The organism is Micromonospora sp. WMMD714, from assembly GCF_029581315.1.
Taxonomy (GTDB): Bacteria; Actinomycetota; Actinomycetes; order Mycobacteriales; family Micromonosporaceae; genus Micromonospora; species Micromonospora rifamycinica.
The window spans coordinates 5248014-5361851 of record NZ_CP120744.1 but is presented as its reverse complement, the minus strand read 5'-3'; the positions used below and the strand labels follow the sequence as shown (position 1 = coordinate 5361851).

Annotated in this window: 110 protein-coding genes, 1 tRNA gene and 1 riboswitch (2 of these 112 running past the window's edge); of the genes, 61 read left to right on the top strand and 50 right to left on the bottom strand. The window is 73.6% G+C overall.

Translation table 11 applies throughout. From position 1 onward, the window contains the following. Positions 1-36: the beginning of a hypothetical protein gene (locus O7625_RS22895; protein WP_282341398.1), read on the bottom strand. The gene continues 555 nt to the left of window position 1, outside the view; the window shows 36 of its 591 coding nt (coding positions 1-36); it begins with the start codon at positions 34-36; its stop codon lies off the left edge, out of view. Positions 37-315: 279 nt separating this feature from the next. Next, on the bottom strand, positions 316-537 hold the full coding sequence (locus tag O7625_RS22890) for a GntR family transcriptional regulator (RefSeq protein ID WP_282341396.1): 222 nt from the start codon (positions 535-537) through the stop codon (positions 316-318). A 459-nt stretch (positions 538-996) separates the two neighbouring features. Here O7625_RS22890 and O7625_RS22885 point away from each other — a divergent pair, with 459 nt between their 5' ends. Both O7625_RS22885 and O7625_RS22880 read left to right on the top strand, forming a co-directional pair. After that, positions 997-1833 carry a helix-turn-helix transcriptional regulator gene (locus O7625_RS22885; protein WP_282341394.1) on the top strand — a complete coding sequence of 279 codons (837 nt, stop codon included), beginning with the start codon at positions 997-999 and terminating at the stop codon, positions 1831-1833. An 877-nt stretch (positions 1834-2710) separates the two neighbouring features. Next, complete coding sequence (locus O7625_RS22880) at positions 2711-4678, top strand: hypothetical protein (protein ID WP_282341392.1); 1968 nt, start codon at positions 2711-2713, stop codon at positions 4676-4678. Between the two features lie 65 nt (positions 4679-4743). Here the strand turns inward: O7625_RS22880 and O7625_RS22875 are convergent, their stop codons facing one another. Next, complete coding sequence (locus O7625_RS22875) at positions 4744-6177, bottom strand: hypothetical protein (protein WP_282341390.1); 1434 nt, start codon at positions 6175-6177, stop codon at positions 4744-4746. Positions 6178-6414: 237 nt separating this feature from the next. Then, the gene (locus O7625_RS22870) at positions 6415-7146 is read right to left on the bottom strand and encodes a hypothetical protein (protein WP_282341388.1); all 732 of its coding nucleotides are present in this window, start codon (positions 7144-7146) and stop codon (positions 6415-6417) included. A 217-nt stretch (positions 7147-7363) separates the two neighbouring features. Between O7625_RS22870 and O7625_RS22865 the strand changes: the two genes are divergently transcribed. Both O7625_RS22865 and O7625_RS22860 read left to right on the top strand, forming a co-directional pair. Beyond that, positions 7364-7498: a hypothetical protein gene (locus O7625_RS22865; RefSeq protein WP_282341387.1), complete on the top strand. Its 135-nt coding sequence runs from the start codon at positions 7364-7366 to the stop codon at positions 7496-7498. After that, entirely contained in the window at positions 7495-8523 is a 1029-nt protein-coding gene (locus O7625_RS22860; protein WP_282341385.1) for a hypothetical protein, read from the top strand. Before O7625_RS22865 ends, O7625_RS22860 begins: the two co-directional genes overlap by 4 nt. A 48-nt stretch (positions 8524-8571) precedes the next feature. Here O7625_RS22860 and O7625_RS22855 read toward each other — a convergent pair whose 3' ends face one another. From O7625_RS22855 to O7625_RS22840, 4 genes are read right to left on the bottom strand one after another with little or no spacing between them, the layout of a single operon-like run. Next, positions 8572-8856: a hypothetical protein gene (locus O7625_RS22855; protein ID WP_282341383.1), complete on the bottom strand. Its 285-nt coding sequence runs from the start codon at positions 8854-8856 to the stop codon at positions 8572-8574. Continuing rightward, a complete protein-coding gene (locus O7625_RS22850; protein ID WP_282341381.1) occupies positions 8856-10001 on the bottom strand; it encodes a WXG100 family type VII secretion target in 1146 nt (381 codons plus the stop codon). Before O7625_RS22850 ends, O7625_RS22855 begins: the two co-directional genes overlap by 1 nt. Then, positions 9998-10318 (bottom strand): type VII secretion target, encoded by a 321-nt coding sequence (locus O7625_RS22845; RefSeq protein ID WP_282341379.1) that lies wholly within the window; start codon positions 10316-10318, stop codon positions 9998-10000. Before O7625_RS22845 ends, O7625_RS22850 begins: the two co-directional genes overlap by 4 nt. Then, positions 10305-10706, bottom strand: a complete 402-nt coding sequence (locus O7625_RS22840; protein WP_282341377.1) for a YbaB/EbfC family DNA-binding protein — start codon at positions 10704-10706, stop codon at positions 10305-10307. The genes O7625_RS22845 and O7625_RS22840 overlap by 14 nt, the downstream gene beginning before the upstream one ends. Before the next feature lie 298 nt (positions 10707-11004). Here O7625_RS22840 and O7625_RS22835 point away from each other — a divergent pair, with 298 nt between their 5' ends. Then, a complete protein-coding gene (locus O7625_RS22835; protein ID WP_282341375.1) occupies positions 11005-12489 on the top strand; it encodes an SDR family NAD(P)-dependent oxidoreductase in 1485 nt (494 codons plus the stop codon). Positions 12490-12550: 61 nt separating this feature from the next. On the opposite strand, the gene O7625_RS22830 is transcribed toward O7625_RS22835, so the two are convergent. The 3 genes from O7625_RS22830 to pip all read right to left on the bottom strand — a co-directional run bounded on the left by O7625_RS22830 (position 12551) and on the right by pip (position 16574). Further along, positions 12551-14155, bottom strand: coding sequence for an FMN-binding glutamate synthase family protein (locus O7625_RS22830; protein ID WP_282341373.1), 1605 nt, complete (start codon positions 14153-14155; stop codon positions 12551-12553). A 58-nt stretch (positions 14156-14213) separates the two neighbouring features. Next, positions 14214-15413, bottom strand: a complete 1200-nt coding sequence (locus O7625_RS22825; RefSeq protein ID WP_282341371.1) for an N-acetylmuramoyl-L-alanine amidase — start codon at positions 15411-15413, stop codon at positions 14214-14216. 207 nt (positions 15414-15620) lie between these two features. Next, entirely contained in the window at positions 15621-16574 is a 954-nt protein-coding gene (gene pip / locus O7625_RS22820) for a prolyl aminopeptidase (protein ID WP_282341369.1), read from the bottom strand. A 274-nt stretch (positions 16575-16848) separates the two neighbouring features. Between pip and O7625_RS22815 the strand changes: the two genes are divergently transcribed. Further along, complete coding sequence (locus tag O7625_RS22815) at positions 16849-18471, top strand: serine/threonine-protein kinase (protein WP_282341367.1); 1623 nt, start codon at positions 16849-16851, stop codon at positions 18469-18471. Between the two features lie 72 nt (positions 18472-18543). Then, on the top strand, positions 18544-19611 hold the full coding sequence (locus tag O7625_RS22810) for a hypothetical protein (RefSeq protein ID WP_282341365.1): 1068 nt from the start codon (positions 18544-18546) through the stop codon (positions 19609-19611). A gap of 141 nt (positions 19612-19752) precedes the next feature. On the opposite strand, the gene O7625_RS22805 is transcribed toward O7625_RS22810, so the two are convergent. From O7625_RS22805 to O7625_RS22785, 5 genes are all read right to left on the bottom strand, one after another. Then, positions 19753-20175: a YchJ family metal-binding protein gene (locus tag O7625_RS22805; RefSeq protein WP_282341364.1), complete on the bottom strand. Its 423-nt coding sequence runs from the start codon at positions 20173-20175 to the stop codon at positions 19753-19755. 138 nt (positions 20176-20313) lie between these two features. Then, complete coding sequence (locus O7625_RS22800) at positions 20314-20946, bottom strand: class F sortase (RefSeq protein WP_282341362.1); 633 nt, start codon at positions 20944-20946, stop codon at positions 20314-20316. Positions 20947-21084: 138 nt separating this feature from the next. After that, on the bottom strand, positions 21085-21573 hold the full coding sequence (locus tag O7625_RS22795; RefSeq protein ID WP_089003891.1) for a hypothetical protein: 489 nt from the start codon (positions 21571-21573) through the stop codon (positions 21085-21087). 402 nt (positions 21574-21975) lie between these two features. Then, entirely contained in the window at positions 21976-22833 is an 858-nt protein-coding gene (locus O7625_RS22790; RefSeq protein ID WP_282341358.1) for a class I SAM-dependent methyltransferase, read from the bottom strand. Positions 22834-22932: 99 nt separating this feature from the next. Beyond that, positions 22933-24030 (bottom strand): serpin family protein, encoded by a 1098-nt coding sequence (locus O7625_RS22785; protein ID WP_282341357.1) that lies wholly within the window; start codon positions 24028-24030, stop codon positions 22933-22935. Positions 24031-24204: 174 nt separating this feature from the next. On the opposite strand from O7625_RS22785, the gene O7625_RS22780 reads away from it, so the two are divergent. Then, entirely contained in the window at positions 24205-25392 is a 1188-nt protein-coding gene (locus O7625_RS22780; protein WP_282341355.1) for a lycopene cyclase family protein, read from the top strand. A gap of 43 nt (positions 25393-25435) precedes the next feature. Here the strand turns inward: O7625_RS22780 and O7625_RS22775 are convergent, their stop codons facing one another. Then, on the bottom strand, positions 25436-26542 hold the full coding sequence (locus O7625_RS22775) for a serine hydrolase domain-containing protein (protein WP_282341353.1): 1107 nt from the start codon (positions 26540-26542) through the stop codon (positions 25436-25438). A gap of 146 nt (positions 26543-26688) precedes the next feature. On the opposite strand from O7625_RS22775, the gene rnhA reads away from it, so the two are divergent. Next, positions 26689-27165 carry a ribonuclease HI gene (rnhA, locus tag O7625_RS22770; RefSeq protein ID WP_282341352.1) on the top strand — a complete coding sequence of 159 codons (477 nt, stop codon included), beginning with the start codon at positions 26689-26691 and terminating at the stop codon, positions 27163-27165. Between the two features lie 46 nt (positions 27166-27211). Here the strand turns inward: rnhA and O7625_RS22765 are convergent, their stop codons facing one another. Together O7625_RS22765 and O7625_RS22760 are read right to left on the bottom strand one after the other, a co-directional pair. Beyond that, complete coding sequence (locus O7625_RS22765) at positions 27212-27463, bottom strand: hypothetical protein (protein WP_067314719.1); 252 nt, start codon at positions 27461-27463, stop codon at positions 27212-27214. A 155-nt stretch (positions 27464-27618) separates the two neighbouring features. Continuing rightward, positions 27619-28494, bottom strand: a complete 876-nt coding sequence (locus tag O7625_RS22760) for a pentapeptide repeat-containing protein (protein WP_282341350.1) — start codon at positions 28492-28494, stop codon at positions 27619-27621. A 214-nt stretch (positions 28495-28708) separates the two neighbouring features. On the opposite strand from O7625_RS22760, the gene O7625_RS22755 reads away from it, so the two are divergent. Both O7625_RS22755 and O7625_RS22750 read left to right on the top strand, forming a co-directional pair. Further along, the gene (locus O7625_RS22755) at positions 28709-30235 is read left to right on the top strand and encodes an NAD(P)/FAD-dependent oxidoreductase (protein ID WP_282341348.1); all 1527 of its coding nucleotides are present in this window, start codon (positions 28709-28711) and stop codon (positions 30233-30235) included. Then, positions 30228-31127 carry an SDR family NAD(P)-dependent oxidoreductase gene (locus O7625_RS22750; protein ID WP_282341346.1) on the top strand — a complete coding sequence of 300 codons (900 nt, stop codon included), beginning with the start codon at positions 30228-30230 and terminating at the stop codon, positions 31125-31127. The genes O7625_RS22755 and O7625_RS22750 overlap by 8 nt, the downstream gene beginning before the upstream one ends. Positions 31128-31145: 18 nt before the next feature. Here the strand turns inward: O7625_RS22750 and O7625_RS22745 are convergent, their stop codons facing one another. Continuing rightward, a complete protein-coding gene (locus tag O7625_RS22745) occupies positions 31146-32594 on the bottom strand; it encodes a cryptochrome/photolyase family protein (RefSeq protein WP_282341342.1) in 1449 nt (482 codons plus the stop codon). 340 nt (positions 32595-32934) lie between these two features. Here O7625_RS22745 and O7625_RS22740 point away from each other — a divergent pair, with 340 nt between their 5' ends. The 5 genes from O7625_RS22740 to O7625_RS22720 all read left to right on the top strand — a co-directional run bounded on the left by O7625_RS22740 (position 32935) and on the right by O7625_RS22720 (position 37663). Next, the gene (locus O7625_RS22740) at positions 32935-34299 is read left to right on the top strand and encodes an MFS transporter (protein ID WP_282341340.1); all 1365 of its coding nucleotides are present in this window, start codon (positions 32935-32937) and stop codon (positions 34297-34299) included. Positions 34300-34367: 68 nt separating this feature from the next. Continuing rightward, complete coding sequence (locus O7625_RS22735) at positions 34368-35456, top strand: S-(hydroxymethyl)mycothiol dehydrogenase (protein ID WP_282341338.1); 1089 nt, start codon at positions 34368-34370, stop codon at positions 35454-35456. Beyond that, positions 35453-36082: an MBL fold metallo-hydrolase gene (locus O7625_RS22730; protein WP_282341337.1), complete on the top strand. Its 630-nt coding sequence runs from the start codon at positions 35453-35455 to the stop codon at positions 36080-36082. The genes O7625_RS22735 and O7625_RS22730 overlap by 4 nt, the downstream gene beginning before the upstream one ends. 95 nt (positions 36083-36177) lie before the next feature. Continuing rightward, entirely contained in the window at positions 36178-36636 is a 459-nt protein-coding gene (locus O7625_RS22725; protein WP_282341336.1) for a VOC family protein, read from the top strand. A gap of 325 nt (positions 36637-36961) precedes the next feature. Next, positions 36962-37663: a hypothetical protein gene (locus tag O7625_RS22720; protein ID WP_282341335.1), complete on the top strand. Its 702-nt coding sequence runs from the start codon at positions 36962-36964 to the stop codon at positions 37661-37663. Positions 37664-37731: 68 nt separating this feature from the next. Here the strand turns inward: O7625_RS22720 and O7625_RS22715 are convergent, their stop codons facing one another. The 3 genes from O7625_RS22715 to O7625_RS22705 form a co-directional block, all read right to left on the bottom strand. Continuing rightward, positions 37732-39357 (bottom strand): alkaline phosphatase D family protein, encoded by a 1626-nt coding sequence (locus O7625_RS22715; protein ID WP_282341334.1) that lies wholly within the window; start codon positions 39355-39357, stop codon positions 37732-37734. A 144-nt stretch (positions 39358-39501) separates the two neighbouring features. Further along, positions 39502-40941 (bottom strand): MFS transporter, encoded by a 1440-nt coding sequence (locus O7625_RS22710; RefSeq protein WP_282341332.1) that lies wholly within the window; start codon positions 40939-40941, stop codon positions 39502-39504. A gap of 109 nt (positions 40942-41050) precedes the next feature. Beyond that, positions 41051-41287, bottom strand: a complete 237-nt coding sequence (locus O7625_RS22705; protein WP_067315654.1) for a hypothetical protein — start codon at positions 41285-41287, stop codon at positions 41051-41053. A 131-nt stretch (positions 41288-41418) separates the two neighbouring features. On the opposite strand from O7625_RS22705, the gene O7625_RS22700 reads away from it, so the two are divergent. Further along, positions 41419-42579 (top strand): geranylgeranyl reductase family protein, encoded by a 1161-nt coding sequence (locus O7625_RS22700; protein ID WP_282341329.1) that lies wholly within the window; start codon positions 41419-41421, stop codon positions 42577-42579. A 30-nt stretch (positions 42580-42609) separates the two neighbouring features. Here the strand turns inward: O7625_RS22700 and O7625_RS22695 are convergent, their stop codons facing one another. Next, positions 42610-43644, bottom strand: coding sequence for an alcohol dehydrogenase catalytic domain-containing protein (locus tag O7625_RS22695; RefSeq protein WP_282341327.1), 1035 nt, complete (start codon positions 43642-43644; stop codon positions 42610-42612). A 78-nt stretch (positions 43645-43722) separates the two neighbouring features. Here O7625_RS22695 and O7625_RS22690 point away from each other — a divergent pair, with 78 nt between their 5' ends. Further along, positions 43723-43908, top strand: a complete 186-nt coding sequence (locus O7625_RS22690) for a hypothetical protein (RefSeq protein ID WP_282341326.1) — start codon at positions 43723-43725, stop codon at positions 43906-43908. A 65-nt stretch (positions 43909-43973) separates the two neighbouring features. On the opposite strand, the gene O7625_RS22685 is transcribed toward O7625_RS22690, so the two are convergent. Then, positions 43974-45776: a 5'-nucleotidase C-terminal domain-containing protein gene (locus O7625_RS22685; protein ID WP_282341325.1), complete on the bottom strand. Its 1803-nt coding sequence runs from the start codon at positions 45774-45776 to the stop codon at positions 43974-43976. A gap of 223 nt (positions 45777-45999) precedes the next feature. On the opposite strand from O7625_RS22685, the gene O7625_RS22680 reads away from it, so the two are divergent. After that, the gene (locus tag O7625_RS22680; protein WP_282341323.1) at positions 46000-46902 is read left to right on the top strand and encodes an SDR family oxidoreductase; all 903 of its coding nucleotides are present in this window, start codon (positions 46000-46002) and stop codon (positions 46900-46902) included. Between the two features lie 64 nt (positions 46903-46966). On the opposite strand, the gene O7625_RS22675 is transcribed toward O7625_RS22680, so the two are convergent. Next, a complete protein-coding gene (locus O7625_RS22675) occupies positions 46967-47620 on the bottom strand; it encodes a nucleotidyl transferase AbiEii/AbiGii toxin family protein (RefSeq protein WP_067313132.1) in 654 nt (217 codons plus the stop codon). Continuing rightward, the gene (locus tag O7625_RS22670) at positions 47617-47946 is read right to left on the bottom strand and encodes a hypothetical protein (RefSeq protein WP_282341320.1); all 330 of its coding nucleotides are present in this window, start codon (positions 47944-47946) and stop codon (positions 47617-47619) included. The genes O7625_RS22675 and O7625_RS22670 overlap by 4 nt, the downstream gene beginning before the upstream one ends. A gap of 378 nt (positions 47947-48324) precedes the next feature. Between O7625_RS22670 and fdh the strand changes: the two genes are divergently transcribed. The 8 genes from fdh (at position 48325) to O7625_RS22630 (ending at position 57790) form a co-directional block, all read left to right on the top strand. Further along, positions 48325-51630, top strand: coding sequence for a formate dehydrogenase (fdh, locus tag O7625_RS22665; RefSeq protein WP_282341318.1), 3306 nt, complete (start codon positions 48325-48327; stop codon positions 51628-51630). Further along, positions 51623-52756 (top strand): 4Fe-4S dicluster domain-containing protein, encoded by a 1134-nt coding sequence (locus tag O7625_RS22660; RefSeq protein ID WP_282341316.1) that lies wholly within the window; start codon positions 51623-51625, stop codon positions 52754-52756. Before fdh ends, O7625_RS22660 begins: the two co-directional genes overlap by 8 nt. Next, on the top strand, positions 52753-53970 hold the full coding sequence (gene nrfD, locus O7625_RS22655; protein WP_282341315.1) for an NrfD/PsrC family molybdoenzyme membrane anchor subunit: 1218 nt from the start codon (positions 52753-52755) through the stop codon (positions 53968-53970). Before O7625_RS22660 ends, nrfD begins: the two co-directional genes overlap by 4 nt. 73 nt (positions 53971-54043) lie before the next feature. Then, positions 54044-54139, top strand: a tRNA-Sec gene (locus O7625_RS22650). A gap of 22 nt (positions 54140-54161) precedes the next feature. Beyond that, positions 54162-55460, top strand: a complete 1299-nt coding sequence (gene selA / locus O7625_RS22645) for an L-seryl-tRNA(Sec) selenium transferase (protein WP_282341313.1) — start codon at positions 54162-54164, stop codon at positions 55458-55460. Between the two features lies 1 nt (position 55461). Then, positions 55462-57219: a selenocysteine-specific translation elongation factor gene (gene selB, locus O7625_RS22640; RefSeq protein ID WP_282341311.1), complete on the top strand. Its 1758-nt coding sequence runs from the start codon at positions 55462-55464 to the stop codon at positions 57217-57219. A 73-nt stretch (positions 57220-57292) separates the two neighbouring features. Then, positions 57293-57490 (top strand): hypothetical protein, encoded by a 198-nt coding sequence (locus tag O7625_RS22635; RefSeq protein WP_067313116.1) that lies wholly within the window; start codon positions 57293-57295, stop codon positions 57488-57490. A 141-nt stretch (positions 57491-57631) separates the two neighbouring features. Continuing rightward, positions 57632-57790, top strand: coding sequence for an amidophosphoribosyltransferase (locus O7625_RS22630; protein WP_067313147.1), 159 nt, complete (start codon positions 57632-57634; stop codon positions 57788-57790). A 25-nt stretch (positions 57791-57815) separates the two neighbouring features. Here the strand turns inward: O7625_RS22630 and O7625_RS22625 are convergent, their stop codons facing one another. Together O7625_RS22625 and O7625_RS22620 are read right to left on the bottom strand one after the other, a co-directional pair. Further along, the gene (locus tag O7625_RS22625) at positions 57816-58472 is read right to left on the bottom strand and encodes a hypothetical protein (protein WP_067313142.1); all 657 of its coding nucleotides are present in this window, start codon (positions 58470-58472) and stop codon (positions 57816-57818) included. A gap of 552 nt (positions 58473-59024) precedes the next feature. After that, on the bottom strand, positions 59025-59942 hold the full coding sequence (locus O7625_RS22620) for a universal stress protein (protein WP_282341309.1): 918 nt from the start codon (positions 59940-59942) through the stop codon (positions 59025-59027). A 193-nt stretch (positions 59943-60135) separates the two neighbouring features. Between O7625_RS22620 and O7625_RS22615 the strand changes: the two genes are divergently transcribed. The 16 genes from O7625_RS22615 to gcvP all read left to right on the top strand — a co-directional run bounded on the left by O7625_RS22615 (position 60136) and on the right by gcvP (position 75780). Beyond that, positions 60136-61302, top strand: a complete 1167-nt coding sequence (locus O7625_RS22615; RefSeq protein ID WP_067311478.1) for a PP2C family protein-serine/threonine phosphatase — start codon at positions 60136-60138, stop codon at positions 61300-61302. 47 nt (positions 61303-61349) lie between these two features. Next, on the top strand, positions 61350-61820 hold the full coding sequence (locus O7625_RS22610) for a MarR family transcriptional regulator (RefSeq protein WP_282341308.1): 471 nt from the start codon (positions 61350-61352) through the stop codon (positions 61818-61820). 277 nt (positions 61821-62097) lie between these two features. Further along, positions 62098-62733, top strand: coding sequence for a CDP-alcohol phosphatidyltransferase family protein (locus O7625_RS22605; protein ID WP_282341306.1), 636 nt, complete (start codon positions 62098-62100; stop codon positions 62731-62733). Then, entirely contained in the window at positions 62730-63650 is a 921-nt protein-coding gene (locus O7625_RS22600) for a DUF881 domain-containing protein (RefSeq protein WP_067311493.1), read from the top strand. Before O7625_RS22605 ends, O7625_RS22600 begins: the two co-directional genes overlap by 4 nt. Continuing rightward, entirely contained in the window at positions 63647-63979 is a 333-nt protein-coding gene (locus O7625_RS22595) for a small basic family protein (protein ID WP_067311500.1), read from the top strand. The genes O7625_RS22600 and O7625_RS22595 overlap by 4 nt, the downstream gene beginning before the upstream one ends. Positions 63980-63988: 9 nt before the next feature. Further along, the gene (locus O7625_RS22590; protein ID WP_282341302.1) at positions 63989-64960 is read left to right on the top strand and encodes a DUF881 domain-containing protein; all 972 of its coding nucleotides are present in this window, start codon (positions 63989-63991) and stop codon (positions 64958-64960) included. 54 nt (positions 64961-65014) lie between these two features. Continuing rightward, on the top strand, positions 65015-65395 hold the full coding sequence (gene gcvH, locus O7625_RS22585; RefSeq protein WP_067311550.1) for a glycine cleavage system protein GcvH: 381 nt from the start codon (positions 65015-65017) through the stop codon (positions 65393-65395). A gap of 221 nt (positions 65396-65616) precedes the next feature. Continuing rightward, entirely contained in the window at positions 65617-66069 is a 453-nt protein-coding gene (locus O7625_RS22580) for an FHA domain-containing protein (protein WP_067311506.1), read from the top strand. A 50-nt stretch (positions 66070-66119) separates the two neighbouring features. Then, complete coding sequence (locus tag O7625_RS22575; RefSeq protein WP_282347065.1) at positions 66120-66815, top strand: MerR family transcriptional regulator; 696 nt, start codon at positions 66120-66122, stop codon at positions 66813-66815. Between the two features lie 196 nt (positions 66816-67011). Next, complete coding sequence (locus O7625_RS22570; RefSeq protein WP_067311512.1) at positions 67012-67476, top strand: bifunctional nuclease family protein; 465 nt, start codon at positions 67012-67014, stop codon at positions 67474-67476. Positions 67477-67673: 197 nt separating this feature from the next. Continuing rightward, a complete protein-coding gene (locus O7625_RS22565; protein ID WP_282341299.1) occupies positions 67674-68294 on the top strand; it encodes a MerR family transcriptional regulator in 621 nt (206 codons plus the stop codon). Between the two features lie 404 nt (positions 68295-68698). After that, positions 68699-69892 carry a nitric oxide synthase oxygenase gene (locus O7625_RS22560; protein ID WP_282341297.1) on the top strand — a complete coding sequence of 398 codons (1194 nt, stop codon included), beginning with the start codon at positions 68699-68701 and terminating at the stop codon, positions 69890-69892. Between the two features lie 2 nt (positions 69893-69894). After that, the gene (locus tag O7625_RS22555; RefSeq protein ID WP_282341296.1) at positions 69895-71121 is read left to right on the top strand and encodes a globin domain-containing protein; all 1227 of its coding nucleotides are present in this window, start codon (positions 69895-69897) and stop codon (positions 71119-71121) included. Continuing rightward, positions 71118-71747, top strand: a complete 630-nt coding sequence (locus O7625_RS22550) for a hypothetical protein (RefSeq protein ID WP_282341295.1) — start codon at positions 71118-71120, stop codon at positions 71745-71747. Before O7625_RS22555 ends, O7625_RS22550 begins: the two co-directional genes overlap by 4 nt. 87 nt (positions 71748-71834) lie before the next feature. After that, on the top strand, positions 71835-72704 hold the full coding sequence (locus O7625_RS22545) for an NAD-dependent protein deacetylase (protein ID WP_282341294.1): 870 nt from the start codon (positions 71835-71837) through the stop codon (positions 72702-72704). A 76-nt stretch (positions 72705-72780) separates the two neighbouring features. Next, positions 72781-72878: riboswitch (glycine riboswitch) on the top strand. A gap of 79 nt (positions 72879-72957) precedes the next feature. After that, entirely contained in the window at positions 72958-75780 is a 2823-nt protein-coding gene (gene gcvP, locus O7625_RS22540; protein WP_282341293.1) for an aminomethyl-transferring glycine dehydrogenase, read from the top strand. 128 nt (positions 75781-75908) lie between these two features. Here the strand turns inward: gcvP and O7625_RS22535 are convergent, their stop codons facing one another. Then, the gene (locus O7625_RS22535; RefSeq protein ID WP_067311530.1) at positions 75909-76109 is read right to left on the bottom strand and encodes a DUF5999 family protein; all 201 of its coding nucleotides are present in this window, start codon (positions 76107-76109) and stop codon (positions 75909-75911) included. A 123-nt stretch (positions 76110-76232) separates the two neighbouring features. Here O7625_RS22535 and O7625_RS22530 point away from each other — a divergent pair, with 123 nt between their 5' ends. Genes O7625_RS22530 through def form a run of 3 tightly spaced genes read left to right on the top strand, consistent with a single transcriptional unit; the run spans position 76233 to position 78769 of the window. Further along, a complete protein-coding gene (locus O7625_RS22530) occupies positions 76233-77429 on the top strand; it encodes a chorismate-binding protein (protein ID WP_282341292.1) in 1197 nt (398 codons plus the stop codon). A 37-nt stretch (positions 77430-77466) separates the two neighbouring features. Further along, entirely contained in the window at positions 77467-78252 is a 786-nt protein-coding gene (locus tag O7625_RS22525; protein ID WP_282341291.1) for a TetR/AcrR family transcriptional regulator, read from the top strand. A gap of 10 nt (positions 78253-78262) precedes the next feature. Then, positions 78263-78769, top strand: coding sequence for a peptide deformylase (gene def, locus O7625_RS22520; RefSeq protein WP_282341289.1), 507 nt, complete (start codon positions 78263-78265; stop codon positions 78767-78769). A gap of 36 nt (positions 78770-78805) precedes the next feature. Here the strand turns inward: def and O7625_RS22515 are convergent, their stop codons facing one another. Next, positions 78806-79153 (bottom strand): helix-turn-helix domain-containing protein, encoded by a 348-nt coding sequence (locus O7625_RS22515; RefSeq protein WP_067311540.1) that lies wholly within the window; start codon positions 79151-79153, stop codon positions 78806-78808. Between the two features lie 97 nt (positions 79154-79250). On the opposite strand from O7625_RS22515, the gene O7625_RS22510 reads away from it, so the two are divergent. Then, entirely contained in the window at positions 79251-79865 is a 615-nt protein-coding gene (locus tag O7625_RS22510; RefSeq protein ID WP_282341288.1) for a malonic semialdehyde reductase, read from the top strand. 34 nt (positions 79866-79899) lie between these two features. On the opposite strand, the gene O7625_RS22505 is transcribed toward O7625_RS22510, so the two are convergent. Further along, a complete protein-coding gene (locus O7625_RS22505; protein ID WP_282341286.1) occupies positions 79900-80673 on the bottom strand; it encodes a TSUP family transporter in 774 nt (257 codons plus the stop codon). Positions 80674-80847: 174 nt separating this feature from the next. On the opposite strand from O7625_RS22505, the gene O7625_RS22500 reads away from it, so the two are divergent. Then, positions 80848-81627 (top strand): endonuclease/exonuclease/phosphatase family protein, encoded by a 780-nt coding sequence (locus tag O7625_RS22500; protein ID WP_282341284.1) that lies wholly within the window; start codon positions 80848-80850, stop codon positions 81625-81627. A 19-nt stretch (positions 81628-81646) separates the two neighbouring features. Here O7625_RS22500 and O7625_RS22495 read toward each other — a convergent pair whose 3' ends face one another. From O7625_RS22495 to O7625_RS22485, 3 genes are all read right to left on the bottom strand, one after another. Beyond that, on the bottom strand, positions 81647-82546 hold the full coding sequence (locus O7625_RS22495) for a tetrahydrofolate dehydrogenase/cyclohydrolase catalytic domain-containing protein (RefSeq protein WP_282341282.1): 900 nt from the start codon (positions 82544-82546) through the stop codon (positions 81647-81649). A gap of 158 nt (positions 82547-82704) precedes the next feature. Then, a complete protein-coding gene (locus tag O7625_RS22490; protein ID WP_282341281.1) occupies positions 82705-83709 on the bottom strand; it encodes a tyrosine-type recombinase/integrase in 1005 nt (334 codons plus the stop codon). Positions 83710-84236: 527 nt separating this feature from the next. After that, a complete protein-coding gene (locus O7625_RS22485; protein WP_282341280.1) occupies positions 84237-84965 on the bottom strand; it encodes an SDR family oxidoreductase in 729 nt (242 codons plus the stop codon). A 160-nt stretch (positions 84966-85125) separates the two neighbouring features. Between O7625_RS22485 and O7625_RS22480 the strand changes: the two genes are divergently transcribed. Both O7625_RS22480 and O7625_RS22475 read left to right on the top strand, forming a co-directional pair. Next, positions 85126-85584 carry a peroxiredoxin gene (locus tag O7625_RS22480; protein WP_282341278.1) on the top strand — a complete coding sequence of 153 codons (459 nt, stop codon included), beginning with the start codon at positions 85126-85128 and terminating at the stop codon, positions 85582-85584. Positions 85585-85650: 66 nt separating this feature from the next. Continuing rightward, complete coding sequence (locus O7625_RS22475) at positions 85651-86346, top strand: hypothetical protein (RefSeq protein ID WP_282341276.1); 696 nt, start codon at positions 85651-85653, stop codon at positions 86344-86346. Between the two features lie 79 nt (positions 86347-86425). On the opposite strand, the gene O7625_RS22470 is transcribed toward O7625_RS22475, so the two are convergent. From O7625_RS22470 to O7625_RS22460, 3 genes are all read right to left on the bottom strand, one after another. Continuing rightward, positions 86426-87631 (bottom strand): GNAT family N-acetyltransferase, encoded by a 1206-nt coding sequence (locus O7625_RS22470; protein WP_282341274.1) that lies wholly within the window; start codon positions 87629-87631, stop codon positions 86426-86428. Between the two features lie 116 nt (positions 87632-87747). Beyond that, positions 87748-88746: a cytochrome d ubiquinol oxidase subunit II gene (gene cydB / locus O7625_RS22465; protein ID WP_282341273.1), complete on the bottom strand. Its 999-nt coding sequence runs from the start codon at positions 88744-88746 to the stop codon at positions 87748-87750. 15 nt (positions 88747-88761) lie between these two features. Continuing rightward, entirely contained in the window at positions 88762-90171 is a 1410-nt protein-coding gene (locus O7625_RS22460; protein ID WP_282341271.1) for a cytochrome ubiquinol oxidase subunit I, read from the bottom strand. 172 nt (positions 90172-90343) lie between these two features. Between O7625_RS22460 and O7625_RS22455 the strand changes: the two genes are divergently transcribed. The 4 genes from O7625_RS22455 to O7625_RS22440 all read left to right on the top strand — a co-directional run bounded on the left by O7625_RS22455 (position 90344) and on the right by O7625_RS22440 (position 94166). Further along, the gene (locus O7625_RS22455) at positions 90344-91120 is read left to right on the top strand and encodes a lysophospholipid acyltransferase family protein (RefSeq protein ID WP_282341269.1); all 777 of its coding nucleotides are present in this window, start codon (positions 90344-90346) and stop codon (positions 91118-91120) included. 97 nt (positions 91121-91217) lie between these two features. Beyond that, a complete protein-coding gene (locus O7625_RS22450) occupies positions 91218-91985 on the top strand; it encodes a glycerophosphodiester phosphodiesterase (protein ID WP_282341267.1) in 768 nt (255 codons plus the stop codon). 15 nt (positions 91986-92000) lie between these two features. After that, on the top strand, positions 92001-93392 hold the full coding sequence (locus O7625_RS22445) for an MFS transporter (protein WP_067308699.1): 1392 nt from the start codon (positions 92001-92003) through the stop codon (positions 93390-93392). 165 nt (positions 93393-93557) lie between these two features. Further along, positions 93558-94166 (top strand): thymidine kinase, encoded by a 609-nt coding sequence (locus O7625_RS22440; protein WP_231932794.1) that lies wholly within the window; start codon positions 93558-93560, stop codon positions 94164-94166. 3 nt (positions 94167-94169) lie between these two features. Here O7625_RS22440 and O7625_RS22435 read toward each other — a convergent pair whose 3' ends face one another. Beyond that, positions 94170-94628, bottom strand: coding sequence for a hypothetical protein (locus O7625_RS22435; RefSeq protein ID WP_067308759.1), 459 nt, complete (start codon positions 94626-94628; stop codon positions 94170-94172). Between the two features lie 110 nt (positions 94629-94738). Between O7625_RS22435 and O7625_RS22430 the strand changes: the two genes are divergently transcribed. Then, positions 94739-96445, top strand: coding sequence for an acyl-CoA dehydrogenase family protein (locus tag O7625_RS22430; RefSeq protein WP_282341265.1), 1707 nt, complete (start codon positions 94739-94741; stop codon positions 96443-96445). 48 nt (positions 96446-96493) lie between these two features. Here the strand turns inward: O7625_RS22430 and O7625_RS22425 are convergent, their stop codons facing one another. From O7625_RS22425 to O7625_RS22410, 4 genes are all read right to left on the bottom strand, one after another. Next, a complete protein-coding gene (locus tag O7625_RS22425; protein WP_282341263.1) occupies positions 96494-97492 on the bottom strand; it encodes a tyrosine-type recombinase/integrase in 999 nt (332 codons plus the stop codon). A gap of 120 nt (positions 97493-97612) precedes the next feature. Beyond that, positions 97613-98035, bottom strand: a complete 423-nt coding sequence (locus O7625_RS22420; RefSeq protein ID WP_067308712.1) for an Hsp20/alpha crystallin family protein — start codon at positions 98033-98035, stop codon at positions 97613-97615. A gap of 68 nt (positions 98036-98103) precedes the next feature. After that, a complete protein-coding gene (locus O7625_RS22415) occupies positions 98104-98541 on the bottom strand; it encodes a cupin domain-containing protein (RefSeq protein WP_282341258.1) in 438 nt (145 codons plus the stop codon). Positions 98542-98551: 10 nt separating this feature from the next. Then, positions 98552-99244: a TetR/AcrR family transcriptional regulator C-terminal domain-containing protein gene (locus O7625_RS22410; RefSeq protein WP_282341256.1), complete on the bottom strand. Its 693-nt coding sequence runs from the start codon at positions 99242-99244 to the stop codon at positions 98552-98554. Between the two features lie 53 nt (positions 99245-99297). Between O7625_RS22410 and O7625_RS22405 the strand changes: the two genes are divergently transcribed. Then, positions 99298-100416 carry an NAD(P)/FAD-dependent oxidoreductase gene (locus O7625_RS22405; RefSeq protein WP_282341254.1) on the top strand — a complete coding sequence of 373 codons (1119 nt, stop codon included), beginning with the start codon at positions 99298-99300 and terminating at the stop codon, positions 100414-100416. A gap of 54 nt (positions 100417-100470) precedes the next feature. Here O7625_RS22405 and O7625_RS22400 read toward each other — a convergent pair whose 3' ends face one another. The 3 genes from O7625_RS22400 to O7625_RS22390 all read right to left on the bottom strand — a co-directional run bounded on the left by O7625_RS22400 (position 100471) and on the right by O7625_RS22390 (position 103145). Beyond that, positions 100471-100872, bottom strand: a complete 402-nt coding sequence (locus tag O7625_RS22400; protein WP_282341252.1) for a nuclear transport factor 2 family protein — start codon at positions 100870-100872, stop codon at positions 100471-100473. Positions 100873-101384: 512 nt separating this feature from the next. Next, on the bottom strand, positions 101385-102257 hold the full coding sequence (locus O7625_RS22395) for an SDR family NAD(P)-dependent oxidoreductase (protein WP_282341250.1): 873 nt from the start codon (positions 102255-102257) through the stop codon (positions 101385-101387). Positions 102258-102425: 168 nt separating this feature from the next. Further along, positions 102426-103145: a TetR/AcrR family transcriptional regulator gene (locus O7625_RS22390; protein ID WP_282341249.1), complete on the bottom strand. Its 720-nt coding sequence runs from the start codon at positions 103143-103145 to the stop codon at positions 102426-102428. A gap of 89 nt (positions 103146-103234) precedes the next feature. On the opposite strand from O7625_RS22390, the gene O7625_RS22385 reads away from it, so the two are divergent. Further along, on the top strand, positions 103235-104095 hold the full coding sequence (locus O7625_RS22385; protein WP_282341248.1) for an NAD(P)H-binding protein: 861 nt from the start codon (positions 103235-103237) through the stop codon (positions 104093-104095). Between the two features lie 75 nt (positions 104096-104170). On the opposite strand, the gene O7625_RS22380 is transcribed toward O7625_RS22385, so the two are convergent. Both O7625_RS22380 and O7625_RS22375 read right to left on the bottom strand, forming a co-directional pair. Then, on the bottom strand, positions 104171-104641 hold the full coding sequence (locus O7625_RS22380) for a DUF1992 domain-containing protein (protein ID WP_282341246.1): 471 nt from the start codon (positions 104639-104641) through the stop codon (positions 104171-104173). A gap of 95 nt (positions 104642-104736) precedes the next feature. Continuing rightward, positions 104737-105285 carry a GNAT family N-acetyltransferase gene (locus O7625_RS22375; RefSeq protein ID WP_282341244.1) on the bottom strand — a complete coding sequence of 183 codons (549 nt, stop codon included), beginning with the start codon at positions 105283-105285 and terminating at the stop codon, positions 104737-104739. Between the two features lie 152 nt (positions 105286-105437). On the opposite strand from O7625_RS22375, the gene O7625_RS22370 reads away from it, so the two are divergent. Continuing rightward, entirely contained in the window at positions 105438-106088 is a 651-nt protein-coding gene (locus O7625_RS22370) for a LysE family translocator (RefSeq protein ID WP_067308768.1), read from the top strand. Positions 106089-106093: 5 nt separating this feature from the next. Here the strand turns inward: O7625_RS22370 and O7625_RS22365 are convergent, their stop codons facing one another. Next, positions 106094-107380, bottom strand: a complete 1287-nt coding sequence (locus O7625_RS22365; RefSeq protein WP_282341242.1) for an O-antigen ligase family protein — start codon at positions 107378-107380, stop codon at positions 106094-106096. A 93-nt stretch (positions 107381-107473) separates the two neighbouring features. Next, entirely contained in the window at positions 107474-109501 is a 2028-nt protein-coding gene (locus O7625_RS22360; RefSeq protein ID WP_282347058.1) for a beta-galactosidase, read from the bottom strand. Positions 109502-109663: 162 nt separating this feature from the next. Here O7625_RS22360 and O7625_RS22355 point away from each other — a divergent pair, with 162 nt between their 5' ends. The 3 genes from O7625_RS22355 to O7625_RS22345 all read left to right on the top strand — a co-directional run. Further along, on the top strand, positions 109664-109816 hold the full coding sequence (locus tag O7625_RS22355) for a hypothetical protein (RefSeq protein ID WP_282341240.1): 153 nt from the start codon (positions 109664-109666) through the stop codon (positions 109814-109816). Between the two features lie 189 nt (positions 109817-110005). Further along, the gene (locus tag O7625_RS22350; RefSeq protein ID WP_067308749.1) at positions 110006-111226 is read left to right on the top strand and encodes an ROK family transcriptional regulator; all 1221 of its coding nucleotides are present in this window, start codon (positions 110006-110008) and stop codon (positions 111224-111226) included. A 237-nt stretch (positions 111227-111463) separates the two neighbouring features. Then, positions 111464-113838, top strand: partial view of a glycoside hydrolase family 3 C-terminal domain-containing protein gene (locus O7625_RS22345; RefSeq protein WP_282341236.1) — the 5' portion only. It continues 91 nt past the right edge of the window; the window shows 2375 of its 2466 coding nt (coding positions 1-2375); its start codon is at positions 111464-111466; the stop codon falls past the right edge of the window.

The following is a 113838-nucleotide window of genomic DNA, read 5'->3' as shown; positions in this document are numbered from 1 at the left end:
GTTGCCGGCGCGCGGATCCCAACCGACGGTGTCCACGACCAGCGCCCAACGTTCGGTGTCACTGAAGGCGTGCAGCCGTGCCGCGATCAGATAGCTGTGGGGATGTTCCGGCTGAGGGAACAGCCCCCGGCTTGACGCCCAGCCGTGGTGGGCCTCCTTGCTCTGCGGCGCGGTCGAAGACGTCGAGGACGTCCTCCACCCGCATCATCCACCGCCGGTGGGGAGCCGCAGTGTCATCCCGAACCACTCTCCTCGTCTCAGGTCGTCCCGGAGGGACTTCCGAAGCGGTTGAGCGTAGGGCATGTCGACGCTGCCCTAGCGGTCGGCGACGAAGACTCCGACGCCCTGTCGACCCTCCAGGACACCGGCCTCGATCAGGACTTCGACGGCCTTCCTGACTGTCACGCCCGACGTGTCGTACTCGTCGGCAAGCTCCTTGGTCGTCGGCAGCTTGTCGCCCGGCTTGAGGATGCCAGCAGCGATCTTGGCCTGGATCTCCCGCCGGATCCGTCGCCACAGCGGCTCATAGGGCGCCATGGGCGGAGTCCATCACAGCCAGGGTTCGATCTTGCAACCAATGCCACTGTTACAACCAATAGCACGTTTGACGTGTTTAGTTGTAAAGTGATGACCAACAGCACGGTAGGGCGAGGGGAGTGGCCATGGGACGGCGGTGGGAGTGGTTCGTGTGGGTGGGGCGGATAGGTGTTGACCTGGTGAGGAGGGTCGTGCCGGTGGAGTGTGGGGCGGGGTGTTCGCGGTCCTCGGGCGGACTGGTGGGCGTACCTGATGAGCTTGAGGCCTTGCGGGGCGGCGGTGTGGTGCGGTCCGGGCGGGCCGTGCGGCGGGTGGGGGTGGTGCGGAATCAGCGGGCGGGTCGTTACGTGTTGCTGTCGTCGGGTGGGTGCCGTGGGTGGCGGGGGAGTGGGTCGGGTGTGGGGTGGCGGGTCGATGGTTGACGGCGGGTCGTCGGTGCCGCGTCGGCATCTTGGGCGGGTGTTGCGGCAGTTGCGCGTGGAGGCGGGGATGTCGGTGGACGGTGCGGCGGAGGCGTTGCGGTTCAGTCGGCGGAAGTTGTGGCAGGTGGAGGCGGGTCGGTCCGCCGTCAGTCGCACCGACGTGCGGGACATGTGCGTGCGTTACGCCGCGCGGCCCGAGCTGGTCGATGTGCTGGTTTCTCTCGCGGGGGAGACGCGGGCGCGGGGCTGGTGGCATGCCTACGGTGATCCGTTGCCGCGTTGGTGTGAGCCGTATGTGAGTCTGGCCGCTGATGCGCGGCGGCTCCGCGAGTACGCCGACGGGATGATTCCCGTGCTGCTGCAGACCCGTGACTATGCGGCGGCGGTGTGTCGGCGACGGCCGGATCTCACGGTGGGGGAGCGGGGCCGGTTGGTGGAGGTGCGGCTGCGGCGGCAGGAGGTGTTGCGGCGGTTGCCGGTGGCACCCCCGGTGGAGGTGGTGCTCGCCGAGTCGGTGCTGGTGCGTGCCGTCGGCGACCCGGCGGTGATGGTGGCGCAGTTGCGGCATCTGGTGGAGGTGGGTCGGTTGCCGCAGGTGTCGTTGCGGGTGGTGCCGTTGGGTGTCGGGGTGCATCGGGCACTGTTGGCGGGTCCGTTTTTGTTGTTGGATTTTCCGCCGGTCGATCGGGTGGAGCCGGATCCGCCGGTGGTCTACCGCGAGTTGTTGACCGGGGCGCTCTATCTCGACCGGGCCTCGGAGGTGGCCGAGTATGAGCAGGCGTGGGCCGGTCTGGACGCGGTGGCCCTGGACCACGACGAGTCCCGCCGGCTGATCGAGAAGATCAGCACCGACGTCCACCAACCGAAGATCTGACCACCCACAGGTTTCCTGTTTTCGCTGATCAGAGCAGATGCCACTCTCAATGGCACCCGTCGGGCGACGCCTACGACGAGGACGGTGCCATGCCTGTCGACGGCCTTCCGCCATCGAATCAGGTGGACAGCCGCCAACGAAACGTCCTCGGTGCCGCGAAGGTGTGGTCCGTTCCGTCGGTGGACCAGAATGCGGAGTTGAGGCGTTTTATCTTCTTCAGGGCGAGCGGCTGTCGCTGACCTAGACAGCCGCACTCAACGGTCGTGAAGTTGACATCCGACGGTCGAGTACTCGGCTGCGGTGACAGGCCTATCCCTAGTAGAATCTCGGCCGTCACGCTCGATGTCGTGAGCTAAGCGATCAGAAGGTTGGCGAATGCATGAGCCGAATTTCAAGATCGATGAGGCTTTCGAGGCGATGCGATTAGGGGAGCGCGGTGTCAAAGGGTTTGCCGGGTGGCTATCATATCAAGAAGGTACATCCAATGCTTGGGCGGCTACAGCGGTATACCCTCAACAAAAAGATGAGCTTCCGATGTGTGAAGTGCCTCCGTACGGAAGTGTCCGCCTCGATGGTTGTCGCTGCCGGGGACTGGTCTGCTTTGTGGTGTGTCGCTTGTTCGAATGTTCAATTGGCAGTGAGTCCAGCTGATCGACCCATTCGCGACGGTACCGTCCTAGCTCACCGCGAACAACAGGGCGCAAAAAATGGTACGGCCGGTACGACCCGCCAAATGCCGCGGGACATCTCCTGGATCGCCACGCTCTGCCGGGAGGAAGCTCAAGGCAAAGAACTGTCGGATGCTGATAGGGAACTCCTGCGAGGGCGAGCCGGTGAGCCGGCAGTGGTTGCGGCCGCACTTTACGCGGAGCTTCTCGTGGATGTCGAACTGCGTGTTGCTGCTGCATCTGGTGATGTACGCGCCCACCAGGAATTGACCGAGCTTCGGGACGCCTTGGTAGGTGCTCAACGGTCGGCTCGTAAGAGATTTGAGCGTGACCACCGTCGTTTACTTGCTGAGGCAAGTCGACCGAACCGGGCACCTGACTATCTCGATGCCATGGTTATGCGTCACGTCGCCGGTGTTTCCTTCGGCGAAGGGCTTATCCGATTGCTTGATTCTCTAGGTCTTCGGCCGGATGCAGTCGATCTGCCAAAGGCAGATTTTTGGGGATGGCTCGCTGTTCACGATGGTGTGAAGGACCGTGAGCTTCCGCTGGAGGTCCGGCGTCTTCGGCAACTGTCCGGTGCGGATTTCGTCAGCGCGGCTCTGAATGATATCAAACAGACATGTTATGACGAATCGTTGGCGCACGTGGCTGTGGCTGAGCGGTGGGAGCTGTATGCCGAGGAAATCAGGAATAAACTGCAGCGGGATCAGGAGCTCGTGGAGACTGAGCTGCGCAACCATGCTTCCCCATCAGAAAAGAAGCGCTTGTTTGCTCAGCTCAGAAAGTTAGGGCAACAATATGCCCGAGCTTCAGCTAGATGCCTAGAAGCTGAGCTGGTTGTCGACAACTTGCAGCTAAAGGCGGCGCAGGTACGTAGGGAGGAGTCCTTCCAGAGACTGCGTGCCCGCTGCCTAGGGGAAGCCGCGAGGGCGGTGGGATCTGAGGATCCCACGCTCTATGGATTGGTTGCCGAGGCATGTGAAGAACATCGGATAACATGCGCAAAGAGTCGCCGTCCCCACCCTTGTGCCGACTGTGCAGGGGAGATTGCCCGGACAGTGCGAGGGCGGATGGATGTGAGGGTGCTGTCGCTTCGAGTTGAAGGCATCGGAGATCGATCCCTTAACGCCGTTTCTGCGCAGGGTGAAGGGCTTTCCGCCGTAATGGGCGCGGTGGACCTGGGCGATGCACCGCGCACCATCTGGGAGAGTCGGGCCGTGGATGTGCCTAAAGGGCGTGGGGGGATCGGGTGGCGCGTCCCGTTACGCGGTTTGCATATCGAAGAAGGCTGGTGTCCGGTGCCGGACTCCGATCTAAACGATGGTTTGCGTGGAGAGATTCTGCAACTTCGAATCTATCACGACGACGGCCAGCATTCATTTAATCCGGAGCCTCATGGCGTTGAACTGCGTTACAGCGATCGGTGGGAACTCCACGGTGTCCGTTGGCCCGATCATCTAATTTCCGGAACGGTCCTTTCTGTCCGTTGGCAAGTTGACAGATCTGTGGTTACTATTCGAACAAAATTGTTGAAGGTGTCGGAGTGCGTCGAAGGTGTCAAATTCGACCACGAATACGACGCGCGCGTGCTCACCAGAGAGCATCTACCGGAAGTCGATGAAGGTGAGGCGAGGCATAGCCCTGCTGTGCAGGGTTGGGTGATGCGGACAGTGCGTAAGCTGGGTTATCTGAGTCCCGATGGGACGGCAACTATGCCCGGGGTGGCGTTGCGGTCGAACTGTGTGGCGCAAGGCATGCCGAAGTCGCTTCTGGGCGAAATTGGTCCGTCGGTGAGCGAGCTCGTCGGCCGCAAGAAGCTCCGGCAGGTGCTCGGCAGCCTAGATCAGACGGGTGTTCCGTCAGCACCTCCGCGCGCGGGAGAGCATCGTGTTCAGATGCTCCAGTATATTCCCCTCGTCGAGAAGGTGTTGACCCCTCGCCCGAAGGAAAAGCACATGGCGCGGCCCGAAAGCAAGGAGCATCGAGTTGCTGGGCATACGAGAAAACTGCCGGCAGGTAGAAAGCCGTCGGCGGAGCAGCTCGCGTTGCGCGAAGAGGCATGTCGAGCGGCCGGGGTTGTCGAACAACCGTTGCCTGATGGAACGACGTTCGTGAGACCCCACTTGCGGGGTAAGGGGAAGCGAAGTGGCGAGTATTCGAATCGCCGTCGATGATCTGCTTCCTTGCTGCTATGCTCCCGTCATAACCAGCAACAATAACCGTTGCCGCCGGGGAATGCTCAAGCATTGCCGTCGAGGGCACGGACGACGAGGATGGTCCCGTCGGAGCCGTACGAGTAGATCCCTCCGTCGACCGACGCTGCCGGCCGCTTGCGGGAGAAGGCCGGGGCGTCCCTCAGGTAGGCGCTGATCCGTCCCCCGGCCAGCTCACGGTAGAGCTGGCTCTCCACGCCACGGAACACCTCCAGCACCCGGCCCCCACCCAGGGGCGCACGGTGCCGGGTGCCCTCCGCCGAGATCCCGTGCGGCAGGTGGAGGGTCGTCGCGCTGCTCGTCGCCCACGCCGGATCCAGATCGAACAGGCCCGGCGGGGCTGCCGGATCCTCCGTACCGCGCTGCCGTGGGGTGGCGTACTCGCTGGCGGCGGAGCTGTTGCCGGCGAAGAGCAGCGCGGTGGCCGCCACGGCGCGGGTGAGGATCTGGGTGAACCAGCCACGCTCCGGCTCGGGTATGTCGAAGACCTGGGGTGCACCGGGTGGCAACTCCTCGGCCGGGTCGGTTCCAGAGCCGGTCGCGCCCACCGGCGACGGGGAAGTGGGGACGGCCTGTGCCGTTCGGATGTCATCCCGGGTGGCCGTGCGCGGTCGCCAGAACTGGTCCTCGGGGCGGGTGCTCAGCAGGCCGTCCAGCTCCTCGTCATCACCGGACCACAGCTCGTCGTCGCCGGGCGGATCGAGCACGTACGCGGTGATCCCGGTCTGGGTGAGGTGCGAGGCGACCATCAGGGCCGGCGGATGCCTACCACCCACCGACAGCGCCTCCACCTGGACGGCGGCCCGGGCGAGCTGGCCGTGGAGGAAACTCGGCGGCTGGTGGGTGCCCTTGCACTCCAGGATCACGATCTTCATCCGCCGGCGGGTCTTCGTGGCGTGGTGCCCGAGCAGGATGTAGTCAGGTCGTTTCTTGGTCGGCGAGACGGACTCCACCGCACCGCCGCCCTCCACGAAACCGGCCTTTAACGCCACCTCGGCGTCGACCGCGTGGAACGTCCACCCCGGGTACTGCCGGCGGAGCACGTGCCTGGCGACGACGAGGGCCAGGCCGATGCCCAACTGCTCGGACTGGGTCACCTTGTGGTGGTAGACGACCTCGTTGGCGTCGCGTGTCAGCGCGAGACGCCCACTGTTGGCCCTGGTCAAGGTCGCGCAGTAGCGTACGGCGGCCCAGTGCCGGGCGACCTGCGACAGCGGAGACGCCGTCAGCAGGGTGGTGGCCACCCCCAGCTCGTGCAGCACCCGGGCCGGGCTGGTCCGCAGCCCGCCGTTGCCGACGTCCACAGTGGTCAACTGCTTGTGATACCAGTACGCCTCGCGGCTCTTGGCGTGCGTCTCGGCATACCGCAGCACGTCGGCGACGAGGTCAGGAGATGATTGGAGCGCCAGCAGCGACTGGTAGCTCAGCGACGTTATGAGCTGGTCGATTTCCAAGTCCACCCCCGGTGCTGGCGCACTGCACAAGCCGGACACTCAGAGTGATCGAATGACCTCATCGTGTCAATGGATGCTGTCTTCCGCCCTGGCCAGCAACTTGAAGCAGCCCAGATTGACCCACCTGGTGGCGGACCAACTGGGTGCGGTCTCTTTGCCGTGGACGCAGCCTTCCGGTCCCTCTGCTCTCTCGGGACGACGGCCGACGATGGAGGGAATCGAGTCAGCTACGGGTCCGGGGCGCTACTGAGGGCCCCATTCGACTACGCCGGTAAGGTCGCTGGTTCTGCGGTTCACGGAAATCCATGCACCGCCGGGTGGTGCCTGCATGCGCCAGTCTCCATCGCGCCACAGCAGGGTGAGCGACAGGACGTGGAACTGAGGTGCTCCGGCCGATGGTGCACGGAGCACCAGCCCGATCACGGCGGTGTCCGGGGTGTAGGACTGGTAGCTGAATCCGGCGATATCGCTTTGGGCGGCAGAATCGATTGACTCGTCGCGCACGGCTGCCATCGCCGCCAAGAGCCGTTCACGGTCGGCGCTGGGCACCAGCTGCCGCTCGATGGCGGGCTCCCAGTACCTGCGAGGTCCGGCGCACCTCATGGCGATCTGTGCTGCGGCGATGAGGGCACCAACGGGGGTATGTGTGAAGCCTGAGGCCGTAGTGGCGGTGATCTGCGTCGGGCCTGCGCTGTCGCTGATCGGCACAGGGTGCGCGCCGAGCAATTCCCACCGCACATCGTCGGGTGCCACGGTCGGGACCGCGGTGGGTGCTGCCAGTGATGGCGTACTGATTCCTGAACCAGATCTTGCCGACGGGGGCGCGCTCACCGTGCCCCGGCTGTCGCTGTCGAGCGTCGACACCGTGACGACGATCCCTGCGATGCCGATGACCAACGCTACTGCGACGCTGACGACGAGGCCCGGTCGTGTCCAGAGCGGACGCTCGGCTGGTGCCTCTGTCGGTTGCGGCATGGGTGTATCTCCCTGAGTCAGGGACGCGGGCGGCAATAGCAGGGTAGGCGATCCGTGTGGCGGATGGTGACCTGACGATTGACGGCGGATAGTCGGCCGATCCAAGCTGTCGAAGATCGCGGTGTTGAGTCATCAATCTGACATGAACGTCAGGGAGTGGCGACACATCGAGTAGCCATAGTGGACGCTGACGTAGCATGCCTCGGGTGATTCGCTCATGAGGCCGACCATCGCCGCCGATACCCTGCGTCGGACCCTCACCCAGTACCTCCGTGACGAGTTGGCGGTGTTCTGGCACGGCACGCCCAGCCCGTTCCTCACCAGCCGCCTCGTGCAGCGTCGACAACTGTGACGGTGCTACCTGCGCTCGGCCGGCGACTGACGACGCGAAGGGCGAAGGTCAGCCGACCCACGGAGTGTGTCTGCGTCAACTGCGGCGGCATCGTCGACGGTCGGTCGAACACCCGCCAGCGTGGCCCGGACATCGCCTGGTTCGTCCACTGCCGACCGTGCGCGGACCTGGTCGCCGACCAGATGCAACCGCTCGGCCTGCTGCCGGGCGGCAGCGTCGACCTCTACCGGTGCCGCACCTGCGCCAGCCTCCGGGTCTGTCGCACCAACTGGCGGACCCGGTGCCACCTCTGCCTGGACGAGCGGTCCGCCGGCCTGAGCCTCGCCGCCGGGGCACGCCTGCTGTCCCGACTGTCCGACGAGCCGGAGCTCGTGGACCAGGTACGCCGCTTCGCCGGCCTGGCCGACGCCGACACCATCCCCACCCGGGCCGCCGCCGAGTTCCAGTCCGCGCTCGCGCTCGGCGCGGAACTCGACAGGCGTCGCCGCGACGGCTGGGCTGAGCTGGTCGGCGACGTCCACGGCCTACCGTGGTACGGCGAACGGCAGGCATCCTTCTCCCACGGCACCTGGGGGCTGCACCTGCGCTGCGACTCGTGGCAACGCCTCCGCGACCGCAGTTGCCCCCGGTGCCCACCCGAGCCCGAGGACCGGACCTTCGCCGCACTGCGCGACACGCCGTACCTGCTGTATCTGGTGCGGCACGGCGGGTTGCAGAAGTTCGGCGTCGGCGGCGTTGATCGGGTACGGCAACACCTGCGGGCGGGTGCCCAGGTGGTGGAGGTCGTCGAGGGGCGGCACGCCGACGTCATCGAGGCGGAGGCGGACCTCAAGCGGGAGAAACGGGCGGCGGGGGAGTCGCTGAGCTGGTGGCGTACCCGGCGGATGCCGCAGACGTTCGGAGCGGGCACCGAGGTGGTCCGGGCCGGCGTACGGATCAGGCTCGCCGACTACCTCCGCGACGGAAACGACGTGACCAGCCGCTTCACGGGCACCTCTGGTACGACGCGGGAGGATGCCCAATGATCCCCTGTCTATCGGGCGACCGGATGGTGAGTGGACCGTCTCCCGGCGCTAGGTGACGAGGCGGTAGTTGGGGATGCCCTGGTTGCGTTCCTCGGCGGGCAGGGCAAGGGAGAGCGCCCTGACCCCGTCCGGAACGGATGTTCTGGACAGGTGAATTCCCTCCAGACAGGTGTCGCACCAAAAGGAGGCGTAGCCGTGTCGAGCCTCTGGAGAAGCGGTGAAGACCAGGCGCAGCGTCTGATGGCTGCAGTTCGGGCATGGAAGATTGGAGGAGGCCGGCAGGGCGCCGTACACGACATCATACGCGTCCAGCCACTCGTCGAAGCTTGCCATCAACGTCCTTCCTCGGGCCTGACCGGATGGTCGTTCCACCATCGATCTTCGTGGGCGTACGCCCGGTCCTCGAAGGTGTCGGCCTCGTCACGGGTGGTGGGGTAGGGACGCCCCTCCCGGAGTTCCGACACGTGAAACCTCTCGTGCTCAAGGGTCCGGGCCAGATCCTCCTCGGTGCGGAACGCCTCGCGGCAGAGCATGACCGATTGATCGGGTCTAGTCACTCCGCACACGCCCGAGATCCGGTTGTTGATGCTGAACCGAATGCCGGAAACTTCGATACCGTATTTGGTTGCTATCGCCTGTACCGACTCCAGGCTCATCGGCATCCGGGGCCCACGGCCTCTGCCTCGTACTCGATTGAGGTCATCAGCAGTGGGGCCGGCGCGCTGGAGCCGGTTGAGGGCCTGCTTGAGCGCGTCGATCAGGTCACCAAGGCGGCGGAGTTCCGGCAGCAGCCGTCGCAGGCTGGCCAGCAACCCGCGCAGCAATCGCGCGATCCGGGCCGCCCACGACCCCACCAGCGTGGTCACCTGCTCCACCACCAGCGGGGTCGCCAACCCGCCGGTGACGAGCAGTTCGCCCGCGTACACGATGAGGCGGGAGACGCAGGCGGCGATGGCGTCGCGGACGAGGAGCCGGACGGCGGCGACCAGGCCGGCGGCGCCCTCGGTGGCGGCGGCGAGGGTGTCCGCGCCCTGGGCGAGTGCGGTGACGGCCCGGTGCTGCTCGGCGGCCCAGGCCCGGTAGGCGGGGCCGGCGTCGCCGCCCCAGCCGGCGACCTCGGTGCGGACCGCGTGGGTCAGGTCGGCGGCATCGGCGCGCAGGGAGGCGGCGACGTTGCGCCAGGTCTGGGCGTGCGCGGTGATCTGCGCGGGGTCACCGGCGAGCCAGTCCAGGGCCTCGCTGAGCGGTCTGACGTGCTCGATGAGCCAGGCGATGCCGTACTGGAGCAGCGCGCCGACCGGGTCGGAGACGAAAGCTAGGGCGTCCAGGCCGGCGCTGACCACGCCGAGGCTGCCGTCGATCCAGCTGCCGGTGCGGATGCCCTGGGCGATGAGTTCGATGTCCTCGCCGATCCAGATCCCGGCCCAGGCGGTGGGGCCGGCGGGCGACGCGGTGGCGACCAGGGGGTTGCCGGTCACCGGCGGTCCCGTACCCGGTCGAGCTGCCGGGCGGCGTGGGCGTCGGCGGCCCGGTAGCCGTCGGCGCCGGACCGGAGTCTCACGGCGGTGTCGCGGACCGATCCGGCGGCGGCGTCGACACCGTCGACCAGGGTCCGCTGGAGGCCGGCGAGCAGCATCGGCATGATCGCGCAGAGCTGCCCGTACGCGTCGGCGTCGAGCTGGACGTGTTGGCCGGCGCGGCGGGCGGTGTCGAGGCTGTCGGCGCAGCGGTCCAGGTGGGCGGCGTGGGTGGTCAGGTCGTCCGGGTCGACCCGGATGCCGTCACCGGTGGGCATCCGGGGTGCCCTGGCCGGGGTCGAGCCGCTGCCGGTGCGACTCGATGATCGCCTGGGCGGTCGGGTCGTCGGGGCCGAGGATGCGGGTGGTGGCCTCGGTGATCCGCCGCAGCAGGTCGGTGCGGGCGGCGCGGCTGGTCGTCATGATCTGCCGGGCGGTGTGGGCCGCGCTGTGCTGCCGGGTCTGTTCGTCCAGCCGCAGGTCGACCAGCAGGCCGGTGGGGTCGACGGTGACCTCGACGGTCCGGTCGGGACTGCGGGCGGTGCCGGTCAGGGCCTGCACCTGCGCCGCGAGCCGCCTCGCCCGTTCCGCCCGGTCGGTGAACGACGACTCCCACTCGTCCAGCCGACGGGCCGTCGCGTCCAGCGCCGCCTCGTCCGCCCACATCCCACCCTCCCCGGGGAGCATCGGCCACGGCTGCGCCGACACCGGCCCCGGCAGCGCCGAGCGTCAGCGGGCGGCAGACCCGTGATCACCGACACGCTATCAACCGGTCACTCGCCGCAGTGTCCCGCCGTGTTCATGAAAGTCGATGTTGCGTGGCGCTGTCGCCCCGGGGCCGGCGGTGGCCCAGCTCACCGCCGTCGCCCGGGGCGGGACGTCGCGGCGGTCCGGCCCGGGTGCGTAGAGTTCCCGGGTCGGGCCGGCGGTCGGCCCCGGACGTCAGGGCGGGACGATAGCGGACATGACGGTGGACAACGGCGGACAACCGGGCGACGCCGGCAGCCGGCGACACGACGCCGGCGGCCCGGGGGTCGACCAGGACGAGTTGGCGGTCGCGCTGCGCGTCTTCGCGGCGTTGGAGTCGCTGCCCAGCGACCACCCGGACGTGGTGCGGGTGCAGCGGGCCACCGCCCGCCTGTTCAAGATGGTGAAGCAGCGCCGACGCGAGGAGCGGCGGGAGGCCGTGCTCGCCCACGACCGTGCGGTCACCGCCGCCACCGCCACCGGCGCACCGGGCCGGATCGACGACGAGACCAGGGGCATCCCGCTCGCCTCGCCGACCGCCGGTGACTCCGCCGGCACCCTGATCAACCCGCGCGGCTGCTACATCTGCAAGACCCGCTACCGCCAGGTCGACGCGTTCTACCACCAGCTCTGCCCCGACTGCGCCACCCTCAACCGGGAGCGCCGCGACGCGCGCTGCGACCTGACCGGGCGGCGGGCACTGCTCACCGGCGGCCGCGCCAAGATCGGCATGTACATCGCGCTGCGGCTGCTGCGCGACGGCGCGCACACCACGATCACCACCCGGTTCCCGCACGACGCGGTCCGCCGGTTCACCGCCATGCCGGACAGCGCCGACTGGCTGCACCGGCTGCGGGTCGTCGGCATCGACCTGCGTGACCCCGCCCAGGTGGTGGCGCTGGCCGACGCGGTGGCCGCGCAGGGTCCGCTCGACATCCTGATCAACAACGCCGCGCAGACGGTACGCCGCACCCCCGGCGCGTACGCCCACCTGGTCGCCGCCGAGGCCGTGGCGCTGCCCGAGGGGCCGCTGCCGGAGCTGCTCACCTTCACCGGCGGCCGGGGCGTCACCCTGGCGCTGCCGGACGGCACCCTGCCGGCCCCCACCATCGCCCCGCACGCCCTCACCGCGCTGGCGCTGACCGGCCGGTCCGCCACGCCGGAGCGGATCGCCGCCGCCACCGCCGTGGACGCCGGTGGGCTCGCCCCCGACCTCGGGGACACCAACAGCTGGGTGCAGCGGGTGCACGAGGTCGACCCGGTCGAGCTGCTCGAGGTGCAGCTCTGCAACGTGACCGCCCCGTTCGTGCTGGTCAGCCAGCTCCGGCCGGCGCTCGCCGCGGCCCCGACCGGGCGGGCGTACGTGGTGAACGTCTCGGCGATGGAGGGGCAGTTCGCCCGGGGCTACAAGGGGGCGGGACACCCGCACACCAACATGGCCAAGGCGGCGCTGAACATGCTGACCCGCACCAGCGCCGAGGACATGCGGGCCGACGGCATCCTGATGACCAGCGTCGACACCGGCTGGATCACCGACGAGCGCCCGCACCCGACGAAGATGCGCCTCGCCGACGAGGGTTTCCACGCCCCGCTGGACCTGGTCGACGGCGCGGCCCGGGTGTACGACCCGATCGTCCGGGGCGAGCGGGGCGAGGAGCTGTACGGCTGCTTCCTCAAGGACTACGCCCCCTGCGCCTGGTGACCGGGGCCGGCGGGGTGGCGGGCCACCCCGCCGCCGGTCGTCGGTCGAGGGGGCCGGCCGGTCAGTGTCGGGCGGGTCCGCCGGGCTCGGCTCGACCCTGCGCGGTGGCCGAGGGCAGGGCGCTGCCGCCCTCCGGTGCCTCGCCGGCCATCAGCCGGGCGATCTCCGCCCGGTCGGCCGCCGACGGCAGCCCCCACTGCGGCCGGTAGCCGTAGACCTTCCGCAGCGGCCGGGCGGAGGTCCGGCCGTCGAGGATCTCGACCGCGTCGGTGTCGATCAGCCCCGGATGCTCCACCCCGCACGCCTCGGCGACCTTCACCAGGTCCCGGCGCAGGGTGCCGATGTAGTTCGCCGCCCGCACCGACTTGCGGGCCGGGTCCAGGCCCCGGGCCAGCCAGGCGTTCTGGGTGGCCACGCCGGTCGGGCAGGTGTCGGTGTGGCACTTCTGAGCCTGGATGCAGCCGATCGCCAGCATCGCCTCCCGACCCACGTTGACCAGGTCGCAGCCGAGCGCGAACGCCACCACCGCGTTGTCGGGCAGGCCCAGCTTGCCCGCGCCGACGAAGACGGTCTGTTCGTGCAGTCCCCGCTCGGCGAAGGTCCGGTAGACCCGGGCGAAGCCCTGCTGGAAGGGCAGCGACACCGAGTCGGTGAAGATCAGCGGCGCGGCGCCGGTGCCGCCCTCGCCGCCGTCCACGGTGACGAAGTCGACGCCCCGCCCGGTGTCCCGCATCAGCGTGGTCAGCTCCTCCCAGAAGCCCAGGTCGCCGACCGCGGACTTGATCCCGACCGGCAGCCCGGTCTCGGCGGCCAGCAGCTCCACCCAGTCGAGCAGGCTGTCGCAGTCGGAGAACTCGGCGTGCCGGGACGGGCTCACACAGTCCCGGCCCGGCTCGATGCCCCGGGTCGCGGCGATCTCGGCGGACACCTTCGCCCCCGGCAGCAGCCCGCCCAGGCTGGGCTTCGCGCCCTGGCTGAGCTTGATCTCCAGGGCGCGCACCGGCGCGCCGGCGACCAGGTCGCGCAGCCGGGCGAGGTCGAACCTTCCCCGGGCGTCCCGGCAGCCGAAGTACGCCGTACCGAGCTGGAAGACCAGCTCCCCGCCGTGCCGGTGGTACGGCGACAGCCCGCCCTCGCCGGTGTTCTGCAGGCAGCCGGCCAGCGCGGCCCCCTGGTTCAGGGCGCTCACCGCGTTGCCGGACAGCGAACCGAAGCTCATCCCGGAGATGTTGACCACCGACGCCGGGCGGAACGCCCTGGCCCGGCCGCGTGCCCCGCCGAGCACCTTCGCCGCCGGCAGCCGCACGTCGTGCCCGGCGGTCGGCACCGACGACGGGACGGTCCGGGCGAAGGTGCGGTGTTTGATGATCGGGTAGCCGGGGCTGCGTTCGATGTCGTTGTCGGTGCCGAAGCCGAAGTAGTTGTTCTCCTGCTTGGCCGAGGCGTAGATCCACCGCCGCTGGTCCCGGGTGAACGGCCGCTCCTCGTCGTTGCCGGCCACGATGTACTGCCGCAGCTCCGGCCCGATCGCCTCCAGCAGGTAGCGGGCGCGTCCCACCAGCGGGAAGTTGCGGAGCAGCGCGTGGTCGCGCTGGAGGACGTCACGGGCGGCGAGGCCGGCGACGGCGGCGGCGATCACGGGTACGGTGCGGCTGGCCCACTTCATGCCGGCCACACTCCCCGTTACCGCCGCCGCCCAAACGGCCCGCCCGCGCGGCGGTGGTTCAGCGGTGCTGGAACGACTGTCGGACCACGCCGCCGACCAGGGCGCACCAGGTGCTGGTGGGGATCCGGCCGGTGCGGGGCAGCCCGTGCAACGTCTGGAGGTCCTGCACCGCCCGACGGGTGGCGTGATCGTAACTGCCGGTGACGGTGACCTCGGCGTAGCCCTTCCAGTTCAGGATGAACTGCACCGCCTGCACCGGCAGCCCGGTGGCGTTCCCGTCCAGCTCCGGGACGAGGGCCTCCCAGGTGGGGCCGGTCAGGGTGGCGTCGACGTCGACCGGGATGCCGTTGCGGGCCTGCCAGTCGGCGATCGCGGCGATGGTGGCGGCGTCGAAGGTGCCGTTCGGGGTGACCGGGTAGCCCCGGTAGGCCAGCAGGTACTGGGCGACCTGGACGGCGGGGGAGCTGACGAAGCGCCACAGGTCGGGCCAGCGGCGGGCCGGCACGTCGGTCAACCGGGTGCCGAGCCGGCGGAAGACCTGTCGACGCACCCCGGGGAAGAGCCGGTAGAACTGCGCGCCGGGGCAGAGGGTGGTGCGGAAGTCCCAGTGGCCGAAGATGTCGTGGGCGTGCAGCCCGTACTGCCGGCAGACGGTGGTGCAGAGCCTGACCAGCGCGTCGAGCAGCTCCTGCGGCGGGGTGTCGGTGACGTAGGTGCCCTCGTTCTCGATGCCGATGGCCCGGCCGTTCTCGCCGGGGCAGTGCGCCGAGACCATCTGCCGGTCACCGGCCCGCAGCCGGTCCAGGCTGCCGTGCCGTCCCTCCAGGACGTACCCGCCCCGGCTGACGGTGAAGTGCTGCCCGGTGTCGGACCAGCCGTTGCCGTCCATGTGCAGGTCCTGGCAGTCGTGGGCCAGCTTGACCGCCTGCTCCCGGGACTGGTCGGTGACGTTCGGGAAGGCCATGTGGTGCACGATGATCTTGTTGGTCGGGATCGTGCTGACCGACAGCGGGTCGGCCGGTGGCCGCGCGCCCCATCCGGCGCAGTCGATGATCCAGTCCAGGTCGGCGTCGGGAGCGGCCGCGGCGGCGGACGGAAGGGCCAGCTCCGACCCGACGACCGCGACGGTGGCCGCGCCGAGGCCGGCCCGCAGCAGGGTACGGCGGTCGAGTGCGGGGCGTACGGCGGACATGGCGGCTCCTCGGCGACCGGCGGCGGCGCTGCCGACGAACGTGAAGACGATCTCCGACAGCTGCACGTGCAGTGGAGGATATTGTCACCGCGGCGGTCGGCGCTAGGGGGCGGCATTGATCGATGTCGTGTCCCGCCCTCGATCCCGTCCCCGTTCGGCCTGTGCCGCCGGCCCCGCCCGCCGGCTGCCTGGCCGCCCGCCGCTTGCCCTCCGGCTGTCCCGCCGCCGGCTGCCCGGCTGCCCGGCTGCCCGGTGGCCCGGCTGCCCGGTGGCTCAGTCGGTGGTGGCGAAGTGGTCGAGGGCGGCCAGCAGGTGCCGGCGGGTCGCCGCGGTGCCGAAGTGGCCCGCCTCCTCGACCAGGTGCAGCCGCGAGCCCGGCCACGCCCGGTGCAGCTGCCACGCGGTGACCGGGGGACTGCCCAGGTCCAGCCGGCCGTGGATCAACACGCCCGGGATTCCGGCCAGCCGGCCGGCGTCGCGGATCAGGGCGCCCTCGGTCAGCCAGGCCCCGTGCGAGAAGTAGCGGACGCAGATCCGGACCATGGCGATCCGGTCCGCCGACGGCCGGTCGCCGTACGGGTTGCCCACCCCCTCGGTGGAGACCAGCGCGTCCTCCCAGGCGCACCAGTCCAGCACGGCGCGGTCGCGTACCGTCGGGTCCGGGTCCTCCACCAGCCGGGCGTACGCGCCCACCACGTCGTCGTCCGGCCCGACGCCGCCCCCGGCGAGGAACCGTTCCCACTCGCGGGGGAAGTACCGGCCCGCGCCCCGGTAGAGCCAGTCGATCTCCGACCGGCGGGTGGTGGTGACGGCGGCGATGACGATCGCGGAGACCCGCTCCGGATGCCGTTGCGCGTACGCCAGCAGCAGCGTGGAGCCCCACGAACCGCCGTGCAGCAGCCACCGGTCGACACCCAGGTGCTCCCGCAGCCGCTCCATGTCGGCGATCAGGTGCTCGGTGGTGTTGTGCCGCAGGTCGGTGGCCGGGTCGGCGGCGTGCGGGGTGCTGCGCCCGCAGTTGCGCTGGTCGAACAGGACCACCCGGTAGCGGGCCGGATCGAAGTGCCGTCGCGGCCACGGGCCGCAGCCCGAGCCCGGTCCACCGTGGACGACCAGCGCGGGCCGACCGTCGGGGTTGCCGCACACCTCCCAGTAGACCCGGTTGCCGTCGCCGACGTCGAGCAGGCCGTGGTCGTACGGCTCGATCGGCGGGTACCGCTCGTCCATCGGTGGCCTCCCCGGGGCGTGAGATACGACGGCACCGACACCTTACGGCCGGGCGGGTCACCGCGTCGCCGCCCACCGGGCCGGCGGCGGCCCGACCGCCGGGGCGTCGGGCGGCCGTCGACGGCACCCGGGTGACCGGAACTAATCTCCGGGGACGGACGTCCGGACGCGAGGAAACAACCGTTGCGCCGATGGACCGCAGCTCGCCCCGGGTAAGAATGATCAGTGTGGCCCTGACCTGTGACCAGTCCCGGCGGACCGGAAAGGCCGGCGGGTGACCGGCGACTGGCGGTTGTCCGGCTACACCCCGGTACGGCAGCTCGGCGCGGGCGCGTCCGGCCGGGTGCTGCTCGCCACCCACGACGCCACCGGCACCCCGGTCGTCATCCGGTACCTGCCCGACGCCCTCGGCGACGACCCGGCCTTCCGGATGGCCTTCCGGGAGCAGGCGCGGCTGCTGGTCGACGTGGACGACCCGCACGTCTGCCGCCTCTTCGAGTACGCCGAGGCGCACGCCGCCGCGGCGATCGTGACCGAGCTCGTCAACGGGGTGTCGCTACGCCACCTGCTGCGTGCACACGGCCCCCTCGGGCCGGAGGCCGCGCTCCGCGTCCTCAGGGGTTCCCTCGCCGGGCTCGCCGCCGCGCACGCCCGGGGCGTGGTGCACCGCGACCACCGCCCGGAGAACGTCCTGGTCGGGGTGGACGGGTGGACCAAGCTCACCGACTTCGGCGTCACCCCGCCCACCGGCGACGGCCCCGGTGTCCCGCGCCGGCTGACCCCCGAGCAGTGGACCGGCGCGCCCGCCGAGCCGGCCGGTGACATCTACGCCGCCACCGCGACCTTCTTCGAGTGCCTCACCGGGCGGGCACCCTACGACGCCCCGGACGCGGCCACCCTGCGCGCCCAGCACGCCGCCGCGCCGGTGCCGGCCGGGCCGACCCCCGCGCCACTGCACGACCTGCTCCGCCACGGGCTGGCCTGGTGCCCGGCCGACCGGCCCCAGCCCGCCGAGATCTTCCTCGCCGAGCTGGACCACACCGCCGCCCGGTCGTACGGCGGGGACTGGGCGGAGCGTGGGCGGCGTCAGCTGGCCGAGCGGGTCGCGCTGTTCGCCGCGTCCCTCCCCTTCCCCGACGGCGTCCCGGTGCCCGCCGCCGTCAGCGTCGCGACCCGACCCCACGCCACCCGTCGGGGCGGCACCCGCAGTGCCCTGGTCGGGGTGGGGCTGACCGCGGTCCTGCTGACCGGCGTCGTCGGGGTGACCTACGCGGCCCGCCGACCCGGGCCGCTCACCGTCGCCGACGGCGCCGCGGTGCCGGGGGCGACCGCCGCCGCCACCCGGAGCGCGGCCCCGCTCGCCGCCGCGCCGGCGATCACCGTCGTGCCCGCGGAGCCGAGCCGCCACCCGACCCCGGCGGCGACCACCACCGGCCCGGCGCCCACCGCCGCCCCGACCCGGCCCGCCGCCGCGACCACCACCCGGGTACGCACCCCGGGCCCCACCCCACCGGCGACGCCCGTCAGCCCGCTGCTGCCCCCCGACGTGTTCGCGCCCACGGTGTCCGCCGTGGACGCCAGCTCGGCCGTCGTGGAGCCGAAGGGCTGCCCCGAGACCGTCACGTCGACCACGGTCACCGCCACGGTGGTCGACGACCGGGCCGGCGGTGACCTGCTCCGGGTGGTGTTCCGCTACACCCTCGACGGGGTGGTCCGCACGGTCGCCATGGACCAGACCGGCCCGGAGACCTTCCGGGGCACCCTCGGTGACCTGCCGGTGCCCCCGTCGGTGACCAGGATTCCGGTCGAGGTCATCGCCGTCGACGACGCCGGCAACGCCTCCGCGCCGGCCGGCCCGATCGTGGTGTCGCTGCTGTCCACCTGTACGTCGGGCTGACGGCCGGGGTTTCCGGCGTCCCGGCCGCGGGTAGCTTCGGGGGTCGGCCGAGCTGACGGTGGAGGACGACGGATGACTGACGACTTCGGCGACGCGGTGGGTGACGCGGTGCGGGCGGTACTGCTCTTCCTGCCCAAGGCGGTCGCCTTCGTGGCGATCCTGGTGGCGGGCTGGCTGGTCGCCAAGGCGGTCCGCAAGATCGTCGACAAGGTGCTGGAACGGGTGCACTTCGACCGGGCGGTCGAGCGGGGCGGCATCAAGACCGCCCTGGCCCGCTCCCGCTACGACGCCAGCGACATCGTCGCCAAGCTCGCCTACTACGGGGTCCTGCTGGTGACCCTGCAACTCGCCTTCGGTATCTGGGGCCCCAACCCGATCTCCGACCTCATCGCCGGGGTGATCGCCTGGCTGCCGCGCGCCTTCGTGGCGATCGTGATCGTGGTGGTCGCCGCCGCGATCGCCAACGCGGTCAAGGACATCATCAGCAGCGCGCTGGGCGGCCTGTCCTACGGTCGGGTGCTGGCCAACATCGCCTCGGTGTTCATCCTCGGGCTGGGGGTCATCGCCGCGCTCAACCAGATCGGCGTCGCCACTGCGGTCACCACGCCGGTGCTGGTCGCCGTCCTCGCCACCGTGGGCGGCATCCTCGTCGTCGGGGTCGGCGGCGGGTTGATCCGCCCGATGCAGGCCCGCTGGGAGTCCTGGCTGACCCGGGCCGAGCAGGAGTCCCGCACCATCGCCGCCCACGCCCGGGCCTACCAGGCGGGTCGGCGCGACGTCGAGGCCCGGCTGAGCCCGCAGCCGCCGGCCGGACCCGCCGCGTCGCCCACTGCCGGGGTGCCCGCCCCGACGGCGCTGGACGACGACGCCGAGCGGACCCAGGTGGTGCCCCGGCCCGACGAGGCGGAACTCACCCAGGTCCTGCCCCGTGCCGACGAGGCGGAGCAGACCCAGGTGGTGTCCCGTCCGGCCGCCGCGACCCCGCCCGTGGACCGGGACATCACCGACCCGCCGGTCGGCCCGGTCACCGCGCCGGGGGTCGTGGTCCCGCGGCAGACCGGGCCGGTGGACGGATCCACTGCCGACAGCGAGGCCACCATGGTCATCCCGCCGCTGGACCCCGAACCGCCCCGACGCTGACGGCCGCCGGGTCGGTGGGGGAGCCTGCGCGTCGGCTTCGCCGAGGCGGCACGCACCGACCGGCGGGTACGCGCTGGTGGCCGCCACCGGCTGGCACATGGTGGCGTTCCCGGCGGTTGGTACGTGCCGTACCGCCGGAGGCTAACCGGGTCCGTCGGGTAGCGCGTCGAGGTAGACCCAGGTGCCGTCCTCCCGGACGAACCGGCTGTGCTCGTCCACCGTCCCGGGCCGCCCGGCATCCCGGTAGTGGGCGCGGAACGCCACCGTGCCGGCGCTGTCGAGTAGACCACCGCCGGTGCGGTCGACGATCTCCAGCCGGATCCACCGTTGGCCGGGGTCGAGTCGCAGCCGCGCCGGCCGGGTGCTGGAGTGCCAGCTGCGCAGCAGGTAGTCGGGATCGCCGACGGCGAAGGCGCTGAACCGGGACCGCATCAGCGCCTCGGCCGTACCGGCCGTGCCCTCGCCCCGGTGCAGCGGCCCGCAGCAGTCGGGGTACGGCAGGCCGGTGCCGCACGGGCAGGCCGGTCGGGAGCCGCCACGTCGGCGGGGTGCAGACTTCGCCACGGTGTCCATCCTGCCGGATGCCCCGGGACCGCCGACCGGCCCGGCCCCGGCCCCGGGGCCGGGCCGGCCCGCCGGTCGTGCGCAGGCACGGTCGGGAAGGCCACCGGCGCGGTCGCGACGGCGGTGCGGCGGCGTCGGTCAGCCGACGGCGGTGGCCCGTACGACGATGTTGTCGGAGTAGTCGCGGGACCGCTCGTCGAACCGCCCGCCGCAGGTGACCAGCCGCAACGCCGGTCCCGGTCCGCCCGGACCGTAGACCAGCCCGGTGGGGAAACTCGGCTTCGGGTACGCCCCGACCCCGTCGACGGCGAAGGTGACCGTCCGCCCGTCGGCGCGGGTGACCCGGACGGCGTCGCCGGGGCGCAGCCGGCCGAGCGCGAAGAAGACCGCCGGCCCCTCCCGGGTGTCGACGTGTCCGACGAGGACGGCGTTGCCCGCCTCGCCGGGGCTGACGCCGGGGCGGTACCAGCCGGCGACGGCGGGGCGGTCCAGGGGCGGCACCTCGAGGACGCCGTTCGGGTCACCGGCCACCGGCACCAGGTCGGCGTGTACCCCGATGGCCGGGATGTCGAGGCGTACCGGGGTGGAGCGGGGGAGTGCCGGGATCGGCGAGCGGCTGCCGTTGCCGCCGCTGACGTCGATGCTCGGCTGCGGTGGCCCGACCGGACCGACGGTCAGTCCGGCGGCGAGCAGGGCGATCCCGGTGGTGCCGCTGACCGCGACCGCCGCGATGGCGGTGCGGGTCCGGGCCGCCCGTTCGCGTACGCCCATCGCCCGTCCTCCCCGACGTCCGATGTGGTCGGGGTGCCCGTACCGGTCCGTGCCGGTGCGGGCACCCGTCCCCGGGATGGTGTGTCTCGTCGTCGGGCGACGCCGGCCCCGGCCGGGTCGTCGGCGCCGACGGCGCGGTCAGGCGACGGTGGACGCCGCCCGGCGTCGGCGGCGCAACAGGACGGTCGCGCCGAGCGCGGCCGCGCCGGCGAGCGCGCCACCGGCGGCCAGGAGGCCGGTGTTGTCGCTGCCCCCGCCCGCACCGGCGGGCGCCGCGCCGATCGGCGTGACGGCGAAGGTGGCGCTGCCCGCGGAGCTGCCGTCGCCGCAGGTGGCCGCGACGGTGTAGGTGCCCAGGGTGAAGCCGGCGGTGAAGAGTTCGGCGCTCAGCCCGCCGCCCGCGGCGGCGGTGGTGGAGCGGACGTTCTGGTCCCGGTCCGGGCCGGTGACCCGGAAGATCACGTCACCCGACGTCGGATTGCAGGTGGTCGCGGTGAGCACGACCGTCCCGCCGACCGGGGTGGAGGCCGGCGACACCGTGGTGTCCGCGAGCGCGGCCGTCGGGAGCAGGAGCGTGCCGAGTCCCACGCCGAGCGCCGTCGATACGAGAACCTTCTGTGCCTTCATACGCGTCTTCCCTCACTTTTCGTCCGCTGTCTGCGTGGGACGTCGTTCGGGTGGCCAACTCCGTAACTAGCACCGGTGTGCCCAACACTAGGAGGGTTGGCCCCTCCTGCCGGGCAGAATGAGAAATCTTCGTTGCCGTCACGTGTTTTCCCTCGCGCCGCCGACTGGTGGAAACGCCCGGACAGGACGGACACCGGACCATTCGACGCCGTGGCCGGATCGTCCGGAAAGCTGCGCCGGGGTCCGGCCCGCCGCTCACCCCGACAACCCAGCCTCCTAGGATGCCTTACGCGAGGTGCGCCCCATCGCAGCACGCGACGCCGATCACCGGTCGGGCCGGTCCCGTCACCACCGGCCCGACCGGACGACCACCGCCGGGCGGAAGCGCCCGGCCCGCAGGGGTCAGCGGCGGCGGGCCTGGAGGGTGTACGTCTGGGGGAGCCGCCACGGACGGTCCACCAGTCGCCATTCGCCGTGCTCGTCGCGGACCTGCCGCCCCGGAACGGCGTCCCAGGGGGCGCTGTCGTGCTCGCGCAGCATGGTCAGCTCCAACCCCGCGTCGAGCAGGGCGGTGACCACCTCACCGAGACCGTGGTTCCACTCGTGGGTGGTGGTGTGGGTGAAGGTCGCCTCGGTGCTCACGTAGGTGCCGTCGCCCTCCCACACCAGCGGCTCGGCCCGCTCGAAGTACGGGTGTTCCACCGCCAGCAGGCCGTCGGGGCGGGTCTCGTCCAGCGCCCACAGCATCGGGTGCCCCTCGCGCAGGAACAACCGCCCACCGGGGCGCAGCAGGGCGGCCACCACGCCGGCCCAGCGGCGGACGTCCGGTAGCCAGCACAGCGCGCCGATGCCGGTGTAGACCAGGTCGAAACCGCCCGCGCCGAGGACGTCGGACGCGTCGTAGACGTCGGCCTGGACGAAGTCGACGGCCGCGTCGGTGCGGGCGGCCAGCGACCGGGCCTGGGCGAGGGATTCGCCGGAGAAGTCCAGTCCGGTCATCCGCGCGCCGAGGCGGTGCAGCGACACGGTGTCGGTGCCGATGTGGCACTGCAGGTGCACACCGCGCAGCCCGGCCACCTCGCCCAGGCGGGGCAGGTCGAACCGGACCACCTCGCTGAGGTACGCCGGGTCGGCGGCGAACCGGTCCACGGCGTAGTCGGGCGAGGCGGCGTGCGCGGCGGCCCGGTCGTCCCAGTTGGCCCGGTTGAGCGCGCGGTAGTCGGGGTCGGGCCGGTGCTCGCCCTGGTCGTCGTCGGTCACCGGGTGACCGTGCCAGATGTCGGGTGCCCGTTCAACGGCAATTCGCGGTCACCGCGACCCGGTGGCCGGCCCGCCGGGTGACCGGCCGCCGGGGGTGGCTCAGCCCGGCGTGGGGTCGGTCACCCAGCCGGCGACCAGCACCAGACCGGTGGGGCGGTGCACGGCGAGGAAGCCGAACGGCCGGTCCACGTCGAAGCACCAGCGTCGGCGGCGGACCGTGGCACGGGGCGCCGCGCCACCGGCCCGCAGACTGATCGCGGTGACCGCTGCGGCGCGCAGGCCGGTGGCGGTGAACTCGGCCATGGCGCTCTGCCGGGCGGCCGAGACGGACAGCCGGGGACTGACGTCGGGGAAGTGGTCGCCGTCGCGGGCGGCGGTGGCCAGGCCGAACAGGTCGGCGTGGTGCAGCAGGTCGTGGTTGCCGGTCACGGTGAACCCGACGGTACGTACCAGCAGTTCGGGCCGGTCGTCGGACGCCTCGACGGTCTCCTCGCTGACGCCGGGTCCGACCGCCGGGGGCAGCGTCGCGGGGTGGTCGAGGGCGCCGAGCGCGGCCGGTAGCACCCGGGTCGGCGGCTGCCCGGTCGGGCCGAGGACGAGCAGCACGTCGACGTCGGCCGTCCCGGTGACGGTGAGCAGGCTGACCGGGCCGATGCCGGTGTCGGCCACCTGGAGCGCGGCCGGATCCCCGCCGGGTCGGTGCAGGCCGGCGAGCCGGCGGCCCCGCCACGGCCCGGTCGTCGGCTCGGACCGGGCCGGCCGGAACGGGATGGCCCAGTCGACCAGCACGGTCAACGCGTTGGCCAGCACCAACGCGGTGCCCGGCCCGGTCTGCAGCGGCATCCGGTCGATCAGGCCGTCGGTGTGCCGGTGCGCCCACCGGTCGAGCAGCGGCTGGTCGACCGCCGGGTCGCCGGTCAGCTCGCCCCGGATCGAGGCGTCCAGCTCGGTGCGCCACCGCTGCCCGAGCGGCAGGCCGGCGCGGGACCAGAAGCCGGTGGCCAGCCGGGTGGTGGGGGAGTCGACCGGAGGCTGCGGGGTGGGGGCGACGGCGCGCAGCTCGTCGCGGGCCGGTCCGGTCGCGTACCCGGCGAGCAGGGCGAGCAGCGGGTACACCCCGGCACCGGACAGGACGGTCTGCCGGTCGTCCAGGCGGGACGCCCAGCGGGCGGTGAGGACGTTGGCGGGCGGGCTCATGGGGCGGCAGGGTACCCGGATCGACGTGCCGCCGTCCGGTGCCGTCCACGGAGGGGCGGGCCGCCGTCCGGTGGCTTCCCGGTGGGGGTGCCGCCCGGCCGTGGCAGACGGGTGGTCCGGCCGGTGGGGTGGGGTCCGCGCCGGTGGTGTCCGGTGGTGTGACAGCGTGACCGGGTGAGCGTGCGCGTACCGGTCGACGTGGACCTGGCCGTCGTCGGTGGTGGTGGGGCCGGTTCGCTGGTGCTCGCCGCGCTGGCCCGGCACGCGCCACCGGGCCTGCGGGTCGCCGTGGTGGACCCGGTGCGCAAGCGGGGACAGGACCGCACCTGGGCGTTCTGGGGCACCCCCGGTGGCGACCTGGAGCCGATGCTCAGCGCGAGCTGGTCGCGGGTGGAGGTGACCACGCCGGCCGCCGCCCGGGTGCTGGACCTGACCCCGCTGCGGTACGCGATGCTGCGTTCCGCGCCGCTGTACGAGCGGGCCGCCGAGGCGGAGCTGCGGCTCGGCGCGACCCGGTACGACGCGGCGGTGGGGGCGCTCGACGACGACGGCACGGCGGTGACCGTGCGGGACACCGACGGCCGGGTGGTGCTGCGGGCCGGCTGGGTGCTGGACTCGCGTCCCCGCCCGCCCCGCCGACCCGGCCGGACCTCCTGGTTGCAGCACTTCCGGGGCTGGTGGCTGGAGTCGCCGACGCCGGTGTTCGATCCGGGGCGGGCGGTGCTGATGGACTTCCGCACCCCGCAACCGGCCCGGGGGGTGTCGTTCGGCTACGTGCTGCCGGTCAGTGACCGGTTCGCCCTGGTCGAGTACACCGAGTTCTCCCCGGCGGTGCTCTCCGACGCGGAGTACGACGCCGGGCTGCGCGGTTACGCGGGGCTGCTCGGGGTGGACCTGGCCGCGTTGCGGGTGCGGGAGGTCGAGGACGGGGTGATCCCGATGACCGACGCGCCGTTCCAGCGGCGGCCGTCGCCCCGGGTGGTACGACTGGGCACCGCTGGTGGGGCGACCCGACCATCGACCGGGTTCACCTTCTCGGCCATGCACCGGCAGGCCGGGCAGGTCGCCGCCGCCCTGGCGGCCGGTCGGCCGCCGGTGCCCCGGCCGGCGTACCCGGGGCGGCACCGGTGGATGGACGCGGTGGCGTTACGGGCGTGGGACTCCGGCGCGGTCGGCGGTCCGGAGTTCTTCGACCGGCTCTTCGACCGGAACCCGGCGTCGCGGGTGCTGCGTTTCCTCGACGGGGCGACCGGCCCGGTGGAGGACCTGGCGGTGATGCGGTCCAGTCCGCTGCTGCCGATGACCGCGGCGGTGTGGGGCGACGCCACCGGCCGGCTGCGCGCCCGGTGGCCCCGGCGCTGAGCGGGTCGCCCCGCGCCGGTCAGACCGCAGCGCGCCCCGTGTCTCAGACCGCGGCGCGCACCGTGTCGCGGATCAGCACCCGCAGGCCCTCCATCGGGTCGCCGTCGTTCGCGCCGAGCCGGTTGCGGGTCGCCGCCACGGTCAGACCCAGTCCGGGGTACGCGTAGGCGAGGCTGCCGCCGCTGCCGGAGGTGCCGAATGAGCCGTCGTCGTCGATCGCGTAGCCCAGACCGTAGGCGGTCTCCTGGCCGAACACCCATTCGACGCCCCGGACGGCCACCGTGCCGAGCTGGCGCAGCCGCTGGTCGGAGACCAGGCGTACCCCGTCGACCTCGCCGATGAGCGCGGCGAACATCCGGGCGGCGGCCCGTGCGGTGAGGGTGCCCACGGCGGGCACGTCGGCGCGGAGCACCTCCGGTCGGCTGCCGATGGCGCCGTCGGGCCGGACGGCGGGTGGGGCGACGGCGTCGAAGTGCGGCAGGTTGGCGGAGGCGAACCGCATCAGGTCGGCCAGGCCGTGGTCCTCCAGGGTGGCCAGCCGGGGCAGGTCCGCCTCGGGCACCCCGAGGAACAGCTCTCCGGGTACGCCCAGCGGGGCGGCCACCTCCTCGGCCAGCACAGTGGAGATCCGTCGGCCGGTGACCCGGCGGACCACCTCGCCGACCAGCCAGCCGTACGTCCAGGCGTGGTAGGCGATCTGTTCGCCGGGCGCCCAGCGGGGCACCGCGTCGGCGATCATGGCGCACATCCGGTCCCAGTCGGTGAAGTCGGCCGGGGTGACGTCGGCGGGCAGGGCCGGCACCCCGGCGGTGTGGGTGAGCACGTGCCGCAGGGTGACGGTGTGCTTGCCGTGCCGGGCGAACTCCGGCCAGACGTCGGCGAGGCGCAGGTCGTAGTCGAGCCGGCCCTGTTCGGCGAGCACGTGCACCACGGTGCTGGTCAGGCTCTTGCCGGTGGAGGCGCTGAAGATCGGGGTGTCGGCGGTCAGCGGTCGTCCGGTGGCGGTGTCGGCGGTCCCGGCGGTCTCGTTGACGATCAGCCGGCCGTGCCGGTAGGCCGCCACCTGCACGCCGGCCTCCCGGCCCGAGTCGACCAGCGCGTCGATGGTGCTGCGTACCTCGGCCCGTAGCCCTGCCCCGGTGTCGGTCATGGTGGTGCACTCTGCCAGAGCGCCGCCGGATGCCGCCGCCGGTTTCTCCGCCCGGCCGGGACCGGCGCGACGACCGCCGGGGCCGCCGCGACCCGCCGCAGCCGGCGGTGGAGCCGGTGTGCCCCGGCCCCGGTAGGTTCGGCGGCATGGTGGACGCGGCGGCCGGCAGGGCCGTGGAGATCTGGACCGACGGGGCGTGCAGCGGCAATCCCGGGCCGGGCGGGTGGGGTGTGCTGCTGCGCTACGGCGGGCACGAGCGGGAGTTGTGCGGTGGTGAGGCCGGCGCGACGACCAACAACCGGATGGAGCTGACCGCCGCGATCGAGGCGCTGGAGGCGTTGACCCGGCCGGCCACCGTGCGGCTGCACACCGACAGCACGTACGTCCGCAACGGCATCACCGGCTGGCTGGCGGGGTGGCAGCGCAACGGTTGGCGTACCGCGGCCCGGCAGCCGGTGAAGAACGCCGACCTGTGGCAGCGGTTGGCGGCGGCGTGCGCCCGGCACGAGGTGAGCTGGCACTGGGTGAAGGGCCACAGCGGTCACCCGGAGAACGAGCGTGCCGACGCGCTGGCCAACCGGGGGATGACCCAGGCGCGGTCGGCGGCCGGCGCGGCCCGCTGAGGGCGGTCCGTACCGTCGCCGACCGGCACCGGGGCGGTGGCACGGGCTACTCGGTGGGCGGGTGGGCCGCCTCCTCCTCGGCGGGGTCGCCCGCGCCGGAGACCGCTGTCACGTCGTAGCCGGCGCGGCTGGTGTCCCGGGCCGACAGATGCTCCTCGGCGGGCAGGTCGGCGAAGTCGTCGCCGGTGTCCCCGCCGTCGCCCAGCGATTCACCCGGTGGGCGCAGCGACGCCTCGTACGCCGGCACGCCGTCCGGCTCGTCGGTGTCGGCCCGGTCGGTGCGCGGTTGCTCGGTCATAGCCGTCTTCCTGCCCGCCAGGCCGCGCCGCAAACCCGCGCACCGCGCCGGGCGGCCACCGGGTCGGCGGGTGGTGTCGTGGGCCAGCCCGCTGGGTCGTTCCACCGGCGTCGGGTCGGCGGGTCGTGTCGCCGGCCCGGCGGCGTGCGCCGAGGTCAGCGGCGCGGCCGGCGGCGACGGGTGGTGCCGGTGGGGCGGGCGGCGGGCGGCCGGACCGGGGTGAGGGTCAGCCCGGTCCAGTGCCCGGGGTGTCGCAGCGTGCCGGGGAGGGCGGTGCGCCGGTCGCCACGGGCCGCGTCGAGCTGGGACTGGTGCAGGAACAGGGTGCTGGACAGGTCGGCCCCGCGTAGGTCGGCCCCGCGCAGGTCGACCCCCGTGACGTCGGCGCGGCGCAGGTCCGCTCCGCGCAGGTCGGCCCCGACCAGGCAGGCGCCGCGCAGGTTCGCGCCGGTGAGGTCCGCGCCGCGCAGGTCGGCGCCGAGCAGCATCGCGCCCCGCCGGTCGGCCCCGCCGGTGCCGGCGCGGGCGGTGTCGCTGGCCGCGGAGAGCAGCGGGTTGACCCGGCCCCGGTGGGCGTCCACGTCGACTGCGGCCAGCTCCTCGGGGGTGCCGGCGGCCAGGGTGTCGGTGGCGTCCCGGGCGGCGTGCAGCGCGTCGCGTAGCGGGCCGGGTGGGGTGAGGGCCAGCGCCTCGGTGAGGTACCAGAGCAGTTCGTGCAGGGGCCGGGCGACGGTGAAGGCGGCGAACATGCCGGCGGCGGTGTCCGGGTCGTCGCGCCAGTCCCGCCCGGGGTAGGTGACCTGGCTGACCCGTTGGCCGGCGCCGAAGCAGTCGAACACGACGCAGCCGGGGTAGCCGCGTTCCCGTAGCTCGTCGTGGATGCCGCAGCGGGAGTCGGTGCGTAGGTGGGGGCAGGGGCGACCGGCGGGTTTGTGCTGGGCGAAGTCGGCGGAGGCGGCGAAGGCGGGGGCGACGCAGCACAGCCCGACGCAGCGGGCGCAGTCGCCGCGTAACCCGGTGGTTTCCGCCATGGTGTCCGTCGTCTCCCCGTTCTGTCGTCGGGTCCGGTGCCGGGCGGTGGCCCCGGACGGGTGCCCGCGGCCATTGTCCGCCGCCCGGTGCCGGTGCCGTCGCCCGGGTTCCCGGTGCTGGCCCGGGTGGGGAGGGAGGCACCGGTCGGGACGGGTGCGGGGCACGCGCGGCGCGGGGTATGGTCCGGTCACCGCCGCGGACCCGGAGGATGCGATGGCCACCGAGCATGTCGACGTGCTCATCGTCGGTGCGGGGCTCTCCGGTGTCGGGGCCGCCTGCCACCTGCGGCGCGACTGTCCGGGCAGGACGTACGCGGTGTTCGAGGCGCGCGGGGCGATCGGCGGCACCTGGGACCTGTTCCGCTATCCGGGCATCCGCTCCGACTCGGACATGTTCACCCTCGGCTACTCGTTCGCGCCGTGGACCGACCCGAAGGCCATCGCCGACGGCGACGCCATCCGCCGCTACGTCCGGGACACCGCCCGCCGGTACGGCGTCGAGGAGCACATCCGGTTCCGCCACCGGGTGCTGCGCGCCGGGTGGGACAGCGCCACCGCCCGGTGGACGGTTCACGCACGCCGCGAGGACACCGCCGAGGAGGTGGTGCTGACCTGCGACTTCCTCTACGCCTGCACCGGCTACTACCGGTACGACGCGGGGTACACGCCGGACTTCCCCGGCGTCGAGCGGTATGCGGGGCGGGTGGTGCACCCACAGCACTGGCCCGCCGACCTCGACGTCACCGGCCGGCGGGTGGTGGTGATCGGCAGTGGCGCCACGGCGGTGACCCTGGTGCCGACGCTGGCGCAGCGGGCCGGACACGTGACGATGCTCCAGCGTTCCCCCACGTACGTCCTCGCGTTGCCGTCCCGGGACCGGCTGGCCGACGCGCTGCGCCGATGGTTGCCGGCCCGGCTGGCGTACCCGGTGGTGCGGGGCAAGAACGTGCTGTCCGGGGCGGTCAGCTACCGGCTCAGCCGGCGGGCGCCGGGGCTGGCGCGGTCGTTCCTGCTCCGGGCGGCGCGGCGGCGGCTGCCGGCCGGTTACGACGTGGACCGGCACTTCTCGCCCCGCTACGACCCCTGGGACCAGCGGCTCTGTGTGGCCCCCGACGGTGACCTGTTCGCGGCCCTGGCCGCCGGCTGGGCCTCGGTGGTCACCGACACCGTCGAGACGTTCACCCCCGACGGTGTCCGGCTCGGCTCCGGCGAGGAGCTGGCCGCCGACGTGGTGGTCACCGCCACCGGGCTGCGGCTGCTGGCCCTCGGGGGGATGACCCTGACCGTGGACGGCGCCGACGTCGATCTGGGCCGGACGGTGGCGTACAAGGGGATGATGCTCTCCGGGGTGCCGAACTTCGCGTTGACCATCGGCTACACCAACGCCTCCTGGACGTTGAAGGCCGACCTGGTCGCCAGCTACGTCTGCCGGCTGCTGCGCCACCTGGACGCCACCGGCCAGCAGGTGGTCACCCCGGTCGCGCCGCCCGACGGCGAGCTGTCGCCGCTGATCGACCTGCGGTCCGGGTACGTGCTGCGCAGCCTGCACACGCTGCCCCGGCAGGGGGCGCGGGCGCCGTGGCGGCTGCATCAGAACTACCCCCGGGACGTGCTGCTGATGCGGCACGGCCGGCTCGTCGACGAGGGGGTGCGCTTCTCCCGGGCGACCGCCGGGGCCCGGCCGGCTGAGCCGGCACGACATTCGTCCCGCCCCCCGCAGCAAGGAGACCCGCGTGCGTAGCTTCGACTTCACCGCCGGGACCGCCGTGGTCACCGGCGCCGCGAGCGGCATCGGCGAGGCGCTGGCCCGTGGGCTGGCCCGCCGGGGCAGCGACCTGGTCCTGCTCGACCGCGACGCCGACCGGCTCGACGCGGTGGCCGCCACGGTCCGGGCCGCCCACCCGGCCCGCCGGGTCGAGACCCGGCTGGTCGATCTGGCCGACCTGTGCGCCACCGCCCGGGTGGCCGAGGAGATCCGGGCCCGGCATCCCCGGATCCGGTTGCTGGTCAACAATGCCGGGGTGGCCCTCGGTGGCCGGTTCGACGAGATCACCGTGGACGAGTTCCACTGGGTCGTCGACGTCAACTTCCGGGCTCCGGTGCAGCTCACCCACGCGTTGCTGCCGGCGTTGCGGGCCGAGCCGGGCGCGCACGTGGTCAACGTCTCCAGCCTGTTCGGCCTGATCGCCCCGGCCGGGCAGACCGCCTACGCGGCCAGCAAGTTCGCCCTGCGGGGTTTCACCGAGGCGCTGCGGCACGAGCTGGTCGACGAGGGGATCGGGGTGACCTCGGTGCACCCGGGTGGGGTGGCCACCCGGATCGCCGCGCACGCGCGGATCGGCAGTGGGGTGGCCCGGGAGGAGTTCGAGGCGGCGCGGCGGCAGTTCGAGAGGCTGCTGTCCATCCCGCCCGAGCGGGCCGCCGAGGTGATCCTGCGCGGGGTGCGGCGGCGGCGCGGCCGGGTGTTGATCGGCTGGTCGGCGGTGCTGCCCGATCTGCTGGCCCGGGCCGCGCCGGGCTCCTACGGCCGGCTGCTCGCCGTCGGGATCCGCCTCGCGGGCGGCCCGGCCCGGCCGGCCCCGGCCACCCGTGCGCCGGCCGCCGCCGAGCTGCCCACCGGGGAGGTCGCCTGAGCGGTCCGCCGGGAGGGGTCAGGGTGCGCTGCTGCCTCGCTTCTCCTCCTGGGCCAGCACCGCCTCCCGGTGCTCCGGGTCGTCCCGGGCGGCCAGTTCGGCGGCCAGCCGCGGATCGGCGCCCAGCGTCTCCCGGTTGCGGTGCAGGAACGCGGCGAAACCACCGGTGTACGGGCAGGCGTCGTCGCCGAGTTCCCGGTCCGGCCGGTAGCGGCAGCCGGTGCAGTAGTCGCTGATCTCGTCGATGTACCGCCCGTCCACGGCGTACGGTCGGGTGTCCACCCGGGCGAGCGCGGCGTGCTGGCTCAGGCCGAGCACGGTGGTGTTCATGATCCACCCGGTGCCGTCGACGAAGCTGCGCTGGAACCAGTCGACCAGCTCGGTCGGCCGCCAGCCCCGCTGCAACGCGTAGTTGCCGAGCACCAGCAGCCGTTGGGCGTGGTGCGCCCAGCCCCGGTCGCGGACCCCGGCGAGCACGTCGGCGAGGCAGCGCGCCTCCACCGCGTCGGCGTCCAGGTCGACGAACCACTGCGGCAGCGGCTCGGTCGCGGCGAGCCGGTCGAGGCCCGGGCGGGGCGGCTCGGCGTACCAGTGGAGCTGCCAGAGGAACTCCCGCCAGCCGAGCACCCCCCGGACGAACGCCTCCACCGAGGACAGCGGGGCGTCGCCGGCCCGCCACGCCGCCTCCGCGCCGCGCACGGCCACCCCCGGTTCGAGTAGCCCGAGGTTGAACGAGGAGGAGAGCAGGCCGTGCGCCAGGACCGGGTCCTCGGCGCTCATCACGTCCCCGTAGCGGCCGAACTCGGGCAACCGGTGCCGCAGGAAGTGGTCGAGCCGTTGCGCCGCCTCGGCGTGGCTGGCCGGGTGGGTGCGGGGGGCGTCCCGGCCGACGAACCGGACCCCGTCGCGTTCCCACCGGTCCAGGTCGGCGCGGACCTCGGCGTCGATGTCGTCCTCGACGACCGGCGGCGGGGGCGGAACGTCCAGGGTACGGCCGGTGGGGGTGACGTCCTCACGTCCGGCCGGCGCCGGCCCGGTGAGCACCCCGTGCCGCCGGGTGGCCCACCGGTAGAAGTCGACCATCCGGAGCTGTCCGCGCCGGGGCCGGTCGGCCCAGCCCGCGAAGTCGGCCCGGTCGGTGATGAAACCCCGGGGCGGCAGGACGGTCAGCCCGGGGACGGACCGGACGAAGTCGAGGGTCGCCCGGGTGGTCGGGTGGCAGACCTCGACCGGGCCGTCGACCGACGCCAGGGCGTCGCGGAACGTGCCGGCACGCAGCAGCACCGCCCGGTCGCCGAGTTCGGCGGCGCGGTGGCGCAGGGCGCTGAGGATGAGGTGCGCCTTCTGCCGGTGCAGCCGCCGCCGCCGGAACAGCTCGCTGACCTCGACCAGCAGCACCGGTTGGCGGTCGTCGTCCAGGAAGTGCGGCCCGAGTTGGTCGGCGAGCAGCCACCGGCGGGGAGACATGGGTCGATTGTGCCCAGTCGTCCGGTCACCGCGCGTGGCGGGGTCGGTCGGCGGCGTGATCTCCGGTGGTGGCCCGCCCGGCCGGTGCCGGATCCGCCGGGCGGACCCGGCCGGCAGTGGTCGGTGCCGCCGGGCGGACCCGGCCGGGAGTGATCCGTCCCACCGGCGGACCCGGCCGGCAGTGGTCCGGGCCACCGGCGGCGCACCCGCTTCCCCCGACCGGCGGCCGGGAGCCGCACCATGGCGGTATGACGCATCGCAGTACGTCGACGCGGGCGGCCGTCGGGTGTGGCCGTCGGCCGCCGTTCGGGGTGGGCGCGGCGGCCCGGCGGTGAGCGGCGTGCCCGGCTCCGCGCGCCGGGGTGCCCTGGTCTGGGCGGTGGCCGTCAACGCCTACCTGGCGGCGGTGTTCCATCGCAGCTCGCTGGGGGTGACCGGGGTGGAGGCCACGGACCGGTTCGCCATCAACGCCTCCGCGCTGGCGGTGTTCTCGGTGGCCCAGCTCGCCGTGTACGCGGCCATGCAGATCCCGGTCGGGGTGCTCCTCGACCGCTACGGTTCACGCCGGCTGCTGCTGGCCGGCGGCGCGCTGATGGTCGCCGGGCAGCTCTGCTTCGCCGTCGCCACCGACGTCCGGCTGGCGGTCGCCGCCCGGGTGCTGGTGGGCCTCGGTGACGCGATGACCTTCATCAGCGTGCTGCGGATCGTGGCGTTCTGGTTCCCGGGCCGGCGCAACCCGCTGCTGGTGCAGCTCACCGGCACCTTCGGTCAGGTCGGCGCGATCCTCGGCGCGGTGCCGCTGGTGGCGCTGCTGCACCATGCCGGCTGGACGTCGGCGTTCCTGGTCGCCGCCGGGTTCGGGGCGACGGCGGTGCTGCTGGTGCTGGTCGTCGTCCGGGACGGCCCGCACGTCGGGCCCGGGGTCACCGCCATCCCCGCGCTGGCTACCGTACGCCGGGAGCTGGCCGCCGCCTGGGCGCAGCCGGGCACCCGGCTGGGCCTGTGGTCGCACTTCGTCGCCCAGTTCTCCGGGGCGGTCTTCGCGCTGCTGTGGGGCTACCCGTTCCTGGTACAGGGGCAGGGCCTGCCGCCGACCGTCGCCGCGTCCCTGCTCACCCTGATGACCGTCGGGGCGCTGCTCGCCGGCCCGCTGGTCGCCTACCTGTGCGCCCGGCACCCGTTCCACCGGTCGGTGCTGGTCTTCGCGGTCACCGGGGCCAGCGCGGCGGTGTGGGCGGTCGTGCTGGCCTGGCCCGGCCGGTCCCCGCACTGGCTGCTGGTGATCCTGGTGCTGGCCCTCAACGGCCCCGGCGCGGTGATCGGCTTCGACTACGCCCGCACCTTCAACCCGGTGCACCGCATCGGCAGCGCCACCGGCATCGTCAACGTGGGCGGCTTCGTCGCCTCGATCGTGCTGGTGCTGGCGATCGGGGTGGTGCTCGACCTGACCACCCCGGCGGGGGCGACCGCCCCGCCGCTGGCCGCGTTCCGCTGGGCGTTCGCCGTGCAGTACCTGCTCTGGGCGCTGGGCGCGGTCCAGGTGCTGCGGTACCGCAACGCGGCCCGCCGTGCCGGGGGTCCGGGAGCGGGCCGCGCGGCGGGGCCGGACGGCGCGGTGCGCGTACCCCCGGGGGACCGGCCCGACGGCGGGGGCGACCGGCCGGCGGGCGGCGAGTCCGGCGGACCGATGGGGCGGGCGGCATGATCGCGGTAGGTTCGGCGGTGGGCGCGGACCCATCCGGCCGTCGTGCCGGCAACCAGGGAGGACACAGCGTGAGCCAGGAAGTCCGGGGCGTCATTTCACGGAGCAAGGGCGCTCCGGTCGAGGTCACCACCATCGTGGTGCCCGACCCGGGGCCCGGCGAGGCGGTGGTGCGGGTGCAGTCCTGCGGGGTCTGCCACACCGACCTGCACTACCGCGAGGGCGGCATCAACGACGACTACCCGTTCCTGCTCGGCCACGAGGCGGCCGGCGTGGTGGAGCAGGTGGGCGAGGGGGTCACCGACGTCGCCCCCGGCGACTTCGTGGTGCTCAACTGGCGGGCGGTCTGTGGCGAGTGCCGGGCCTGCCGGCGGGGCCGGCCGTGGTACTGCTTCAACACCCACAACGCCGCCCGGAAGATGACCCTCACCGACGGCACCGAGCTGACCCCGGCCCTGGGCATCGGCGCGTTCGCGGAGAAGACGCTGGTGCACGCCGGCCAGTGCACGAAGGTCGACCCGGCGGCCCGGCCCGCCGCCGTGGGGCTCCTCGGCTGCGGGGTGATGGCGGGCCTCGGTGCGGCGATGAACACCGGGCAGGTCACCCGGGGTGACTCGGTCGCCGTCATCGGCTGCGGCGGGGTCGGCGACGCGGCGGTCGCCGGGGCCGTCCTGGCCGGGGCGACCACGATCGTCGCGGTGGACACCGACGGCCGCAAGCTCGACTGGGCGCGGAAGTTCGGGGCCACCCACACGGTGGACGCGTCCGCCGAGGACGCCGTGGCGGCGATCCGGGCCGCCACCGGCGGGTTCGGCGCGGACGTGGTGATCGACGCGGTGGGCCGGCCGGAGACCTGGAAGCAGGCGTTCTACGCCCGGGACCTCGCCGGCACCGTCGTGCTGGTCGGGGTGCCCACCCCGGAGATGACCGTCGACCTGCCGCTGCCGGACGTCTTCGGCCGGGGCGGCGCGCTCAAGTCGAGCTGGTACGGCGACTGCCTGCCCAGCCGGGACTTCCCTCTGCTTACCCAGCTCTACCTGCAGGGCCGGCTCGACCTGGACGCCTTCGTCACCGAGGAGATCGCCCTGGACCAGGTGGAGGCGGCGTTCCACCGGATGCACGACGGCGACGTGCTGCGGTCGGTGGTGGTGTTCCCGTGACCGCCCGGGTCGACCACGCCGTCACCTCCGGCACGTTCTCCCTCGACGGGCAGACCTTCGACGTCGACAACAACGTCTGGGTGGTCGGCGACGACACCGAGTGCGTGGTGTTCGACGCCCCGCACGACGTCGCGGCGATCCGCCGGGTCGTCGGCGACCGCCGGGTGGTGGCGATCCTGGCCACCCACGCCCACGACGACCACGTCCGGGTCGCCCCGGAGCTGGCCAGGGTCACCGGCGCACCGGTCCTGCTGCACCCCGACGACCGGGTGCTGTGGGACCTGGTGCACCCCGGTCTGGCCCCGGACGGGGAGCTGTCCGACGGGCAGGAGATCACCGTCGGCGACACCGTCCTGCGGGTGCTGCACACCCCCGGCCACAGCCCCGGCGCGTGCAGCTTCCACGCCCCGACGCTCGGCGTGGTGTTCACCGGCGACACCCTGTTCCGGGGCGGCCCGGGGGCGACCGGCCGGTCGTTCAGCGACTTCGCCACCATCGTCGAGTCGATCCGCACCCGGCTGCTCACCCTGCCGGCGGACACCGTGGTGCACACCGGGCACGGCGACGACACCAGCATCGGCGCGGAGGCCCCGCACCTGCAGGAATGGCTCGCCCGCGGCCACTGAACCGCCCCGGCCGGGGGCCGGCCCCACCTCCGGGAGTGGCCGGCCCCCGGCCGGGCGGCACCCGCCGCCCGGCCCCGCGGCCTAGGATCGGCCGGGTGACCGACGACGACCGCCCCCCGGGCGTACGACAGCTGCGCCTGGTGGTGGAGGCCGAGGACTACGACGCGGCGGTGGCCTTCTTCCGGGACGCCCTGGGCCTGCCCGAGCAGGCCGCGTACTCCGGTGCCGGTGACGCCCGGGTGGTGATCCTGGAGGCGGGCCGGGCCACCCTGGAGATCGCCAACCCGGCGCAGAAGCGGATGATCGACGACGTCGAGGTGGGCCGTCAGGTGGCCCCGAGGCTCCGGCTGGCGTTCGAGGTGGACGACACCGCCGCCGTCACCGGCCGTCTGGTCGCCGCCGGGGCCACCGAGGTCGCCCCGCCCACCGTCACCCCCTGGCACTCGCTGAACGCCCGTCTCGACGCGCCCGCCGGCCTTCAGCTGACCGTGTTCCAGGAGCTGCGGGGCCTCGACGAGCGGTCCACCGCCGACGGCTTCGGCACCGACGGCTGAACCCGGCGCGGTTCCGTCCGCCCGACGGGCCTGCCGCCGCCCGGCCCGCCGCCCTGACTCCCGCGCGAACGGCCCGGCCGAGCCGGATGGCCGGACCGCGCCCTGACGGGCAACCTGGACGATTTGTTCGGTATGCGGCGTCGGGTGCGGCCTGCCGGTGACCCGGACCACAGCCCGGGGCGGTAGCCGCGTTTCCGGAATGCCCGACAAAGCCGGCTGGTTGTGTCCCCCATACGCCGGTCGGCACACCTGCGCCCGGCGCGGTAGATCCCCCGAGGCCCGCTCACCCCGGAGCGTGGTCGCCACGATCGAAAGGGCAACCATCGTGAAGCTGGACTTCACTCGATGGCTCCCGGCCATCGCGAAGGACCGCAGGACCGCACTGAGCATCGCCGGCGTCGCCGCCCTCGGCGGCCTGGCGTTCGGCCCGGCCGCCGTGGCCGCCCCCCTCACCACCGGGCCCCACGAGGGCGCCCGCGCCGCGATCGACCTGGCCACCGGCAAGAGCCGGGAGAGCCGGGAGAGCCGCCCCGCCGAGTCGGGCCTGACCCTGGGCAGCCCGACGGCCGACGTCCCCGCCGGCAAGCCGAGCACCGAGGACCTCGTCCCGCACGGCTTGGAGGGCGCCCAGTCCCGCGTCCCGCTGGACGACGCGCAGGTCGCCAACGCCAAGGCGATCATCGCCGAGGCCAAGCGGACCGGGGTGGGGGAGCGCGGCGCGGTGATCGGCGTCGCCACCTCGCTCCAGGAGTCGAAGCTGTACAACCTGGGGCACCTCGGCGCGTACAACGACCACGACTCGCAGGGGCTGTTCCAGCAGCGCCCGTCGTCGGGTTGGGGCACGCCGGAGCAGATCACCGACCCGCGGTACGCCTCGCGGGCGTTCTTCGAGGCGCTGAAGAACGTCCCCGGCTGGCGGGACCTGCCGCTGACCGCCGCGGCGCAGACCGTGCAGGTCTCGGCCTACCCGTACGCGTACGCGCAGTGGGAGCAGCAGGCGGCGGACCTCGTCCAGCAGCACTGGTGACCACCTGACCCGCCCGCCGGCCGGCCGACCCCCACCACGACGGGGGCCGGCCGGTCGGCGTCCGCGCGTCACACCGGGGCGTCCTCCCGGCGCAGCTTCGCCGAACCGGTGCCCACCGAGAACCCGGCGGCCCAGCGGCTCGCGCTGTCGGCCCGGGTCCGGTCGACCAGGTGGTACCAGTCCATCCGGCAGCGCTGCGGGGTCACCTCCAGCACGCCGTACCCGTGCCCGTCCAGCTCCGTCCACTTCACGTGCGGGTTCGTCGACCGCAGCAGGGTCGCCCCGAGCAGGCTCAACCCGTTACCGGCCGGCAACCCGAGGAAGTCGTCGACGTTGTCACTGGTCACCGAGGGCACCACGAACTCGGCGGCGGCCGGGTCGGTCAACCCCGTCGACCGGGTGGTCACCTCGCTGGCCCACGAGGTGTGGATGTCCCCGGTGAGGAAGACCACGTCCCGGGTTCCGGTCGCCCGCAGGTGGTCGACCAGCCGGTTGCGGTCGGCGTTGTAACCGTCCCACTGGTCGGGGTTGAGCACCGCGCCGTTCTGCGGGATCCCCAGCAGCTTGCCCAGCGGGCCGAGCAGCCACGCCGGCAGCGAACCCAGGTCGACCCGGGCCATCATCACCGGATTGCCGACCAGCTTCCACTGTGCCGTCGAGGTGGCCAGCCCGTCGGAGAGCCACCGCAGCTGGGCCGCGCCGGTGATGGTCCGCGCCGGGTCGTCCACCGCCGTGCCGGCGGCCTGCTGTGACCGGTACGACCGCAGGTCCAGCATGGACAGCTCGACGAGCCGGCCGTAGCGCAGCCGCCGGTAGATCGCCCCGTCCGCGCCGATCCGCACCGGCATCCACTCCTGGTACGCCTGCCGCGCGGCGGCCACCCGGTCGGACCAGGTCCCCTCGGTGCCCGGGGTGTGGTTCTCCGCCCCGCCCGACCAGGCGTCGTTGGCGACCTCGTGGTCGTCCCAGGTGATCACCCAGGGCAGCGCGGCGTGCAGTGCCTGGAGACCCGGGTCGGTCTTGTAGAGCCCGTGCCGGATCCGGTAGTCGGTCAGGGTCAGCGCCTCGTGCCTCGGTTCGACCGGGCGGACCACCGTGCCACCGGCGTCGAACTCGCCGGTGCCGTACTCGTAGAGGTAGTCGCCGAGGTGCACGACCAGGTTGAGGTCGCCCCGGTCGGCCAGCCGCCGGTAGGCGGCGAAGTGCCCGGCCTCCCAGTTGGCACAGGAGACCACCCCCAGCCGCAGCCGGTCGATCGCCGCGTCGACCGGTGGGGCGGTCATCGTCCGCCCGGTCGGCGACCAGCCGTCGCCGTGGCCGAACCGGTACCAGTACGTCGTGGCCGGGGCCAGCCCGGTCACCGCCACCTTGACGGTGTGGTCGCGGGCCGGACCGGTCGGCGTCACGCCCTGGACGGCCACCGTGGCGAAGTCCGGGTCGGTGGCCACCTGCCAGCGGACGTCGACGTCGGGGCCGAGTCCGGAGCCGGGCACCGCCTCCGGGACGGGGGTGACCCGGGTCCAGAGCAGGATGCCGTCCGGCAGCGGATCGCCGGAGGCGACCCCGTGCCGGAACGCGCCGGCCGCCGCGTGGGCGGGACCGCTCGCGGCCAGGGTGGTGCCGGCGAGGACGGCCGTGCCGGCGGAGGCCCCGGCGAGGCGCAGCAGGGTACGACGGTCGAGGGTGTTCGTCATGGTCTATGTGTCTACCGGTTGCCGCGGTGCGTCCGCAGCCCCGTACGGTGAGTGTTCGCCGACGGTTCCCCCGTCGTTGGCGGGGTCTGGTCGGCCGGCCCCGGCGCACCGCGGCCCGGCCCCGACGTCGGGGGCGGGCCGGGCTCAGCGGCGGTGCGCGGCGCGGTGGTTCAGCACGATGTCGACCGCGGCGGCGACCAGGGCCAGCGCGACGATGCCGATGGCCAGCAGCAGGGAGTGCCGGAACGCGGTGGACCACTGGCCGTCGGTGTCGGCCAGCGAGGAGAAGAACAGCGCGCCGACCGCGGCGATGCCGGCGGCCGAGCCGATGCGTTGCCCGGTCTGCAGCATGCCGGCCGCGCTGCCCGCCTGCGGCACCGGCACCTCGGACAGGGTCAACGTCTGGTTCGGGGTGATCACCAGACCGCTGCCCAGGCCGGCGAGCAGCAGCGGCAGTGCGGTGAGCAGCGGCACCGACCCGTGCGGGGTGCCGCGCAGCACGAGCACCACACTGGCCAGCCCGACCAGCACCATGACCAGCCCGATCCCGACCAGCGGCCGGCCGAACCGGGTGACCAGCCGACCGCCCAGGGCGGCGGCCAGCGCCGAGCCGAGGGCGAACGGGGTGATCGCCAGGCCGGCGACGAGCGCCCGGTAGCCGAGGCCGTTCTGCAGGTAGAGGGTGAAGATGAAGAAGATCGCGGTGAACCCGCCGAAGTAGATGAGCGCGATCACCGCACCGACGGTGTACGACCGCAGCCGGAACAACCCCAGGTCGAACAGGGGCGTACGGGTGCGCCCGTACCGGTGCTCCCAGAACCCGAAGCCGGCCAGGACGACCAGCCCGGCCGGGATCAGCGCCCACTTCCACGGGCTGGGCCACTGCTCCCGCTGCACCAGGGGCAGCAGCAGGCACGTCACGCCGGTGCCGAGCAGCAGCACGCCGACCGGATCGAGCCGGTGCCGGTCGAGCCGACCGGCGGCCCGGGTGGGCAGCAGCCGCCAGCCGAGCAGCACCGCGACCCCGCCGACCGGCACGTTGACGAAGAAGACCCACCGCCAGCCGTGCGCCTCCCCACCGAGCTGGATGAGCAGACCACCCAGCAGCGGACCGACGGCGGTGGAGATGCCGATGGTCGCGCCGAGCAGCCCGAACGCCCGGCCGCGCTCCGCGCCCCGGAACAGCTGCTGGATCAGGCCGGTAACCTGGGGGTTGACGATCCCGGCGGCGACGCCCTGGAGCAGTCGGGCGGCGACCAGCCAGCCGGGGGACTGGGCCAGCCCGGCCAGCGCGCTGGTGACCGTGAACAGGGCCACCCCGACGACGAAGGCGTTGCGCCGGCCCCGGGCGTCGCCGAACCGGCCGGCGGGCACCAGGACCAGGCCGAACGTCAGCGCGTACCCGGACAGCACCCACTGCAGGTCGCTGGGGCTGGCCTGCAACGCCCGGTCCATCGACGGGACGGCGACGTTGACGATGCTGACGTCCAGCAGCGTCATGAACGCGGCGACGAGGCCGACCCCGAGGGCCTGCCAGCGACGCCGGTCGTCGGTCGGGTTCACCTCGGCACGGCGATCGGGCACGGACCGATCATCGCGTACGGACCGGTGATCGGGCATGCCGCAGCGCTACCCCGGGGTGAACGGGCCAAACCGGCGGGCGGGGTGACCGTCCGGCGGGGCCGGTCGGCGCTCACGCCGGCTGGCGGGCACACCAGCGCGGGCCGAAGTCCAGCCCGGCCAGGGGTGAGTCCTCGCGGTGCAGCAGGCCCTTCTCGGTGAGCAGGCGCAGCGGTGCGTGGACGTCCTGCTGGGCCAGCCCGGCCTCCTCGGCGATCAGGTCCGGGTAGGGCACCTGACCGCGCGTCTCCAGCACGGTCACCGCCTCGTAGACGCGGACCTCGGCCTCCGACAGACGTACCTGCTGCATGGCGCCCTCCTTGCCGTCGACCCGGCCGACCGGTCGGGCGGTCCGGCTTACCCGCTGACGGCCCGACGATGCCTGCCGGACGGGCCGGTCGTGCGGGACTCCGGCCGGGGCGGTGCCCTAGGCTGGCTGACATGATCATCTGGGATCTCGTCGTCGTCGGCGCGGGGCCGGCCGGGCTCAGCGCGGCCCGGGAGGCCGCCGCCGCCGGGGTGCGGACACTGGTGCTGGACCGGGCCGTGCACCCCCGCTACAAGACCTGCGGCGGCGGCCTGATCGGCACCTCGCTGTCGGTGGTCGCCGGCCGGATCGAGGTGCCGGCACACGACCGGGTCGACCGGGTGACCTTCACCAGGGACGGCCGGCGGGCCTTCACCCGCCGGCACGGCACCCCTCTGGTGACCATGGTGCGCCGGGAGGAGTTCGACGACCGGCTGCGCGCGGCGGCGGTGTCCGCCGGGGCCGAGGTGCGCGGCGGGGTCGCCGTGCGCGCCCTCGACCAGGACCCCGACCGGGTACGCGTCCGGCTGGCCGACGGCACCACGGTGACCGCCCGCGCGGTGGTCGGGGCGGACGGTTCCGCCGGGATCACCGCCCGGCACGTGGGGGTCCGCTACGGGCAGGTGGACCTGGGGCTGGAGCGGGAGCTGCCGGTGTCACCGGCGCAGGCGGCCCGCTGGCGGGGGCGGCTGCTGCTGGACTGGGGACCGTTCCCCGGCTCGTACGGCTGGGTCTTCCCCAAGGGCGACCGGCTCACCGTCGGGGTGATCGGCGCCCGGGGCGAGGGCGACCGGACCCGGGCCTACCTGCGGGACCTGCTCGACCGGCTGGGCCTGGCCGGGGTGCCCGCCGAGCACGACTCCGGGCACCTGACCCGCTGCCGGGTCGACGACGCGCCGCTGCGCCACGGCCGGGTGCTGGTCGCCGGGGACGCCGCCGGGCTGCTGGAGCCGTGGACCCGCGAGGGGATCAGCTACGCGCTGCGTTCCGGGACGCTGGCCGGCGCGGCGGTCGCCGCCGGTGACCTGGACCGCTACCCCCGGGACGTGCACGAGCGCCTGGTGCCGTCGATGCGGGCCGGGCGGCGGCTGCTGGCGGTGTTCGCCCGTCGCCCGCAGCTCTGCCACGCCTTCCTGGCGACCCCGGCCGGCTGGGCGCTGTTCGTCCGGTTCTGCCAGGGTCGGCTGAGCTTCGACCGGACCCTGGACCGGCCGCCGGTGCGGGCCGCGCTGACCCTGCTGGACCGGCTGCCCGCCCGGGGTGGCCGGCCGCCGCTGCCCGGCTCCGGCCGCTGACCCGCCGGCTGCCGGCGGCGGGACCGCGGGTCAGGGCACGATCACCGCGCGGCCGTGGATCTCGCCCGCGCGCAGCAGCCGGTACGCCTCCGGGGCGTGCTCCAGCGGGAAGGTCTGCATGTCGGCGGTGAGCAGCCCGGCCCGACCGAGGGCGATCACCTCCTGGAGTTCGGCCCGGGTGCCCCAGAACGGGACCTCCACACTGGTCTCGAACGGCACGGTGGGCGGCTCGTCGGCGACCGGCCGTACCGGCAGGGTGCCGCCGCCCAGGCCCACCAGCAGCAGCCGGCCGCCGGTGGCGACCACGCCGCGGGCGGTGGCCAGGGTGGCGTCGACCCCCACGCAGTCGACCACCACGTCCGCGCCGTCCGGCGCCGGGCCGACGAGCTCCCGGATCCGGTCGACCGTGTCCGCACCGGCCGGCACCACGTGGTGCGCGCCCACCCGGGTGGCCAGGTCCAGGGCGGCGACGTCGCGGTCCACCGCGATGATCCGCACGGCGGTGGTGGCGGCGAGGATCTGCACCGCCATGTGCCCCAGCCCGCCGATGCCGATCACCACGCAGGTCGTCCCGGGGCGCAGCGCCGGCCGGGCCAGCTCGATCGCGTGGTACGGGGTCAGCCCGGCGTCGGTCAGCGGCGCCGCCTGGGTCAGCTCCAGGTCACCGACGGGCAGCAGCCGCGAGGCGGGCACCGTCACGTACTCGGCCAGCCCGCCGTCGCGGCTGAGCCCGATGCCGCCGACGGGCACGGTGCGGCACTGGTTCTCCCGGCCACGCAGGCAGCCCCGGCAGGTGCCGCAGCCGATGATCCCGTAGACGGCGGCCCGGTCACCGGCGGACCAGCCGGTGACCCCGTCGCCGACGGTGTCCACGGTGCCGGCGATCTCGTGGCCGAGGGTGAGCGGGGTGGGGAACACCCCCGGCGCGGCGTCGAGGATGTGCAGGTCGGAGTGGCAGGCGCCGACCGCGCCGACGCGTACCAGCACCTCGCCGGGGCCGGGCGTCGGGGTGGGCACCTCCACCTGTTCGAGCACCCCGGGGGCGGTCATCCGTACCGCGCGCATGGTTGGTCCTTTCGTCGGCGACGGTTCCGCGCGGTTACCCCTCCCGCCGGCCTTGATGCCCGGCGCACACTGCGAGTCATGAGTGAGCCCACCGAACCGTTCAGCGACGAGCAGTACGCCTTCCTGCGGCACGCGCGCTTCGGCGAGCTGCCACCGCCGGTACGCCCCGAGGACCGGCTGGCGGCGACCGAGACCGACCCGCCCCGCTACCAGCCCGACCCCACCCCCGGCCAGTACGAGCAGGACCTCCGCTCGGGCGGCTGACCCGCCCGGCGACCGGCCGACGCGCCCGGGGTGTCGTCCCCGGACCCGTCGGCCGGCACCCCGCTTCAGAAGACCGGCACCCCGGCGCGGACCAGCCTCCAGTTCGGCACGAAGAAGTCGGCCGGGTCGATGGTGCCCCGGGCCTGCGCCCAGTCGATCAGCAGCTGGCGGATCTCCTGCTGCGCGTTGTAGACCTGGGTCTTGACGATGCCGGGGAAGTTCCCGCCGCCGCTGCGCCGGTAGTTGTTCACCGCGACGACGAACTGCGCGTCGGCGGCGACCGGGCTGTCGGTGCCCGGCAGCACCAGCCGGGTGATCCGCTGGCCGACCGGTCGGGAGACGTCGACGTCGTAGTCGAGCCCGGAGATCACGTCGTAGTTGTAGTCCGGCACCGCCGGGTCGCTGATCGTCGCCGGGTCGACCGGCGCACCGACCGCCACGGTGGTGAAGTACTTCGCCGAGAACTCCAGGTACGCCTTCACCTCGGCCCCGGTGAGCACCACCGCCTCCAGGGTGTTGTCGTAGACGTACAGTCCGGCGACGTCCCGGATCCGCACGTCGCCCTGCGGGAAGACGGCGGTGCGGCTGAACGGCGCGGCGATCGACAGCACCGGCAGCGCCGCGTACGGGGTGCCGGCGAGCGCGCCCGTGACCACCTCGGTCTGGACGTGGTTGATGAAGTCCAGGATCGGGGTGTCCCGGTAGCGCGACTCGGCGGCGGACAGCTCCTGGGTGGACCGGGCGACCACCGTGTTGACGTACCCGACGGTCTTGTCGTGCTGGCCCCGCACGGCGGCGAGCACCCGCGGGTCCTCGACCACGGTGTTGGTGTTGAGCATGGTGGCGCTCTTGCCGACGACCTTCCAGCGACCCCGCTCGCGGGTCAGGGTGAAGTCCATCCGGGTCAACCGCTGACCCCACTTGGACGGTTCCGCGGTGAGCACCTGCGCGCCGGTGGCGGTGTTGGTGACGAACCTCTCGACCACCTCGTTGTGGGCGTGGCCGAAGAGGATCGCGTCGATGCCGGGGACCTGCTGGGCGATCAGCGCCACCGGGTTCTCGTTGGGCAGCTCCGGACCGTAGCTGGAGGTGCCGCTGTCGCCGCCGTGGGCGGAGACGACGACCAGGTCCGCGCCCCGCTGCCGCATGATCGGCACCCACTTCGCAGCGGTCTGCACCATGTCGGGGAAGACCAGCCTGCCCTCGACGTTGCCCTTGTCCCAGATGGCCACCCCGGGGTTGGTCAGCCCGAGGATGCCCACCGTCAGCGTCGGCCCGCCGGGGCCGCCGGGCCGGACCCGCTTGAGCACGTACGGCTGGAACGCCGGCCTGCCGGTCCGCGCGTTCACCGCGTTCGCGGCCAGCGCCGGGAAGCCCAACTGGTCGATCCAGGTCGCCAGCAGCGGCAGTCCGTAGTTGAACTCGTGGTTGCCCAGCGTCACCGCGTCGTACCGCAGGATGTTCATCGCGCGGGCCATCGGGTGCGTCGCGCCGGTGTCGGTGATCGGCTCCTGCTTGGCGTAGTACGTGGCCAGCGGGGTGCCCTGGATGGTGTCGCCGGCGTCGAGGACCAGGGTGGCCCGGCCCCGCCGCTCGGCGCGGACCTGGTTGACCAGGGTGGCCAGCTTGGCGATGCCGACGTCGTTGTGCTTGCTGTCGTCGAACTCGGCGTCGCGGTAGTAGTCCCAGTTGTAGACGTTGCCGTGGGTGTCCGAGGTGCCCAGCACGGTCAGGTCCCAGGTCTTCGGACCGGTCGGGATCTTCCGCTCGGCCGCCTGGACGGGGGTGCCGGCGATCAGCGGGGCGGTCGCCGCGGCGGCGGCGACCGCCAGCAGCCGGCGGCGCGAGGCGCCGGAGGAGGAGGTCATGAGATGCCCTTCCATGGGGGAGTCGACGCCTCGTGGACGCCGCTGCGCACCATAGCCACCGCCGGCCCCCGCTGCCACAGTGGCCGCGACGGTTTCCCCGGGCCCAACCCGCCGGCCACCGGGCCGTCATGCCGGCGCCCCCGACCCGGTTGTTTCCGCCCCACCACCGGGGGTAGGTGAGCCGGAGACCCAGCACGGACGAAACCAGGCAGGGAGCCGCACGGTGAGCCAGGACCAGTACACCCCGCAGGACCCGACCGACCAGTACGGCCACCAGGACGGGCAGCCGGCCCAGCAGCAGTCGGCACCCGGCCGGACCGGCGCGATGGACCCTGAGCCCGACCACGGCGAGACGTCGTACCGGGGCAGCGACCGGCTGGTCGGCAAGCGCGCCCTGATCACCGGCGGCGACTCGGGCATCGGCCGGGCGGTGGCGATCGCCTTCGCCCGGGAGGGCGCCGACGTGGTGGTCTCCTACCTCAGCGACGAGGAGGACGCCGACGCCCGGGAGACCGTCCGGCTGATCGAGGAGGCCGGCCGCAAGGGTGTCGCGGTACGCACCGACCTGACCGACGAGCAGCACTGCGTCGACCTGGTCGACCGGACGGTGGCCGACCTCGGCGGGCTGGACATCCTGGTCAACAACGCGGCCTACCAGATGGCCCAGGACGAGGGCATCACGGCGATCAGCACCGCGCAGTTCGACCGGGTGATGAAGACCAACCTGTACGCCATGTTCTGGCTCTGCCGCAGCGCCGTGCCGCACCTGAAGGAGGGGGCGACGATCATCAACACCACCTCCATCCAGGCGTTCGACCCGTCGCCGCCGCTGCTGGACTACGCCACCACCAAGGCGGGCATCGCCAACTTCACCAAGGGGCTCGCCGCGCAGCTCGCCGACCAGGGGATCCGGGTCAACGCGGTCGCCCCCGGCCCGATCTGGACGCCGCTGATCCCGGCGACCATGCCCGAGGAGAAGGTGGCGCAGTTCGGCACCGACACCCCGCTGGGCCGGGCCGGGCAGCCCGCCGAGCTGGCACCGGCGTACGTCTTCTTCGCCTCCCAGGAGTCCAGCTACGTCACCGGGGAGATCCTCGGTGTCACCGGTGGCCGGTTCACGAAGTGAGCCGCCCGCCCGCGCCGGGCCGGGTGCGCCCCGGTCCGGCGTACGGGCGGTCCGGCGGCGGTGTTCAGCGGGGCCAGTCGGCCAGCCGGCGACGTACCTGCGCGATCTGCGCCGGGTCCAGGCCGTAGCGGGCGAGCCGCCGGTCCGGCAGCCGGTCCAGGTAGCGGCCGGCGGCCCGGACGTCCTCGTCGGCCAGCGCCGGGTCCACCTGCCGGGCCAGGGCCAGCAGCGCGTCGACCGGGTAGTGCGCCAGCGCGGCCGCCACGTCGATGTAGTCGCGGGCCTCCCGCCGGTTGACCAGGGCGGCGGTCTTGTTGGCGATCAGGTCGCGGACGTCCATCACCGGTCCGAGGTCCATCACCACCGGTGAGCGGTACCGGTCGAGCCGGGCCAGGCTGAGCCGGATCCGCCGGTCGCCCCGGCCGACCACGAAGTCCCGGATGTCCCGGTCGAAGCCCTCGAACAGCGCACCGAGGTCGCTGTCCGGATCGGCGACCGCGACGGTGTACCCGGCCCGCTCCAGCGCGGCGCGCACCTCCTCGGCAGCCGCCTCGGCGGCCCCCTCCACGTCGGCGAACAGGTCGACGTCCTCGGTGGGGCGGGTGACCAGGCCGTGCGCCGCCCAGGCCACCCCGCCGCCGAGCACGAACCGGTGCCGCCCGGCCGCGGTGAGGGCGACCCGGGCGACCTCCCGGTAGAAGTCGTGCAGGTGGGTCACGCGGTGCGCAGCGCCCGGTGCCGGCTCTCCCAGGCCTGGCGTACTCCGCGGGGCAGGTTGAGCAGTCGCCACACCCGGCGCAGGGTCGGCCCGTCGACCAGCGCCCGCAGGTCGTCGGCGCGGGTGGTCTCCCGCAGCACGTTCTCGTACAACCAGAGCAGGTCGTCCGGTTCGGCCAGGTCGAAGGTGCGTTCGCTGCTCCACATCAGCCGTACCGGCAGCTCCACCACCCCGCCGGTGGGACCGGCCAGCTCCGCCAGGGTGCGCGCCACCACCACCGGACGGCCCGGCCGGGCCAGGTGGGCGGTCGCCAGGGTGGCCTGCATGGTGTCAGGGTAACGCCGCGCGGACCGGCTCGGGTACGCGACGCCCGGCGCGCCCGTGCCGTCGCGGGCCCGGCGCGTGGGGGGCGGGGAAGCCCCGGGTGCGGTATCGTTGCCGCAGGAGCGTCGGTGTGTCCAGTGTCCCCGGGCCTCACCTGAATTGCCGTCGCGGAGTTCCGTTCGGCTGGAGCCGCGTTGCGCCACGCGCCGAGAGGCGACATGCATGCCGGCGCTCCGCCACCGTGATACGGCGCTGCCCCGACCCGCCCGGTCGGGGCAGCGCCGTTTCGGTGTGCGCAGATCCTCGCACCCGGGTCGCATCCTCCGCCGCGCTGCCCTATGTTCAGTAGGGTCGGATCATGCCCGGGAGGGAGGTGCGCGGTGGGTCTGCGGACGTTCCTCGCGGGCTGGCCGGTCTACCGGCAGCTCACCGGCACCGACCCGCTCGGCCGGGGCGCGGCGGCGCAGTCGGGCCGCTCCGCCGGGCTGACCGCCCGCACCGAGACCGCCGACCGGGTGGCCCGCTCGGTCTGCCCGTACTGCGCGGTCGGCTGCGGGCAGCGGGTGTACGTCTCCGACGGTCAGGTCACCCAGATCGAGGGCGACCCGGACAGCCCGATCTCCCGGGGGCGGCTCTGCCCGAAGGGCTCGGCCAGCAGGAGCCTGGTCACCAGCCCGCTGCGGCAGACCACGGTCCGCTACCGCCGACCGTATGCCACCGAGTGGGAGGACCTCGACCTCGACACCGCGCTCGACATGATCGCCGACCGGGTCCTCGCCGCCCGCGAGCAGACCTGGGAGGACGTCGACAGCGACGGCCGGCCGCTGCACCGCACGCTGGGCATCTCCAGCCTGGGCGGGGCGACGCTGGACAACGAGGAGAACTACCTCATCAAGAAGCTGTTCACCGCGATGGGGGCGCTCCAGATCGAGAACCAGGCCCGCATTTGACACTCCGCCACCGTCCCCGGTCTGGGGGCCAGCTTCGGTCGCGGTGGCGCGACGGACTTCCAACAGGACCTCGCCAACGCTGACGTCATCGTCATCCAGGGGTCGAACATGGCCGAGGCCCACCCGGTGGGCTTCCAGTGGGTCATGGAGGCCAAGCGGCGCGGCGCGAAGGTCTTCCACGTCGATCCCCGGTTCACCCGCACCAGCGCGGTCGCCGACAGCTACCTGCCGATCCGGGCCGGCACCGACATCGCCCTGCTCGGTGGGGTGGTGCGCTACATCCTGGACAACGAACTCGACTTCCGGGAGTACGTGCTGGCGTACACGAACGCGGCGACGATCGTCAGCGAGCAGTTCGCCGACACCGAGGACGGCGACGGCCTGTTCTCCGGCTACGACCCGAACACCGACAGCTACGTGGAGAGCAGCTGGCAGTACGCCGGGCACGAGCGGGACTCCGGCAACGGACACACCGCCAAGGAACGGGACAACGCGGCCGGCCTGCGGCACGAGTCGCACGGCGCGCAGGTGCACGGGCAGACCGAGCGGGACGAGACCCTCCAGCATCCGCGCTGCGTCTACCAGATCCTGCGCCGGCACTTCGCCCGCTACACCCCGGAGATGGTGGAGCGGGTCTGCGGCATCCCCCGGGACAAGTTCCTGGAACTGGCACGGGCCTGGACGGAGAACTCCGGCCGGGACCGCACCGGCGCGCTGGTCTACTCGGTGGGCTGGACCCAGCACAGCGTCGGCGTGCAGTACATCCGCACCGGGGCGATCATCCAGTTGCTGCTGGGCAACATGGGCCGGCCGGGCGGCGGCATCATGGCGCTGCGCGGGCACGCCAGCATCCAGGGCTCGACGGACATCCCGACCCTGTTCAACCTGCTGCCCGGTTACCTGCCGATGCCGCACCACGCCGACCACCCGACCTTCGACGACTGGGTGGACAGCATCCGGCACCCCGGGCAGAAGGGCTTCTGGGGCGACGCGCGGGCGTACGCGGCGAGCCTGCTCAAGGCGTACTGGGGGGACGCGGCGACCCCGGAGAACGACTTCTGCTACGACCACCTGCCCCGGATGACCGGCGACCACGGCACCTACCAGCAGGTGCTGAACATGATCGACGGCAAGATCAAGGGCTACTTCCTGCTCGGCCAGAACCCGGCGGTCGGCTCCGCGCACGGGCGGGCACAGCGGCTCGGCATGGCCAACCTGGACTGGCTGGTGGTCCGCGACCTGTTCATGATCGAGAGCGCCACCTTCTGGAAGAACGGCCCCGAGGTGGCCACCGGCGAGATCGTCCCGACCGAGTGCCGCACCGAGGTGTTCTTCCTGCCGGCCGCGTCGCACGTGGAGAAGGAGGGCACCTTCACCCAGACCCAACGGCTGTTGCAGTGGCGGGAGAAGGCCGTCGAGCCACCGGGTGACGCCCGCTCCGAGCTGTGGTTCTTCTACCACCTCGGGCGGCGGCTGCGGGAGAAGCTGGCCGGCTCCCCGCACCGGCGCGACCGCGCCCTGCTCGACCTGGCCTGGGAATACCCCACCCACGGCCCGCACGACGAGCCGAGCGCCGAGGCGGTGCTGCGCGAGATCAACGGCTACGACGTGGCCACCGGCCGCCCGCTGTCCTCGTTCACCGAGGCGAAGGACGACGGCTCCACCGCCGTCGGCTGCTGGATCTACTCCGGCGTCTACGCCGACGGGGTCAACCAGGCGGCCCGCCGCCGGTCCCGGCACGAGCAGAACTGGGTGGCCGCCGAGTGGGGCTGGGCGTGGCCGGCCAACCGGCGCATCCTCTACAACCGGGCGTCGGCCGACCCGCAGGGCCGCCCGTGGAGCGAACGCAAGAGGTACGTCTGGTGGGATCCGCAGGCCGGCGCGTGGACCGGCTACGACGTGCCGGACTTCGAGCGGACGAAGCCGCCGACGTACCGGCCGCCGCCGGGGGCGTCCGGCCCGGCGGCGCTGGCCGGTGACGACCCGTTCATCATGCAGGCCGACGGCAAGGGCTGGCTGTACGCGCCGAGCGGGGTGCTCGACGGTCCGCTGCCGACGCACTACGAGCCGGCGGAGTCGCCGATGCGCAACCCGCTCTACGGCCAGCAGGCCAACCCGACCCGCAAGGTCTACGCCCATCCGGTGAACTCGGTGAACCCGAGCCCGCCGCAGGAGCACAGCCAGGTGTTCCCGTACGTGTTCACGGTCAGCCGGCTCACCGAGCACCACACCGCCGGGGCGATGAGCCGGACGGTGCGTCCGCTGGCCGAGCTGCAGCCGGAGATGTTCGTGGAGGTGTCCCCGGAGCTGGCCGGCGAGGCGGGGCTGACCCACCTCGGGTGGGCGCACCTGATCAGCGGCCGGGCGGTGATCGAGGCGAAGGTGCTGGTCACCGACCGGCTCACCCCGTTGCGGGTGGACGGCCGGGTGATCCACCAGCTCTGGCTGCCCTACCACTTCGGCTACGAGGGCCTGGTCACCGGCGACTCGGCCAACGACCTGTTCGGCATCACCCTGGACCCGAACGTGCTCATCCAGGAGAGCAAGGTCGGTACCTGCGACATCCGGCCGGGCCGCCGGCCGACCGGGCCGCCGCTGCGGGACCTGGTCGAGGACTACCGTCGACGGGCCGGGATCGAGCCCGGCGAACGCCCGCCGACGGTGACGACCCGGGTCCGCCGGCCGGCGGGCCGCAGCGACGACGGGCCACGGGAGAAGGGCGCCGACCATGCCTGACGGCAACAGCCTGTACGGCCCGCTCGATCCGGCCCCGGACGCGGGCTGGACGGCTGCCGGCCCCCGGATGGGGTTCTTCACCGACACCAGCGTCTGCATCGGCTGCAAGGCCTGCGAGGTGGCCTGCAAGGAGTGGAACGCCGTCCCCGCGTCCGGCTTCGACCTGCTCGGCATGTCGTACGACAACACCGGCGCGTTGACCGCGAACTCCTGGCGGCACGTGGCCTTCATCGAGCAGCCGGTCCCGGCCGGTCCCGGCGGCGCGCCGTTCGCCGGCACCCCGACGGGCGGGTCGGCCGCCGCGGCGTCGGCGGCGGTCGCCGCCGGTACCGGCAACGTCGGCGACACGAACCCGGGTGTCCCCCCGGGCGACGTCGACGCCGCCGCCCGGATGGCCACCGCCACCACCGACCCGACCACCGCCGGGTCCGGCGGCACCACCCCGACCACCGCACCCGGCGGCGGGTCGGCCGGTGGGTCCGTCGGCACGGGCACCCGGTTCCTCGGGATGCCCGGGGCCGTCCCACCCGGCCGGGGCACCGGCGTCGAGGCCCGCACCGACTTCCGCTGGCTGATGATGTCGGACGTCTGCAAGCACTGCACCCACGCGGCCTGCCTGGACGTCTGCCCCACCGGGTCGCTGTTCCGCACCGAGTTCGGCACGGTGGTGGTGCAGGAGGACATCTGCAACGGCTGCGGCTACTGCATCTCCGCCTGCCCCTACGGGGTGATCGACCAGCGCCGGGGCGACGGCCGGGCGTGGAAGTGCACGCTGTGCTACGACCGGCTCGGCGCGGGCATGACCCCGGCCTGCGCCCAGGCCTGCCCGACCGAGTCCATCCAGTACGGCCCGCTCGACGAGCTGCGCGAGCGGGCCGCCCAGCGGGTCACCGCGCTGCACGACCGGGGCGTGCCGCAGGCCCGGCTGTACGGTCACGACCCGACCGACGGCGTCGGCGGCGACGGCGCGTTCTTCCTGCTCCTCGATGAGCCCGAGGTGTACGGCCTGCCGCCGGACCCGGTGGTCACCACCCGGGACCTGCCGAGGATGTGGCGGCGGGCCGGGCTGGCCGCGCTGGCCATGACGGCGGCGGCTGTCGCCGCGTTTGTCGGAGGGTCGTCGTGAGCGTGGGCCGCAGGCCGGTGGGGGAGCGGTTCCGGGGCTTCCGCGAGCGGCTGGCGGCCGACGGTGTGTTCCGGCCGCAGCGGTCCTCGGCCCGGCTCGGCCACGGCGCGAAGGTCGGCGGGGGTCCGGCCGACGGCGCGTACCCGGCCGGAGCCCCCGGTTCGGCCGACGCTGCGGGCGCTGCCGACGCGCCGGTGGTCGTACCGCCCCGGGACGAGCCGCCGGCGGCGCGCAGGCGGCGCGGCCGGGGTGGGCGCGGCGGCGAGGAGCTGCAGGTCCCGGCGGCGGAGTTCACCTCCTACTACGGCCGGCCGATCCTCAAGGCCCCGGTGTGGCGGTGGGACATCCCGGCGTACCTGTTCACCGGCGGGCTCGCCGCCGGGTCGTCGCTGCTGGCCGCCGGCGGGCAGCTCACCGGCCGGCCCGCGCTGCGGCGGGCCGGTCGGGCCACCGCGTTGGGCGCGGTCACCGCCAGCGCCTACTTCCTCGTCAACGACCTGGGGCGGCCGGCGCGGTTCCACCACATGCTGCGGGTGGCGAAACCGACCTCGCCGATGTCGGTGGGCACCTGGATCCTCACCGCCTACGGACCGGCCGCCGGGCTCGCCGCCGTCGCCGAGGTCGCCCGGCTACTGCCGGACCGTGGCGTGTCCAGGCTGGCCCATCGACTGCTGCCGCCGGCCGGGCAGGCCGCCGGGCTGGCCGCCGCCGCCGTCGCGCCGGCGCTGGCCACGTACACCGGGGTGCTGCTGGCCGGGACGGCCGTGCCGTCCTGGCACGAGGCGTACCCGGAGCTGCCGACCATCTTCGCGGGCAGCGCGCTGGCCAGCGGCGCCGGTGTGGGGTTGCTCGCCGCGCCCTGCGCGCAGGCCGGGCCGGCCCGGCGGATGGCGGTGGCCGGGGCGGCGCTGGAGCTGTGGGGCGCGCACGCGGTGGAGACCCGGCTGGGCCTGCTCAGCGAGCCCTACCGGCTGGGCACGGCGGGCCGGCTGCTGCGCGCCGGTCGGCTGCTCACCGCCGCCGGGGTGGTCGGCGCGCTGGCCGGCCGGCGCAGCCGGGCACTGTCCGCACTGTCCGGCGCGGCGCTGCTGGCGGCCTCGGTGGCCACCCGGTTCGGCATCTTCCACGGCGGGGTGGCCTCGGCCCGGGATCCGAAGTACACGGTGCTGCCGCAGCGGGACCGGATCCGTCGCCGCGAGGCCGGCCAGGTCTGACACCTCGTCGCCTACGGGGCGGGTCTGACACCTCGCCACGCCGCCGGGGCGGCCCTGTGGTTGACTCGGGGGCGGAGGCGTTCAGGTGGCTGGTGCCCCTCCCAGCCTTCAAAGCTGGTGTGGTCCGGGATCCGGGCCAGGCGGGTTCGATTCCCGTCCGTCTCCGCCAACCACCGGGGGAGATGACACGCATGGGTGAGGCGGCGACCGATCCGCGTCGGCGGGTGCCGCGCACCGACGTGCTGCTGGCCGACCCCGGGCTGGCCGCCGCGGCGGCCACCCTCGGCCGGGACCGGGTCAAGGTCGCCGTCACCCGCGCCCAGCAGCGGGCCCGGCTCGGGGAGATCACCCCCGGGCAGGTCCGCGACGCGGCCCTCGCCGCCCTGTCCGCCCCGGCGCCCCGGGTGGTGCTCAACGCCACCGGGGTGGTGCTGCACACCAACCTCGGCCGGGCCCCGTTGTCGGCCGCCGCCGTCGACGCGCTGGTCGCCGCCGCCGGCTGCACCGACGTGGAGCTGGACCTGGACACCGGTCGGCGGGCCCGCCGCGGCCGCGACGCGCTGGCCGCGCTGGCCGCGGCGGTGCCCGACGCCGCCGCCGTGCACGTGGTCAACAACGGCGCGGCGGCCCTGGTCCTCGCGGCGACCGCGCTGGCCGCCGGCCGGGAGATCGTGGTCAGCCGGGGGGAGCTGGTGGAGATCGGCGACGGGTTCCGCCTCCCCGACCTGCTGGCCAGCACCGGTGCCCGGCTGCGCGAGGTCGGCACGACCAACCGCACCACCCGCGACGACTACGCGCGGGCGGTCGGGCCGGACACCGGTTTCGTGCTCAAGGTGCACCCGTCCAACTTCGTGGTCACCGGCTTCACCGCGGCCGTCGAGGTCGGCGAGCTGGCCACCCTCGGCGTGCCGGTGGTGGCCGACATCGGTTCCGGCCTGCTCACCGCCGACCCGCTGCTGCCCGCCGAGCCGGACGCGGCGGGCACCCTGCGGGCCGGGGCGCACCTGGTCACCGCCAGCGGCGACAAGCTCCTCGGCGGCCCCCAGGCCGGGCTGCTGCTCGGCGACGCCGCCCTGGTCGACCGGCTGCGCCGGCACCCGCTGGCCCGGGCGCTGCGGGTGGACAAGCTGACCCTCGCCGCGTTGGCGGCCACCCTGCACGGGCCGACCACCCCCACCCGGGACGCCCTGCACGCCGACCCGGCCGGGCTGCGGGACCGCTGCGAACGGCTGCGGGACACCCTCGGTGCCGAGGGCTGCAAGGCCGAGGTGCTGCCCAGCGTCGCGGTGGTCGGTGGGGGCGGGGCACCCGGCGTCGAGCTGGACTCCTGGGCGCTGAGCCTGCCCGAGCGGTACGCCGCACCGCTGCGCCGGGGCGACCCGCCGGTGCTCGGCCGGGTGGTCCGGGGCCGGCTCCTGCTGGACCTGCGCTGCGTACCGGCCACCGCCGACGGCACACTGCGCGACGCGGTGCTGCGGGCGGCCGACTGAGATGCACGTCGTCGCCACCGCCGGGCACGTGGACCACGGCAAGTCCACCCTGGTCCGGGCGTTGACCGGGATGGAACCGGACCGGTGGGCGGAGGAACGCCGCCGGGGAATGACCATCGACCTCGGCTTCGCCTGGACCACCCTGCCCACCGGCGGCACGATCGCCTTCGTGGACGTCCCGGGGCACGAGCGGTTCGTGCCGAACATGCTGGCCGGGGTGGGGCCGGTGCCGGCGGCGGTGGTCGTGGTGGCCGCCGACGAGGGGTGGATGCCGCAGTCGGCCGAACACCTGGCCGCCCTGCACGCGCTGGGGGTGTCGCACGGCCTGCTGGTGGTGACCCGCGCGGACCTGGCCGACCCCGGACCGGCGACGGCGCAGGCCCGCGCGCACCTCGCGGCGACGTCGCTGGGCACGGCGGAGTCGGTGGCGGTCAGCGCGGTCACCGGCGTCGGCCTGCCGGAGCTGCGGGCCGCCCTGGGCCGGCTGGTCGGCCGGTTGCCCGCGCCGCAGGTCGACCAGCCGGTGCGGCTGTGGATCGACCGGGCGTTCACCATCCGGGGCAGCGGCACGGTGGTCACCGGCACCCTCGGCGGGGGCCGGCTGCGGGTCGGGGACGAGCTGGCACTGGCCACCACCGGCGAGCCGGTCCGGGTCCGGGGCCTGCACCGGCTCGGGGCGGCCGAGCCGCAGGTGACGGCGGTGGCCCGGGTGGCGGTCAACCTGCGCGGGGTGCCCCGGGACCGGCTCGGCCGGGGCGACGCGCTGCTCACCCCGGACGCGTTCGGCCGCACCGACCTGCTCGACGTGCGGTTGGCCGGTGACCCGGTGGCTGAGTTGCCGGCGACGTTGACGCTGCACATCGGCTCGGCGGCCGTGCCGGCGCGGGTCCGGCCGCTCGGCGGGGACACCCTGCGGCTGCGGTTGGCCCGTCCGCTGCCGCTGCTGGTCGGGGACCGGGCGCTGCTGCGGGATCCGGGCCGGCACCACGTCTGCGGCGGGGTGACCGTGCTGGACGTGGCACCGCCGCCGCTGGCCCGCCGGGGTGCCGCCGCCGCCCGCGCCGCCGTCCTCACCGGCCTGCACGGCCGGCCCGACCTGGCCGGGGAGCTGCGTCGTCGCCGGCTCGTGCGGGCCGGCGAGCTGACCCGGATGGGGGTCACCGGTGACGTCGCCCCGGTGGTCGGGGACTGGCTGGCCGACCCCGGGCACTGGCGGCAGCTCGGCGTCCGGCTGGTCGAGGAGGTGACCGCCTGGGCCGGCGCACATCCCCTGGAGCCCGGAGCCCCGGTGGAGGCGCTGCGGCGACGGCTGGGCCTGCCCGACCGGGCGCTGGTGGAGGCGCTGGTCCGACCGCCGTTGACGCTGCGCGCCGGCCGGATCGGCGTCGGTGACCCCGGGCTGCCCGAGCCGGTGGCCGGCGCGGTCGACCGGGTCCGCCGCGAGTACGCCGCCCACCCGTTCCGCGCGCCGGAGGCCGACCGGCTCACCGCTCTCGGACTGGGGCCCCGCGAGGTCGGTGCCGCCGTACGGGCCGGCGCGCTGCTGCGGCTGGCGGAGAACGTGGTGCTGCTGCCCGACGCGGCCGACGAGGCGGTACGGGTGCTCGCCCGGCTCCCGCAGCCGTTCACCCTCAGCGCCGCCCGGCAGGCCCTGGACACCACCCGTCGGGTGGCGGTGCCGTTGTTGGAGCTGCTGGACCGGCGGGGGGTGACCCGTCGGCTGCCCGACGACGCCCGCGAGGTGGTCGGATCGGGCTGACCGGCCTGTCGCCGGCCGCCGGTGCGGTGCCGAACCGCCCTCCCGCCGGCCCCGGGTCGCCTACCGTGACGCCATGGACCCTTCGGCGGTCTGGCGGGACCGGAACCATCGCTGGCGGATCGAGGCCTACCGGGCACCGGACCTACGGTTCGCCATCTTCGCCACCAACGGCCCCACCGAGAGCGCGCCGCTGTGGTTGTTCGGCATGGCGGCGCTGGCCCGCTGGCTGATGACGCACGCGATCTCCCTGGACGACCTGGAGACCGTCTGACCCGCCGGGTGTGGCGGTGGATCAGTCCCCGGCGGGTCGGCACCCGTCGCCCGGACGGGGGAACCACGTCCGATACGCCTGCTTCCTGACGATTCCGTTCGTACCGTGCGGGACGTGAAGGACCGAGGAGTACGGACGTTCCTGGCGGTGCTCGCCGGCCTGGCGGTGATCTACTTCGGGGTGACCGGCCGTTCCACCGGCGACGGCGGGGTGTCCGGTGGAGTGGTGCTGCTGGCCCTGCTGGCCGCCCTGCTCGTCTGGCACCTGACCAAACCGGCGGGCAACAAACCGGTCGACTGAGCCGTCCGCGGCCCGGCCCGGCAGGTCAGCGGGGCGTCGTGGCCAGCCGGGTCACCTCACCCGCCGACTCCTCGCCGAGCGCCACCCGGACCAGCGCCGACGCCAGCCGCCCGAAGTCCGGCCCGGCGACCAGCCCGGCCAGCCCGTGCGGGTCGGCCGGTAGGCCGAGCCGCTTCGCGCCGGTCAGGGTGCGCCGGTCGGCGTACGGGCGGAGGTCCGACCAGACCGTCTGCGCCTCCCGCAGGAAGATGTCCGCCCCGGTCGGGCCGATGCCGGGAAACTCGGTCAGCCGGCGCCGCAGCGCCGCCGGCTCGCCCCCGGCCTCCCGGTGCAGCCGTCGCAGGTCACCGTGCCAGCGCTCCAGGCACAGCCGGGCGCCGGTGCCCAGCATCGTCGCGGTCCGCTCGTCGTAGCGGCGGTAGTGCCCGCGCCCCAGCGCGTCCACCCGCTCCTGCCAGCCGGCCGCCTCCATCGCCTGCGGGGTACGCCAGCCGGCGGCGAACAGCTCCCGGGCGGCGGCGACCGCGACCCGGGCCCGGATCCGGGTGCTCAGCAACGTGGTGAGCACCAGCAGTTGGTACAGCGGAGCGGGCCGGTCGGCCAGCGTGATGCCGGCCTCCTCGGCGTAGGTGCGGCCCTGCCGGTCCAACAGCGTCCGGGCCACCCGGCGGTCGTCCCCCATCACCTGGTGGTACCCGTCCTGCCGCACCTCAGCCCTGCCCGGTGCCGGCAACCCGGGGCCGCATGCGCTCGCCGGTGCCGGGTAACCCGCCAACGGGCGCGGAGCACCGTGCCCGTCGGTCCGGAAGGAGACACCCGTGACGAACGTGCAGCAGCCCGAGATGCGGCGCGACGGGAACAACGCGACCGTGCAGGACAGCAAGGGGCCCGGCGTCGCCGGTCATCCCGCCCACCGGTCCACCTCGCCGGGGGACCGGGGTCGACGGACACCGCGCGGCCAGGCCTCCCCGTACGGTCCGGGCCGGCCGAGCGCCGACGACCATAGCGACCGGGGCTGACCACCACCGTCGCCGCCGCCGCCGGGTCGGCGCGGCGCCGACCGCCCGACCTGCCGCCCGGCCCGGGACCGACCCGGGCCGGGCGGCACCCTGCCGGGCCTCGGGTGGCACTGCGCGGAACCCGGGTGGGCGACGGGGAGCCCCGGTCCGCGGTCGGCCGCCGGGGCCGGCTACCCCGCCACCCCCCGTCGGCCGCCGGGGCGGTGCCCGGCCGGCTACCCGGCCACCGCCGGCCCGGTCCCGTCGCGGCCCGGGCCGGGGGCGCGCACCACCGCGACCGGACAGGCGCTGTGGTGCAGCACCCGGTGGCTGACCGAACCGAGCAGCAGGCCGGCGAGTTCGCCGTGGCCCCGGGCGCCGACCACCACCAGCTGTGCCCGCCGGGACGCCTCGACCAGCGCGGCGACCGGCCGGGCGGGCACCGGCTCCGGATCCACCGGGACGTCGGGGTGGCGCTCGGCCAGCCCGGCGAGGCTCTCGGCGAGCGCCTGCGCCTCCTCGTCGCGCAGCCGGGCCTCGTCGTACACCAGGGGTTGGATGTCCCCCGGGCGGCGGGTGGCCGGATGGGTGTAGGCGTGCACGGCCCGCAGCCGGACGCCCCGGGCGGACGCCTGCGCGGCGGCGTACTCGACCGCCGCGGGGGAGGCCGCCGAACCGTCGACCCCGACCACCACCGGGCCACCGGCGTGCTCCTCACCCCGGGCGACCAGCACCGGACAGCCGGCGTGCGTGGCGACCTGGATCGCCACCGAGCCGACCAGCAGGGCGGTGAACCCGCCGAGGCCCCGCTCGCCCAGCACGATCGTCGCCGCGGTGGGGGACCGGCCCAGCAGCACCGCGCTGGCCTCACCGTCGATGATCTCGCCGGTCACCGGCAGGCCCGGGTCGACCGCCCGTGCGGCGGCCACCGCCTGCTCGACCAGTTTCTCCGCCTGGCGGCGTAGCCCGCCGCCGGGCGGGTTCCCGGCGACCGGGTCGACCGGCACCCGCAGCAGGGGCCAGATGAAGGCGTGCACCACCCGCAGCGGCAGGTGCCGCCGGGTCGCCTCCGCCGCGGCCAGCCGGACGGCGCGCAGCGCCGACTCCGAGCCGTCCACGCCCACCACGACCGCCGTGCCGTTCGCCGAGTCCACCCCGTGCACCTCCCGCCTGCGTCAGTATCGCCGCCGGTCGGGGCCGGCGGGCCGATACCGCGACCGGGCACCGGCCAGGTGCGCCGCGGCGGCCGGGGCGGGGCGTGGTCGTCCGGCCCGGCCCCGGACCGGAGCGGGTCGACCGCTCCGTATGATGCTTGCCCTGTAGCAAGAATCTCGGAGGGGAACACACATGCCGGATGCGCTCGCAGCGATGTCGCGTGCGCTACGTGAGGCGGCACCGGACCGACTGGTGGAGGCCGTCGACCGGGCCCTGCGGTCCGTGCTCGCCGCCGTGCGGGTCGACGTCTTCCTGGCCGACTACCGGATCAGCGGGCTGTGGTCGGTGCTCGACCCGGAGTTGTCGGCCGGTTCCCTCAGCGGCCAGGGTGGCGCACCGCGCTGCTTCAGCAGCCAGCAACCGGTCCTCGACCCGCACGACGGCGGACACTGCCGGGTGTGGGTGCCGCTGACCGTCTGGGGCGAGCGGCTCGGGGTCCTCCTGGTCGAGCTGACCGACACCCCGGACCGCCCGACCCAGGACGTGCTCGCCGACCTGGCCGTCGACCTGGCCACCACGTTGCGGGCGGCCGACCGGGAGACCGACCGGTACCGCCGCACCCGCCGTCGGGAACGGCTGAGCATGGCCGCCGAGATGCAGTGGGACCTGCTGCCGGGGCGCAGCGTCACCGACGAGGCCTTCCTGCTGGCCGGGCAGCTTGAGCCGGCGTACAGCGTCGGCGGTGACCACTTCGACTGGTCGGTCGATCCCGGGCGGCTCACCCTCACCGTCCTCAACGGGGCCGGCACGGGGCTGGCCGCCGCGATGCTCACCGCGCTGACCGTCAACGCCATCCGCAACGCGCGGCGTTCGGGCGGTGGCCTGGTGGAGCAGGCCGAACTGGCCTCGGACACGCTGTTCTACCAGCACCGGGGGGACCGGCACGTGGCCACGTTGCTGCTGTCGGTGGACACCGCCACCGGTCGGGCCCGGGCGGTGGACGCCGGTTCGCCGCGCGTGCTGCGGTTGCGGGGGACCACCGTGCAGCGGATCGCCCTGGAGCAGCAGCTGCCGCTGGGCATGTTCGCCGAGACCCGGTACACCGTGCAGGAGTTCGACCTGCTGCCCGGCGACCGCCTCTTCGTGGTCAGCGACGGCGTGTACGACGCACGACCCGGTGGCCAGGAGGCCTACGGTGAGCGGACGATGGCCCGGGCGATGCGCTCGACGCGGTTGCAACCGGCGCCGGAAGCGGTCGGTACGGTGATGCGCGAGCTGTTCGCATATCATGCCGACACCGATCTCCGTGACGATGCCGTCGTCGTGTGCCTGGACTGGTGCGGGCGGCGCGAACGATGATCGGCCGTCAGCGACACACGACAGCGGAGAATCGCGGGGGACAGCGGGTGGATCGACCTCCGAATCTTGCCGTGGCGATCGAGGCCGCGGCCGAGGCCTTCGTCGGTGTGCTCGATTCCGCGACCTCGCGGCACCAGGTGACGGTGCCGCCGACCCAGCTACGGGTGCTCGCGTTGATCAGGGACCGGCCGGAGACGAACGTCAACGGGCTGGCTGAGCTGCTGGACGTGGTGCCGTCGTCGGCGAGTCGGCTCTGCGACCGGCTGGAGGCCACCGGCCTGCTGCGCCGTACCCCCGATCCGCGGGACCGGCGTGAGGTGCGGTTGGTGCTCACCGCCGCGGCGGTGAGCCTGCTGGGGGAGGTCCGGGAACGGCGGCACCGGGCGGTGCAGGCGGTACTGGACCGGATGCCGCCGCGCGCCCAGCACGAGCTGCTGCTGGCGCTGCTGGCATTCGGCCAGGCGGCGGCGTCGGGGACCTCGCCTTCGCCGGCCGACACGGCGGCGCGCACCGCGTGACCCGCGCCGGACGACGGCTCCACTAGTGTCCTAGGATGCCCTAGCGGTGGTGACCCACCACACAACACGCCCGGACAGCCGGAACCCGCGCACCCCACCGGGCACCGGAAAGCGCCCGATATAGTGGCTGCCGGTCCGGGCCGTCGACCACCCGGACCACATCAGGGGGAGGTCCCGGCCCGGGATCACCGAGACGCCGGCACCCGCCGGTCCGGTAGCGCACGACTGACCGTGGTGCCCGAGCGGGCACCGGCAGCGTGCTGCGGAGGGAGGTTCGGTGTCGCGTCGGCCGGCTCGGGCGGCACGTCCGCGTGCGGTGGACGGTGCCGTGACCGCCACGGACCGGGTGCTCACGCTGCCGAACCTGATCAGCTTCGTCCGGCTGCTCGGCGTACCCGTGTTCCTCTGGCTGTTCCTGGTCGTGGAGGCGGACGTGGCGGCGATCGTGGTGCTCGCCGCCGGCGGCACCTCCGACTGGGTGGACGGGTGGATCGCCCGCCGGCTCGGCCAGGTCAGCCGGCTCGGTGAGCTGCTCGACCCGCTGGCCGACCGGCTCTACATCCTCGCCACGCTGCTCGCCTTCACCGCCCGCGAGGTGGTGCCGTGGCAGTTCACGGCGGCGCTGCTGGCCCGGGAGCTGCTGCTGCTCGGCTCGTTGGGGGTGCTGCGCCGGTACGGTTACGGCCCGCCGCCGGTGCACTACGTCGGCAAGACCGCGACCTTCCTGATCCTGGCCGCCTTCCCGGTGCTGCTGCTGGCGGCGGCCACCACGTCGGTGACGGCGACGACCGCCGGGGCGATCGGTTGGGCGCTGGCCTGGTGGGGTCTGGTGCTCTACTGGGTGGCCGGCGCGATGTACGTGGTGCAGGCGACCCGGCTGGTCCGTGCGGTGCGGCCGGGAGCCGCCACGTGAGCGCGCCGAAGGACGGGTCGAAGCCGCCGGTGCGGTTGTTCACCCCGGACTTCCTCACCGAGCTGTTCCAGAACCCGCTGGATCCGGGCTACGCCGACGCGGCGGCCCGGCGGCGGGAGACCCCTGCGGCGACCGGGTGGCGGGGCGCCTCCGCGCGGGCGGTGGCGGTCGTGGTGGTGGCCGCGGTGGGTTTCCTGTTCGCGGTGGCCTACCGGGAGACGATGGCCGACGAGCCGAGCCGGAGTCAGGCGCGGGCCGCGTTGGTCACGCAGATCAAGCAGCGGGAAGCGGAGACCGATGCGATGACCGCGCGGGCCGGACGGCTGCGCGAGGAGGTCGGTCGGCAGCGGGACGCGGCGTTGAGCGGCTCGCAGGCGGCCCGGTTGCGCAACCTGGAGGCCGGTACGGGGCTCGGTCGGGTGCGGGGTGACGGGGTGGTGGTGCGGTTGGCCGACGCGCCCGCGTCGGACGACGGTGCGGTGGGCGGCGATTCGGGGGCCGGGCCGTCGCGGGTGATCTACTCGGATCTGCAGAAGATCGCGAATGACCTGTGGGCCGCGGGCGCGGAGGCGATCTCGATCAACGGTCAGCGGTTGACGGCGACGTCGACCATCCGGTCGGCGGGGGCGGCGATCCTGGTGGACTTCCGTCCGGTGACGAGCCCGTACGAGGTGTCGGCGATCGGGCCGCGGTCGTTGCGGGACCGGTTCGACGACAGCCGGTCGGCGTATCTGATGCGTCGGGTGGCCCGGGACACCGGGCTGTCGTTCGAGGTCCGCGAGGTGGACGACCTCACGCTGCCGGCTGCTCCGGAGCCGCGGCTACGCTACGCGGAGCCGTCGGTCAGTCCGAGTCCGTCGCCGGCGGGTCCGGGTTCGTCCGGTCCGTCTTCCAGCCCCTCCGGAGGTGTCCGATGATCGCCGTGTTGGCGTTGCTCGCCGGTGTGGTGCTGGGGATCTACCTGGATCCGACGGTGCCGGCGGCGTTGCAGCCGTATCTGCCGATCGCGGTGGTGGCCGCGCTCGACGCGGTGTTCGGTGGGGTGCGGGCGAAGTTGGACCGGATCTTCGACGACAAGCAGTTCGTGGTGTCGTTCATCTCGAACGTGCTGGTGGCCGGGTTGATCGTGTATCTGGGTGACCAGTTGGGGGTGGGTGGCCAGTTGTCCACGGGGGTGGTGGTCGTGTTGGGTGTGCGGATCTTCGGAAACGTGGCGGCGATCCGCCGGCACCTGTTCCGGGCGTAGGTTGGTGGCGTGAGCGACGAGCATCGGGAGACGGGTACCGGGTGGCCGCAGCCGGCGGTGCCGGTGCCGGCGGGTGAGCCGGATCCGCGTCCGGACGCGCCGGACGCGCCGGACGCGGACGAGTTGAGTCCGTTGGTGCCGGACGTGCCGGCGTCGGACGTCCCGGTGGAGTCCGGTGACGACGACGGCGCGACGGTGAATCTGGCGGAGGTGGCGTCGGCGTCCGGGGAGCGGTCGTCGGAGTCCGCCGCGTCGCCGTCGCCGGCCGGGTCGGGGGTCGCGGGTCGGAAGGTGTCCTCGGCGACGGTGATGATCGCGGCGTTGTTGGCGTTGCTGGGTTTCACGTTGGTGGTGCAGTTGAAGACCACCTCGACGGATCCGACGCTGGCGGCGACCCGGCAGGAGGACCTGGTGCGGATCTTCTCGGATCTGGATTCCCGGGAGAAGCGGCTGCAGCAGGACATCGAGGCGCTGGAGGACAGTCAGCGGCAGTTGCGTTCGGGGGAGCAGGGTCGGCAGGCGGCGTTGGAGGAGGCGACGAAGCGGGCCGACGAGCTGGGCATCCTGGCGGGGACGTTGCCGGCGCGGGGGCCGGGTCTGGCGGTGCGGTTCGAGCCGGGCGGTAAGCCGATCCGGGCGGACCGGGTGTTGGACGCGGTGCAGGAGTTGCGGGGTGCGGGCGCGGAGGCGATGCAGATCTCGGGTGGGGATCGGGCGTCGGCGCGGATCATCGCTTCGACGTACTTCCTGGACGGGCCGGGGGACGTGTTGGTGGTGGACGGGCGGGCGTTGACGGGTCCGTTCACGATCACGGTGATCGGGGATCCGGAGACGATGCGTACCGCGTTGAACATTCCGGGCGGGGTGGCCGCATCGGTTCGCGGTGACGGCGGTAACGTGAGCGTCGAGGATCGTGAGGTTGCCGAGGTTTCGGCGCTGCACGCGCCGTTGAAGCTGGAACACGCCCGTCCGGTCTCCTGACCGGCGCGGCCGCGCCGGGTGGTCCCGGTGCACCGATGGATGAGGGACGCGCTGGTGATTCCTGAGGATCTGCGTTACACCGCCGAGCACGAGTGGGTGGTGGGTGTCGAGGGTGGCACCGTCCGGGTCGGTATCACCCATTTCGCGCAGGATGCGCTGGGTGACATCGTGTTCGTCCAGCTGCCGGACTCCGGTGCAGTGGTGGCGGCCGGTGAGTCGTTGGGTGAGATCGAGTCGACCAAGAGCGTGTCGGAGATCTACGCGCCGGTGGGTGGCACGGTGACGGCGCGGAACGAGGCGTTGGGTGATTCACCTGAGGTGATCAATTCGGATCCGTACGGCGCTGGCTGGTTGGTGGAGATAGCGCCGGCGGATCCGGCGGCGGTGGAGGGTTTGTTGTCCGCTGACGCGTACCGTGAGCTCACCGAGAGCTGAGTGGTGTCGTGCCGGGCGCGGGTGATGTTCTCCGCGCGTCCGGTTGCCCTGCATTTCGGCGCTGGCTAGGCTCGCCCAGTCGACCGAGAACCCCAAAATGGTTGTGCGTCGGGTGATTGCCTACCTGGGCACGGGGAGCCAGCCGCCGGGTGTGTGTTCTGCCCGGCGGCCATACCCGCCGTCTTCCTGACGCTGACCGAACTGATCCGTGAGGTGGTCCCATGACGCGCCCAGGCGACGAGTTCCCCCCGCTCGACGTCACTTCGACGCTCAATCTCGGTTCGCTGGACGAAGTGCTGGAGGGTCCGGACACCGATGTGGTGCCGAGTCGGATGTCCGGCTCGCTGCCGCCGGGTATGGCGCTGCTGGTGGTTCGTCGGGGCCCGAATGCGGGTGCCCGGTTCCTGTTGGACCACGATGTGACGACGAGTGGACGGCATCCGGACAGCGACATCTTCCTCGATGATGTGACGGTGTCCCGGCGGCATGCGGAGTTCCATCGGGATTCGGGGACGTTCACGGTGCGGGACGTGGGGAGCCTGAACGGCACCTACGTGAACCGGGAGCGGGTCGAGGCGGCCACGTTGAGCAATGGCGACGAGGTGCAGATCGGTAAGTTCCGGGTGGTCTTCATCGCCGGTCCTCGCCCGGAGGAGGAGGCCGGCCGGGGGTGAACGAGCCTGCGGCCTCCATGCCGTCCGGGGCGGCCCGGTCGCACCCGCTGATGAGTATCGGTGAGGTGTTGGGTCAGCTGCGGGTGGAGTTTCCGGACGTGACGATTTCGAAGCTGCGGTTCCTTGAGGCCGAGGGCCTGGTGGAGCCGCAGCGGACGGCGGCGGGTTACCGGAAGTACAGCTGGGACGACGTGTCCCGGTTGCGGTTCGTGCTGACGGCGCAGCGGGACCAGTATCTGCCGTTGCGGGTGATCCGTGAGCAGTTGGCGCAGTGGGACGGTGACGACGGGGCGTCGGGGCGGCAGCGGCCGACGTTGGTGGCGGTGGGTCCTGGTGGTGAGGTGCCGGGCCGGTCGGTGGAGGAGCCTGAGTCGCCGGTGCGGCTCGGGCGGGCCGATCTGGTGGCGCGGAGCGGGATCGCCGAGTCGACGTTGGGTGAGCTGGAGCGGCTGGGTGTGTTGGTGCCGGATCCGCCGGGGTGGTACGACGCGGATGCGTTGATCATCGCGCAGGCGGTGGCGGGGTTGGCGGCGTACGGGTTGGAGCCTCGGCATCTGCGGGGTTACCGGTCGTCGGCGGATCGTGAGATCGGTCTGTTCGCGCAGTTGGTGGCGCCGTTGGCGCGGCAGTCGGATCCGGCGGCGCGGGCGCGGGCGGCGGAGACGGCGCGGGAGTTGGTGGCGTTGTCGCAGCAGTTGCATGCGGCGTTGGTGCGGGTGGGGTTGCGGTCGACGTTGGGTCGGTGAGGGTGGCCCCCGGGTGCCGGCGGTGTGGTGTGTGCGGAAGGTTCTGCCCCGGGAAGCGTGTCGTACGCTTGCCGGGGTAACCCTTCTGCGGCGCGGTTGCTGTGCTGGTGCGGGTGGGGCGGCCGGGTCGAGGTCCGTGTACCGTGCAGGGACAGGGCGCGGTGCGGGTGTAGGTGACAACGACACGGAGGCGGCGGTGCGCGAGCTGAGCGTGGTCGGGGTTCGGGTGGAGTTGCCCAGCAACCAGCCGATCGTCCTGCTCAGGGAGGTCGAGGGTGACCGCTATCTGCCGATCTGGATCGGTGCGGTGGAAGCCACGGCGATCGCCTACGAGCAGCAGGGGGTCAAGCCGGCCCGGCCGTTGACGCATGATCTGTTGCGGGACGTGCTGGCGGCGTTGAAGGCGCCGTTGCAGGCGGTGGAGATCACCGAGTTGAAGGAGAACGTCTTCTACGCTGATCTGTTGCTGGGTGACGGGGTGCGGGTGTCCGCCCGGCCGAGTGATTCGATCGCGTTGGCGTTGCGGGTGGGTGCGCCTATTCGTTGTGCGGAGCAGGTCCTCGGTGAGGCGGGGATCGTGATTCCCGACGAGCAGGAGGACGAGGTGGAGAAGTTCCGGGAGTTCCTGGAGCAGGTGCGTCCGGAGGATTTCGCCGGCTGATCGTGGGCCTGGTGGCGGTGCCGGTGGTGTGGTGTGTCGTCGCCCGGTGCTGGCCGGGCGACCCGGGCCGCTCGTCGCGCGGCGTGTCGCGGCGGTTTCTCCGTGGTAACCCCTGGGTGCGGCGTTAGTGTTGCCGTGTCGAGGGGTGCACGTCGTGGGAAACGGCGTGTCGCCGCACTGACGGGGAGGTTGTCGGGATGCACGAGCCGCGGGATCCTGAGCCAGTTGTGGAGCGGGGCGAGTCGCCGGTGGGGTCGTCGTCGGTGCCGGTGGACGGTGATGGTGCGGTCGGCTACCGGGGCGTGACGGCGTGTCACGCGGTGGGGATCAGTTACCGCCAGTTGGACTACTGGGCGCGGACGACGCTGGTGGTGCCGAGTGTGCGGGACGCGTCGGGTTCGGGGACGTCGCGGCTGTACTCGTTCCGGGACCTGGTGGTGTTGAAGGTCGTCAAGCGGTTGTTGGATGCCGGGGTGTCGTTGCAGAACATCCGTAAGGCGATCGAGGCGTTGCGGTCGCGGGGGGTGGAGGACCTGGCGGGGATCACGCTGATCTCGGACGGGACGACGGTGTACGAGTGCCGGTCTCCGGAGGAGGTGGTCGACCTGTTGCAGGGGGGCCAGGGGGTGTTCGGGATCGCGATCGGTGGGGCGTTCAAGGAGATCCAGGGTTCGTTGTCGCATCTGCCGGCGGAGCCGGCGGTGGCTGGTGTTGGGGTGGCGGTTTCCGAGGGGGTGGAGGGGGCTGCGGAGGGTCCGTCGTCCGGTGTGGTGGGTGACGAGTTGGCGGCGCGGCGGGCGCGGCGTAGAGCGGGTTGATCGGGGTGGGTGGGACGCCGCGGCCGGATTCCGGCCGCGGCGCTGTCGTCTGCGGGTACTGGCAGGTGTCGTATCGACGTGCGTCGTGACCTGGGCGGTTGTTGTCGGGTCGGCGGGTGGGTGGTTGTCCAGGATGGACGTTTACGGTGCGGTTCGTGGTGTTGACAGCGGTGGTGGTGCCAGGAATCCTGTCCAGGGCGATCACCTAGGACACCGGTCGGTCACGGTGAGTGACTGTTGGTGGTGGCGTCGAGCTGATGCGTGGACCATGGTGCGGGGATCGCAGCCGCGGTCGCGCCGAGGACGGGAAACGAACCGAAGTGCACACTGATCACTATGTCGGCCTGGGCTCCGGGCGGGTCGGCGGTGCCGTCGCCGAGCACGCTGTCGGGCCACGTTGTCCGGTGACCGCCCCGCCGCCTCCGGGTGAGCCGGCCGGTACCGGTGCGGACGTGGCGGCGGAGGCGGTGGAGTTCCTCGACGCGTTCCACGCCGAGCAGCGGGTGCCGGGGTTGGCGGCGCGGCTGGCGGAGGTGCGTGAGGAGATCGCGTTGACCGGTTCGTACCGGCACACGCGGGAGGAGCTGGTGTACGGGGCGCGGGTGGCGTGGCGGCAGTCGGCGCGGTGTGTGGGGCGGGTGCGGTGGGCGGGGTTGCGGGTGCGGGACCGTCGGCACGTGACGACGGCGGCGGGTGTCGCGGAGGAGTTGGCGGCGCATCTGGCGGCGGGGGACAACGGTGGCCGGATCCAGTCGGTGATCACGGTGTTCGCGCCGGACCGGCCGGGGGTGGGGCCGCGGGCGCGGATCTGGAACGACCAGCTGGTGCGGTACTGCGGTCATCCGCGGGGTGACGGGTCGGTGTTGGGGGATCCGGGGCAGGTGGGGATGGTCCTGGCGGCGCGGCGGTTGGGGTGGCGTCCGCCGCCGGTGCCGGGGCGGTTCGACCTGGTGCCGTGGGTGATCGAGACGGCGCACGAGTCGCCGACGGTGTGGGAGGTGCCGCGGGAGCTGGTGCGGGAGGTGGCGTTGAGCCATCCGGACCATCCGTGGTTCGCGGACCTGATGCTGCGGTGGCATGCGTTGCCGGTGATCAGTAACATGCGTCTGCGTATCGGCGGGGTCGACTACAGTTGCGCGCCGTTCAACGGTCACTATCTGGGTGACGAGATCGGCACCCGCAACATGGGCGACCGGGACCGCTACGACCAGTTGCCGGTGGTGGCGGCGGGGTTGGGGTTGGACACGTCGCGGGAGGACACCCTCTGGCGGGAGCATGCGGCGTTGGTGTTGAACCAGGCGGTGTTGCACTCGTTCCGGGTGGCGGGGGTGCGGGTGTCCGATCCGCACACCGAGTCGGAGTTGTTCATGAAGTTCTGTGCGCAGGAGGAGCGGGCGGGTCGGCCGGTGCACGGTGACTGGTCGTGGCTCAACGGAAGTGTGGGGTGGGCGGCGTTGCATGCGGTGCACCACCGCTACTACGACACCCGGGTTCCGAATCCGAATCTCTGGCAGACTGACCGCGCGTACGAACCGGATGGTGTGGTGGAGATGACGTTGCGTGAGCGTCACGCCATGGCCCGCGCGCAGGAGGACTGAGGATGGACAGCGCGGCGTTGCGCCAGAGTTGGGGCCAGTTCTCCGCTGCCGGCCCGGAGGCGGCGAAGTATTTCTATGCCACGTTGTTCGTGGTGGCGCCGGAGGCGCGGTCGATGTTCCCGACGAACATGCAGTACCAGGAGGACAAGCTCCTGGCGGCGTTGGGGCACATCATCACCAGTTTGGACGATCCGGAGGCGTTGGCGGTGTTCGCGCAGCGGTTGGGCGCCGACCACCGTCGGTTCCACGGTCGGGACCAGCGGGGCCATCCGGTGGTGTTGGGGGAGCGGCACTACATCTGGGTGGGTCAGGCGTTGCTGGCGACGTTGGAGCGGTTCCTCGGCCCGTACTTCACGCCGGCGTTGCGGGCGCAGTGGGCGGCGGCGTACGAGCTGGTGGCGAAGCTGATGCTGGAGGGTGCGGCGGAGGCGGAGCGGACGTCGCCGCCGCACTGGGAGGCGGAGGTGTTGACGGCGGAGCGGCGGCGGGCCGACATCGTGGTGTTCACGGTGCGTCCGAACTACCTGTGCGCGTACCGGCCGGGTCAGTCGTTGCCGGTGCAGGTGCCGCAGTTGCGGACCTGGCGGTACCTGTCGCCGGCGAACGCGCCGCGGGCGGACGGGACGATCGAGTTCCACGTGCGGGCGACGGGGCGGTTCTCCACGCATCTGGTGCGCCGGTTGCGGGCGGGTGAGTCGTTGTTGTTGGGGCATCCGACGGGGACGGCGTTGGCGTCGTACGACCGGGCGCCACAGTCGCCGTTGTTGTTGATCGCCGGGGGGACGGGGTTGGCGCCGTTGCGGGCGGTGGCGGAGGCGGTGCAGCAGGGTGCGGGGCGGCGTACGACGTTGGTGGTGGGCGGGCGGACCCCGGACGATCTGTATGACGAGCCGGCGTTGTCGCGGTTGGTGGCGATGCCGGCGGCGGGTGGGCACGGTGGCGGGGCGGGGTGGTTGCGGTACGTGCCGACGGTGGAGTCGGGCTGGGGGTGGCGGGGCGCGGTGGGGCGGGCCGGTGACACGGCCCTGCGGTTGGGGCCGTGGGCGGATACGGAGGTCCTGGTGTGTGGGAGTCCGGAGATGACCCGGGAGACGGTGACGATGCTGGTCCGGTCGGGTGTGGAGCCGGAGCGGATCCTGACGGAGAGCTATGACCATTCGCGGTATCCGCCGTTGGCGGAGGCCGCAGCGGGTGTGGTGCGTGACTTCAGTGGGACGGGTGCGCGGTGAGCGGGGATCGGGCCGGTGTCGAGCCGGGTGAGGTGGCCCGTCAGTTGGCGGTGTTGGAGGAGCGGCGGTTTCGGGGTAGTCACTGGTTGTCCGCGGACGAGGTGGCGTCGGTGGTGCGGTCGGCGGATGACCGGATCGGGGTGTTGACGGCGGAGCTGGAGCGGCAGCGGCGGGAGAACCAGGGGCTGCTGAGTCAGGTGGAGATGCTGCGGCACGGGACGTTGCCGAGCAATGCGCCGCAGGGGCCGGATCCGATGACGGTCGAGTTGGCGATGCGGGCGCAGGACGAGGCGAACCGGACGGTCGGTGAGGCCAGCGCGGAGGGCGCGGAGATCATCGCCGATGCGCGTCGGCAGGCGGAGGAGATCGTGGCGGAGGCGCACCGGCGGGCCGCGGCGGTGGGCGGGTCGGGTGTGGTGTCGGCGGGTGCCGGGTCGTCGGAGTTGGCTGGGCAGTTGCAGGCGTTGGAGGAGCGGCACGCGGCGGCGTTGGCGGCGGTCGCGGCGGCGCAGCAACAGTTGAACCGGTGGCAGGCGTACCTGTCGGCGCAGTCGGAGCAGTTGCGGGCGGACGCGGCGGCGGCGGGTGGGGTGAGCGCCCAGTTGCGGGTGGTGCTGGGCGGTTGACCGGTCGCCGGGGTCGCGGGGTGGCGGGGTGGCGGGTCTGACGGTGGTGGTTCGCCGTCGGGGCGGTGGCCGAGGCAGCATGGACGGGTGACAGAGACGATCGACGCGTTGGCCGCCCTGGTCGCCGCCGGTGGGGTGGTGGTGCTCAGCGGGGCGGGGTTGTCCACCGAGTCGGGTATTCCCGACTACCGGGGGCCGACCGGGGTGGCCCGTCGGCACACTCCGATGACGTACCAGACGTTCACCCGTTCGGCGGTGGCCCGGCGGCGGTACTGGGCGCGGAGCCATCTGGGGTGGCGCACGATCGCGCGGGCCGCCCCGAACGACGGGCACCGGGCGGTGGCCCGGCTCCAGGCGGCCGGGCTGGTCGACGGGGTGATCACCCAGAACGTCGACGGCCTGCACACGGCGGCGGGTAGCCGGGGGGTGGTGGAGCTGCACGGCCGCCTCGACACGGTGGTGTGCCTGGACTGCGGTGACCGTACCGCGCGGGGGGAGCTGGACCGGCGGCTGGCGGCGGCGAATCCGGGTTTCGCCGCGACCGTGGGGGTGGTGCGGCCGGACGGTGACGTGGATCTCGACGACGACGGGGTGGCCGGGTTCCGTCCGGTCGACTGCGGGTCGTGCGGGGGGATGCTGAAGCCCGACGTGGTGTTCTTCGGGGAGACGGTGCCGGCGGACCGGGTGTCGCGGTGTTTCGGGATGGTCGAGCAGGCCCGGTCGCTGCTGGTGGTGGGGTCGTCGCTGACGGTGCTGTCGGGGCGGCGGTTCGTGGTGCGGGCGGCGCGGCGGGGCATCCCGGTGGTGATCGCCAACCAGGGTGTCACCCGGGGTGACGGTTATGCGGCGCTGCGGGTGGACGCCCCGTTGGGGCGGGTGCTGCCGGCCCTGGCGGACCGGGTCGCCGCCGTCGGGCCGGGGCCGGCGGTGTCGACGGCGGGCCCGGTGGCGTGCTGACCCGTCGTCCCGGGGGCCGGGCGGGGGTACGACATCCGCCGGTAACAGCGACGCTGGTAGCGTTGACCATGCCGACACCACCCGCGCGGGAGAGATCGCCCAGCAGTATCCGGGCGGCGCCGAAGGGGCAGATTCTCCCCGGAACCTCTCAGGCAGAAGGACCGCGACGGGCAGGCACTGTGGAGCGCCCTGCGGCGTGACTCAGGGGGAGGCCGATCCGTCGACCTCGCCCCCTGGAGTCTGGAGCGCACGCATGACCGTAGAGCAGTTCGCCGACCGGCACGTCGGCCCCGGCCCGGACGACGAGCGCCGCATGTTGGAGGTCGTCGGGTACGGCTCCGTGGACGAGCTGATGGACGCGGCGATCCCCGAGGTGATCCGCTGGCACGGCACCCTGGACCTGCCGGCGCCGGCCAGCGAGCGGGAGGCGATCGCCGAGCTGCGGAGCCTGGCCGCCCGTAACACGGTGGCGGTGTCGATGATCGGCCTGGGTTACCACGGCACCCACACCCCGGCGGTGATCCGCCGGAACGTGTTGGAGAATCCGGCCTGGTACACGGCCTACACCCCGTACCAGCCGGAGATCAGCCAGGGCCGGCTGGAGGCGTTGCTGAACTTCCAGACGATGGTCACCGACCTGACCGGGCTGGCCACGGCGAACGCGTCGATGCTCGACGAGGCGACGGCGGCGGCGGAGGCGATGACCCTGGCGCGGCGGGCGTCGCGCAGCGGCAGCCCGGTGTACGTGGTGGACGCGGACACGTTGCCGCAGACGGTGGCGGTGCTCGCGGGCCGGGCCGAGCCGCTCGGTATCGAGGTGCGGGTGCTCGACCTGGCGGAGCAGGAGCTGCCGGCGGAGTTCTTCGGGCTGCACCTGCAGTATCCGGGGGCGTCCGGTGCGGTCCGGGACCATGCGCCGCTGGTGGACGCCGCGCACGCGGTCGGGGCGTTGGTGACGGTGGCGGCGGACCTGTTGGCGTTGACGCTGCTGCGGGCGCCGGGGCGGATCGGGGTGGACATCGCGGCGGGCACCACCCAGCGGTTCGGGGTGCCGATGGGCTTCGGTGGTCCGCACGCCGGGTACCTGGCGGTGCGGGCCGGTCTGGAGCGGATGCTGCCGGGCCGGCTGGTCGGGGTGTCGCGGGACGCGGCCGGTCAGCCGGCGTTCCGGTTGGCGTTGCAGACCCGGGAGCAGCACATCCGGCGGGAGAAGGCGACCAGCAACATCTGCACGGCGCAGGTGCTGCTGGCGGTGATGGCCGGCATGTATGCCGTCTATCACGGGCCGGACGGGTTGCGGCGGATCGCCGGGCGTACCCACGAGATGGCGGTGCGGCTCGCGGCCGGGCTGCGCGCCGGCGGCGTCGAGGTCGCGGACGTGGCGTTCTTCGACACGGTGACGGCGGTGGTGCCCGGTGGAGCGGCGGCGGTGGTGGCGGCGGCCCGGGAGCGGGGGGTGAACCTGCGGCTGGTCGACACCGACCGGGTGGGGGTGTCGTGTGACGAGACGACGACGGTGGCGCACCTGGAGGTGGTGTGGGCGGCGTTCGGGGTCGACCCGGTCGTCGGGGACGTCGCGGTGGAGCTGCCGGCGGGGTTGGCGCGGGACACCGCTTTCCTGACCCATCCGGTGTTCCGCAGTCACCATTCGGAGACGGCGATGCTGCGGTACCTGCGCCGGTTGGCGGACTTCGACTACGCCCTGGACCGGGGCATGATCCCGTTGGGGTCGTGCACGATGAAGCTCAACGCGACCACCGAGATGGAGCCGGTGAGCTGGCCGGAGTTCGCGCATCTGCACCCGTTCGCCCCGGCCGAGCAGACCGTCGGGTACCGGGAGCTGGTCGGGCAGCTGGAGGGTTGGCTGGCGGAGGTGACCGGGTACGACGCGGTCAGTGTGCAGCCCAACGCCGGGTCGCAGGGGGAGTTGGCGGGGTTGCTGGCTATCCGCGCCTACCACCGTGACCGGGGGGACACCCACCGGGACGTGTGTCTGATCCCGTCGTCGGCGCACGGCACGAACGCCGCGTCGGCGGTGATGGCCGGGATGCGGGTGGTGGTGGTCGGCTGTGACGCCGACGGCAACGTCGACCTGGTGGACCTCGACGTGAAGATCGACAAGCACCGGGACGCCCTCGCGGCGATCATGGTGACGTACCCGTCGACGCACGGGGTGTACGAGACGGGCATCGCCTCGTTGTGCGCGAAGGTCCACGACGCCGGTGGTCAGGTGTACGTCGACGGGGCGAACCTCAACGCGCTGGTCGGGTTCGCCAAGCCGGGCCGGTTCGGGGCGGACGTGTCGCACCTGAACCTGCACAAGACGTTCTGCATTCCGCACGGCGGTGGGGGGCCGGGGGTGGGTCCGGTGGCGGTGCGGGCGCACCTGGCGGCGTACCTGCCGGGTGACCCGGGTGGTGAGCGGGTGCCGGGTGCGCCGGCGATCTCGGCGGCCCGTTACGGGTCGGCGGGGATTCTGCCGATCCCGTGGGCGTACCTGCGGATGATGGGCGCGGCGGGGTTGACCCGGGCGACCGGGGTGGCGGTGCTGGCCGCGAACTACGTGGCGGTGCGGCTGCGGGAGCACTTCCCGGTGCTGTACGCCGGCAACAAGGGCCTGGTGGCGCACGAGTGCATCCTGGACCTGCGGCCGCTGTCGAAGGCGACCGGGGTGAGTGTCGACGACGTGGCCAAGCGGCTGATCGACTACGGGTTCCACGCGCCGACGATGTCGTTCCCGGTGGCGGGGACGCTGATGGTGGAGCCGACCGAGAGTGAGGACCTGGCCGAGCTGGACCGGTTCTGCGACGCGATGATCGCGATCCGGGCGGAGATCGACACGGTGGCCTCCGGTGGGTGGCCGGCGGGGGACAACCCGTTGGCCAACGCCCCGCACACGGCGGCGATGGTGTCGGCCGACGAGTGGCCGCACCCCTATCCGAGGTCGGTGGGGGCGTATCCGGGTGGGGTGGACCGGGAGGGGAAGTACTGGCCGCCGGTGCGGCGGGTCGACGGCGCGTACGGCGACCGGAACCTGGTCTGCTCGTGTCCGGCGCCGGAGGCGTTCCAGGACTGAGGCGCGGTGCCGGGGCGGCGGACGTGCCGCCCCGGTGCGGCGACCGGGGGAGGGCAGCTCCCTGCCGGGGGCTAGCCTGGGGTGGCCTGCCCACGCACGGTGAGCAGGTCAGGTGAGCCGTCGGTGGGTCAGGCGACGAGCGCGTGCCGGGCGGGCCCGCGGTGCGGGGCGATGGTGCTGCCGTCGGGAAGGAGCTCGCCGGTGTCCTCGAAGACGATGACACCGTTGCAGAGCAGGCTCCAGCCCTGCTCAGGGAAGCAGGCGATGACCCGGGCGGCGTCCCGGTCGGTCGCTTCGGCGGAGGGACAGGTGATCTGGTGCTGGCACATCGGGTTCTCCGGACTGTGGGGGCACTGTGTCATGGTTCACATGACCAGTGACGCACAGTACCAAGGGATCGCGCGTCGGATCGAGCGGGCTTCCGTCATGTCGCCCCGAAATCCGCTGAACGGATGAGCGGCAATGGTCCACCTGGCGTGGAAACGCTCCCAACGGTGGCGGTGGACGTACCGGGAGTGCCGGCCCGCTGCCGCAGCGTGCTCGTCGAACGGGACCGCTACGAGTGGCGCCTCACCGACGGTGGTGACCCGGCCGCGCAGATCGCCGGCTTCCTCACCGCGCACGGTCTGCCGGTCGACGACCTGACCCGCCCGGCCACCCACCGCCCCGACGGCCCCTGCGGGGCCGCCCTGTTCGTCTCCGCCGCCGCCGGCGCCCGTATCGCCGGCGCACCCACCGGCCCGCCCAGCCCGGCCCCCCAGCTGCCCGACGTGGCCGTCGTCGTCTACGACCACGCCACCGCCCGCCCCGCCGTTCCCACCCGCCGGGCCGCCGGCCGGCTACGGCTGGCCCCCTGGCGGGACAGCTGGACCACCGGGCAGCACGCCGACGCCGTCCGCACCGTCCGCGCCGCCATCGGCCGCGGCGACGTCTACCAGGTCAACGTGGTCGGCCACGCCGCCGCCGGATACACCGGCGACCCACGCCCCGCCCTGGCCCGCCTCGCCGGCCTGCCCGGCGCCCGCTACGGCGGCACCCTGCACGGCGACGGCTGGGCGATCGGCTGCGCCTCACCGGAGACCCTGGTCGCGGTGCACGCCGGCCGGGTCGTCACCCGACCCATCAAGGGCACCCGCCCGGCCACCGCCGCCGGCCGCCGCGACCTGCTCGCCTCGGCCAAGGAACGCGCCGAACACATCATGATCGTCGACCTGGAACGCAACGACCTGGCCCGGATCGCCCGCACCGGCTCGGTGACCGTCGACGAGCTGTTCGCCGTCCGCCGCTGGTGCGACCTGTGGCAGGCCGAGTCGACGGTGTCCGCCGCCCTCGCCGACGGCACCGGCCTGACCGACCTGCTGCGCGCCACCTGCCCCGGCGGATCGGTCACCGGCGCCCCGAAACAGGCCGCGCTGACCCTGATCGCCGCCGTCGAACCCGTCGGCCGGGGCGCCGGCATGGGCGCGTTCGGCTGGGTCGGCCCCGGCCACCTCGACCTGGGCCTGACCATCCGCACCGCCGCCGCCGACCGCGACCACCTGCACCTGTGGGCCGGCGGCGGCATCACCTGGGACAGCGACCCCACCGCCGAGGTCGCCGAGGCCGCCGCCAAGGCCGCCCCGCTGCGCGCCCTGCTCGCCGCCGGCTGACCCCACCGGCCGTACACCATACGGCTAGGCTGGCCGCATGCACGTCGAGTACAGCGGCACCGGCGACCCCGCCCGCAGCCTCGCCCTGCTCTGGCGCACCCGGGACCGGGCCAGCCGCGGCGGTGACCTCGGCGTCGACCGGATCGTCCGGGCCGCCATCGAGGTCGCCGACGCCGACGGCCTCGCCGCGCTGTCCATGCGCCGGGTCGCCGAACGCCTCGGCGTCGGCACCATGTCCCTCTACACCCACGTGCCCGGCAAGGGCGAACTGCTCGACCTGATGCTCGACACCGTGCACGGCGAGACCCCCCGCCCGGCCGACGTCCCCGGCGGCTGGCGCGGCCGGCTGGAACGCATCGCCCGCGACACCTGGGCGCTGTACCTGCGCCACCCGTGGCTGTTGCAGGTCGCCACCACCCGCCCCCCGCTCGGCCCGCAGGTCACCGCCCGCTACGACTACGAACTGCGCGCTGTCGAGGGCATCGGCCTGACCGACCTGGAGATGGACGCCGTGGTCACCCTCGTCGACTCCTACGTGCACGGCGCGGTACGCGGCGCGGTCGAAGCCGCCCGGGCCGCCCGGGACACCGGACTGACCGACGAACAGTGGTGGCGGGCACACGCCCCGTACCTGGAGAAGGTGATGGACCCGGCCCGCTTCCCGATCGCCGCCCGGGTCGGCGCCGCCGCCGGCGAGGAGTACCAGGCCGCCACCGACCCGACCCGCGCGTTCGACTTCGGGCTGGCCCGCGTGCTCGACGGCATCGCCGCCCTGATCGCCCACCGGAGCGCCGACGTGACGTCCCCGACGGCCCCCCGCTAGCCTTCCGGTCATGACCGTACGCCCGATCCGGATCATCGGTGATCCCGTCCTGCGCACCGCCTGCACCCCGGTGACCCGCTTCGACGCCGCGTTGCAGCAGCTGGTGGACGACCTGATGGACACCCTGCTCGGCGCACCCGGCCGGGCCGGTGTCGCCGCGCCGCAGATCGGCGTCGACGCCCAGGTGTTCGTCTACGACGCCGACGGCCACCGCGGGCACCTGATCAACCCCACCATCGAGCTGTCCGACGAGATCCAGGACGACGACGAGGGCTGCCTGTCCATCCCCGGGCTGTACTTCCCGACCCGCCGCGCCCTGCACGCCACCGTGCACGGCGTCGACCGGCACGGCGACCCGCTGACCATCTCCGGCAGCGGGTTCCTCGCCCGCGCGTTGCAGCACGAGACCGACCACCTCGCCGGCCGGCTCTACGTCGACACCCTGCACGGCGACGTCCGACGCCGAGCCCTGCGGGAGATCCGCGCCGGCCGGTTCGACTCACCCCGCCGCCGCTGACCGGCCGCCCGGGGGACGGCATGCCACCGCCGCCGGTCAGCAGCGAACGGCCGGAAGGTTCTCGTCGGCCCACCGGGCCAGCGCGTCCAACGCCGGCAGCAGGGCGGCGCCCCGCTCGGTGAGCTGGTAGCTGACCCCCACCGGCGGACCCTCGCGCACCGTGCGGCGGACCAGGTCGACCCGGGCCAGCTCACCGAGCCGGTCCGACAGCACCGACTCGCTGATCCCCGGCAGCGCCCGGGTCAGCTCGGCGAACCCGGCCGGACCGGCGGCGAGGGTGCCGAGGATCATCCCGTTCCACCGCTTGCCGAGGAACGCGAACGCGCGGGACAGGCCCCCCGGGCAGGCGCGGGGCCCGTCGTCGATCGGGGAGCACGTCGTCATCGGTCCAGCATACGTGGTCAACACCTCACCCTAGCGACTACGAAAAAACTAGCTGCTATCGTGGCCGCAGCACATTCGATCCGACCGGAGGCACCCCATGACCGACGTCCTGCCCGACCAACTGATCACCCTCAGCCCCGAAGCCCAGGCCCAACTCTTCACCGAGGCACGCACCGCCAACACCTTCACCGACACCCCCGTCGGCGACGACCAGCTCCGCGCCATCCTCGACCTCGCCAAGTACCCGCCCACCGCCATGAACGTCCAACCCCTGCGCGTCCTGTTCGTCCGCCCCGGCGAAGGCCGCGACCGCCTCCTCACCCACGTCGCCGACGGCAACAAGACCAAGGCCGCCACCGCCCCCGTCGTCGCCGTCCTCGCCGCCGACACCAACTTCCACGAACACCTCGACACCGTCTTCCCCATCCGCCCCGGCATGCGCGAACACTTCGCCGCCGACCCCACCACCCGCGAAGCCATGGCCCGCTTCAACGCCGGACTCCAGGTCGGCTACTTCCTGCTCGCCGTCCGCGCCGCCGGCCTCGCCGTCGGACCCATGGGCGGCTTCGACCCCGCCGGCGTCGACACCGAGTTCTTCACCGGCACCGGCTGGAAGTCCCTGCTCCTGGTCAACATCGGCCACCCCGGCCCCGACGCCTGGCACCCCCGCCTGCCCCGCCTGGACTACGACACCATCGCCCGGCACGCCTGACCCAGCGCGAGGCCGGCCGGGCGCCACCGCACGCTCAGCCGGCCCACCACTGGTCGTACCCCAGCCGCACCACCAACGCCGCCACCACCACCAGCAACACCACCCGCACGAACCCCGCACCCCGCCGCAACGCCAACCGCGCCCCCACCGCCGCCCCCGCCACGTTGCACACCGCCATCGCCAACCCCAACCACCACCACACGTGCCCGGTCGCCGCGAACACCACCAACGCCCCCAGATTCGTCCCCGCGTTGACCACCTTCGCCATCGCCGAACCACCCAGAAAATCCGCCCCCACCAACACCGTGAACGCCACCACCAGAAACGTCCCCGTCCCCGGACCGATCAACCCGTCGTACACCGCGATCCCCACCCCACACACCACCACCGCCACCACCATCCGCACCGGAGTCCGCCGCCCCGGCACCGGCACCGCCCCCCACCGCGGCCGCACCACCACGAACAACGCCACCACCAGCAACACCACCAACACCACCGGCCGGTACGCCGACGCCGGCACCGCACCCGCCAACCCCGCACCCACCCCCGCACACACCACCGCCACCCCCGCCGCCGGACCCGCCACCACCCAGTCCACCCGGGTCCGCCGCGCGAACGTCACCGCCGCCGTCGACGTCCCCGCGATCGCCGCCAACTTGTTCGTCCCCAACGCCGTCGCCACCGGCACCCCCGGCGCCGCCACCAACAACGCCGGCAACAACAACAACCCACCCCCACCCACCACCGCGTCAACCCCACCAGCCAGGGCCGCGGCAACGAGCAGACCGATCAACGACACAGGATCCACGGGCCGCCATTCTTCCCACCACCCACCACCACCCTCCCACCCGAGTGGCCCACCTCACCGCCCCCGCCGCCGACGCACCCACACCCCCACCCCACCCAGCGCCACGAACACCAACACCGAACAACACAACAACTTGATCATCCGGTAACTCTGCCACGGACGTAGGGTGCACAGGTGCGCCTGGCGACCTTCAACCTGCTGCACGGCCGCTCCCTGACCGACGGGCTCGTCGACCCCGACCGGCTCACCGCCGCCGTCCACGCCCTCGACGCCGACATCCTCGCCCTCCAGGAAGTCGACCGCGACCAGTCCCGCAGCGGCCACCACGACCTCACCGCCATCGCCGCCCGCGCCCTCGACGCCCCCGAACACCGCTTCGCCGCCGCCGTCGTCGGCACCCCCGGCGAACACTTCCGCCCCCTGCGCCACGACGACGACGGCCACGGCGAACCCTGCTACGGCATCGGCCTGATCAGCCGCCACCCCGTCCGCACCTGGCAGATCACCCGCCTCACCCCCGCACCCGTCCGCTCACCCCTCTACCTCCCCGGCCCCGGCGGCGGACTCGTCCTCCTGCGCGACGAACCCCGCGTCGTCCTCGCCGCCGTCCTCGACACCCCCCACGGCCCCCTCACCGTCGCCGCCACCCACCTCTCCTTCGTCCCCGGCTGGAACGCCCACCAACTCCGCCGCGTCGTCCGCGCCCTGCGCGCCCTGCCCGCCCCCCGCATCCTCCTCGGCGACCTCAACCTCCCCGCCGGCCCCGCCCGCCTCCTCACCGGCTGGCACCCCCTCGCCCGCCGCCCCACCTACCCCGCCACCGCCCCCCGGATACAACTCGACCACATCCTCGCCGACCCCCACGGCCGGCACCGGCTACCCCCGGTCACCGCCATCCACACCCCCCGCTGCACCATCTCCGACCACCGACCCCTCGTCGTCGACCTCGGCTGACCACACCCGGCCCCCACACTCAACCCCGCCCGACCGCCCGCTGCGCCGCCCGCACCGCGTTACGGAACAACATCGCCACCGTCGTCGGACCCACCCCACCCACCCGAGGGGTGATCGCCCCCGCCACCGCCGCACACGACTCGTCCACGTCCGGCAACAACCGCCGACCCGCGTACCGCACCCCACCACCCACCACCACCGCACCCGGCCGCACATGCTCCGGCCGCACGATCCCCGGCACCCCCGCCGCCGCCACCAGGATCTCCGCCCGCCGCGTGTACCGGGGCCAGTCCGCCACCCCGGTGTGCACCACCGTCACCGCCGCGTTCGCCGTCGGCCGCTTCTGCGCCAACAACATCGCCAACGGACGACCCAACGTCGCCCCCCGACCCAGCACCACCACCTCCCGACCCGCCACCGGCACCCCGTGGAACGCCAGCAACGCCTCGATCCCCGCCGGCGTACACGGCAACGGCCCCGGCAACCCCAACGCCAACCGACCCATGTTCACCGGGTGCATACCGTCCACGTCGGAATCCGGATCCAACTCCGCCAACGCCCGGTCGTAGTCCAGGTGCCCCGGAACCGGATGCTGCACCAACACCGCGTGCACCCCGGCGTCCTCGTTGAAATCCCGCAACACCCGGTGCAGATCGGCCTGCGTCGCCGACCCGGGCAGCCGCACGTGCGGCGACGCGAAACCCAGCTCCGCCGCCTGCCGGGACTTGATCCGGATGTACCCCACGCTGGCGTCGTCGTCACCCACCAGCACCGTCGCCAGCGTCGGCACCACCCCGACCGCGCGCAACGCCGCCACCTCCGCGGTGACCTCGGCGAGAACCCGCTCCGCCACCGGCCCACCCGGCAACAACCGGGCACCACCGGACGAGGGGGAGGAGGAAGAAGAGGAAACAGACATGGCTCACCTCGACCACGGAGGCCCAGGCGGTCGACCCCCGCGACGAGCTCCCCGATGGTGGATCCATCCCCGTGCCGCCAGTCGCGTCCACCCCCACCATTCCACACCCACGGCCACCCCCGCCCGGCCGACACGCCCCCGCACCCGCCGACGACCACTCAGTCGAGCCGACCCCCCGACACCAACCCCACCAACACCCGGTTCGTCCGGTTCGACCGCACCGCCGCCCGCTGCTGACCCGCCGTCACCTCGATGTACGTCTGCGACGACGCCAACGACGCGTGCCCCAGCAACCGCATGATCTCGGCCGCACCCGCCCCCTCCTCGGCCAACCGGGTGGCGAACGTGTGGCGCAAGGCGTGCAACCGGGCACCCGCCGGCACCCGGTCGGTGATCCCCGCCCGCCGGTAACAGGAGTCCACCAGGTACTGCAACCCGCCCCGCCGCAACGGCTCACCATGGCGGTCCACCAGCAACACCCCGTCCGGACGCACGCTGCGCGCCCCGAACCGCCGCCGCCGACTGTCCAGGTAGGCCGACACCACCTCGTCCAACTCCGGCTCCACCGGAACCACCCTCGGCCGACCACCCTTGCCGGCGACCGCCACCCGGCGCTCCCCGGCCCGCCCCGACACCGACGACACCCGCAACGCCAGCAGCTCCGCCAGGCGCAGTCCCGCGCACAACGCCAACGCCAGCACCGCGACGTCCCGCTCCGGCCACGGGTCACGCTGCCGGCCGTCCTCCCGCGACACCGACGCGAGCAGCACCTCCGGGGTGTCCTCGCCCCGCAGCGGCTTGGGCTGGGGGAGCGGGGTGCGGGGACGGCCCACCGCCGGCATCGGGTTGCCGGCCACCACCTGCTCGGCCACCAGGAACGAGAAGAACCCGTTCCAGCTCGACCAGGCCCGGTGCACCGACGCCGCGGCGCGGGTGGCGGCGAACCGGGCGAACGCCGCCCGCATCAGCCTGGGGGAGAGGTCGGAGATCATCAGCTCGTCGGGGGACCGGGCCGGGTCGACCTCCGCACCCGCCAGCGCCGCGACGGTGCGCAGGTCCCGCCGGTACGCGTCCTGGGTGTGCGGGGACGGTTTGCGGGTGGCCCGCGCGGTCAGGAACTCCTCGATGAGTCGTCCAACCGATTCGTCCTGTTTATCATGCATAAGTGATATTATGCAGCCTTTTCAGGTTGGTGGCCAGCGGAGGGGAGTGGCGCACCGCGGTGCCCGGCCCGCACCTGCCGGACGTTTCCGGGGTACCTGTGGGCCGGGGCGCGGCACCGCTTGCGTCCCGGTCGGTGCCGGTGTCGCTCCGCCCGGGACGGTGCCCGACGGTCCGGGGGGAGGCTCCCGTCGGCGGTCCGCGCACCGCCTCGGTGTCGGCAGCCGCGCCGGCCCGCCACCCGGGAAGGCTGCGGCGTCCGACCGTCGTCCGGGATTCGCGGGTACGACTCCGCAGCACTGATCGGCACCGATGGCGACCGGCGCAGCACGGCCTGGACGCGGTCCCGTGCTGACGTCGGGGGCTCCCGGAGCGGGTCACCGGCATCGACGCCGACTGCGGTCGCCCGAGGGTGGTGCGGACCGCCGGAGGAGGCCCCACTCCGGTCAACTTTACATAATGTGCATTATCGAATGTACCCGGAGATGGTGTGGAGCGCGGTGCGCCGCCGACTCCCGGGTTCGCCGCCCTACAGACCGCCGGCCACCCGCAGCACGGTGCCGGTGGTGTAGCTGGCGTCGGGGCCGAGCAGCCAGGCGACGGCACCGGCGACCTCGTCGGGTTCGCCGGCCCGGCCGAGCGGGATCCGGGCGGCTGCGGTGTCGGCGCGGTCGGGTACGCCGGAGATGGCGTGGATGTCGGTGCGGATGATGCCCGGGGCGACGGCGTTGACCCGGATGCCGCGGGGGGCGAGCTCCTTGGCCAGGCCGAGGGTGAGGGTGTCGGTGGCGGCCTTGACGGCGGCGTAGTGGACGTACTCGCCCGGGCTGCCGAGGGTGGCGGCGGCCGAGGAGATGTTGACGATGGCGCCGCCCCGGGTGAGGAGGCGGGCCGCCTGCTGGGCGCAGAGGACGTACCCGAGGAGGTTGACGTCGACGACCCGGCGCAGGTCGTCGGGGCGCAGGTCGGTGAAGGGGCCGATCGGGCTGGTGACGCCGGCGTTGTTGACCAGGGCGGTGAGGGGGCCGAGGTCGGCGGCGGCGGTGAAGAGGCGGTCGACCTGGGTCGGGTCGGTGGTGTCGGCGGGGACGGCGACGGCGCGGCGGCCGAGGCGGTGGATGTCGGCGACGACGGCCGCGGCGGCGGCGTGGTCGCGGCGGTAGCCGATGGCGAGGTGGTGGCCGTCGGCGGCGAGTCGTCGGGCGGTGGCGGCGCCGATGCCTCGGCTGCCGCCGGTGATGACGGTGACCGGATTCAATGCCCTACTCCCCTGGTGTGCTGGTGACCGCCCGGTGGGCGGCGGGTGTCGACGGTATCGTCCGCGCGTCGGTCGGGTGGCCACGGTGGGGTGCGGGGGTGATCGCTTACGCTCACCGCGCGTCGGTCGGCGTCGGTACCGGAACTGGTGGAGGTGCGTGGTGGGTGTGAATGTCGGTGACCTGGTGGCGGATTTCGAGCTGCCGGACCAGACGGGTGCGCCGCGGCGGTTGTCGGAGTTGGTGGCGGCGGGGCCGGTGGTGTTGTTCTTCTATCCGGCGGCGATGACCCGTGGGTGCACGGCGGAGAGTTGTCATTTCCGGGATCTGGCGGCGGAGTTCGCGGCGGTGGGTGCGCAGCGGGTGGGGATCAGCCGGGATCCGGTGGCGAGGCAGGCGGAGTTCTCCCGGATGCACGGGTTCGACTATCCGCTGTTGTCGGACGTGGACGGTGTGGTGGCGCAGGCGTTCGGGGTGCGGCGGCGGTTGCCGTTGGGTCCGTTGAGCACCCGACGGATGACGTTCGTGATCGGGGTCGACCGGCGGGTGCTGGCGGTGGTGCACAGCGAGTTGGGGATGAACGAGCACGCCGACGAGGCGTTGCGGGTTCTCGGGGGCTGATCTTCCGGTTGTCGTGGTGGGCTGGTATCAAGGCAGGATCAAACACGTGTACGAAAGAGGGCTGTGATGGCGGACCAGGGTTTGTCCGATGACGAGGTGCGGGGCATCCGGGAGGCGTTGGCGGCGGGGCGGAAGCCGAAGGTGGTGTTCACCGCGTCGGCGGGGCAGGTCGCCGGTCAGGTGGGTCAGGTGGTGGAGCTGACCGATCCGGCGGTGTCCGACGAGTTCGTGGTGGTGCGGTTCGGCCGCGACGAGTTGCCCTTCTCCCCCGCCGACGTGGCGGTGGCGCCGCGCGGGGCGGGTCGTCGGGTGGCGGAGGCGAAGTCGGAGCCGGCGGTGGAGCCGGTGGAGCCGGCGACGCCGGAGCCGGCGTTCGTGTTGGACACGCCCCGGGTGCCGGGGCCGCGTCGGGAGGAGCCGAGGGTGGAGCCGGTGGTGGCCGTGGAGAAGCCGGCGGCGCGTCGGCCGGCGAAGGTGGCGAAGCCGAAGGGGCCGGCGGGGTTGACGGTGACGTTGGCGTATGCCGACGGTGAGTGGACGGTGGCGGCGCAGCAGGGTGCGAAGGCGTTGGCGAAGCCGTACGTGGTGAAGCCGGCGGAGGCGTTGCGGATGGTGGCGCTGGTGGACGTGCCGGGGGTGCAGGAGGCGGTGGAGCAGATCCTGTCGGCAGAGCGGTCGGAGGCGGAGCAGCAGGCGGAGAAGCTGCGGGCCGAGTTGGCGGAGATCGAGGCGCGGCTGGCGGAGTTGCGCGAGGCGCGCTGAGTCCCGGGTCGGGTGGGGGTCGTCGTGGTGCCGGCGGGGTGCGCGGGTCGGCGGTCCCCGCCGGTGTGCCGGGTGGTGGTCAGAAGTAGTCGCCGAGTTGGGCTGGTCCGCCGGCGGCGAGCAGGTCGAGGGGGGCGGGGTCGGTGCCGGCGGGGTGGTGCAGCAGGCCGGCCTGGGCGACGGTGCGGGCGGTGGCGGCGCCGGTGTAGAGCAGGGCGAAGCCGCGGACGGTGAGGTGCAGGTCGGCGGGGGTGGTGGTGCGGCGCAGCTCGGCGCTGCCGTTGGCGACTTCCAGGTGCCAGGTGCCGGTGTTCCAGTCGGCGAGGGGGTCGTCGAGGGTGAAGGTGGTGGTGCCGTTCAGGTGTGCCGGCCAGCCGCGGTCGCGGACGGCGCGGGTGACGTCGACGGGGCGGTGCATCCAGGTGTCCTGTTCGTGCTCGCGGGCCTTCTCGACCGGCAGGTGTGGGATGAGGGGGTCGCCGGGGAGCAGGGTGAGGCGCAGGGTCGGGGCGACGCTGTGCCAGCTGGCGAGGGTGCCGACGAGGGCGCGGGCGGCGTCGGCGGTGCTGGCGGCAAGGTCTTCGACGGTGAGGGTGCCCTGGTCGCCGTAGCCGTGGCGGCGGTCCCAGCCGGCGTAGCCGACCAGGTGGCCGTGGTGTTCGACGAGGGTGAGGCCGTCGTGGGGCAGGGTGTCGTCGGTGGTGTGGCGGGTGCGGCGGTGTTGGTGCAGGGGTCCGCTGCGGGCGAGTAGGCCGCGGCGGTGGCGGGTGGTGGCGGTGTGCAGGTCGTCGACGGCGGTGAGGTCGGCGGCGGTGCCGGGGCGGATGGTGAGGTGGGGGGCGGGGCGGTGTCGGGTGAGCAGGGCGGTGGGTAGTGAGACGGTGCGGAGGCTGCCGGCGGTTTCCCAGCCGCAGGTGCGGTAGGGGGCGGCGACGGTGGGGAAGAGCGCGCTGATGGCGGCGCCCCGGTCGTGTGCGCCGCGGAGCAGGGTGGTGAGTAGGGCGCGGGCGATGCCGCGGCCGCGGGTTTCGGGGGCGACGGCGACGCTGGCGATGTCGGCGGCGGCGACGGTGCGGCCGTCCCACCACTGGTGGTGGTGGAGGTCGAGGGCTTTGCCGATGAGGCGGCCGGTGTGGTCGAAGGCGCCGTAGCGGGTGGTGCCGGGGGTGGCGGTGGTGTCGTCGGGTGGGGGTTGGGGGTCGGAGCCGAAGGTGGTGCGGCCGAGGTGCCAGGCGGTGGTGGCGTCGTCGTCGGTGAGTTCCCGGACGTGGGGGGCGTCGTGCATGCGGCGACGATAGCGGTGGGTGGGGGTGGCGGCGATCGGTTTGGGTGGGGGCGCGTTGCGGGGCCGGTGCGACCCCCTCGCTCCGGCCCCGCGTCCCCGCGCCCCTCGCGCGTCTTTCAGTGTTGCGGGATGTTCTGTACCCCGATTCGCTTGCGGAACACCCAGTAGGTCCAACCTTGGTAGGCGAGGACGATCGGGGTGAAGATCACTGCCACCCAGGTCATGATCGTCAGGGTGTAGGGGGTGGAGGCGGCGTTGGTGGCGGTGAGGGTGCCGGTGGGGTCCAGGGTCGAGGGCATGACGTTGGGGAACAGTGCGGTGAACAGGGTGGCGACGGCGAGGGCGATGGCGAGGGCGGTGCCGGTGAAGGCCCAGCCTTCGCGGCGTGCCCGGGCGGCGGCGAGTGCGCCGAGCAGGGCGAGGGCGGCGCCGGCGGCGAGGGTGATGGCGGCGGGGTTGGCGCGGATGGTGAGGGTCCAGGTGAGGAAGGCGACGGCGACGACGGCGGTGCCGGCGCCGATGCGGACGGCGAGGGTGCCGGCGCGGTGGCGGATGTCGCCGGTGGTCTTGAGGGCGAGGAAGACGGCGCCGTGGGTGAGGAAGAGGCCGAGGGTGGTGAGGCCGCCGAGCAGGGCGTAGGGGTTCAGGAGGTTGAGCAGGCCGCCGACGTATTCGTGGTCGGCGTCGAGGGGTACGCCGCGGAAGATGTTGGCGAAGGCGACGCCCCAGAGTAGGGCGGGGATGGCGGAGCCCCAGAAGATGGCGTGGTCCCAGCGGCGTTTCCAGGAGGCTTCGGGGCGCTTGTGGCGGTATTCGAAGGCGACGCCGCGGGCGATGAGGGCGAGCAGGATGAGGAGCAGGGGCAGGTAGAAGCCGGAGAAGAGGGTGGCGTACCACTCGGGGAAGGCGGCGAACATGGCGCCGCCGGCGGTGATGAGCCAGACCTCGTTGCCGTCCCAGACGGGGCCGATGGTGTTGATGAGGACGCGGCGTTGCCGGTCGTCGCGGCCGAGGACGGGGAGCAGCATGCCGACGCCGAAGTCGAAGCCTTCGAGGATGAAGTAGCCGGTGAAGAGCACGGCGACGAGGAGAAACCAGATGGTGGTCAGTTCCACGGGGGGCTCCGGGGCTCAGTAGGCGAAGGCGAGCGGGCGCTCGGCGTCGTCGTCGGTGTCGTCGGGGGTGGGGGTGACGTCGGGTAGGCCGGCGCGGGCGTAGCGGACGAGGAGTTTGAGTTCGATGACGGCGAGGATGGCGTAGATGAGGGTGAAGGCGGTGAAGGAGGTGAGGACTTCGGTGCGGGAGACGGTGCGGGAGACGCCGTCGCGGGTGAGCATTTCGCCGAAGACGATCCAGGGTTGGCGACCCATTTCGGTGAAGATCCAGCCGAAGGAGTTGGCGAGCAGGGGTAGGGCGGGCATGATCAGGCCGGCGCGGAGCAGCCATCTGCTGGTGGGGGTGCGGCCCTTGCGTTGGGTCCAGAGGATGAGCAGGGCGATGGCGGCGGCGGCGAGTCCGAAGCCGATCATGAAGCGGAAGCTCCAGTAGGTGACCGGGATGATCGGGGTGTAGCTGCCGGGGCCGTACTGGCTGGCGTACTGGGCCTGGAGGTCGTCGATGCCGTGGACGGTGCCGTTGGGGTCGCCGGTGCCGAGGTAGGACAGCAGGTAGGGGATCTTGAGGGCGAAGATCTCGCGGCTGCCGTCGAGGCTGCCGATGGTGAGTACGGAGAACGAGGCGGGGCTCTCGGTGGTGTAGAGGCCTTCGGCGGCGGCCATCTTCATGGGCTGCACCTGGGTCATGATCTTGCCTTGGATGTCGCCGGTGAGGACGACGAGGGTGGCGGAGACGAGCACGACCCAGGCGCCGAAGCGGGTGGCGTGGCGGTAGGCGTCGGTGTCGGGGCTGGTGCGGTGGCGCATGAGGTGCCAGAGGCCGACAGTGGTGACGAGGGAGCCGGCGACGAGGAAGGCGCCGGCGAGGGTGTGCGGGAAGGTGATGAGGGCGACCTTGTTGGTGAGGACGGCGACGAAGTCGGTGAGTTCGGCGCGTCCGGTGTCGGGGTTGAAGCGGTAGCCGACGGGGTTCTGCATGAACGAGTTGGCGGCGAGGATGAAGTAGGCGGACAGGTTGGTGCCGATGGCGGCGGCCCAGATGCTGGCGAGGTGCAGGCGTTTGGGGAGCCGGTCCCAGCCGAAGATCCACAGGCCGATGAAGGTGGATTCGAGGAAGAAGGCGACGAGGGCTTCGATGGCCAGGGGTGCGCCGAAGATGTCGCCGACGAAGCGGGAGTAGTCGGACCAGTTCATGCCGAACTGGAATTCCTGCACGATGCCGGTGACGACGCCCATGGCGAAGTTGATCAGGAAGAGTTTGCCGTAGAACTTGGTGAGTTTGAGGTATTTCTCGTCGCCGGTGCGGTGCCAGCGGGTCTGGAGGATGGCAACCAGGACGGAGAGTCCGATGGTCAGTGGTACGAAGAGAAAGTGGTAGACGGTGGTGACACCGAACTGCCAGCGGGCGACGTCCAACGCGTCCACCGGGATCCCCCTGCCGTGAATACTACGAGACGTAGTAAATACTACTGCGCGTCGTAGGACAGTGGGCAGGGCCGGGAGGCCCGATCCGGCCCGGGACCAATGACCCTGATCACCCCGGGCCACCCGACCCGGGATCCGACCCGTCCCCCGCCCGTGCGACCATCGGCGACTGATGGACACCCCGCGCCCCGGCTGGCAGCCCCCACTGTTCTGGCGTGCCGCCCAACTCCTCGCCCGGCTGGTCGTCGCCCTGGTGGCCCGACTGGAGGTCAGCGGGGACGTCCCCGCGCACCTGCGCCGGGGGCCGCTGATCCTGGCCGCCAACCACATCAGCCCCTTCGACCCCATCGTGCTGGGCGCCGCCTGCCGGGCCCGAGGTATGGCGCCCCGCTTCATGGCCACCGGAGGGCTGTTCCGCACCCCCGGGCTCGGCGCGCTGATGCGCCACGCCGGGCATCTGCGGGTCGACCGGGGCACCAGTGGCGTACGCCGGGCGCTCGACGACGCCGCCGCCGCGGTCACCGCCGGTTCGGTGGTGCTGGTCTACCCGGAGGGACGCATCGGGTTGGACCCCGGCATGTGGCCCGAGCGAGGCAAGACCGGGACGGCCCGGCTCGCGATGGCCTGCGGCGCGCCGGTGGTGCCGGTCGCCCAGTGGGGGTCGCACGAGGTGCTGCCCTACCGGGCGCCCCGGGGGATGCTGCGCTGGCTGGGCCGGGCGCTGCTGCGCCGCCCGGTGATCCGGGTCCGCTTCGGGGCGCCGCTGGACCTGGGTGACCTCTCCCCCGCCGCGCCGGGCGCGGCCCGCCGGGGCACCGACCGGATCGTCGACGCGATCACCGACACCCTGGTGCCGCTGCGCCCCGACGAGCCCGACCGGCCCCGGCGCCTGGACCCGGGGCGTCCGGTGGACACCAGCCGGGTCCACCGCCGCCACTTTTCGGCCTGACCGGCGGGCGCGGCACCCGCCGCGCGCCGCGCCGGACGGGGGTCACCGTCGCCGGTCGGCCACTCGCCGGTCACCGGGGGCGGGCATACTGCGCTGCGTGGTGACCCGTCCCGGCTATCTGGACGCCCCCACCCCGCTGGCCTTCGCCCACCGGGGTGGGGCCGCCGACGGCGACGAGAACACCGTCGCCGCGTTCGGCCGGGCCGTCGACCTCGGGTACCGGTACGTGGAGACCGACGTGCACGGCACCGCCGACGGGGTGTGTGTGGTCTTCCACGACGCCACCCTGCGCCGGGTCACCGGTGAGCGGCGGCGCATCGCCGACCTGCGGTGGGCGGACCTGGCGTCGGTGCGGGTCGGCGGCGCGGCGGCCGTACCCCGGCTCGACGAGGTGCTGGCCGGCTGGCCGCAGGTCCGGTTCAACATCGACGTGAAGGCCGACGGCGGGGTCGCCCCGGCGGTCGCGGCGGTGACCCGGGCCGGCGCGGTCGACCGGGTGCTGCTGGCGTCGTTCAGCGATGCCCGGCTGGCCCGGCTGCGGGCGGCCACCGGCGGGCGGGTCGCCACCGGCCTGGGCGCGCGGGGGGTGGCCCGGCTGTGGCTGGCGTCGCGGCACGGGCGGCCGGTGCGGTTGCCGCCGTCGGTGGTGGCTGCGCAGGTGCCGCCGCGCTACGGGCGGGTGCCGGTGGTCGACCGCCGGTTCCTGGCCTACTGCCACCGGTTGGGGTTGCAGGTGCATGTCTGGACGATCGACGAACCTGCCCAGATGCACGACTTACTGGATCGGGGTGTGGATGGCATCATGACCGATCACGTCGGCGTGCTGCGCGACGTCTACCGCAGCCGCGGCCACTGGGCCGCCTGAGCCCCGAGGACCACGATGGCCGATCCGGTCACCACCCCCACCGTCGTCGACGCCCCGGCGGGTCTGCGCCGGGAGCGGCGTGGCTGGTACCTGTACGACTGGGCCAACTCGGCCTTCCAGACCACCGTGATCACGGTGTTCCTCGGTCCGTTCCTCACCACCGTCACCGAGTTGGCGGCGGGTTGCGAACTCGGTGCGGACACCTGTGACGGGTACGTGCACCCGCTGGGCATCCGGGTCGCCGCCGGGTCCTACTACCCGTACCTGATCTCGCTGTCGGTGTTCCTGACGGTGTTCGTGCTGCCGGTGGTCGGGGCGATCGCCGACCGGACGGTGCACAAGAAGCGGCTGCTGGCCGGGGCGGCGTTCACCGGGGCGGGGGCGACCATCGCGATGGCGCTGGTCACCGGGGAGCGGTACCTGCTCGGTGGGGCCTTGTTCCTGGTCGCCAACATCGCCTTCGGCGCGGCGGTGGTGGTGTACAACTCGTTCCTGCCGCAGCTCGCCGGCCCGGACGAACGCGACGCCGTGTCCAGCCGGGGCTGGGCGATCGGTTATCTCGGCGGCGGCCTGCTGCTGGCGTTGAACCTGGTGGCGGTGACGCTGCTCAGCGAGGACGACGACCCGCAGCGCACCCTGGACCTGGCCCGCTGGTCGATCGTGTCGGCCGGGGTGTGGTGGGCGGCGTTCACCCTGGTGCCGTTGCGGTGGCTGCGGGAGCATCCCACCGCCGAGGCGTTGCGCGGTGGGGGCCGCAACGTGCTCACCGACGGGTTCCGGCAGCTCGGTCGGACGTTGCGGGAGGTCAAGGCGTACCCGTTGACGCTGTTCTTCCTGCTGGCGTTCCTGGTCTACAACGACGGCATCCAGACGGTGATCACCCTGGCCAGCCAGTACGGCACCGAGGAGCTGCGGCTGGGGCAGAGCACCCTGATCGTGACGATCCTGCTGGTGCAGTTCCTCGCCTTCGGCGGCGCGTTGGGGTTGGGGGCGTTGGCCCGGCGGATCGGCGCGTGGAAGACGGTGCTGCTGTCGCTGGTGCTGTGGACCGGGGTGATCCTGGGGGCGTTCCGGTTGCCCGCGGAGGCGCCGGTGCCGTTCATGATCCTCGGTGGGGCGATCGGTCTGGTGCTCGGCGGCAGTCAGGCGTTGAGCCGGTCGCTGTTCAGCCAGCTCATTCCGGCCGGCCGGGAGGGTGAGTACTACGGGTTCTACGAGATCAGCGACAAGGGCACCAGTTGGCTCGGCCCGCTGGCGTTTGGGTTGGTCTTCCAGCTCACCTCCTCGTACCGGGTGGGCCTGGTGTCGCTGTTGATCTTCTTTGTGGTGGGGTTCGCGTTGCTGGCCGCGGTGCCGATGCGGCGGGCGATCCTGGCGGCCGGCAACACCCCGCCCCGGGTGCTCTGACCGGCGGACGGCCCATCGACCCAATCGTCGTGTGTCGATGGGCTAGGCTGCCCCGACGTGACCGACGACGCCGCTGCCCTCCCCTCCTGCCTGGCCCGCCCGCTCCCGGGCCCGGACGACGGGCGCACCGGCTGCGCCGCCGCGCGGGGGGTCGACGGGCGACCCCTGCACGCCGCGGCGCTGAAGTTCTTCTGGGGGCCGATGGACTGCGGCAAGTCCACCATGGCGTTGCAGATGAACTACAACCACGCCCGGCAGGGCCGCCGGGGGCTGGTCACCACCCGCATCGACCGGTCGTTGGGGCCGCAGGTGACCACCCGGATCGGGCTGGCCCACGCGGCGATCGAGGTGACCGACACCCTCGACCTGCGCGCCCTGGTCCGCGACACCTGGGCCGAGGGGGTCCGCATCGACTACCTGATCTGCGACGAGGCGTCGTTCTACGACGTGGCGCACGTCGAGCAGATGGCCGAGCTGGTCGACGGCTACGACGTCGACGTGTACGCCTTCGGCCTGGCCACCGACTTCCGGTCCTGCCTGTTCCCGGCCGCCCGGCGGCTGTTCGAGCTGGCCGACGAGGTGGCCCGGATCCAGGTGGAGGTGCTGTGCTGGTGTGGCCGGGAGGGCCTGCTCAACGCCCGGGTCGTCGACGGGCGGGTCGTGCGGGAGGGCGCCCAGGTCGTCATCGGCGACACCGTGGACAGCGCCGAGGTGCGCTACCAGGTGCTGTGCCGGCGGCACTACCGCGCCGGCGACCTCGGCCCGCGCGCCTGACGCTCAGTACGGGTCACCGCAGACCAGCCAGTCGCCGTCCTCCTTCACCACCGGCAGCCGGCGCTGCTCGGCCGCGCCGCCGTCGCGGACGACCCGGACGCTCACCTCACCGGCGGGCCGGCCGCCCCTGGTCCGCACCGACACGTCGAGGATCTCGTAGCCGGTGACCACCGGCGGGGTGCGGACCCAGCCGGCGAAGCCGACCTCGCTCCACCGGCCGCGGGTCTGCGCGCACAGCCGCCGGTAGGCCTGGTCCACCTGCCCGGCGGACAGCTCCCGGAAGAACCCGTCGGCGCTCTGTCGTACCGGGCCGGTGGCGCCCATCACGACCTGCACGTTCCACAGCCCGAGCCCGGCCACCCCGACCAGGCACAACCCGACGGCGAGGCCGGCCAGGAACAGGCCGGTCCGCACCGGGCGGTGCCGCCGCGCCGGTCTGGTCCACGCCTGCTCCACGTCCATCATCTGCGACGGTATGCGGCGGGGACGTGCCGCGGGGGCGGTTCGCCCCCTGTCGCGCCGCCGGGGGCGATCGTCTACCGTCGGCGCACCCCCTGGTGAAGGAGCGACGGATGAGCCGCTACGTGCAGCCGGTGCCGGACGTCGACGACCCGTACGCCGACGACCGGCTGCTGCGGTCCTGGCTGCGACGGCAGCTCGGGCCGGCCGGGTACGACGCCGCGCAGCCGCGGCTGGCCGCGCTGGCCGCCGACGTCGTCGGGCCGCTGCGGGCCGCGCACGCCGACGCCGAGGCCCACCCGCCGACGCTGGTCCGCTACGACCCGTGGGGCGCCCGCGTCGACCGGATCGACACCAGCGCCGGCTGGCAGGCGCAGCGGGCCGCCGCCGCCCGGCACGCCGTGGTCGCGCTGCCCTACCTGGAGGCGGCGCGCGGCACGTGGGGGGCGGCGGCCCGGGTCGTCCAGCACGCCCTGCTGCACCTGTACGGGCCGGAGTCGGCGACCTTCTCCTGCCCGGTGGCGATGGCCGACGGCGCCGCCGCCCTGCTGCGCACCCCGGAGGTCGACGCGGGGGTGCGGGACGCCTGGCTGCCCCGGCTGATCTCCACCGACCCGGACACGGCGGTCGTCAGCGGGCAGTGGATGACCGAGTCGCAGGGCGGCTCGGACCTGTCCCGCACCGGCACCGTCGGGCGGCCCGCCGCCGACGGGTCGTGGCGGCTGACCGGGGAGAAGTGGTTCTGTTCGGCCGCCGACGCGGCGGTGGCGGTGGCGCTGGCCCGGCCGGAGGGCGCCGGCCGGGGCAGCCGGGTGCTCGCCCCGTTCCTGGTGCCCCGGTACGCCGTCGACTCGCCCCTGTCCGGGGTGACCGCCGCGGCGGACTCCCCGGCCCCCGGGGTCACGGTGCACCGGCTCAAGGACAAGCTGGGCACCCGGGCGCTGCCCACCGCCGAGATCGGGTTGCGGGACGCGTACGCGCTGCCGCTGGGGGATCCGGCGGTGCCGGGGCTGGTGCGGGCGATGACCCTGGTGGTGGTGACCCGGGTGCACAACGCCTCGGCCGCCGCGTCGGGGATGCGGCGGGGTCTGGCCTACGCGCGGGCGTACGCCGGGGGACGGCAGGTCGCGGGTGGGTCGCTGGCCGACGATCCGCTGCACCGGGCGACCCTGGGCGGGTTGGCGGTCGACGCGGCGGGCGCGTTCGCCCTGGCCGGGCACGCGTTCGCGCTGCTCGGTCGGGTGGAGGTGGGGGCCGATCCGCAGGCCGCCGCCGAGCTGCGGGTGGTGGCGCCGCTGGCGAAGCTGGCCACCGGCCGGCTGGCGGTGGCCTCGGCCGCCGAGTACGTGGAGGCGTTCGGCGGGGCCGGTTACGTCGAGGACACCGGTGTGCCGAGGCTGCTGCGCGACGCGCAGGTGCTGCCGATCTGGGAGGGCACCACCAACGTGCTGGCGGTGGACGTGCTGCGCGCGGTCACCCGGGAGGACGCCGGCACGCCGCTGCTGCGCCGGTTGGCCGGCGCGGTGGACCTGGCCCGACCGGCCGCGCCGGCGCTGGCCGACACCCTCGCCGAGGTGGTACGGGAGCTGCGGGACACCCTCGCCGAGGTCGCCGCCGACCCGGGTGCGGTGGCGGTGCGGGCCGGCGCGCGGGGGTTGGCCCTGCGGATGGCGTACGCGCTGACCACCGCCCTGCTGGTCGAGCACGCCGCGTGGGGTGACGAGCAGGCCGAGGTGGCGGCCCGGTTGTGGGCCCGGCGGTGGCTGCGGCACGAGGACGTCTCCGCCGACGCCCACCACCACCTGGACCTGCTCGGCTGAGGTGTGCCGGCGGGCGGTGGTGGGCGGTCACCGCGGCGACGGGTCTGCTCAGCTGCGTCGCCGTGCCCGGGCGGCCCAGATGGCGTACGCCGGATCCCGGTCGAGGTTGTGCCGGTCGCGGTCGTAGCGGCGGGTGGTGCGCGGGTCGGCGTGGCCCATCGCGTCCTGGACGTCCTCCAGGGGCACCCCCTCCTCGCGGGCGGTGGTGGCGAAGGCGTGCCGCAGGGAGTGTGGGGAGAGTTTCGCCGCCGCGGCGATGCCGGCGGTCGCGGCCAGCCGGCGGACCAGGCGGAACACCGCGTGCCGGTCGAGCCGGCCGCCGGTGGTGGTGGCCAGCAGTGGGCCGGTCAACGCGGTCACGCTCACCCCCGCCGCCGCCGCCCGGTCGGCCAGGTAGGCGTCCACGGCGTACGCGGTGCCGGGGGTGAGGGCGCGTCGGCGGGGCTTGCCGCCCTTGCCCACGAACCGGACGCTGCGGTGTCCCCGTTCGGCTCCCAGGTCGGTCAGGTCGAGCGAGACCAGCTCGCCGACGCGGAGTCCGAGGTCGGCGAGCAGGGCGATGGCGGCCCGGTTGCGGGCGGCCGTCGGGCCGGTGTCGGCGTCGGCGGCGGCGAGCAGGGCGTCGACCTCCTGCGGGGTGAGCCCGACGGTGACGGAGTGGTCCCGGTCGACGCGGGGGCGGTCGGCGCCGGAGACCGGGTTGCCGTCGACCGCGCGGAGCTTGACCAGGAACTCGTACCAGCTGGACAGGGCGGAGAGCTTGCGGGCGACGGTGGCGGGGGTCAGCGGCCGGCCGCTGCGCGCCGCGGGGGTGGCCTCCAGGTGCCGGGCGTAGGCGTTGACGTCGAGGAAGTTGGCCCGCAGGGGGTCCAGGTCGCCGGTGGCGCACCAGGTGAGCCAGCCGGCGATGTCGCGCCGGTAGGCGTCGCGGGTGTGCGCCGACAGCCGGCGGTTGCGCAGCCACGCCTCGGTGAAGTCGACCGGTGTGCCGGACAGCGCCGGGCGGGTCGGGACGTGGGGCAGGACGGGGACGTCGGGGCGCGGCATGCGAAAAAGACTCTCAGTCCCGGTGGGGAATCACCGTGAGGCGCGCCCGGTGGGATTGCCGTTGCTGGGCTTTCCCTCCGGCGGGACCGATCGGCCCCGCCGGAGGGGGGTGGAGCGGGGTCAGGCGGTGAGCTGCCGGCGGCCGTCGCCGGCGGTGACGGGCACCCGGCGGGGCTTCGCGCGCTCCGCGATGGGGATGCGCAGCGTCAGCACCCCGTGTTCGTAGGCCGCCTCCAGGCGGTCGGTGTCGAGGGTGTCGCCGAGGAAGAGCTGCCGGGAGAAGGTGCCCATCGGTCGTTCGGCGGCGACGAGTTCGACGGTGTCGGAGGTGGGGCGACGGCGCTGGGCGCGGACGGTCAGCACGTTGCGCTCCACCGTGCAGTCGATGCTGTCGGGGTCCACGCCGGGCAGGTCGAACGCGGCGTGGAAGTGGTCTCCGTCGCGCCAGGCGTCGAGGTGCATCACGGCCGGTCGGCTCGTGGTGCCCAGGAGCTGCTCGGCGAGCCGGTCGATCTCACGGAAGGGGTCGGTACGCATCAGCATGGTGGTGCCTCCTCGGTTTCCTCGGGCCGAAGGTCCTTGAGTTGAGTCGGGTCGGCTCAACTCGTACTTCAGTATTTACCGCGTTCCGCGGCCTGCGTCAACCCGACGGGGCGGACTCGGAGCGGGTGCCCGGTGGTGGCGTCCACGTGGGCGGGCACCTCCTCGTGCCGGTCCCCCACGCTGGACGTCCCCGACGGCTCGAACAGCAGGATCGACGCCCCGCCCGGAGCCGACGGCCGGTGCGCCACCCCGCGCGGCACCACGTACACCGCGCCCCGGGGCAGCACCACCGCCCGCTCACCGGCGGCGTCGCGCAGGTCGATGCGCAGCTCCCCGTCGAGCACCAGGAAGAACTCGTCGGTGTGGTCGTGGGTGTGCCACACGTGCTCCCCGGCCACCTTCGCCACCCGGACGTCGTAGTCGTTGACCCGGGTGACGATGCGAGGGCTCCACAGCTGGTCGAAGGAGGCCAGCGCGGTCACCAGGTCGATCGGCTCGTCGCTCATCGCACCATCCTCACACCCGGGGGCCGGCGAGTCGGGCGGCCACCGCGTCGAGGACCCATTCCAGGCCGGTCGCGAAGGACGTCGCGGCGTCGGTGTCGGTGGCGTCGTACACGGCCCGGGTCAGTGCCGGGAACCGGCCGGTGGCGAGCATCCTCGTCAGGTGCGGGCCGGCGGCGCGCTGCCAGTCCCGCTTGGACAGGCCGGTGGCGCGCTCGGCCCGCCGGTCGGCCACCTCACGCCTGATCGCGCCGGTGACGTAGGCGCTGACGGTCGCCACCGCGCACATGACGGTGTCGACGTCGGCGAGGCCGTCGAGGGCGGCCAGCCTGGCCTCGGTCACGGCGAGGCCGTGCGGGCCGAGGGTGGGGCGGCCGCCGAGCAGGTCGGCCAGCCATTCGTGCCGTAGGGCCGCCTGCCGGGTGCGCTCGGCGTGCACGCGCAGCGCCTCCCGCCAGCCGTCGGGCGGCCGGTCGGGGAGGATCTCGGCGTAGACCTCGTCGACCATGAGGTCGAGCAGGTCGCCCTTGGTGGCGATGAACCCGTACAGCCGCATCGGGCCGACGTCCAGCCGGGCGGCGACCTTGCGTAGCGACACCGCCTCCAGGCCGCCCTCGTCGGCCAGCGCGACGGCGGCGACGACGATCCGGCCCCGGTCCAGCGGGGTCGGGGGTTTCGGCGGCTCCGGCCGGTCCCACACGGTCATGCTCGCTCCTCGCTGTTGCCTCGCATTCTAGGAGCCCGATACAGTGTATCGTCATGAGACATCGTATCGGTGTGATCGGGGGCGGCCCGGGCGGCCTGACCTTCGCCCGGGTCCTGCACCGCCACGGCCACCGGGTCATCGTCCTCGAACGCGACCGCGCACCCGACGCCCGGCCCCCGGGTGGCACCCTCGACCTGCACGAAGAGCTGGGCCAACGGGCACTGGACAAGGCGGGACTGCGGGCCGGCTTCGAGGCGCTGTCCCGCCCCGAGGGGCAGGCCATGCGGATCCTGGACCCGGCCGGGACGGTGCTGCGCGACTGGCGGCCCGCGCCGGACGAGCGGGCCAACCCCGAGATCGACCGGGGGCAGCTACGCGACCTGCTGCTCGGCGACCTCGACGTCCGGTGGGGGCGGGAGGTGACGCGGGTGGTGCCGGGAACCGGGGACGGCGCCCTGGTGCACTTCGCCGACGGGCGGCGGGAGGCCTTCGACCTGGTGGTGGGCGCGGACGGGGCGCGGTCCCGGGTCCGCCCGGCGGTCTCGGCGGTGACCCCCCGGTACACCGGCGTCACCTCGGTCGAGACGTCCCTGGACGACGTGGACACCCGCCACCCCGACCTCGCCCGGCTGGTCGGCGACGGGTCAGTGTCCACGTACGGGGTGAACCGGTCCCTGACCGCCCAGCGCAACAGCGGCGGCCACGTCAAGGTGTACGCCACGTTCCGCGCACCCCTGGACTGGCACGTCGGGTGGGACCTGACCGACGTCGAGGCCGTCCGCACGGGTCTGCTGGCACTGTTCGAGGGCTGGGCTGCGGCCGTGCTCGACCTGCTGCGCCACGGGACCGCCTTCGTCCCCCGGCCCCACTACACCCTGCCGGTGTCCCACACCTGGACCCACGTGCCCGGGGTGACGCTGCTGGGCGACGCCGCCCACCTGATGCCGCCACTGGGGGCGGGCGCGAACCTCGCGATGCTGGACGGCGCCGAACTCGCGGAGGCGATCGTCGCCGACCCGGACGACCTGGACCGGGCCGTCCGGGTCTTCGAGGAGCGGATGTGGGCCCGGGCCGGCCGGTGGGCGGAGCTGACGACGGCCGGCCTGCAACGCCTGGTGAGCCCGGATCCCGCCGCGGCGGTCGCCCTCTTCGACGAGGTCCAGCCGTCCTGACCACCGGCGACCCCAGCGCCGACGGAACGTCGGGCAGGGAGGCCGGCCGCCGGCTCAGGGGCGCAGCGGCGTGCGGCGGGGAACCACCCTGCGGTACGCGATACGCCACCCGGTGGCCTCTGCGCGTACGACGTCCTCGTAGACCACGCTGCCCGCGCGACCGTCGGCGTAGATGCCGATCGCCTTCGAGCGCACCCGCACCGTGCCGTCCGGGTCCTCGCTCACGCAGACGTTCGTGACGTGGTGACCGACCGGGTTCGCGTCACCCAGCGCCAGGCTGGCCTCGCTGATCGCCTCATGCCCGCGCAGCTCGCCTCGGCCGAACGCGGATACGTCGTAGACGACGTCCGCGCAGAACAGCTCGTCCATGCGCCCGAACTCGCCGCCGTCCATCAGGTGACCGTGCAACGCCACGAGTTCGTGGATCGCCAGCCTGTCCTCAACCGACAGCCCCATTCTCAGCTCCTCGACGACGGGGAGCGCGTCGGCGTCCGGCTCCACTGACGTCGATCTTCCTATCAGATCCGGCTGTCAGGCCTGTGGTCTGACATGCGCAGGCCGGCGTCAGCTGGAGCGGACATCAGCCAGGTGGTCGGCCGGACGGCGCCACGCGGGTAGGAACAACATAACTGGCATTATGGTGTGATGACGTTGTGCACCTTATGTCCGCTCTAATTAATGAATTAATGGTAATAGAAATCCGGTAATTGGATCAGACGGAGGCCGGGGGGCGTCCGGGGCGAGGATGGACGCGTCGGACCATCCGGGACCGTCGAAGCCCCGGGCGGCTGGGCATCCCCTGCGGTGAACGGCACCGACCGGGACGGCCCGGCAGCCGGTTCGCCCCAGCGCGTGGCGGGGCCGTCGACAGCGACGTCGCCCCGTGCGGCGAAGCGACCGGCACGTCGCCCCGCATCACGGTGAACGCCGCCCCGGCCCGTCGGCCGGGGCGGCGGGTGTGGGACGGGTCAGAACGCGCGGACCGCGGGCGGCACGCCCGGGAAGTCCGCCGACTCGCTCACCGACGCCCACTTCTCGACGTCGGCGAGCGCCGCCCGGTAGACCCGGGTGAGATTGCGGACCGCCTCGGCGCCCAGCGGGAGGCGCAGCGGCGCGTCGGGGCTGTCGAGCACGTCGCGGATCACCTGGGCGGCGCGGGCCGGGTCGCCCTCCTGGATGCCGTCGGCCTCGGCCATGTTGGCGCGCACCGCCCCGGTCGACCTGTCGTAGTCCGCGCTCCGCTGCGCGGTGCGGAGCACACCGCTGGCGTTGAACGCGGTCCGGAAGCGGCTCGGCTCGACGATGAGGACCCGGACGCCGAACGGCGCGACCTCGCCCGCGAGCGCCTCCGACCAGCCCTCCAGCGCGAACTTGCCGGCCGAGTAGCTGCCGACGGCGGGGAACGACATCCGCCCACCCTGGCTGCTCATCTGCACGATCGCCCCCGAGCGACGCTGCCGCAGGTGGGGCAGCACGGCACGCACGTAGGCCGCCGGACCGAACAGGTGCTGGTCGAGCATGTCCCGCAGCGCGGCGTCCGTGATCTCCTCGGCCACCCCGACCTGTCCCCCGCCGGCATTGTTGACCAGCACGTCGACCCGCCCGAACGCCTCCAGCGCCCGCTGCACCACCGCCGCCGCCCCCGCCGTGTCGCCGACGTCGTGCGCCACGGCGAGGAGACGGTTCCCGTACCGGGCGCTGAGGTCGTCGAACCGGTCGACCCGTCGCGCCGTCCCGACCACCTGCTCGCCGGCCGCGAGTGCCGCCTCGGCCAGCGCCAGGCCGAGCCCCGAACTCGCGCCCGTGATGATCCATGTCTTCGTCTCGTTCGTCGCGGTCATGGCCCCGACGTTAGAGCTTCGAGCGCGCTACGCCGCAAGCCCTGCCCGGGAACCGACGGATGGCCCGGCCGCGTGGCCCACGGTCCGTCGATCCGGTGCGCCAGACCCCCGGCGCGGCGAGGCCCGTACGCGGCGGGTAGCGGGGTGCCGCGCCCGGGCCGGTGGTCGTCAGCCGTGCGGGTGACGCAGCAGGGTCAACGCGCGGTGGATCCACTCGGTCAGGAGCGCGCGTTCGGCGTCGGTGAGCCCGGGGAGGTCCGGTGCCGTCGCGGCGAAGGTCACCGCGGCGGCGGCCACGCCCGGGTCGGGTGTCGCCGGGGCACTGGCGAGGATGCCGCCGAGCACCGCGTCGAGCATGGCCTCGGCCAGGCCGGGGTCGCGCTGCGGAGCGGGTGTCTCCAGCAGGGCGAGGATGACGCCGGTGCCGGCAGCGTGGATCATCGTGGTGGCCCGCTGCTCGTCGACCCGGAGCAGGCCGGCGGCGGCGAGCCGGCGTACCCGGGAGCGCAGCACGTCGACGCCCGCGACGGTCGCCGGCGAGGGGTCGTCCGGCCCACGCGTGCCGAGCAGCCGGAACAGCTCGGGATTGGCCAGGCCGAACTCCACGTGCCGGTGCCACCCGGAGCGCAGGTCGGCGAGCGGGTCACCCGGCGTGGTGTCCGCCTTGGTGGCCACGTAGGCGACCAGCACGGCCTCGGCCACGGCGTCCACGAGGCCGTTCTTGTCGCCGAACAGCCGGTAGATGGTGGGGGCCTGGACGCCGGCCGCCTGGGCGACGGCCCGGGTCGTCACCGCCTGCGCGCCCTGCTCGCGGAGCAGCCGGGTGGCCGCCCGGACGATCTCGGACCGGACGTCGTCACGGGCTGGGGTCTGCGGTGCCACGGCCATGAACCAAGGGTAACAGCACCCTGTTAGCGATGGAATATCAGTGCTAACGTCGGTGGCGTAACGATGGAATCATCGAAGGGGTCACCACCGTGTTCGTCATCACCGGCGCCACCGGCCAGCTCGGCTCCCGGATCGTCGACCAGCTGCTCACCCGGGTTCCCGCCGAGGCCGTGGCGGTGAGCGTGCGCGACGTCGACCGGGCCGCCCACCTGGCCGACCGGGGGGTACGGGTCCGCCGCGGCGACTTCACCGAGCCGGCCACCCTGGCGCACGCCTTCGCCGGAGCCGACCAGGTGCTGATCGTGTCCGCCGCCATCCGCGGCGGCGGCGCGGTCGACGCGAACCGCGCCGCCGCCGACGCCGCCCGCGCGGCGGGAGCCCGCCGGATCCTGTACACCAGCCACCAGGCCGCCGCCCGGGACTCGCTCTTCCCGGCCCAGCTCACCCACGCCGCGACCGAGGAGTACCTGGCCACCCTCGGCGTCGCCTTCACCGCCCTGCGCAACGGCTTCTACGCCAGCGCCCTCCAGTTCGCGATCGGCGACGCCGCGCGGACCGGCCGGCTGGTGGCCCCGGCCGACGGTCCGGTGTCCTGGACCGCCCACGCCGACCTGGCCGAGGTCGCCGCCGTCGCCCTGACCGGGGAGGGGGCGCTCGACGGGATCACCCCGCCACTGACCGCCCCGCACCTGCTCGACCTGGAAGCGGTGGCCGGCGTCCTCACCGACCACACCGGGCGGACGGTCACCCGGGTCGTCGTCGGAGACGACGAGTGGAGGACGGCCGCCGTGGCCCGCGGCATGCCCGAGGCGGCGGCCGACTTCACCCTCGGCATGTACCGGGCGGCACGACGGGGCGAGTTCGCCGTCACCGACCCGACCCTGGAGGCCCTGCTCGGTCGGCCGGCGACGCCCGTCCGGTCGGTGATCGAGGCCATCGCCGCCGACTGAACCGCGGTGCGCTGACCGCCGCATGTCCGCGGGCCGCTGTCGACCGACCCGGCCGGGCGAGCGCGCGGCCGGCCGTCAGGCCCGCCGACGCCACGGCCAGCGCCACTGCCGCCGGGGACGACGGACCGGGGGTGGCGGCGCCGCGACGACCGCCTGCCGGGCGGCCCGGTGTGCCCGCCACTGACGCAGCACCGCCTCGGTGTCGACCGGCCGGACCACCACCCGGGGGCCGGAGGGGTACCGCAGCCAGGCGACGATCTCCTGGTTGAGCAGGCCGACGAACTCCCGCACCGACGCCTCGGTGGGCAGGTCACGCACCTCGTCGGGGACCTGCTCGACCCGGCGGCGCAGCTGGAGCGGGGTGGGCAGCAGCAGGTCGGAGGGGAGCGCCTCCCGCTCCAGGAAACTCTTGATCCACCAGGACTCGTCGTAGGGGAGGTCGCGGCCGGGGATCGGCTTGCCCATGCCGGGCAGGTTGTCGAACTCGCCCCGCTCCTGCGCCCCACGGATCTGCGCCTCGACCGCCGCCTGCCACGCGTCCACCACCCCGGACACCTCCCCTGTCCCACCGTAGCCGCCCTGTCCGTCACCGGTGCAGCGACAGCGGGGCACGGGGCATTCCCGGCCGTCGGGCGGGCGGCTCAGGCACGGTGCCGGACGTGCCGGTGCCCGTCGCGGGGAAACGGCGGCCGGGCGGGCAGCACCTCGACGAAGGGGTACCCCGACTTCTCCGCCACCCGGCAAGACGCCGGGTTGTCCACCTGGTGCAGCAGTTCCAGGCGGGCCAGCCCGGCCGCGGCGAACCGGGTGAACGCCCAGCGGCTCACCGCGTCCACCGCCCGGGTCGCCACCCCCCGGCCGCGCGCCGGCCCCGCCGTCCAGTAACCGACCTCGGCGTCGGCCCGCCCCGGCGTCACGTCCTTGAGCAGCACGCAGCCGACCAACCGCTCGCCGTCGGCGGCCGGTTCGTAGACGGCGAAGCTGAACCGGCGGCCCGCCGCCCAGCCCTGCCGGTTGGCGGCCACCCAGCGGCGGGCCTGCGCCGGGCCGGTCAGCGGGTGACGGGTCCGTGCCCGCAGCTCCGGATCCCGGTGCGCCTCGACCAGCGCGTCGACGTCGTCGTCGCGCCAGCAGCGCAGGACCAGTCCGGGGGCGGCCAGGGTGGGGGCGGTCCGCAGGGTCACCGACATCTGTGCAGTGTGGCCGGTGCCCCCGTCCGGCCGGAACCCCCGCGGGCCGGACGACCACCGGGCGCCGGGGTCCGGGTGGGCCGCGCCGGGGCCGCCGGATCCGGGCGCGCGGCGTAGGGTGCCGGGCAGGGGACGACGCAGCGGGGGTGTCGATGGTCTCGGTCGGTGCGGTGGTGGGAATCGCCCTGGTGGCGCTCGGTCTGGTGCTCACACCCGGGCCGAACATGGTCTATCTGGTCTCCCGGTCCGTGGCGCAGGGCCGTCGGGCCGGGTTGGTCTCCCTGCTCGGGGTGGCCGCCGGGTTCGGGGTCTACCTGGCGGCCGCCGTCGCCGGTATCGCCACGGTCTTCGTGCTGGTGCCGCCGCTGTACACGGCGGTGAAGCTGGCCGGCGCGGCGTACCTGCTCTGGTTGGCCTGGCGCACGCTGCGGCCGGGTGGGAGTTCCGCGTTCACGCCGCAGGCGCTGCCGGTGGACCGGCCCCGGCGGCTGTTCGCCATGGGGCTGCTCACCAACCTGCTCAACCCCAAGATCGCCATCCTGTACGTGTCGCTGCTGCCGCAGTTCGTCGACCCGGCCCGGGGTGACGTGGCGGTGCAGAGCCTGCTGCTCGGGGCCACCCAGATCACCGTCGCGCTGACGGTGAACGCGCTGATCGTGCTGACCGCCGGCTCGGTCTCGGCGTTCCTGGTCCGCCGGCCGGGCTGGGCGCGGGTCCAGCGCTGGGTGACCGGCAGCGTGCTCGCCGCCATGGCGGTGCGGATCGCGGCGGACCGCTCCCGGGCCGCTGTGGCCACCGGCTGAACCGGTCAGACCGGTGACGGTCGGGGCACCGCGGCCGGCAGCTCCCGGTTCACCGGGCCGTCCACGGCGGCCACCGCCAGCCCGATCGCGAAGAACATCACCGACAGGTTCATGTCGGTGAACCCGTAGAACGGGGCCAGGGCGAGGGCGACCACCGGCACCACGCTCAACCAGCGGCCGGCGGCGGACACCGCGACCGCCGTGCTGCGGACCAGCACCACCAGCAGGGCCACCAGGACCAGCAGGGCGGGGATGCCGTGGCTGTACATGGTCAGCCAGACCTGCCCCTGGGTGCCGAGCGGTTCCGCGCCGGTGGTGGTGTCGGCGCTGCGCGGGGCGCCGTAGCCGAGCAGCGGCGAGCGCAGGACCGCGTCGAGGGTCTGCCGGTAGAGGTCGGCGCGGTCCCGGGTCGAGTCGGTGTTCTCCACCCGATTCATGATCATGTCGCCGACCGGCACGACCAGGGTGATCACCCAGGCCACCGCCACGCCGGCGGCGATCGTACCGATCAGCCGGACGTCGCCGCGCAGCAGCGCCCGCAGCCCCAGGTAGACCAGCCCGACGCCCAGGCCGATGAACATCCCCCGGTTGAGGGTGAGGAACGCCGGCACCAGGGCCAGCGGCAGGGACACCACCAGCACCCTGCGCAGCGGGCCGGTTCGCACCGCCGACAGGTACGCCAGCACGCACGGCACGAGCAGCGCGAACCCCGTCCCCCAGTTGTTGGTGTACGGGTACGGGGCCGCCGTGCGGTAGTACGGGTTGCGGCCGGTGGGGTTGAACTCGGTGGAGTGCACGTGGGTGACCGCCCGGATCATCCGCTGCCCGGCCAGCCCGTCGGGCAGCAGCACCTCCACCGGGGTGGTCAACGCCAGCCGGGGGGCCAGCACGCCGACCCAACCGAGCGCGACCATCGCCAGCCAGAAGAACAGCACCGGCTGGAAAAGCCGGTCCCAGCGTGCCCCCTGCCGGGCGGCGGTGTAGACGTACAGGTAGACCACGAACGCGGTCAGCACGAAGCCGAGCCGGAGGCCGTAGACGAGCAGGCCGCTGGCCTTCTCCAGGCGGGTGGCGCTGACCAGGATCAGCCCGACCAGCACGAACCACAGCGCCGAGCCGGGTGGCCACGCCACCCGGCCGTGGCTGAGCAGGACCACCGCCAGCAGCATCCCGAACAGCGCCCAGCCCAGGTACAGGCCGCCGAGCAGCCACCACAGCGGCATTGCCGCGAACATCACGTACAGCGGCCAGAGCGGCAGTGCCCGCTGCGGCGCGGTGTTCCTCGTCCCCACCGGGGCAAGGCTAGGCCGGGACCACCCGGCCGGTCATCGGCGGACCGGCTGTGACGGGGGCCACCCCGGTGCGGGTGCCGGTCGACCGGCGGGTCACCGGGACTCCTCGCGGATCACCGCCACCCCACCGGCGGGCAGGGCGACCTCCCCGGTGGTGGGGACGCCGGTCAGCAGGTCCACCCCGGCGGCGCGGACCCGCTGCAGCCGGTCGGTGTGGTTGAGCAGGAACAGCCAGCTGGTCCCCGGGTGGGCACGGCGGACCGCCTCCACCCCGGGCGGGGCGTCCGGGCAGACCGGCTGGACGCCGGCCGTCCGGGCCGCTTCGGCGACCAGGCGGCGGTAGGTGCCGTCGTCGGGCCGGGTCGACAGGTACCAGGCGGTGCCGGCGCCCACCCGGTGCCGGGTCACCGCCGGCAGGCCGTCGAGCACCCCGCCGACGTACCCGCACACCGGTTCGGCGCCGCGCAGCCGGACGGTCTCCGACCAGATCCGGCCGGTCCCGCCGCCGGAGAGCAGCACCTGCTCGTCGGCGGCGAGCGGGTGGAACTCCTCCACCCGCAGGCCGAGCAGGTCCCGGTACGCGCCGGGATATCCGCCGAGGTGCACCCGGGCGTACGGGTCGGCGATCCCGCTGAGGTAGCTGACCAGCAGGTGCCCGCCCGCCTCGACGTAGCCGCGGACCCAGTCGACGGTGTCGTCGCCGGCCAGGTAGAGGGCGGGCAGGACGAGCAGCCGGTACCGGTCGAGGGGGTCACCGGGGACGACCACGTCGCAGCCGTACCCGGCCCGCCACAGCGCGCGGTGCGCGGCGGCCAGCTCGGCGGGCCCGTCGAGCTGGTCCGAGGGCATGCCGGGGTGGCGCAGCGCCCAGTCGCTGGCGGCGTCCCGGGCCAGCGCGATCTCGGCGACCACCTCCCCGGCGGTCACCTCGGCGAGCCGGTCGAGGGCCGCGCCGAGGTGGACCGACTCCCGGAACACCCGGCTGTCGGCGCCGGTGTGCGGCACCAGCGCGCAGTGGAACCGTTCCGCGCCGCCGGCCGGCGCCCGCCACTGGAAGAACATCGCCCCCCGGGAGCCCCGGGCGACGTGGGACAGGCTGTGCCGGGCCATCCGGCCGGGTTCCTTGGTGTGCGACCGGCCGGTGGTGTGGATCTGGCTGGCGGCGCTCTCCATCAACAGCCAGGTCGCCGGCCCGTCGGCGGGGGGCCGGGTGGCGGGGTCGGCCTGCCGGCGGCCGTGGCGGGCCCAGCCGCGGGCCAGGTCGGCGGCGAGGGCGGTCTGTTCCTCGGCGCCGCCGTCGACGGCCGACGGGTAGTGGTCGACGGCCACCAGGTCCACCTCGGCCGCCCAGCGGGCGTGGTCGACCGGCACCCAGTCGCCCAGCACGTAGTTGGTGGTCACCGGGAGCGCCGGGTTGGCCGTCCGGAGCAGGTCGCGTTGTTCGACGTACGCGGCGAGCAGGGTGTCCGACCAGAACCGCCGGAAGTCCAGCAGCTGGCCGGGGTTGCCGAGGTACTGGGTGGCGCGGGGGGTGCTCACGTACGCCCAGTCGGTGTAGTGCTGGCTCCAGAAGCTGGTGGCCCAGGCGGCGTTGAGGGCGTCCAGGTCGCCGTACCGGTCGATGAGCCAGCGGCGGAAGGCGGCCTCGGTGTGCGGGCAGTGGCAGCTGGTGCCGTACTCGTTGTGCACGCGCCACAGGGCCACCGCCGGGTGGTGGGCGTAGCGGGCGGCGAGGGTGGCGGCGATGCCCCGGGCGGCGGCCCGGTAGGCGGGGGCGGCGGCGCAGTAGGTGTCGCGGCTGCCGTGGTGCAGCCGGACGCCCTGCGCGGTGACCGGCAGCGCGTCGGGGTGGGCCAGCGAGAACCAGGGTGGCGGGGAGGCGGTGGGGGTGGCCAGGGCAACCCGGACACCCCCGTCGTGCAGCAGGTCGAGCACCTCGTCGAGCCAGCCGAAGTCGTAGCGGCCGGGGGCGGGTTCCAGCCGGGACCAGGCGAACACGCCGACGGTGACCAGGGTGACCCGGGCCCGGCGCATCAGCTCGACGTCCTCGCGCCAGGTGGCCGCGGACCACTGCTCGGGGTTGTAGTCACCGCCGTGGCAGAGCCGTCCGTCGTTCCACATACCCACCGTCCCACCCGCTTTGTTTGGTAACTAGTCAAACTATGTTTCGGGTTTACCCATGTCAATTGGTAGCAGCGTGAGCAGATCGAGTGGAATCGTTGACAGTTCGTTGGGAAAGCAAAGAAACTGGCGGAGTCGCCGGAACGCCCCGAGGAGACGCCGATGCCGTACCGCCCGCCGTTGCTCCCGGACGCGACCCCGGTGGCCGACCCGACCGATCCGCCGGTGCGGCGACCGGACGCCCCGGGGCGGCTTCCGCTCCCCGGCGAACCGGTCACCCCGACCCCGTCCGGGGACCGGTTCCCCGGCGGCTGAGCCGGCCGCCCGGCCGGGTGTCCCGGTCAAGGGCGTGCCGCTAGAGTTAGTTGAGTTTCCAGCCGAACGGACCTCCCGACGGGGTACCGGTCCGCCGCCGGCGTCACGGCGTACCCGCCCGTGGCGGCGGACGGCGACGAGGCACCGGCACGGCACCACCCACCGTCAGGCGCAGGGAGCGGGCAGATCGTGATCAGCGTCCACAACGAACCGCAGCCGACCGACCTGGGCGACGTCCGGGTGGCCAACCGGGCCGTGGTCCTGCGCCACGTCCGCCTGCACGCGCCCTGCTCACGGGCCGACATCGCCGCCACCACCGGCCTCAACAAGGCCACCGTCTCCAGCCTGGTCACCGAGCTGCTCGACCGGCGACTGGTCCGCGAGACCGGGCTGACCGAGAACCGGGTCGGCCGCCCGGCCACCATGCTCGTCCTCGACGGCGCCCCCTACGCCGCGCTGGGTCTGCAGATCGGGGCGGACGACCTGGTGGTGGTCGCCGTGGACCTCGCCGGCAACCGGCTGCTCACCTGGCGTCGGGCGTTCCCCGCCCCGACCACCGCCCCCGCCGAGACCGTCCGCGCCCTGGCCACCCTGGCCCGCCGCGCGATCGGCCGGGTCACCGGGCAGGGCCGCGCGGTGCTCGGCCTCACCGTCGGGGTGCCCGGGCTGGTCGACACCGCCGGCGGCGTGCCGCTGGCCAGCGGCCTCGGCTGGCGGGACGTCCCGCTCGCCGCCGAGCTGCGGGCCGTGCTGCGGGAGACCGGTTTCACCGTCACCGTCGACACCGACGCCAACCTCGCCGTCCTGGCCGAGCAGCGGCACGGCGGGTACGCCGCCGCCACCGACCTGGTCCACCTGACCGGCGGCGTCTCCGTCGGCGCCGGGGTGCTCGCCGGTGGTCGGCTGCTGCGGGGCCACCGTGGCCACGCCGGCGAACTCGGCCACCTCTGCCTCGACCCGGCCGGACCACCGTGCCCGTGCGGGCGGCGCGGTTGCCTGTCCGCCCTCACCGCGCTGCCGGCCGTGGTCGCCCGGCTGCTACCCGACACCACCGGGGACGGGCCGGTCACCGACTACCTGCCGGAGCTCGACCGGATCGTGGCCGCGGCCCGGCAGGAGGACCCGTTCGTGCTGGCCGGGCTCGCCGACATCGGCCGGCACCTCGGGCACGGGGCGGCGGTGCTGGCCAACCTGCTCAACCCGGAGGCGATCGTGGTGGGGGGACACTTCGCCACCCTGGCGCCCTGGCTGCTGCCGGCGGCGCGGGCGGAGCTGGTCGCCCGGACCCTCGCCCCGCAGGCCGGTGACTGCCGGCTCGACGCCTCCCGGCTGGACTCCGCCGCCACCGCGCTCGGCGGCGCGACCGCCGCGCTGGCCGCCATCGAGGCGGGTCGACTCCCCGCCGGCTGATCCGGGAGCCGGTCACCCCTTGACCGGCCGCCGCGCAGGTGCCAACCTCGACTCGCCGCCCCGTCGTTCGGGCACCGGGGCGGCATGTTTTCCGCGATCGTCGAAGCGCTTCGCCGCACCCGGGCCGACGACCGCCACCATCCCCACCGCGCGATGCCGCACGTCGCCACGGCCGTCGAAGCGCTTCGACCGGCCGGCCGGACGCCTCACCGCGAGCCCACCGGAAGGTAACCGCAGATGAACGACCCCACCGGACCGTCCCCCCAGGCACACGCCGACGACCTGTTGGCCCGGCTCACCCTGCCGGAGAAGATCGGCCTGCTGCACCAGTGGCAGGCCCCCGTGCCCCGCCTGGGACTACCCGGGTTCCGCACCGGCACCGAGGCGCTGCACGGGGTCGCCTGGCTCGGCCCGGCCACCGTCTTTCCGCAGGCCGTCGGCCTGGCCAGCAGCTGGAACCCCGCGTTGATCCAGGCGGTCGGCACGGCCGTCGGCGACGAGGTCCGGGTCAAGCACCAGGCCGACCCGGCCGCCGTCGGGCTCAACGTGTGGGCGCCGGTGGTCAACCCGCTGCGCGACCCCCGGTGGGGCCGCAACGAGGAGGGCTGGTCGGAGGACCCGTGGCTGACCGGCCGGCTCGCCACCGCCTACGCGTCCGGGCTGCGCGGCGGGCACCCCCACCGGCTGCGGACCGCACCGACGGTCAAGCACTTCCTCGGCTACAACAACGAGACCGACCGGGCCACCACCTCCAGCGACCTGCCACCCCGGGTGCTGCACGAGTACGAGCTGCCGGCGTTCCGCGCCCCGCTCGCCGCCGGCGCGGCGGTCGCCGTGATGGCCTCGTACAACCTGGTCAACGGGGTACCGGCGCACCTGAGCCCGCTGCTGGAGCAGGAACTGCGCCGGTGGACCACCGACGAGCTGATGGTCGTCGGCGACGCCGGAGCCGCCACCAACATCGCCGGCGTACAGCGGCACCTGCCCGACCACGTGACCGGCTTCGCCGCCGCCCTGCGCGCCGGCATCGACAACTTCACCGAGGACGACACCGACAGCGGGCAGACCGTCCGACGGCTCACCGAGGCCCTCGACCGGGGCCTGATCGACGAGTCCGACGTGGACCGGGCGGTACGGCGCATCCTCACCGTCCGGATCCGCCTGGGCGACCTGGACCCACCCGGGCAGGACCCGTTCGCCGGGGTCTCCCCCGACGTGCTCGACAGCCCCGCCCACCGGGAACTGGCCCGCGAGGCCGCCCGTCAGTCGATCGTGCTGCTGCGCAACGACGGGCTGCTGCCCCTGCCGACCGGCACCCCACCCCGGGTCGCGGTGCTCGGCCCGCTCGCCGACACCGTCCACGCCGACTGGTACAGCGGCACCCTGCCGTACGCGGTCACCGTCCGGGAAGGGCTGGCCCGGCTGCTGCCGACGGTCACCCACCACTGCGGGGCGGACCGGATCGCGTTGCGCGTCGGCGACCGGTACGTGCGCTGCCCCCGCTCCACCGAGGGCGGCCCGCTGACCGCCGCCGACGGCCGCGACGGCACCTGGTTCGACGTGTTCGACTGGGGACGCGACACGGTGGCGCTGCGCGCGGTCGCCAACGGCCGGCACGTCGGCGCCGACGACGACGGCGCGCTGGCCAACGACCGGCCCGGACCGGGCGGCTGGATCGTCCGGGAGACCTTCCGGTTCCACCACCGCCCCGACGGCACGAGCCTGCTGCACCACCTCGCCACCGGCGCGTACGTGCGGGTCGACGACGACGGACGGCTCCGCGCCGACGCCACCGACCCGGACACCGCCACCGGCTTCACCGTCGAGCGGATCGCCGACGGCGCGGCCGAGGCCGCCGCGCTGGCCGCCGCCGCCGACGTGGCGGTCGTCGTCCTCGGCAACCACCCGATGGTCAACGGCCGGGAGACCGAGGACCGCGTCGACCTGGCCCTGCCGACCGGACAGGACCGGCTGCTGCGCGCCGTGCACACGGCGAACCCGCGCACCGTGCTGGTGCTCACCAGCAGCTACCCGTACGCGGTCGGCTGGGCGCAGGAACACCTGCCGGCGGTGCTGTGGTCGGCGCACGGCGGCCAGGAACACGGCACCGCCCTGGCGCAGGTGCTGCTCGGCGACGCCGACCCCGCCGGCCGGCTCACCCAGACCTGGTACGCCGACGCCGCCGACCTGCCCGACCTGCTCGACTACGACGTGATCGGGGCGGACAGCACCTACCTGTACTACCGGGGCGAGCCGCTGTACCCGTTCGGCCACGGCCTCAGCTACGCCCGGTTCGACTACGCTGACCTCCGGGTGGACACGCCGACGGCGACCGTCGGCGACGAGGTGGAGATCCACGTCGAGGTCACCAACACCGGCGACCGGGAGGGTACGGAGATCGTGCAGCTCTACACCCGGCAGCGACGCTCCCGGGTCAAGCAGCCCCTGCGGCAGTTGCGCGACTTCGCCCGGCTCACCCTGGCCCCCGGCCAACGGCGGACGGTCACCCTGCGGCTGCGGACCGCCGACCTGGCCTGGTGGGACGAGCAGACCGGCGGCCCGGTGGTGGAGGACGCCACGCACACCCTGCTGGTCGGCCGCTCCGCCCGGGA

Coding starts and splice junctions, on each gene's coding strand:
- O7625_RS22890 (WP_282341396.1), bottom strand. CDS start 537: ATGGCGCCCTATGAGCCGCTGTGGCGACGGATCCGGCGGGAGATCCAG.
- O7625_RS22870 (WP_282341388.1), bottom strand. CDS start 7,146: ATGCCGCAACCGACAGAGGCACCAGCCGAGCGTCCGCTCTGGACACGA.
- O7625_RS22865 (WP_282341387.1), top strand. CDS start 7,364: ATGAGGCCGACCATCGCCGCCGATACCCTGCGTCGGACCCTCACCCAG.
- O7625_RS22855 (WP_282341383.1), bottom strand. CDS start 8,856: ATGGCAAGCTTCGACGAGTGGCTGGACGCGTATGATGTCGTGTACGGC.
- O7625_RS22845 (WP_282341379.1), bottom strand. CDS start 10,318: ATGCCCACCGGTGACGGCATCCGGGTCGACCCGGACGACCTGACCACC.
- O7625_RS22840 (WP_282341377.1), bottom strand. CDS start 10,706: ATGTGGGCGGACGAGGCGGCGCTGGACGCGACGGCCCGTCGGCTGGAC.
- O7625_RS22835 (WP_282341375.1), top strand. CDS start 11,005: ATGACGGTGGACAACGGCGGACAACCGGGCGACGCCGGCAGCCGGCGA.
- O7625_RS22830 (WP_282341373.1), bottom strand. CDS start 14,155: ATGAAGTGGGCCAGCCGCACCGTACCCGTGATCGCCGCCGCCGTCGCC.
- pip (WP_282341369.1), bottom strand. CDS start 16,574: ATGGACGAGCGGTACCCGCCGATCGAGCCGTACGACCACGGCCTGCTC.
- O7625_RS22810 (WP_282341365.1), top strand. CDS start 18,544: ATGACTGACGACTTCGGCGACGCGGTGGGTGACGCGGTGCGGGCGGTA.
- O7625_RS22800 (WP_282341362.1), bottom strand. CDS start 20,946: ATGGGCGTACGCGAACGGGCGGCCCGGACCCGCACCGCCATCGCGGCG.
- O7625_RS22795 (WP_089003891.1), bottom strand. CDS start 21,573: ATGAAGGCACAGAAGGTTCTCGTATCGACGGCGCTCGGCGTGGGACTC.
- O7625_RS22785 (WP_282341357.1), bottom strand. CDS start 24,030: ATGAGCCCGCCCGCCAACGTCCTCACCGCCCGCTGGGCGTCCCGCCTG.
- O7625_RS22775 (WP_282341353.1), bottom strand. CDS start 26,542: ATGACCGACACCGGGGCAGGGCTACGGGCCGAGGTACGCAGCACCATC.
- rnhA (WP_282341352.1), top strand. CDS start 26,689: ATGGTGGACGCGGCGGCCGGCAGGGCCGTGGAGATCTGGACCGACGGG.
- O7625_RS22765 (WP_067314719.1), bottom strand. CDS start 27,463: ATGACCGAGCAACCGCGCACCGACCGGGCCGACACCGACGAGCCGGAC.
- O7625_RS22760 (WP_282341350.1), bottom strand. CDS start 28,494: ATGGCGGAAACCACCGGGTTACGCGGCGACTGCGCCCGCTGCGTCGGG.
- O7625_RS22755 (WP_282341348.1), top strand. CDS start 28,709: ATGGCCACCGAGCATGTCGACGTGCTCATCGTCGGTGCGGGGCTCTCC.
- O7625_RS22745 (WP_282341342.1), bottom strand. CDS start 32,594: ATGTCTCCCCGCCGGTGGCTGCTCGCCGACCAACTCGGGCCGCACTTC.
- O7625_RS22715 (WP_282341334.1), bottom strand. CDS start 39,357: ATGACGAACACCCTCGACCGTCGTACCCTGCTGCGCCTCGCCGGGGCC.
- O7625_RS22705 (WP_067315654.1), bottom strand. CDS start 41,287: ATGCAGCAGGTACGTCTGTCGGAGGCCGAGGTCCGCGTCTACGAGGCG.
- O7625_RS22700 (WP_282341329.1), top strand. CDS start 41,419: ATGATCATCTGGGATCTCGTCGTCGTCGGCGCGGGGCCGGCCGGGCTC.
- O7625_RS22695 (WP_282341327.1), bottom strand. CDS start 43,644: ATGCGCGCGGTACGGATGACCGCCCCCGGGGTGCTCGAACAGGTGGAG.
- O7625_RS22690 (WP_282341326.1), top strand. CDS start 43,723: ATGAGTGAGCCCACCGAACCGTTCAGCGACGAGCAGTACGCCTTCCTG.
- O7625_RS22685 (WP_282341325.1), bottom strand. CDS start 45,776: ATGACCTCCTCCTCCGGCGCCTCGCGCCGCCGGCTGCTGGCGGTCGCC.
- O7625_RS22670 (WP_282341320.1), bottom strand. CDS start 47,946: ATGCAGGCCACCCTGGCGACCGCCCACCTGGCCCGGCCGGGCCGTCCG.
- O7625_RS22660 (WP_282341316.1), top strand. CDS start 51,623: ATGCCTGACGGCAACAGCCTGTACGGCCCGCTCGATCCGGCCCCGGAC.
- selA (WP_282341313.1), top strand. CDS start 54,162: ATGGGTGAGGCGGCGACCGATCCGCGTCGGCGGGTGCCGCGCACCGAC.
- selB (WP_282341311.1), top strand. CDS start 55,462: ATGCACGTCGTCGCCACCGCCGGGCACGTGGACCACGGCAAGTCCACC.
- O7625_RS22635 (WP_067313116.1), top strand. CDS start 57,293: ATGGACCCTTCGGCGGTCTGGCGGGACCGGAACCATCGCTGGCGGATC.
- O7625_RS22625 (WP_067313142.1), bottom strand. CDS start 58,472: ATGGGGGACGACCGCCGGGTGGCCCGGACGCTGTTGGACCGGCAGGGC.
- O7625_RS22615 (WP_067311478.1), top strand. CDS start 60,136: ATGCCGGATGCGCTCGCAGCGATGTCGCGTGCGCTACGTGAGGCGGCA.
- O7625_RS22595 (WP_067311500.1), top strand. CDS start 63,647: ATGATCGCCGTGTTGGCGTTGCTCGCCGGTGTGGTGCTGGGGATCTAC.
- O7625_RS22580 (WP_067311506.1), top strand. CDS start 65,617: ATGACGCGCCCAGGCGACGAGTTCCCCCCGCTCGACGTCACTTCGACG.
- O7625_RS22575 (WP_282347065.1), top strand. CDS start 66,120: ATGAGTATCGGTGAGGTGTTGGGTCAGCTGCGGGTGGAGTTTCCGGAC.
- O7625_RS22565 (WP_282341299.1), top strand. CDS start 67,674: ATGCACGAGCCGCGGGATCCTGAGCCAGTTGTGGAGCGGGGCGAGTCG.
- O7625_RS22555 (WP_282341296.1), top strand. CDS start 69,895: ATGGACAGCGCGGCGTTGCGCCAGAGTTGGGGCCAGTTCTCCGCTGCC.
- gcvP (WP_282341293.1), top strand. CDS start 72,958: ATGACCGTAGAGCAGTTCGCCGACCGGCACGTCGGCCCCGGCCCGGAC.
- O7625_RS22535 (WP_067311530.1), bottom strand. CDS start 76,109: ATGTGCCAGCACCAGATCACCTGTCCCTCCGCCGAAGCGACCGACCGG.
- O7625_RS22530 (WP_282341292.1), top strand. CDS start 76,233: ATGAGCGGCAATGGTCCACCTGGCGTGGAAACGCTCCCAACGGTGGCG.
- O7625_RS22525 (WP_282341291.1), top strand. CDS start 77,467: ATGCACGTCGAGTACAGCGGCACCGGCGACCCCGCCCGCAGCCTCGCC.
- def (WP_282341289.1), top strand. CDS start 78,263: ATGACCGTACGCCCGATCCGGATCATCGGTGATCCCGTCCTGCGCACC.
- O7625_RS22515 (WP_067311540.1), bottom strand. CDS start 79,153: ATGACGACGTGCTCCCCGATCGACGACGGGCCCCGCGCCTGCCCGGGG.
- O7625_RS22510 (WP_282341288.1), top strand. CDS start 79,251: ATGACCGACGTCCTGCCCGACCAACTGATCACCCTCAGCCCCGAAGCC.
- O7625_RS22495 (WP_282341282.1), bottom strand. CDS start 82,546: ATGTCTGTTTCCTCTTCTTCCTCCTCCCCCTCGTCCGGTGGTGCCCGG.
- O7625_RS22490 (WP_282341281.1), bottom strand. CDS start 83,709: ATGCATGATAAACAGGACGAATCGGTTGGACGACTCATCGAGGAGTTC.
- O7625_RS22475 (WP_282341276.1), top strand. CDS start 85,651: ATGGCGGACCAGGGTTTGTCCGATGACGAGGTGCGGGGCATCCGGGAG.
- O7625_RS22470 (WP_282341274.1), bottom strand. CDS start 87,631: ATGCACGACGCCCCCCACGTCCGGGAACTCACCGACGACGACGCCACC.
- O7625_RS22455 (WP_282341269.1), top strand. CDS start 90,344: ATGGACACCCCGCGCCCCGGCTGGCAGCCCCCACTGTTCTGGCGTGCC.
- O7625_RS22445 (WP_067308699.1), top strand. CDS start 92,001: ATGGCCGATCCGGTCACCACCCCCACCGTCGTCGACGCCCCGGCGGGT.
- O7625_RS22435 (WP_067308759.1), bottom strand. CDS start 94,628: ATGGACGTGGAGCAGGCGTGGACCAGACCGGCGCGGCGGCACCGCCCG.
- O7625_RS22430 (WP_282341265.1), top strand. CDS start 94,739: ATGAGCCGCTACGTGCAGCCGGTGCCGGACGTCGACGACCCGTACGCC.
- O7625_RS22425 (WP_282341263.1), bottom strand. CDS start 97,492: ATGCCGCGCCCCGACGTCCCCGTCCTGCCCCACGTCCCGACCCGCCCG.
- O7625_RS22420 (WP_067308712.1), bottom strand. CDS start 98,035: ATGCTGATGCGTACCGACCCCTTCCGTGAGATCGACCGGCTCGCCGAG.
- O7625_RS22415 (WP_282341258.1), bottom strand. CDS start 98,541: ATGAGCGACGAGCCGATCGACCTGGTGACCGCGCTGGCCTCCTTCGAC.
- O7625_RS22410 (WP_282341256.1), bottom strand. CDS start 99,244: ATGACCGTGTGGGACCGGCCGGAGCCGCCGAAACCCCCGACCCCGCTG.
- O7625_RS22405 (WP_282341254.1), top strand. CDS start 99,298: ATGAGACATCGTATCGGTGTGATCGGGGGCGGCCCGGGCGGCCTGACC.
- O7625_RS22400 (WP_282341252.1), bottom strand. CDS start 100,872: ATGGGGCTGTCGGTTGAGGACAGGCTGGCGATCCACGAACTCGTGGCG.
- O7625_RS22395 (WP_282341250.1), bottom strand. CDS start 102,257: ATGACCGCGACGAACGAGACGAAGACATGGATCATCACGGGCGCGAGT.
- O7625_RS22390 (WP_282341249.1), bottom strand. CDS start 103,145: ATGGCCGTGGCACCGCAGACCCCAGCCCGTGACGACGTCCGGTCCGAG.
- O7625_RS22375 (WP_282341244.1), bottom strand. CDS start 105,285: ATGTCGGTGACCCTGCGGACCGCCCCCACCCTGGCCGCCCCCGGACTG.
- O7625_RS22370 (WP_067308768.1), top strand. CDS start 105,438: ATGGTCTCGGTCGGTGCGGTGGTGGGAATCGCCCTGGTGGCGCTCGGT.
- O7625_RS22360 (WP_282347058.1), bottom strand. CDS start 109,501: ATGTGGAACGACGGACGGCTCTGCCACGGCGGTGACTACAACCCCGAG.
- O7625_RS22355 (WP_282341240.1), top strand. CDS start 109,664: ATGCCGTACCGCCCGCCGTTGCTCCCGGACGCGACCCCGGTGGCCGAC.